Annotated in this window: 114 protein-coding genes and 1 riboswitch (2 of these 115 cut by a window edge); of the genes, 59 read left to right on the top strand and 55 right to left on the bottom strand. The window is 68.4% G+C overall.

Annotated features, from left to right (window positions below):
• The 5 genes in view from AC07OX_RS02130 to AC07OX_RS02110 are tightly spaced (at most 38 nt apart) and all read right to left on the bottom strand, a layout consistent with a single transcriptional unit that may run on beyond the window.
• On the bottom strand, positions 1–722 hold the start of the coding sequence (locus AC07OX_RS02130; RefSeq protein WP_495259714.1) for a TonB-dependent siderophore receptor. Its footprint begins 1,420 nt before the window's first position; 722 of the gene's 2,142 nt are visible here — the first part of the coding sequence; it begins with the start codon at positions 720–722; its stop codon lies beyond the left edge, outside the window.
• Entirely contained in the window at positions 719–1,675 is a 957-nt protein-coding gene (gene thiE / locus AC07OX_RS02125; RefSeq protein WP_495259712.1) for a thiamine phosphate synthase, read from the bottom strand. The genes AC07OX_RS02130 and thiE overlap by 4 nt, the downstream gene beginning before the upstream one ends.
• A complete protein-coding gene (locus tag AC07OX_RS02120; protein ID WP_307693511.1) occupies positions 1,672–2,481 on the bottom strand; it encodes a thiazole synthase in 810 nt (269 codons plus the stop codon). The genes thiE and AC07OX_RS02120 overlap by 4 nt, the downstream gene beginning before the upstream one ends.
• Positions 2,482–2,519: 38 nt before the next feature.
• Entirely contained in the window at positions 2,520–2,717 is a 198-nt protein-coding gene (gene thiS, locus AC07OX_RS02115) for a sulfur carrier protein ThiS (protein WP_495259711.1), read from the bottom strand.
• A gap of 8 nt (positions 2,718–2,725) precedes the next feature.
• Positions 2,726–3,832: an FAD-dependent oxidoreductase gene (locus AC07OX_RS02110; RefSeq protein ID WP_495259710.1), complete on the bottom strand. Its 1,107-nt coding sequence runs from the start codon at positions 3,830–3,832 to the stop codon at positions 2,726–2,728.
• A 35-nt stretch (positions 3,833–3,867) separates the two neighbouring features.
• Between AC07OX_RS02110 and thiD the strand changes: the two genes are divergently transcribed.
• On the top strand, positions 3,868–4,716 hold the full coding sequence (gene thiD, locus AC07OX_RS02105; RefSeq protein WP_495259709.1) for a bifunctional hydroxymethylpyrimidine kinase/phosphomethylpyrimidine kinase: 849 nt from the start codon (positions 3,868–3,870) through the stop codon (positions 4,714–4,716).
• Here thiD and AC07OX_RS02100 read toward each other — a convergent pair.
• Entirely contained in the window at positions 4,661–6,001 is a 1,341-nt protein-coding gene (locus AC07OX_RS02100; RefSeq protein WP_495259708.1) for a purine-cytosine permease family protein, read from the bottom strand. The genes thiD and AC07OX_RS02100 overlap by 56 nt on opposite strands.
• Positions 6,002–6,077: 76 nt before the next feature.
• Positions 6,078–6,182, bottom strand: a riboswitch (TPP riboswitch).
• Between the two features lie 110 nt (positions 6,183–6,292).
• Entirely contained in the window at positions 6,293–6,748 is a 456-nt protein-coding gene (locus AC07OX_RS02095; RefSeq protein ID WP_062472473.1) for a MarR family winged helix-turn-helix transcriptional regulator, read from the bottom strand.
• Between the two features lie 136 nt (positions 6,749–6,884).
• Between AC07OX_RS02095 and AC07OX_RS02090 the strand changes: the two genes are divergently transcribed.
• Together AC07OX_RS02090 and AC07OX_RS02085 are read left to right on the top strand one after the other, a co-directional pair.
• Positions 6,885–7,661, top strand: coding sequence for an enoyl-CoA hydratase (locus AC07OX_RS02090; protein ID WP_495259707.1), 777 nt, complete (start codon positions 6,885–6,887; stop codon positions 7,659–7,661).
• Positions 7,662–8,631: 970 nt separating this feature from the next.
• Positions 8,632–9,669, top strand: a complete 1,038-nt coding sequence (locus AC07OX_RS02085; protein ID WP_495260399.1) for an adenylate/guanylate cyclase domain-containing protein — start codon at positions 8,632–8,634, stop codon at positions 9,667–9,669.
• Here AC07OX_RS02085 and AC07OX_RS02080 read toward each other — a convergent pair.
• From AC07OX_RS02080 to AC07OX_RS02070, 3 genes are read right to left on the bottom strand one after another with little or no spacing between them, the layout of a single operon-like run.
• Complete coding sequence (locus AC07OX_RS02080; RefSeq protein ID WP_495259706.1) at positions 9,643–10,626, bottom strand: PDR/VanB family oxidoreductase; 984 nt, start codon at positions 10,624–10,626, stop codon at positions 9,643–9,645. The genes AC07OX_RS02085 and AC07OX_RS02080 overlap by 27 nt on opposite strands.
• A complete protein-coding gene (locus tag AC07OX_RS02075) occupies positions 10,623–11,849 on the bottom strand; it encodes a Rieske 2Fe-2S domain-containing protein (protein ID WP_495259705.1) in 1,227 nt (408 codons plus the stop codon). Before AC07OX_RS02075 ends, AC07OX_RS02080 begins: the two co-directional genes overlap by 4 nt.
• On the bottom strand, positions 11,846–12,868 hold the full coding sequence (locus tag AC07OX_RS02070; protein WP_495259704.1) for a Bug family tripartite tricarboxylate transporter substrate binding protein: 1,023 nt from the start codon (positions 12,866–12,868) through the stop codon (positions 11,846–11,848). The genes AC07OX_RS02075 and AC07OX_RS02070 overlap by 4 nt, the downstream gene beginning before the upstream one ends.
• A gap of 84 nt (positions 12,869–12,952) precedes the next feature.
• Between AC07OX_RS02070 and AC07OX_RS02065 the strand changes: the two genes are divergently transcribed.
• Entirely contained in the window at positions 12,953–13,870 is a 918-nt protein-coding gene (locus AC07OX_RS02065; RefSeq protein WP_495259703.1) for a LysR family transcriptional regulator, read from the top strand.
• Here the strand turns inward: AC07OX_RS02065 and AC07OX_RS02060 are convergent.
• Positions 13,854–14,594, bottom strand: coding sequence for a TetR/AcrR family transcriptional regulator (locus tag AC07OX_RS02060; RefSeq protein WP_492683927.1), 741 nt, complete (start codon positions 14,592–14,594; stop codon positions 13,854–13,856). The two genes, AC07OX_RS02065 and AC07OX_RS02060, sit on opposite strands and share 17 nt — an antisense overlap.
• A gap of 115 nt (positions 14,595–14,709) precedes the next feature.
• Here AC07OX_RS02060 and AC07OX_RS02055 point away from each other — a divergent pair, with 115 nt between their 5' ends.
• Positions 14,710–16,011 carry an aspartate aminotransferase family protein gene (locus tag AC07OX_RS02055; protein ID WP_495259702.1) on the top strand — a complete coding sequence of 434 codons (1,302 nt, stop codon included), beginning with the start codon at positions 14,710–14,712 and terminating at the stop codon, positions 16,009–16,011.
• On the opposite strand, the gene AC07OX_RS02050 is transcribed toward AC07OX_RS02055, so the two are convergent.
• From AC07OX_RS02050 to AC07OX_RS02010, 9 genes are all read right to left on the bottom strand, one after another.
• The gene (locus AC07OX_RS02050; RefSeq protein WP_495259701.1) at positions 15,998–17,074 is read right to left on the bottom strand and encodes an NAD(P)/FAD-dependent oxidoreductase; all 1,077 of its coding nucleotides are present in this window, start codon (positions 17,072–17,074) and stop codon (positions 15,998–16,000) included. The two genes, AC07OX_RS02055 and AC07OX_RS02050, sit on opposite strands and share 14 nt — an antisense overlap.
• Positions 17,032–17,361, bottom strand: coding sequence for a ferredoxin FdxA (gene fdxA, locus AC07OX_RS02045; protein WP_062472491.1), 330 nt, complete (start codon positions 17,359–17,361; stop codon positions 17,032–17,034). Before fdxA ends, AC07OX_RS02050 begins: the two co-directional genes overlap by 43 nt.
• Before the next feature lie 43 nt (positions 17,362–17,404).
• Positions 17,405–18,742, bottom strand: a complete 1,338-nt coding sequence (locus tag AC07OX_RS02040; protein ID WP_495259700.1) for a sulfate adenylyltransferase subunit 1 — start codon at positions 18,740–18,742, stop codon at positions 17,405–17,407.
• Positions 18,742–19,695, bottom strand: coding sequence for a sulfate adenylyltransferase subunit CysD (gene cysD / locus AC07OX_RS02035; protein WP_307588654.1), 954 nt, complete (start codon positions 19,693–19,695; stop codon positions 18,742–18,744). Before cysD ends, AC07OX_RS02040 begins: the two co-directional genes overlap by 1 nt.
• A gap of 32 nt (positions 19,696–19,727) precedes the next feature.
• Entirely contained in the window at positions 19,728–20,360 is a 633-nt protein-coding gene (locus AC07OX_RS02030) for a phosphoadenosine phosphosulfate reductase domain-containing protein (protein WP_095745492.1), read from the bottom strand.
• Between the two features lie 17 nt (positions 20,361–20,377).
• Positions 20,378–20,773, bottom strand: coding sequence for a DUF934 domain-containing protein (locus tag AC07OX_RS02025; RefSeq protein ID WP_062472499.1), 396 nt, complete (start codon positions 20,771–20,773; stop codon positions 20,378–20,380).
• Positions 20,770–22,548, bottom strand: coding sequence for a nitrite/sulfite reductase (locus AC07OX_RS02020; protein ID WP_307692958.1), 1,779 nt, complete (start codon positions 22,546–22,548; stop codon positions 20,770–20,772). Before AC07OX_RS02020 ends, AC07OX_RS02025 begins: the two co-directional genes overlap by 4 nt.
• Positions 22,549–22,789: 241 nt before the next feature.
• The gene (locus tag AC07OX_RS02015; RefSeq protein ID WP_139705889.1) at positions 22,790–23,110 is read right to left on the bottom strand and encodes a hypothetical protein; all 321 of its coding nucleotides are present in this window, start codon (positions 23,108–23,110) and stop codon (positions 22,790–22,792) included.
• Positions 23,111–23,217: 107 nt separating this feature from the next.
• Positions 23,218–23,910: a response regulator transcription factor gene (locus AC07OX_RS02010; RefSeq protein ID WP_062472505.1), complete on the bottom strand. Its 693-nt coding sequence runs from the start codon at positions 23,908–23,910 to the stop codon at positions 23,218–23,220.
• 98 nt (positions 23,911–24,008) lie between these two features.
• On the opposite strand from AC07OX_RS02010, the gene AC07OX_RS02005 reads away from it, so the two are divergent.
• On the top strand, positions 24,009–26,030 hold the full coding sequence (locus AC07OX_RS02005) for a sensor histidine kinase (RefSeq protein ID WP_495259699.1): 2,022 nt from the start codon (positions 24,009–24,011) through the stop codon (positions 26,028–26,030).
• 15 nt (positions 26,031–26,045) lie between these two features.
• Here the strand turns inward: AC07OX_RS02005 and AC07OX_RS02000 are convergent, their stop codons facing one another.
• The 8 genes from AC07OX_RS02000 to AC07OX_RS01965 all read right to left on the bottom strand — a co-directional run bounded on the left by AC07OX_RS02000 (position 26,046) and on the right by AC07OX_RS01965 (position 35,355).
• Positions 26,046–26,864, bottom strand: coding sequence for a M55 family metallopeptidase (locus tag AC07OX_RS02000; RefSeq protein WP_495259698.1), 819 nt, complete (start codon positions 26,862–26,864; stop codon positions 26,046–26,048).
• Positions 26,865–26,875: 11 nt separating this feature from the next.
• Complete coding sequence (locus AC07OX_RS01995; RefSeq protein WP_495259697.1) at positions 26,876–27,937, bottom strand: DmpA family aminopeptidase; 1,062 nt, start codon at positions 27,935–27,937, stop codon at positions 26,876–26,878.
• Between the two features lie 25 nt (positions 27,938–27,962).
• Positions 27,963–28,889 carry a glutathione ABC transporter permease GsiD gene (gene gsiD, locus AC07OX_RS01990; RefSeq protein WP_070060869.1) on the bottom strand — a complete coding sequence of 309 codons (927 nt, stop codon included), beginning with the start codon at positions 28,887–28,889 and terminating at the stop codon, positions 27,963–27,965.
• 10 nt (positions 28,890–28,899) lie between these two features.
• A complete protein-coding gene (gsiC, locus tag AC07OX_RS01985; RefSeq protein ID WP_095950158.1) occupies positions 28,900–29,820 on the bottom strand; it encodes a glutathione ABC transporter permease GsiC in 921 nt (306 codons plus the stop codon).
• 81 nt (positions 29,821–29,901) lie between these two features.
• Positions 29,902–31,455, bottom strand: coding sequence for a glutathione ABC transporter substrate-binding protein GsiB (gene gsiB, locus AC07OX_RS01980; protein ID WP_062472518.1), 1,554 nt, complete (start codon positions 31,453–31,455; stop codon positions 29,902–29,904).
• Between the two features lie 65 nt (positions 31,456–31,520).
• The gene (locus AC07OX_RS01975) at positions 31,521–33,398 is read right to left on the bottom strand and encodes a dipeptide ABC transporter ATP-binding protein (protein ID WP_159276736.1); all 1,878 of its coding nucleotides are present in this window, start codon (positions 33,396–33,398) and stop codon (positions 31,521–31,523) included.
• A 29-nt stretch (positions 33,399–33,427) separates the two neighbouring features.
• Positions 33,428–34,387, bottom strand: coding sequence for an isoaspartyl peptidase/L-asparaginase family protein (locus AC07OX_RS01970; RefSeq protein ID WP_495259696.1), 960 nt, complete (start codon positions 34,385–34,387; stop codon positions 33,428–33,430).
• On the bottom strand, positions 34,384–35,355 hold the full coding sequence (locus AC07OX_RS01965) for a MurR/RpiR family transcriptional regulator (RefSeq protein ID WP_062472523.1): 972 nt from the start codon (positions 35,353–35,355) through the stop codon (positions 34,384–34,386). Before AC07OX_RS01965 ends, AC07OX_RS01970 begins: the two co-directional genes overlap by 4 nt.
• Before the next feature lie 276 nt (positions 35,356–35,631).
• On the opposite strand from AC07OX_RS01965, the gene AC07OX_RS01960 reads away from it, so the two are divergent.
• The 3 genes from AC07OX_RS01960 (at position 35,632) to AC07OX_RS01950 (ending at position 37,579) form a co-directional block, all read left to right on the top strand.
• Positions 35,632–35,937: a hypothetical protein gene (locus AC07OX_RS01960; RefSeq protein ID WP_495259695.1), complete on the top strand. Its 306-nt coding sequence runs from the start codon at positions 35,632–35,634 to the stop codon at positions 35,935–35,937.
• An 89-nt stretch (positions 35,938–36,026) separates the two neighbouring features.
• The gene (locus AC07OX_RS01955) at positions 36,027–36,569 is read left to right on the top strand and encodes a demethoxyubiquinone hydroxylase family protein (protein ID WP_062472527.1); all 543 of its coding nucleotides are present in this window, start codon (positions 36,027–36,029) and stop codon (positions 36,567–36,569) included.
• A 137-nt stretch (positions 36,570–36,706) separates the two neighbouring features.
• Positions 36,707–37,579 (top strand): alpha/beta hydrolase, encoded by an 873-nt coding sequence (locus AC07OX_RS01950; RefSeq protein ID WP_082818027.1) that lies wholly within the window; start codon positions 36,707–36,709, stop codon positions 37,577–37,579.
• 41 nt (positions 37,580–37,620) lie between these two features.
• On the opposite strand, the gene AC07OX_RS01945 is transcribed toward AC07OX_RS01950, so the two are convergent.
• Positions 37,621–37,824, bottom strand: coding sequence for a heavy-metal-associated domain-containing protein (locus AC07OX_RS01945; protein ID WP_495259694.1), 204 nt, complete (start codon positions 37,822–37,824; stop codon positions 37,621–37,623).
• 171 nt (positions 37,825–37,995) lie between these two features.
• Here AC07OX_RS01945 and AC07OX_RS01940 point away from each other — a divergent pair, with 171 nt between their 5' ends.
• Entirely contained in the window at positions 37,996–38,442 is a 447-nt protein-coding gene (locus AC07OX_RS01940; RefSeq protein WP_139705911.1) for a MerR family DNA-binding protein, read from the top strand.
• 9 nt (positions 38,443–38,451) lie between these two features.
• On the opposite strand, the gene AC07OX_RS01935 is transcribed toward AC07OX_RS01940, so the two are convergent.
• From AC07OX_RS01935 to AC07OX_RS01925, 3 genes are all read right to left on the bottom strand, one after another.
• On the bottom strand, positions 38,452–38,898 hold the full coding sequence (locus tag AC07OX_RS01935) for an SRPBCC family protein (RefSeq protein WP_307588679.1): 447 nt from the start codon (positions 38,896–38,898) through the stop codon (positions 38,452–38,454).
• 115 nt (positions 38,899–39,013) lie between these two features.
• A complete protein-coding gene (locus tag AC07OX_RS01930; RefSeq protein ID WP_495259693.1) occupies positions 39,014–39,895 on the bottom strand; it encodes an alpha/beta hydrolase in 882 nt (293 codons plus the stop codon).
• A 48-nt stretch (positions 39,896–39,943) separates the two neighbouring features.
• On the bottom strand, positions 39,944–40,417 hold the full coding sequence (locus AC07OX_RS01925) for a GNAT family N-acetyltransferase (protein WP_062472540.1): 474 nt from the start codon (positions 40,415–40,417) through the stop codon (positions 39,944–39,946).
• 122 nt (positions 40,418–40,539) lie between these two features.
• On the opposite strand from AC07OX_RS01925, the gene AC07OX_RS01920 reads away from it, so the two are divergent.
• A complete protein-coding gene (locus AC07OX_RS01920) occupies positions 40,540–41,568 on the top strand; it encodes an aldo/keto reductase (protein ID WP_070060858.1) in 1,029 nt (342 codons plus the stop codon).
• A gap of 6 nt (positions 41,569–41,574) precedes the next feature.
• On the opposite strand, the gene AC07OX_RS01915 is transcribed toward AC07OX_RS01920, so the two are convergent.
• Complete coding sequence (locus tag AC07OX_RS01915) at positions 41,575–42,468, bottom strand: LysR substrate-binding domain-containing protein (protein ID WP_062472543.1); 894 nt, start codon at positions 42,466–42,468, stop codon at positions 41,575–41,577.
• A gap of 77 nt (positions 42,469–42,545) precedes the next feature.
• Here AC07OX_RS01915 and AC07OX_RS01910 point away from each other — a divergent pair, with 77 nt between their 5' ends.
• Positions 42,546–43,718, top strand: coding sequence for an NAD(P)/FAD-dependent oxidoreductase (locus AC07OX_RS01910; RefSeq protein WP_495259692.1), 1,173 nt, complete (start codon positions 42,546–42,548; stop codon positions 43,716–43,718).
• Here the strand turns inward: AC07OX_RS01910 and AC07OX_RS01905 are convergent.
• Together AC07OX_RS01905 and AC07OX_RS01900 are read right to left on the bottom strand one after the other, a co-directional pair.
• Positions 43,715–44,809 carry an oxidoreductase gene (locus tag AC07OX_RS01905; RefSeq protein ID WP_495259691.1) on the bottom strand — a complete coding sequence of 365 codons (1,095 nt, stop codon included), beginning with the start codon at positions 44,807–44,809 and terminating at the stop codon, positions 43,715–43,717. The two genes, AC07OX_RS01910 and AC07OX_RS01905, sit on opposite strands and share 4 nt — an antisense overlap.
• Entirely contained in the window at positions 44,806–45,210 is a 405-nt protein-coding gene (locus AC07OX_RS01900; protein ID WP_354342123.1) for a RidA family protein, read from the bottom strand. The genes AC07OX_RS01905 and AC07OX_RS01900 overlap by 4 nt, the downstream gene beginning before the upstream one ends.
• Before the next feature lie 139 nt (positions 45,211–45,349).
• Here AC07OX_RS01900 and AC07OX_RS01895 point away from each other — a divergent pair, with 139 nt between their 5' ends.
• The 3 genes from AC07OX_RS01895 to AC07OX_RS01885 are packed head-to-tail and all read left to right on the top strand — an operon-like array spanning position 45,350 to position 48,326.
• Positions 45,350–46,252, top strand: coding sequence for a LysR substrate-binding domain-containing protein (locus tag AC07OX_RS01895; protein WP_495259690.1), 903 nt, complete (start codon positions 45,350–45,352; stop codon positions 46,250–46,252).
• 8 nt (positions 46,253–46,260) lie between these two features.
• Positions 46,261–47,556, top strand: coding sequence for an acetyl-CoA hydrolase/transferase family protein (locus AC07OX_RS01890; protein ID WP_495259689.1), 1,296 nt, complete (start codon positions 46,261–46,263; stop codon positions 47,554–47,556).
• Complete coding sequence (locus AC07OX_RS01885; RefSeq protein ID WP_390343672.1) at positions 47,553–48,326, top strand: tetratricopeptide repeat protein; 774 nt, start codon at positions 47,553–47,555, stop codon at positions 48,324–48,326. Before AC07OX_RS01890 ends, AC07OX_RS01885 begins: the two co-directional genes overlap by 4 nt.
• Here AC07OX_RS01885 and msrA read toward each other — a convergent pair.
• From msrA to AC07OX_RS01865, 4 genes are all read right to left on the bottom strand, one after another.
• Positions 48,323–49,027, bottom strand: a complete 705-nt coding sequence (gene msrA, locus AC07OX_RS01880; RefSeq protein ID WP_495259688.1) for a peptide-methionine (S)-S-oxide reductase MsrA — start codon at positions 49,025–49,027, stop codon at positions 48,323–48,325. The genes AC07OX_RS01885 and msrA overlap by 4 nt on opposite strands.
• Positions 49,028–49,116: 89 nt before the next feature.
• Positions 49,117–49,368: a pentapeptide MXKDX repeat protein gene (locus AC07OX_RS01875; RefSeq protein ID WP_095745469.1), complete on the bottom strand. Its 252-nt coding sequence runs from the start codon at positions 49,366–49,368 to the stop codon at positions 49,117–49,119.
• A gap of 108 nt (positions 49,369–49,476) precedes the next feature.
• Entirely contained in the window at positions 49,477–50,271 is a 795-nt protein-coding gene (locus AC07OX_RS01870; protein ID WP_495259687.1) for a molybdopterin-dependent oxidoreductase, read from the bottom strand.
• On the bottom strand, positions 50,268–50,891 hold the full coding sequence (locus tag AC07OX_RS01865) for a cytochrome b/b6 domain-containing protein (RefSeq protein ID WP_495259686.1): 624 nt from the start codon (positions 50,889–50,891) through the stop codon (positions 50,268–50,270). The genes AC07OX_RS01870 and AC07OX_RS01865 overlap by 4 nt, the downstream gene beginning before the upstream one ends.
• A 97-nt stretch (positions 50,892–50,988) precedes the next feature.
• Here AC07OX_RS01865 and AC07OX_RS01860 point away from each other — a divergent pair, with 97 nt between their 5' ends.
• The 4 genes from AC07OX_RS01860 (at position 50,989) to AC07OX_RS01845 (ending at position 55,585) form a co-directional block, all read left to right on the top strand.
• Positions 50,989–51,720: a response regulator transcription factor gene (locus AC07OX_RS01860; RefSeq protein WP_495259685.1), complete on the top strand. Its 732-nt coding sequence runs from the start codon at positions 50,989–50,991 to the stop codon at positions 51,718–51,720.
• A complete protein-coding gene (locus AC07OX_RS01855; protein ID WP_495260398.1) occupies positions 51,720–53,195 on the top strand; it encodes a sensor histidine kinase in 1,476 nt (491 codons plus the stop codon). The genes AC07OX_RS01860 and AC07OX_RS01855 overlap by 1 nt, the downstream gene beginning before the upstream one ends.
• A 92-nt stretch (positions 53,196–53,287) precedes the next feature.
• Positions 53,288–54,211: a crotonase/enoyl-CoA hydratase family protein gene (locus AC07OX_RS01850; RefSeq protein WP_495259684.1), complete on the top strand. Its 924-nt coding sequence runs from the start codon at positions 53,288–53,290 to the stop codon at positions 54,209–54,211.
• Positions 54,212–54,367: 156 nt separating this feature from the next.
• On the top strand, positions 54,368–55,585 hold the full coding sequence (locus tag AC07OX_RS01845; RefSeq protein WP_495259683.1) for a glycerophosphodiester phosphodiesterase: 1,218 nt from the start codon (positions 54,368–54,370) through the stop codon (positions 55,583–55,585).
• A gap of 29 nt (positions 55,586–55,614) precedes the next feature.
• Here the strand turns inward: AC07OX_RS01845 and AC07OX_RS01840 are convergent, their stop codons facing one another.
• From AC07OX_RS01840 to AC07OX_RS01830, 3 genes are all read right to left on the bottom strand, one after another.
• Positions 55,615–56,526: a transglutaminase family protein gene (locus AC07OX_RS01840; protein WP_223301327.1), complete on the bottom strand. Its 912-nt coding sequence runs from the start codon at positions 56,524–56,526 to the stop codon at positions 55,615–55,617.
• Between the two features lie 61 nt (positions 56,527–56,587).
• Entirely contained in the window at positions 56,588–58,399 is a 1,812-nt protein-coding gene (gene mnmC1, locus AC07OX_RS01835; RefSeq protein ID WP_495259682.1) for an FAD-dependent 5-carboxymethylaminomethyl-2-thiouridine(34) oxidoreductase MnmC1, read from the bottom strand.
• Positions 58,400–58,406: 7 nt separating this feature from the next.
• Positions 58,407–58,682 (bottom strand): oxidative damage protection protein, encoded by a 276-nt coding sequence (locus AC07OX_RS01830; RefSeq protein WP_013541095.1) that lies wholly within the window; start codon positions 58,680–58,682, stop codon positions 58,407–58,409.
• Between the two features lie 138 nt (positions 58,683–58,820).
• On the opposite strand from AC07OX_RS01830, the gene AC07OX_RS01825 reads away from it, so the two are divergent.
• The 16 genes from AC07OX_RS01825 (at position 58,821) to AC07OX_RS01750 (ending at position 74,031) form a co-directional block, all read left to right on the top strand.
• A complete protein-coding gene (locus AC07OX_RS01825; protein WP_095948675.1) occupies positions 58,821–59,870 on the top strand; it encodes a sulfate ABC transporter substrate-binding protein in 1,050 nt (349 codons plus the stop codon).
• 99 nt (positions 59,871–59,969) lie between these two features.
• The gene (gene ssuE, locus AC07OX_RS01820) at positions 59,970–60,554 is read left to right on the top strand and encodes an NADPH-dependent FMN reductase (RefSeq protein WP_070060842.1); all 585 of its coding nucleotides are present in this window, start codon (positions 59,970–59,972) and stop codon (positions 60,552–60,554) included.
• Between the two features lie 122 nt (positions 60,555–60,676).
• Positions 60,677–61,714: a sulfonate ABC transporter substrate-binding protein gene (locus AC07OX_RS01815; RefSeq protein ID WP_159271669.1), complete on the top strand. Its 1,038-nt coding sequence runs from the start codon at positions 60,677–60,679 to the stop codon at positions 61,712–61,714.
• A 23-nt stretch (positions 61,715–61,737) separates the two neighbouring features.
• Complete coding sequence (locus AC07OX_RS01810) at positions 61,738–62,697, top strand: sulfonate ABC transporter substrate-binding protein (RefSeq protein WP_447744482.1); 960 nt, start codon at positions 61,738–61,740, stop codon at positions 62,695–62,697.
• Positions 62,698–62,849: 152 nt separating this feature from the next.
• Positions 62,850–64,022: an FMNH2-dependent alkanesulfonate monooxygenase gene (gene ssuD / locus AC07OX_RS01805; RefSeq protein ID WP_307635717.1), complete on the top strand. Its 1,173-nt coding sequence runs from the start codon at positions 62,850–62,852 to the stop codon at positions 64,020–64,022.
• Positions 64,023–64,030: 8 nt separating this feature from the next.
• On the top strand, positions 64,031–64,891 hold the full coding sequence (gene ssuC / locus AC07OX_RS01800; RefSeq protein ID WP_495259681.1) for an aliphatic sulfonate ABC transporter permease SsuC: 861 nt from the start codon (positions 64,031–64,033) through the stop codon (positions 64,889–64,891).
• A gap of 11 nt (positions 64,892–64,902) precedes the next feature.
• Positions 64,903–65,862: an aliphatic sulfonate ABC transporter substrate-binding protein gene (locus AC07OX_RS01795; protein ID WP_495259680.1), complete on the top strand. Its 960-nt coding sequence runs from the start codon at positions 64,903–64,905 to the stop codon at positions 65,860–65,862.
• A gap of 4 nt (positions 65,863–65,866) precedes the next feature.
• The gene (locus tag AC07OX_RS01790; protein WP_095745458.1) at positions 65,867–66,697 is read left to right on the top strand and encodes an ATP-binding cassette domain-containing protein; all 831 of its coding nucleotides are present in this window, start codon (positions 65,867–65,869) and stop codon (positions 66,695–66,697) included.
• 36 nt (positions 66,698–66,733) lie between these two features.
• Positions 66,734–68,023, top strand: a complete 1,290-nt coding sequence (locus AC07OX_RS01785) for an O-acetylhomoserine aminocarboxypropyltransferase/cysteine synthase family protein (protein ID WP_062470023.1) — start codon at positions 66,734–66,736, stop codon at positions 68,021–68,023.
• A gap of 16 nt (positions 68,024–68,039) precedes the next feature.
• Complete coding sequence (locus AC07OX_RS01780; protein WP_159271674.1) at positions 68,040–68,636, top strand: malonic semialdehyde reductase; 597 nt, start codon at positions 68,040–68,042, stop codon at positions 68,634–68,636.
• A 52-nt stretch (positions 68,637–68,688) separates the two neighbouring features.
• A complete protein-coding gene (locus tag AC07OX_RS01775) occupies positions 68,689–68,904 on the top strand; it encodes a TOBE domain-containing protein (RefSeq protein ID WP_007829250.1) in 216 nt (71 codons plus the stop codon).
• A 461-nt stretch (positions 68,905–69,365) separates the two neighbouring features.
• Positions 69,366–69,848: a rhodanese-like domain-containing protein gene (locus AC07OX_RS01770; protein WP_495262574.1), complete on the top strand. Its 483-nt coding sequence runs from the start codon at positions 69,366–69,368 to the stop codon at positions 69,846–69,848.
• Positions 69,849–69,885: 37 nt separating this feature from the next.
• Positions 69,886–70,806 carry a serine O-acetyltransferase EpsC gene (gene epsC / locus AC07OX_RS01765; protein ID WP_062470029.1) on the top strand — a complete coding sequence of 307 codons (921 nt, stop codon included), beginning with the start codon at positions 69,886–69,888 and terminating at the stop codon, positions 70,804–70,806.
• Entirely contained in the window at positions 70,803–71,072 is a 270-nt protein-coding gene (locus AC07OX_RS01760) for a helix-turn-helix domain-containing protein (RefSeq protein ID WP_062470032.1), read from the top strand. Before epsC ends, AC07OX_RS01760 begins: the two co-directional genes overlap by 4 nt.
• Positions 71,073–71,136: 64 nt before the next feature.
• Positions 71,137–72,069, top strand: coding sequence for a family 2A encapsulin nanocompartment shell protein (locus AC07OX_RS01755; protein WP_042579703.1), 933 nt, complete (start codon positions 71,137–71,139; stop codon positions 72,067–72,069).
• A 66-nt stretch (positions 72,070–72,135) separates the two neighbouring features.
• Positions 72,136–74,031 carry a family 2A encapsulin nanocompartment cargo protein cysteine desulfurase gene (locus AC07OX_RS01750; protein WP_495262577.1) on the top strand — a complete coding sequence of 632 codons (1,896 nt, stop codon included), beginning with the start codon at positions 72,136–72,138 and terminating at the stop codon, positions 74,029–74,031.
• Positions 74,032–74,037: 6 nt separating this feature from the next.
• Here the strand turns inward: AC07OX_RS01750 and AC07OX_RS01745 are convergent, their stop codons facing one another.
• Positions 74,038–75,006 (bottom strand): alpha/beta hydrolase family protein, encoded by a 969-nt coding sequence (locus tag AC07OX_RS01745; protein ID WP_495262573.1) that lies wholly within the window; start codon positions 75,004–75,006, stop codon positions 74,038–74,040.
• Positions 75,007–75,138: 132 nt separating this feature from the next.
• Between AC07OX_RS01745 and AC07OX_RS01740 the strand changes: the two genes are divergently transcribed.
• Positions 75,139–76,500, top strand: coding sequence for an NAD(P)/FAD-dependent oxidoreductase (locus AC07OX_RS01740; protein WP_495262572.1), 1,362 nt, complete (start codon positions 75,139–75,141; stop codon positions 76,498–76,500).
• Between the two features lie 2 nt (positions 76,501–76,502).
• On the opposite strand, the gene yjjJ is transcribed toward AC07OX_RS01740, so the two are convergent.
• From yjjJ to AC07OX_RS01715, 5 genes are all read right to left on the bottom strand, one after another.
• Positions 76,503–77,831, bottom strand: coding sequence for a type II toxin-antitoxin system HipA family toxin YjjJ (yjjJ, locus tag AC07OX_RS01735; protein WP_495262571.1), 1,329 nt, complete (start codon positions 77,829–77,831; stop codon positions 76,503–76,505).
• An 83-nt stretch (positions 77,832–77,914) separates the two neighbouring features.
• A complete protein-coding gene (locus AC07OX_RS01730; protein WP_495262570.1) occupies positions 77,915–78,592 on the bottom strand; it encodes an aspartate/glutamate racemase family protein in 678 nt (225 codons plus the stop codon).
• Between the two features lie 14 nt (positions 78,593–78,606).
• Positions 78,607–79,539, bottom strand: coding sequence for a 2-dehydropantoate 2-reductase (panE, locus tag AC07OX_RS01725; RefSeq protein WP_495262569.1), 933 nt, complete (start codon positions 79,537–79,539; stop codon positions 78,607–78,609).
• 65 nt (positions 79,540–79,604) lie between these two features.
• Positions 79,605–80,831, bottom strand: a complete 1,227-nt coding sequence (gene solA, locus AC07OX_RS01720; RefSeq protein WP_495262568.1) for an N-methyl-L-tryptophan oxidase — start codon at positions 80,829–80,831, stop codon at positions 79,605–79,607.
• A 19-nt stretch (positions 80,832–80,850) separates the two neighbouring features.
• Positions 80,851–81,834 (bottom strand): aliphatic sulfonate ABC transporter substrate-binding protein, encoded by a 984-nt coding sequence (locus AC07OX_RS01715; RefSeq protein ID WP_139704223.1) that lies wholly within the window; start codon positions 81,832–81,834, stop codon positions 80,851–80,853.
• Positions 81,835–82,060: 226 nt separating this feature from the next.
• On the opposite strand from AC07OX_RS01715, the gene AC07OX_RS01710 reads away from it, so the two are divergent.
• Genes AC07OX_RS01710 through AC07OX_RS01695 form a run of 4 tightly spaced genes read left to right on the top strand, consistent with a single transcriptional unit; the run spans position 82,061 to position 84,989 of the window.
• Complete coding sequence (locus AC07OX_RS01710; protein ID WP_062470056.1) at positions 82,061–82,903, top strand: transporter substrate-binding domain-containing protein; 843 nt, start codon at positions 82,061–82,063, stop codon at positions 82,901–82,903.
• A gap of 31 nt (positions 82,904–82,934) precedes the next feature.
• Positions 82,935–83,651, top strand: coding sequence for an amino acid ABC transporter permease (locus tag AC07OX_RS01705; protein ID WP_495262567.1), 717 nt, complete (start codon positions 82,935–82,937; stop codon positions 83,649–83,651).
• A complete protein-coding gene (locus AC07OX_RS01700) occupies positions 83,648–84,382 on the top strand; it encodes an amino acid ABC transporter permease (RefSeq protein ID WP_492683893.1) in 735 nt (244 codons plus the stop codon). Before AC07OX_RS01705 ends, AC07OX_RS01700 begins: the two co-directional genes overlap by 4 nt.
• A 49-nt stretch (positions 84,383–84,431) precedes the next feature.
• A complete protein-coding gene (locus tag AC07OX_RS01695; RefSeq protein ID WP_062470062.1) occupies positions 84,432–84,989 on the top strand; it encodes an NADPH-dependent FMN reductase in 558 nt (185 codons plus the stop codon).
• Positions 84,990–85,056: 67 nt separating this feature from the next.
• Here AC07OX_RS01695 and AC07OX_RS01690 read toward each other — a convergent pair whose 3' ends face one another.
• Positions 85,057–85,704, bottom strand: a complete 648-nt coding sequence (locus AC07OX_RS01690; protein WP_492676917.1) for an FMN-dependent NADH-azoreductase — start codon at positions 85,702–85,704, stop codon at positions 85,057–85,059.
• Positions 85,705–85,839: 135 nt separating this feature from the next.
• On the opposite strand from AC07OX_RS01690, the gene AC07OX_RS01685 reads away from it, so the two are divergent.
• From AC07OX_RS01685 to AC07OX_RS01635, 11 genes are all read left to right on the top strand, one after another.
• Positions 85,840–86,754 carry a LysR family transcriptional regulator gene (locus tag AC07OX_RS01685; RefSeq protein WP_369646915.1) on the top strand — a complete coding sequence of 305 codons (915 nt, stop codon included), beginning with the start codon at positions 85,840–85,842 and terminating at the stop codon, positions 86,752–86,754.
• A 148-nt stretch (positions 86,755–86,902) separates the two neighbouring features.
• A complete protein-coding gene (locus AC07OX_RS01680; RefSeq protein ID WP_495262566.1) occupies positions 86,903–87,544 on the top strand; it encodes a peroxiredoxin in 642 nt (213 codons plus the stop codon).
• Positions 87,545–87,566: 22 nt separating this feature from the next.
• Positions 87,567–88,142 (top strand): RBBP9/YdeN family alpha/beta hydrolase, encoded by a 576-nt coding sequence (locus tag AC07OX_RS01675; protein WP_307590554.1) that lies wholly within the window; start codon positions 87,567–87,569, stop codon positions 88,140–88,142.
• Complete coding sequence (locus AC07OX_RS01670; RefSeq protein ID WP_495262565.1) at positions 88,139–89,155, top strand: sulfate ABC transporter substrate-binding protein; 1,017 nt, start codon at positions 88,139–88,141, stop codon at positions 89,153–89,155. Before AC07OX_RS01675 ends, AC07OX_RS01670 begins: the two co-directional genes overlap by 4 nt.
• Positions 89,156–90,043 (top strand): sulfate ABC transporter permease subunit CysT, encoded by an 888-nt coding sequence (cysT, locus tag AC07OX_RS01665; protein ID WP_495262564.1) that lies wholly within the window; start codon positions 89,156–89,158, stop codon positions 90,041–90,043.
• 1 nt (position 90,044) lies between these two features.
• Positions 90,045–90,947, top strand: a complete 903-nt coding sequence (gene cysW, locus AC07OX_RS01660; protein ID WP_062470078.1) for a sulfate ABC transporter permease subunit CysW — start codon at positions 90,045–90,047, stop codon at positions 90,945–90,947.
• Positions 90,948–90,967: 20 nt separating this feature from the next.
• Positions 90,968–92,065: a sulfate/molybdate ABC transporter ATP-binding protein gene (locus AC07OX_RS01655; RefSeq protein ID WP_062470081.1), complete on the top strand. Its 1,098-nt coding sequence runs from the start codon at positions 90,968–90,970 to the stop codon at positions 92,063–92,065.
• Positions 92,062–92,565: a disulfide bond formation protein B gene (locus AC07OX_RS01650; protein WP_062470083.1), complete on the top strand. Its 504-nt coding sequence runs from the start codon at positions 92,062–92,064 to the stop codon at positions 92,563–92,565. Before AC07OX_RS01655 ends, AC07OX_RS01650 begins: the two co-directional genes overlap by 4 nt.
• Positions 92,566–92,765: 200 nt before the next feature.
• Positions 92,766–93,926, top strand: a complete 1,161-nt coding sequence (gene macA / locus AC07OX_RS01645; RefSeq protein WP_495262563.1) for a macrolide transporter subunit MacA — start codon at positions 92,766–92,768, stop codon at positions 93,924–93,926.
• Positions 93,923–95,905, top strand: coding sequence for a macrolide ABC transporter ATP-binding protein/permease MacB (gene macB, locus AC07OX_RS01640; protein ID WP_495262562.1), 1,983 nt, complete (start codon positions 93,923–93,925; stop codon positions 95,903–95,905). The genes macA and macB overlap by 4 nt, the downstream gene beginning before the upstream one ends.
• Positions 95,898–97,286 (top strand): efflux transporter outer membrane subunit, encoded by a 1,389-nt coding sequence (locus AC07OX_RS01635; RefSeq protein WP_495262561.1) that lies wholly within the window; start codon positions 95,898–95,900, stop codon positions 97,284–97,286. The genes macB and AC07OX_RS01635 overlap by 8 nt, the downstream gene beginning before the upstream one ends.
• A 235-nt stretch (positions 97,287–97,521) precedes the next feature.
• Here AC07OX_RS01635 and AC07OX_RS01630 read toward each other — a convergent pair whose 3' ends face one another.
• From AC07OX_RS01630 to AC07OX_RS01615, 4 genes are read right to left on the bottom strand one after another with little or no spacing between them, the layout of a single operon-like run.
• On the bottom strand, positions 97,522–98,301 hold the full coding sequence (locus AC07OX_RS01630; protein ID WP_495262560.1) for a glycosyltransferase family 2 protein: 780 nt from the start codon (positions 98,299–98,301) through the stop codon (positions 97,522–97,524).
• The gene (locus AC07OX_RS01625; protein ID WP_095948657.1) at positions 98,265–99,062 is read right to left on the bottom strand and encodes a lysophospholipid acyltransferase family protein; all 798 of its coding nucleotides are present in this window, start codon (positions 99,060–99,062) and stop codon (positions 98,265–98,267) included. The genes AC07OX_RS01630 and AC07OX_RS01625 overlap by 37 nt, the downstream gene beginning before the upstream one ends.
• Positions 99,063–99,098: 36 nt before the next feature.
• Positions 99,099–100,139, bottom strand: a complete 1,041-nt coding sequence (locus tag AC07OX_RS01620; RefSeq protein ID WP_495262559.1) for a chorismate transformation FkbO/Hyg5 family protein — start codon at positions 100,137–100,139, stop codon at positions 99,099–99,101.
• Positions 100,140–100,141: 2 nt separating this feature from the next.
• Positions 100,142–100,933 (bottom strand): class I SAM-dependent methyltransferase, encoded by a 792-nt coding sequence (locus AC07OX_RS01615; RefSeq protein ID WP_062470103.1) that lies wholly within the window; start codon positions 100,931–100,933, stop codon positions 100,142–100,144.
• A 118-nt stretch (positions 100,934–101,051) separates the two neighbouring features.
• On the opposite strand from AC07OX_RS01615, the gene AC07OX_RS01610 reads away from it, so the two are divergent.
• From AC07OX_RS01610 to rng, 8 genes are read left to right on the top strand one after another with little or no spacing between them, the layout of a single operon-like run.
• Positions 101,052–101,777, top strand: a complete 726-nt coding sequence (locus AC07OX_RS01610; protein ID WP_056580425.1) for a YebC/PmpR family DNA-binding transcriptional regulator — start codon at positions 101,052–101,054, stop codon at positions 101,775–101,777.
• 43 nt (positions 101,778–101,820) lie between these two features.
• Positions 101,821–103,119: a phosphoribosylamine--glycine ligase gene (purD, locus tag AC07OX_RS01605; protein ID WP_062470106.1), complete on the top strand. Its 1,299-nt coding sequence runs from the start codon at positions 101,821–101,823 to the stop codon at positions 103,117–103,119.
• Positions 103,119–104,039 (top strand): oxygen-dependent coproporphyrinogen oxidase, encoded by a 921-nt coding sequence (gene hemF, locus AC07OX_RS01600; RefSeq protein WP_495262558.1) that lies wholly within the window; start codon positions 103,119–103,121, stop codon positions 104,037–104,039. The genes purD and hemF overlap by 1 nt, the downstream gene beginning before the upstream one ends.
• Positions 104,036–104,668 carry a nicotinate (nicotinamide) nucleotide adenylyltransferase gene (gene nadD / locus AC07OX_RS01595; protein ID WP_095948654.1) on the top strand — a complete coding sequence of 211 codons (633 nt, stop codon included), beginning with the start codon at positions 104,036–104,038 and terminating at the stop codon, positions 104,666–104,668. Before hemF ends, nadD begins: the two co-directional genes overlap by 4 nt.
• Positions 104,668–105,363: a ribosome silencing factor gene (rsfS, locus tag AC07OX_RS01590; protein WP_062470113.1), complete on the top strand. Its 696-nt coding sequence runs from the start codon at positions 104,668–104,670 to the stop codon at positions 105,361–105,363. Before nadD ends, rsfS begins: the two co-directional genes overlap by 1 nt.
• On the top strand, positions 105,360–105,827 hold the full coding sequence (rlmH, locus tag AC07OX_RS01585; protein WP_070060813.1) for a 23S rRNA (pseudouridine(1915)-N(3))-methyltransferase RlmH: 468 nt from the start codon (positions 105,360–105,362) through the stop codon (positions 105,825–105,827). The genes rsfS and rlmH overlap by 4 nt, the downstream gene beginning before the upstream one ends.
• Positions 105,828–105,867: 40 nt before the next feature.
• Positions 105,868–106,470, top strand: a complete 603-nt coding sequence (locus AC07OX_RS01580) for a Maf family protein (RefSeq protein WP_495262557.1) — start codon at positions 105,868–105,870, stop codon at positions 106,468–106,470.
• Positions 106,471–106,477: 7 nt separating this feature from the next.
• Positions 106,478–108,004 (top strand): ribonuclease G, encoded by a 1,527-nt coding sequence (gene rng / locus AC07OX_RS01575; RefSeq protein WP_056580445.1) that lies wholly within the window; start codon positions 106,478–106,480, stop codon positions 108,002–108,004.
• Between the two features lie 33 nt (positions 108,005–108,037).
• On the opposite strand, the gene AC07OX_RS01570 is transcribed toward rng, so the two are convergent.
• On the bottom strand, positions 108,038–109,369 hold the full coding sequence (locus AC07OX_RS01570; RefSeq protein WP_159271696.1) for an MFS transporter: 1,332 nt from the start codon (positions 109,367–109,369) through the stop codon (positions 108,038–108,040).
• A gap of 121 nt (positions 109,370–109,490) precedes the next feature.
• Positions 109,491–109,571 carry the final stretch of a 3,5-dioxohexanoate:acetyl-CoA acetone transferase gene (gene kce / locus AC07OX_RS01565; RefSeq protein ID WP_495262556.1) on the bottom strand. The gene runs 852 nt beyond the window's last position, so the window shows 81 of its 933 coding nt (coding positions 853–933); its start codon lies beyond the right edge, outside the window; it ends in the stop codon at positions 109,491–109,493.

The raw sequence follows: 109,571 nt of genomic DNA, 5'->3' as shown, positions 1-109,571 counted from the left end.
TCGAGCACCGAGTCGCGCGTGATGCGCCAGTCGGCCGCGAGCGAGAACAGGTTGCGGTTGCCGTCGAGGTTGTGGGTCAGCGGCTTGAGCTTTTCGCCGGCCACGTTGAGCCGGTAGCCGAACTGACGGTTCTCGCCGAAGCGCCCGCCCAAGTCGAGCGCGCTCAGCACGCTGCCGCGGCTGGTGGTTTCGAGGCGGATGGTGCGCAGATCCTGCTCGGTCGGGCGCTTGACCACGTAGTTGACGAGCCCGCCCGGCGCGCTGGTGCCGGCCTGGATGCCGCTGGTGCCGCGCAGGATCTCGATGCGCTCCTTGTTGTCCAGCGGGATCGCCGTCTCGGCGCTGATCGGCAGGCCTTCGCGCCGGTAGTTGAAGCGGTTGTCGAGCACGAAGCCGCGCACCGTGAGGTAGTCCCAGTAGCCGGCGGAGTTGTAGGCGTCGGTGACCGAGGCGTCGAACTGCGTCAGGTCGGCGAGGCGGCGTGCGCCGCTGCTGCGCAGTTGCTGGCTGTCGATCACGGTGGCCGACAGCGGCAGCTCGCGCAGCGGCACATCGCCGAAGCCGCTGATGTCGGCCTGCGGCGCGGCGGCGCCGTCGTTCACGGTGACTTCGGGCAGTGCTTGCGATGTCGATTGCGCATGCGCGCCGCAGGCACCGAAAGTGAGAAGGGCTGCGGCAAGCGCGCGCGAAAGCGGGGAGTGCGAGAAAAGTCGAGCGTTCATTCTGTGCGTTCAGGGGAACCGGGGGCGGCGTGCATCGCCGTCATCCATTGCGCGGCCGTGGCCTCGGGATCGTCGGCGGCCACCAGCGCGCGCACCACGGCGACCGAGCCGACGCCGGTGGCGAGCACCTCGGGCAGCCGCACGGCATCGACGCCGCCGATGCCCACCTGCGGGTAGCCGCGCAGCAGGCGCGCGTAAGCCGCGAGCCGCGCCACGCCCTGCGGCGCGGTCGCCATCTTCTTGAGCGTGGTCGGGTAGATGGCGCCCATCGCGATGTAGCTCGGGCTCACCGCATCGGCGCGCACCATCTCGGCGTAGCCATGGGTGCTCACGCCGAGCCGCAGGCCGGAAGCGCGCAGTTGTTGAAGCTCATCGGGCGACAGCGCGTCGAGGTCTTCCTGCCCGAGGTGGATGCCGTAGGCGCCCGCCGCGATGGCGACCTGCCAGTGGTCGTTGATGAACAGCAGCGCACCGGTGCCGCGCACCGCGTCGACGGCGGCCTGCACTTCGCGCGCGACGGCCTCGGCGTCGTCCGACTTGAAGCGCAGCTGCACCGTCGGCACGCCGGCGCGCGCCATGCGGCCGACCCATGCCGCATCGGGCAGCACGGCGTAAAGGCCGAGCCGTTCGGGGCAGGGCGGAAAGGCGTCGGCGCGCGCGGTGGGCGGAAACGGGCCCATGCCGAAATCGACCGGCGCATCGGGCCATGCCGATGCGTCGAACTGGCTGAGCCGTTCGGTCTGCGCACGCCACGCATGGGCGAGGCATTCGGCGTCGATCTCGATGAAGCCGAGCGCGGTGCAGGCCTGCTTCGCGCCGCGGTAGATGGCGTCGTCGGAGGTAAAGCGCGGCGCGCTCACTGACGTGGCCGTGGCGGCGCCGAAGCGCAAGCCGTGGACCGCAACGATGGCTTGTGCCACGGCGCGGGCGTTGGAGGTGTCGATGGCGTTCATGGTGCGTGGTGCCAGAAGGGGGTGCCGAGCACGGGCGTGCTGGGCTGCGCGGCGTCCTGCGCGGCCATCGCGCCGGCGCGGTAGGCGGCGCGGCCGGCCTGCACCGCATCGGCGAACGCGCCGGCCATGGCGACCGGCTCCTGTGCGAGCGCGACGGCGGTGTTGAGCAGCACGCCGTCGTAGCCCCACTCCATCACCTGGCACGCATGCGAGGGCAGGCCGAGGCCCGCGTCGACCAGCATCGGCACCTGCAACCGCTCGCGCAGCAGGCGCAGCGCATACGGGTTGACCGGCCCGCGTCCGGTGCCGATGGGCGCGGCCCACGGCATCACGGCCTGGCAGCCGACATCGACGAGGCGCTGGCACAGCACCAGGTCTTCGGTGCAGTACGGCAGCACATGGAAGCCGTCGCGGATCAGCTGCGACGCCGCATCGACGAGGTTCAGCGTGTCCGGCTGCAGCGTGTAGTCGTCGCCGATGAGCTCGAGCTTGATCCACGGCGTGTCGAACAGCTCGCGCGCCATCTGCGCGGTGGCGATCACTTCCTGCACGCTGTGGCAGCCGGCGGTGTTGGGCAGCACCGGCACGGCCAGCTTGCGCAGCAGCTCCCAGAAGCCGTTGCCGAGGTCGCTGTTGCCGGAGCCCTGGCTGGCGGTCTGGCGGCGCAGCGAGGCGGTCAGCATCGCGGGTTGGGCGCGCTGCACAGCGGCTTCGAGCACGTCGGGCGACGGGTAGCGCGCGGTGCCCAGCAGCAGGCGGCTGTGGAAGGTCTGGCCGTAGAGGACCAGGGGATCGGGGTTGGTCATGGTTGTTGTCTCCATCGTCTTGTCTCTGGTGCGTTCGTTCAGCCGCCGGTCACCGGGCGGATCACCTCGACGCGGTCGTCTGCATGCAGCGGGTGCGTGGCATAGGCCGAGCGCGGCACGAACTCGCGGTTCACCGCCACCGCGAAAGGCGGCACGGCCTGCAGCACGGCCAGCGCGTCGGCGAGCAGCGCGTCCTCGGGCAGCGTGCAGGGCTTGTCGTTGATCAGGATGTTCATCGTTGTTGTCATGCGTCGGGCACGTCCATGCCGAAGCCGCGCGCGAGCGTGGCGCGGCCGTGCGCCAGCAGTTCCATCGCCGCGTCGAGCAGCGCGGGCGCGATCATGAAGCCGTGGCGGTACAGGCCGTTGATCTGCAGCACGCGCGGCTGCGGCTGGCGAATGGCGGGAAGGTTGTCGGGCAGCGTGGGCCGGCATTGCGTCGCGATCTCGACGATGCGCGCTTCGGCAAAACCGCTGTGCACCGCATAGGCCGCGCTCAGCAGCTCGAGCGTGGAGCGCACGCTGGCGGGCGACAGGTCGTCCGACTCGATCTCGGTCGCGCCGATCACGAACAGGTGGTCCGGCTTGGGCGCGATGTACAGCGGATAGCGTGGGTGCACGAGGCGCGTGGGCCGCTGCAGCGTGACCTCGGGCGCATGCACGCGGATCACCTCGCCGCGCACACCGCGCAGCGCGTTCCATTGCGGCTTGGCGCCCAGGCCGCGGCAGTCGATCACCCAGTCGGGCTGGCCCGCCGTGCCGGGCGAAAAGTCGGAGGGCGCACGCGGCGACTGCCAGTGCAGCGTCACGCGCGCATCGGCTTCGAGCGTGGCGCGCAGCGACGCCAGCAGCGCACGGTTGTCGAGCTGGCCTTCGCCCGGCAGGTACAGGCCGCGGGCGAAGCGCGTGCCCAGCGAGGGCTCCAGCGCGGCGATGGCGGCGGGGGTGTCGAGCGCCTGCATCGGCGCCAGCTCGGGCACCTGCGCGCCGGTGCGCGCCAGTACGCCCGCGAGCCGCGTGGCCTCGGCGGCGTCCTGCCGGTGCCACAGCACCAGCGTGCCTTCGCGCTGGAAGAACACGGGCTGCGCCAGCGGCGCCAGCAGCTCGGGCCAACGCGACAGCGCGTGCTGGCCCATGCGCACGACCGACACCGGCGCGACGGCCGATTCGGCCAGCGGCGCGAGCATGGCCGCAGCCACGCGCGCGGCCGCGCCTTCGGCCTCGGGGCTGCCGGCTTCGTACAGGTCGATGCGACAGCCGGCGCGTGCCAGCTCGACCGCGAGCAGCCGGCCCATCAGGCCCGCGCCGAGGATCGCCGCCGAGCCGAAAGGCAGGGGATGCGGTGCGCTCATGCGGCGCCTCCGTCGGCTCGCCGATAATTTTCGACATGACCCAAGCACCCACCCAGCGCTACGCACGCGTGCTCTCCATCGCCGGCTCGGACAGCGGCGGCGGCGCCGGCATCCAGGCCGACCTCAAGACCTTCGCGGCCCTCGGCTGCTACGGCATGACGGCCATCACCGCGCTCACCGCGCAGAACACGGTGGGCGTCTCGGGCATCCACGGCGTGCCGCCCGACTTCCTGAAGGCGCAGATCCAGGCCGTGGTGGAAGACATCGGCGTCGACGCCGTCAAGCTCGGCATGCTGCACGCGCCCGAGGTGGTCGAGGTCGTGGCCTGGGCCATCGACCGCTACCAGCTGAAGAACGTGGTGCTCGACCCCGTGATGATCGCCACCAGCGGCGACCGCCTGATCGCGGCCGAGACCGTGCAGGTGCTGGTGCGCGAGCTGTTCCCGCGCGCCGTGGTGGTCACGCCCAACCTCGACGAAGCCGCCTTGCTGGTCGGCCACGCCATCGGCGGCATCGACGCGCTCGACGGTGCGGCCGACGAACTGCTCGCGCTCGGCGCGAAGGCCGTGCTGCTCAAGGGCGGCCACCTGCCGGGTGACGAGGTGGTCGATGTGCTGCTGGAGCGCGGCGGCGCGCGCAAGCGGCTCGCGTCGCAACGCATCGCCAGCCGCAACCTGCACGGCACCGGCTGCACGCTCTCGTCGGCCATCGCCGCGCACCTGGCATTGGGTTTGGCGCTGCCCGAGGCGGTCGAGCGCGCACGCGCGTACATCCTCGGCGCGATGAGCGCCGGTGCGAATGTGCAGGTCGGTGCGGGCCACGGTCCGCTCAACCACGGCTTTGCGCCAGTGCCGACCCACCGCTTGCCGCTGTCGGCCGGCTGAGCCAGGCCAGCACAAAAGTCGCCGCCAGCGTCGGCAGCGCCGAGCCGAACTGCGGCGCCCACTTGGCGAGCGCGTGGTAGGCCGCGATGCCCGCGAGCCAGATCAGCGCCGCGCTCCAGTCGATGGTGCGCGTGCTGTTCGCCGACACGGCACTTCCGCTGCCCAGCCGTCCCAGGATCACGCCGTACAGTGGCACGAACACCGAGCTCAGCAGCAGCAGGAAGGGTTCGAGCGTGTGCATCGGCAGCACCAGCGCCAGCCCGATGCACAGCACCGCCAGCAGCAGGCCCCAGCGCTTCACGCTCCAGCGCGGCAGCAGGCTGTGCGTGGACACCGAGCCCGAGTACACGTCGCCATAGGCGTTGTCGAGCTCGTCGATGAGGATCAGCCCCAGCGCCACCAGCCCGCCCTGCGCCAGCAGCAGCGCCATGACCAGGCTGGTGCCCGGCTCCGCCACGCTCACCACCATCACGCCCAGCGCATAGCACCAGATGTTGGCGAGCGCGTAGCCGATCCAGGTGCCGCTGAACGCGCTGCCCAGGCCGCCTGCCGCGCTGCGCTTGCCGTGGCGCGCGTAGTCGGCCACCAGCGGCAGCCACGACACCGGCATCGCGATCACGAGGTCGAGCGCGCTGAACATGCCCATGCTGCCGTTGCCCGGCCGTGCCCAGAAGGCGTCCAGGCCCTTGGCGTGCAACTGCGTCGCGAACTGCCAGCTGAGCCACAGCAGCGACAGCACCACCAGCGGCAGGCCGAAGCGGCTCACGAAGCGGCGCACCAGCTTCACCATCGAGCCGGCCAGCAGCGCCAGCAGCACCGCGCCCCACAGCAGCGTGGTCAGCACGCCGCCCCAGGCCGTGCCCAGCGCGGCGCCGAAGGCCTGCTGCCCGATGGCCTGCGTGCCCTCGCGCATGATCACGAGTTCGAAGGTGGTCCAGCCCACCAGCTGCACGATGTTGAGCAGCACCGGCAGCCGCGCGAAGGCGCTGCCGTAGGTGGCGTGCATCAGGCCGGCGCTGGCCAGCCCGGTTTCGCAGCCCAGCCGCGCCGTCCAGGCCAGCAGCCCGGCGCCGAGCAGCGAGCCCAGCACGATCGCCAGCGCCGCGTCGCGCGTGCCCACGGCCGGCACCAGGTAGGCGCCGATCTGCATCACCAGCAGCCCGACGCCGAGGCTGAACCACAGCGAGGCGTGGTCGTGCCAGCCGAAGACGCGCCGGGCGGCGGGCAGGGGCGTGAGCGCTTCGTTGCCGGACGAAGCGGAACTGTCGTTGTCGTTGTGTGCCATCCGTTTGCTCCAGTGCAAAAGGTTTGGCAGGTGGGCGAGGCTCCAGTGGCGTGGCCGTCGCGCGAGACAACGCGACAGGCCACCGGACCAGCTTCCCTGCGCGAGGATTACCTCAGTCAGGTTCAAAGGGACTTTCTCAGCCACACCGGTCGAAACCGGCGCAGCACCCCTAGCGAAATGTCATTTTAGGCGCGTGTGTCGCAGACGCACCGAAAAGTTCCTGCGCACGGAAGAATCCGGCCACAGCGGGCCTTGCACCCGCCGCACCGATGGCGTGCCGGGGCCGAGGGCCTATTCCTCGTGCTTTCCCGCGCCCTCGGCGGAAAAATTCTCGACCACCGATTCGAGCCACCGGCCGACGATTGCCATCTCTTCGTCGCTGAAACCCTGGGTCAGCCGTGCGTTCAACGCGCCGAGCCCGGCCTTTGCACGCTGTCCGGCAAGCCGTCCTTCCTCGGTCTGGTACAGGCGGAATGCGCGCCCGTCGTTCGGGTCTTGCGCGCGGGTCAGGTAGCCGGCTTTTTCGAGCCGGGCGGCAAGGCCGGACATGGCCGGTGCACCGATGTTCAGTGCCTGCGCGACTTCTCCCGTCAGGGCGCCATCGTTGGTCGACAGGAAAAACATCGTGCCGGCCTGGGCTGCCGACAGCGCGGGCAGGGCGTCGCCGCGGGTTTCTTTCCAGCGCTGCACCGCCCGCTGGGCGACGTTCAGAAGAAACACCAGCCTGTATTTTTTTTGAGCTTTCATCGGATTCCTGTGGCCTGGGCGAAGGCGCTGCAGGTTACATCTTATCCGTATTTATTTCGCACGCGAAGCATATACTTCGCATGCGAAGTAAATGCCATCCCTCTCGCACGGTGCGAGAGGGCAACCAGGAGAACCTATGACCGAATACGTGACCGTCGAATCCACCCAGGGTGTCCTGACCCTCACGCTGGCCAGGCCGGAGAAGATGAACGCACTGACCAATGCGATGTATGGCCGCCTGGCCGATGCCATCGCGGGCGCCGAGAGCGACCCGTCCGTCCGGGCCATCGTGATGCGAGGCGAAGGTGGCATGTTCACCTCGGGCAACGACCTGGGCGAATTTGCTGCCGTGGCTGCCGGGAAGGCCGGCAACGAAAAGCGCCATGTCGCCCGCTTCCTGCGTGCGTTGGCGAGTTCAACGCGCCCGGTGATTGCGGCGGTCAACGGACGCGCAGTCGGCGTGGGGACCACCTTGCTGTTGCACTGCGACTTCGTCGTGCTGGCTGAGGATGCGCTGCTGTCCACGCCGTTCGTCAACCTGGCGCTGGTTCCCGAAGCGGCGTCGAGCCTGCTGCTGCCGGCCCGCATCGGCCACGTTCGTGCCTACGAGATGTTTGCGCTGGGCCTGCCGGTGTCCGCTGCGCAGGCCTTGGCCTGGGGCATCGCGAACCGGGTCGTGCCTGTGTCGGACCTGCACGGCGAGGCGCAGAAGGTTGCCGAGCTGCTCGCCAGCCGTGCCGCGGGCTCGTTGAAGCTGACGAAGGGCCTGATGAAGCAGGGCGCGGCCGTTGCAGCCCAGATGGACCTCGAAGGCGCGCAGTTCGTGGAGCGCCTCCAGAGTCCCGAAGCGCGCGAAGCCTTCACGGCGTTCGCTGAGAAGCGGGCCCCTGACTTCTCGAAAACTGCGGCGTAGCGTCAAGCGGGCTGCGGCCCGGGTGAGAATCGCCGCCACGAGGGCGCCTTCGAATGCCCTGGAGCGCTCCCCGCACATGACAGAAGACCGCAAGCACCTGGAACCGCCGGCATCGCCGCCCGCACCCAACGCGCGCCTGCGGCGCTTTCGCGTCGACGTCGGCACGATCATTTGCGCGGTCGCACTGCTGCAGTCGCTGCTGCTCGTGGCCTTCGGCTACTGGGGGGCGGAGAAGCTGGTGTCGAAGGTGGGCGAGTCGGCGCACAAGGTCAACCACGACCGGGTCGAGGACAACATCCTCGCCTTCCTGGCCAAGACCGAGGGCCTGGTGCGCGCCATCGCCCACACGCCCGACCTGCACCCGGCGGGCCACGACGGCGAGCAGACCGCCGAGCTGCTCTGGGCCGCGCTGGAACAGACACCCGAAATCGACAGCATCGGCGTGGGCAGCGACGACGGCCATTTCTTGATGGCCATGCGCCACCCCGCGCCGGTGGTGCGGCAGGTGCTGCGCGAGAAAGACTTCACCACCGAGACCTGGGAGTACAAGTCGCCGCCCGACAGCGACGGCGACGAAGACCCGCGGCGGCGCTATGAAACGACGCGCATCGAGGCCTTTCGCAGCGAGGACGACCCGGTGCACCAGGACTGGTTCACGCAGGCCGAGAAGGCGCAGCGCGCCGTGTGGACCGCGCCCTTCGTGCTGCCCTCGATGAAGGAGCTCGGCGTGAGCCACGCGCGGCCGAGCCGACGGCAGGACGAGGAGGGCGTCACGCAGACGTTCGTGGCGGTCGCCAGCGTGTCGCTGGGGCATCTCTCCAACCTCGTGCGCCTGTTCGGTGGCACGGGCCACGGCCACAGCGCGCTGTTGAGTGCCGACCACCACGTGATCGCGCGCAGCGACCACCCGCATTCCGTGCGCGTGCTCGAAGACCCGGACGAGGGCGTGCTCGGTGCGCTGCACACCCACATGCTGGCCAACGGCAGCCGCGGCTGGACCGAGGACATGGCCTTTGCCCTCGTGCACGAGGGCATCCACTACCAGGTGCAGACCTCGCGCATTCCGGCCACCGACTGGCATCTGGTCAGCTGGGAGCCCGAAGAGGCGCTGCTGGGTGCGCTGCATCGCAACGTGCTGTGGTCGCTGCTGCTGGTGTTGGCGTTCCTGGCGATCGCGCTCTTCATTTCGCTGCGCCTGTCGAAGCTGGTGACCGCGCCCATCGAAAGTCTCTCGCGCACGGCGCGGCGCATCGGGCGGCTGGAGCTCGACGACCTGCCGCGCGAGTCGAGCCGCGTGCTCGAGATCCAGCACCTGAACCAGGCACTGGACGAATCCGCGCGCAGCCTGCAGGCCTTTCGCAAGTTCGTGCCGGTGGACGTGATCCGCCAGCTCATCGCCGAAGGGCATGCCCTCGAACCCAACGGGTCGCCGCGTCGCATCACCGCGATGTTCACCGACGTGGAAGGGTTCACGGCCATCGCGGAATCGATGCCGGCCGACGTGCTGATGCGGCAGCTGACCGACTACTTCAACCTCGCCACCCGCGTGTTCGCGCGCCACGGTGGCGTGATCGACAAGTTCATGGGCGACGGCATCATGGTGCTGTGGGGCGCGCCCACCGACCTGCCCGACGCGGAGTACCGCGCTTGCGCGGCCTCGCTCGAACTGCACGCCGAGATGACCGAACTCAACCGCCGCTGGCAGGCCGAGGGCCTGCAGCCCTTACGCACGCGCATCGGCATGCACACCGGCGTCGTGATCGCCGGGGTGCTCGGCTCGAGCGACCGGCTGTCGTACACGGCGCTGGGCGACGTGATCAACGCGGCCAGCCGCATCGAGGGCACCAACAAGCAGTTGGGCACGCGCACGCTGATGTCCGAGGCGACCTTCGAAGGGCTCGGAGGGCGCCTGGCCACGCGGCGCATCGAGGAGGAGATCGAACTGCGCGGGCGGCAGACGCGGATGGTGCTCTACGAGCTGCTAGAGGTCGAGCACCAGCCTCGGTGAGCGGGCCCGCGAGCAGCAAGGCAGGAAGCAGTCGTTGGCCGCCTGCTCGGCGGGTGTCAGGTAGAGGTCGTGGTGAGCGACCTCGCCCGCGAGCACACGCGTGAGGCAGGTGCCGCAGACGCCCTGCGCGCACGAGACCGGAATCTCGATGCCCTCGGCGGCGAGCGCGTCCAGCACGGTCATCGTCGCGGGGATATGGACGACGCGGCGCGAGCGGTGCAATTCGACCTCGAAGCTGCCTTGTCCATCGGCCCGCGGTGCGGCGGCCGAGAACGACTCGAAGTGCACCTGCGCGTCCGTCCAATGCAGGGCGCGTGCGGTCGTGCGCACGGCCTCGAGGAAGCCCGAGGGGCCGCAGACATAGACGTGTCGGCCCGGCGCCGGACGGCCGAGGGTCGCCGCGAGGTCGATGTGCTGCGCGGGCTGGCCGTCGTCGTGGTGAAAGAACACCTTGTCTGTGAACGTGCTGTCTTCGAGCCGCCGCCGGTAGGGCGCGCGCGCCGCCGAGCGGCTGCAGCAGTGCAGCGCGAAGTCGGCCCCCAGCGCGGCCAGCCGCTGCGCCATCGACAGCAGCGGCGTCACGCCGATGCCGCCGGCCAGCAGCAGGCTGTGCGTTGCGCTTTCGTCGAGCGCAAAGAGGTTGCGTGGCGGGCCGATCTGCAACACCGAGCCTTCATGGATGGCGTCGTGCATCGCCCGCGAGCCGCCGCGCGAGGCGGCGTCGCGCAGCACGCCGATCTCGTAGTGCCCCTCGCCGTCAGGGGCCGATGCGTTGCACAGCGAATACTGGCGCACGAGCCCGCCGGGCAGTGCGACGTCGATGTGCGCGCCCGGCGTGAACGCCGGCAAGCGCTCGCCGTCGACGGGTACCAGCCTGAAGCCGGCGACGCCTTCGGCCTCGACCGTCTTGCGCGCCACCCGCACCGCGATACCTGCGCCGCTCGACACGCCATTCATTCCTTGGGCACGAGGAAGTTGCCGGCCTCGAACTGCACGGGCGGCGCCGCGGGGTCGAAGCTCACGCCGGCCGGGTCGCGGCCTTCGCGCAGCGCGTCGAGCTGGTGTTGCAGCAGCCGGCGCAGCATCACGATGCCGCGGTCGGACGAGGCCAGGTGCTCTTCCGAATGCGCCGTGATGGCGCCCTGGCTCACCTGCGCCTCGTAGTCGCCGGGGAAGGCGCGGTGCTCGGCCTCGCTCAGCTCCTCCCACAGCTTGCCGTTCAGGCGCGAGCGCACGCGGGCGAGATCGCCCGGGGTTTTCACGCGGCCCACGGTGTAGATGCGAAAACTGTGGTCGTCGATCGGCAGCACCCAGCCGATCGACTCGACGCGCCCGTAGGCCGCCACGCGCGGGTTGGGCACCACGCGCAGCGTCGGCAGCACGGGGCCGGCCACGCGGCGGAAGGTGCTGCCGTCTTCGAGCGTGCGGATCGAGGTGATCGTCACGCCGGTCTCGGTGCTCTCGAAGCTCACGTCGGGCATCTGACCCATGAGCGCCACGAACTGCGTGCCGCTGAAGCTGCCGTGCAGCACGGGCACGTGAAACGGGTCGGCCACGTTTTCGTAGTGCTGCAGCCAGTTGCAGGGAATGACCTGCGGCCCGCCGCCGCCGATGCTGTTGCCGTCGGCTTCCAGGGTCTCGCCGTCGTCCATGGTTTCGAGGCAGTCGTAGCGTGGCAGCACGGGCTTCTTCTCGGCCGGGCCGAGGTAGGCCCAGACCAGGCCGTACTGCTCCTGCACCGGGTACCAGGGCTGGCGCACGCGGCCGCGGCTGCGCGCACCGCCATCGGGTTCGCAGGGCTGGTCGACGCAGTGGCCCTGCACGTCGAACATCCAGCCGTGGTAGCAGCAGCGGATGCCTTCTTCTTCCACGCGCCCGTAGTAGAGCGACGCTCCGCGGTGCGCGCAGCGCCAGTGCACGAGGCCCGCGCGGCCTTTCTTGTCGCGGAACAGGATGAGGTCTTCGCCCAGCACGCGCACCTGGCGCGGCGTGTCGGTGGCGTCGGCGGCCAGGCCGATGGGGTGCCAGTAGCGGCGCAGCAGCTCGCCCATGGGCGTGCCGGCGCCGACCTCGGTCAGCTCGGGCTTGTGGCTCGGCGACTTGCGGCCGTAGGCGGTGCCGGTGTCGAAGGCGATGGGTTGCCACTCGGACGTGGCGGAGGGCGGGACAACGGCGCTCATTCGGGGGTGACTCCTGCGGCCTTGATCAGGTCCGCCACGCGGGGAAAGTCGGCCTTGTAGCCGGCACGGAATTCGGCGGGCGTGCTGCCCAGCGGCTCGAAGCCGTAGCCGGCCAGCCGCTCCTGGATGTCGGGCAGCTTCGTGATCTCGCGCAGCGCGAGCGACCATTCGTCGAGCACGGGCTGCGGCGTGCGCGCGGGCGCATACACGCCGATCCAGCTGTCGAGGTCGAAGCCTGCAAAGCCCTGTTCGGTGAAGGTCGGCACGTTGGGCATCGAGCGCACGCGCTGGCGGCCGGTGATGCCCAGCACCTTGATGCGCCCGGCTTGTGCGAGGCCGCGTGCGGTCGCGGGGTTGGCCCAAGCCACGCCCAGTGCCTCGCCGAACATGTCGTTGTGCGCGGCGGCTTCGGCCTTGTAAGGCACATGCACCAGGTCGATGCCGTTCTGGCGTGCCAGCAGTTCGCCGAACAGGTGCGCGTTGGAGCCGTTGCCCCAGGTGCCGTACGAAACGCCGGGGTGCGCCTTGGCGTAGGCCACGAACTCGCGCACGGTGGAGAAGGGCGCCGAGGCGCGGGCGACCAGCATCGGGCCGCCTGTGGCCAGCTGCGACAGCGGCTCGAAGTCTTTCACCGGGTCGTAGGGCAGCTTGGGCTGCAGCACCACGTTGTTGATGTGCGTGAGCGGCAGCGTGAGCAGCACGGTGTAGCCGTCGGGCGCGGCCTTGGCGACGGCGTCGGCCGCGATGGTGCCGCTGGCGCCGGGACGGGCCTCGACGATCACCGGCTGGTTCCAGCGCGCCTTGAGCTTCTCGGCATAGACGCGGGCGATGGCGTCCATCGGTCCGCCGGGCGAGCCGAAGGGCACGATGCGCACCACGCGGCTCGGAAAGGGCGCGGGCTGTGCGAAGGCGGGGCCGGCGGCGAGGGCCGCGATGCCGGCACCGAGCACACCGAGTGCATGCCGACGCGCAGTGCACGTCTTTTCTGCCTCGGGCGGCGAGGGTCTGAACCGATTCATCGTGTCTCCAGTCGTGTTGTACTTGTGCGCTGGACGATACGGACAGCCTGCCCCGCGGGCAATTCGAAGCTTTGAATATGAGATATGGCCCAACGTGATATCCGCAGCCTCGACTTCGGCATGCTGCGGACCTTCGATGCCCTGATGCGCGAGCGCAGCGTGTCGCGCGCGGCGACCCGGCTCTTCCTGAGCCAGCCGGCGGTGAGCGCTTCGCTCAATCGGCTGCGCGACACCTTCGGCGATCCGCTGTTCACGCGCACGGCCCACGGCGTGGAGCCCACCGCGCGCGCCCATGCGCTGGCCGGCCAGGTCGAGCGCGTGCTGGCTGACCTGTCGGCGATGCTGGAGCCCGGCGAGGGTTTCGAGCCGGCGGTGTCGCAGCGCATCTTCCGCATCTCGGGCAGCGACTACGCCAGCCACCTGCTGCTCCCAACGCTCGCCAACGAACTCGTGGCCTGCGGCTCGCGCATCCGCCTGCACTGGGAGACCAGCTCTTTCCTCACGCTCACCGAGCGCCTGCGCAAGGGCGACTTCGACGTGGCCGTGCTGCCGCGCCTGCAGCCGCCGAGCGATTGCGAATCGGCGCTGCTGTACGAAGACCGCTACGTGGTCGCGGTACGGCGCGGCCATCCGACGCTGGGCGAGTCGGCCACGCTCGATGCCTTCTGCGAAGCGCCGCACGTGTTCCTGGGCTACGGCAGCTCGGCGCTGGACGACCTCATCGACCAGGTGCTGGCGCGGCAAGGGCGCACGCGCAGCATGCGCGTGGCGATGACCAGCTTCGGCCAGATCGTCGACCTGCTGGCGCAGACCGACCATGTGGCCGTGCTGCCGCTGCGCGTGGCCGAGCGCTTTCGCGATCGCCTCGCGGTGCACCCGCTGCCCTTCGAGCTGCCGGGCTACCGCTCGGTCGTCTGCTGGAACCGCCGCTCGAATTCGGATGCGGGCGTGCTGTGGCTGAAAGACGCGCTGCTGCGCATCGCGCTCACTGCGCCGGCTTGAGCCTGCGCGCGAACGCTTCCAACCCGTCGATCGTGATCTGGATGTGCCGCTCGAAACTGCTGTCGAGCGGCACGGTGGTGCCGTTGTCCCAGCGCAGGATGAAGGCCTGATTCGCCAGCTGCGGCAGGTGGCGCGTGAGCACGGGATGGTCGAGCGGGCGGATCGTGTGGACGCGCTCGCGCAGCTCTTCGGCCCAGGCCTGCGTGTTGTCGGCAGGCAGGGGCGAGAACTCCATCGTCAGGAAGCCCAGCATCGCGGCGATCACGCAGTTGTAGGCCTCGCGCAGCGGCTCGCCGTCGAAGCCGGCCTCGGTCAGCGCCGCCAACACGCCTTCGACCAGTTCGGTCGGCAGGCTGCCGTTGGACACCAGCTGCGCCCCGAGCAGTTGCGCCACGTTCGGGTGCTGCCGCACCGCCGCGCGGCAGCGGTGGAACAGTTCGGCGATCCAGTCCTGCCAGGCGAGCGTGCCCTTGGGCGGCGTGACCTGGGCCATGACCGTGGCGGCGACTTCGGCGAGCAGGGCCTCGCGCGTGCTGACATGCCAGTGCACGGTGGCCGGGTACACGCCGAGCTGCGCCGCGATCTCGCGCATGCTGAAGGCGCCGAGGCCGAAGGCGTCGATGTGCGCCAGCGCGGCTTCGGCGATGCGCTGCTTCGACAGCGCCGCACCGCCGGCAGGGCGGCCGGCCGTCCGGGGGCGAGGCTCGGGGGCTTTTTTCTTCATGGATGCGGCCATTGTGCAGCGGGTGAATTGATTGTATAAATATTATTAATTGAGCATTGATCAATTAAACGGGCCGGGCGCTCCCGGCACGTTCCACTCCCAAAGGATGTCAACCATGACGACCGCCATCGACCAGGCCCTGGCCCAGGCCCATCAACGCTTCACCGACGGCAACCCCGAAAGCCTGCGCCGTTTCGAGGCGCAGACGCGCTACATGCCCGGTGCCAACAGCCGCTCGGTGCTGTTCTATGCGCCGTTCCCGCTCACCATCGCCAAGGGCGAAGGCGCAACGCTCTGGGATGCGGACGGCCATCGCTACACCGACTTCATCGCCGAGTACACGGCCGGCGTCTACGGCCACTCGGCGCCCGAGATCCGCGAGGCGGTCATCGAGGCGATGCAGGGCGGCATCAACCTCACGGGGCACAACCTGCTCGAAGGCCGGCTCGCGCAGACGATCTGCGAGCGTTTTCCGCAGGTCGAGCAGCTGCGCTTCACCAACTCGGGCACCGAGGCGAACCTGATGGCGCTCACGGCCGCGCTGCGCTTCACGGGGCGGCGCAAGATCGTCGTGTTCTCGGGCGGCTACCACGGCGGCGTGCTCGGCTTCGGCGACCAGCCGTCGCCGACGACCGTGCCCTTCGACTTCCTCGTGCTGCCCTACAACGACGCGGACACGGCGCGCGCGCAGATCGACGCGCACGGCGCGGACATCGCCGCCATCCTGGTCGAGCCGATGCAGGGCGCGAGCGGCTGCATTCCGGGCGGGTGCGAGTTCCTGCAGGCACTGCGCGACGGGGCCACGCGGGTCGGGGCGTTGTTGATCTTCGACGAGGTGATGACGTCGCGGCTGGGGCCGCACGGGCTGGCGAACGGGCTGGGCATTCGATCCGACCTGACAACGCTGGGCAAGTACATCGGTGGCGGCATGTCTTTCGGCGCCTTCGGCGGGCGCTCTGACGTGATGGCGCAGTTCGACCCACGCACCGGGGCGCTCGCGCACTCAGGCACCTTCAACAACAACGTGATGACGATGGCGGCCGGCTACGCGGGCCTCACGCAGCTATTCACGCCGGAAGCGGCGGGCGCATTGGCCGAGCGCGGCGAGGCGATGCGGTCACGGCTCAACGCGCTGTGCGAACGCGAAGGCGTCGCGATGCAGTTCACCGGCGTGGGCTCGCTCATGAATGCGCATTTCCTGCGGGGCGAGGTGCGGCGCGTGGCCGACCTGGCGGCGGTGGATGGGCGCTTGCGGCAGCTGCTGTTCTTCCACCTGCTGAGTGAGGGGATCTACACCTCGCCGCGCGGATTCGTCGTGCTCTCGCTGCCGTTGTCGGCGCAGGATATCGACCGCTACGTCGCCGCCGTGGGCAGCTTCATCGAGGCCTGCCGGCCGCTGCTGCTCAGCGCGGGGTAGTGCCCGCCACGCCCAGCAGCTCGTGCAGGCGCGTGCTGGTGGTCGTGTACTGCAGCGGGATCGCCTTGCCGGGGAACACCCGCGCGGCAGCGCCCCAGGCCGCCAGCGTGGCCTCGTGGAAGCCGCAGACGATGAGCTTCTTCTTGCCCGGGTAGGTGTTGATGTCGCCCACCGCGAACACGCCGGGCTCGCGAGTTTCGTACTTCTCGGTGTCGACCGGCACCTGCTTGCGTTCCAGCTCGAGGCCCCAGTCGGCGATGGGGCCCAGGCGCGGCGAAATGCCCAGGCAGGCGACCAGCGCGTCCAGCGGCAGGTCGACCGTGGTGGCGTCGGGCGTGGTGATCTGCAGCTGCCGGCCATCGAAGGCGCTCGGCTGACCGACCCGGAAGGCCAGCTTGCCGTCGGCCACGAGGGCGCGCATGGCGGCCACGTTCGCTTCGTCGGCCTGGAAGCCGTCGCGGCGGTGGATCAGCGTCACCTGCCTGGCCAAGGCCGTGAGGGCGATGGCCGTTTCGAGGGCGATGTCGTCGCCTCCGTTGACCACGACCGTCTGGCCAGCGAAGCGGCCGAGCGAATCGGGGTGATAGAACAGCGTCGAGCCTTCGAACTGCCCGATGCCGTCGACGGCGATGCGCTTGGGCACGAAGGCGCCGACGCCGGCCGCGATGAACACGGTCTTCGCGAGGAAGGCGGTGCCGGCCGAGGTGGTCAGCAGCAGGCGGTCGTCGACCTGGCGGGCCAGGGTAGAAACCTGCTCGCCGAAGTGGAATTGAGGCTTGAACGGCGCCACCTGCTGCAACAGCGACTGCGCCAGATCGCGCCCGCTGGTGACCGGGGTGCCGGGAATGTCGTAGATCGGCTTGTGGCCGTACAGCGCCACGCACTGGCCGCCCGCAGCGGGCAGCGCATCGACGATGTGGCAGGAAATCTCGAGCAGGCCCAGCTGGAAGGCCTGGAACAGGCCGACCGGACCGGCGCCGATGATCAGCGCGTCGGTCTCGATCGGTGCGGGCGCCTGGCTCAGCGCACCAGCTCCGAGATCTTGCCCGTCTTGTCCTTCCACTCCTCGGCTTCGGGCAGGGCGGGCTTGCGCTTGGTGATGCTCTTCCAGCCGTCGGCCAGGGCCAACTCAGCGTTCAGCTTGATGAAGGCGATCTGGTCGGCCGGCAGGTCTTCCTCGGCGTAGATCGCATTGACCGGGCATTCGGGGATGCAGACGGCGCAGTCGATGCATTCATCCGGGTCGATCACCAGCATGTTGGGACCTTCGCGGAAACAGTCGACGGGGCAAACGTCCACGCAGTCGGTGTATTTGCAACGGATGCAGGCTTCGGAGACGACGTGGGTCATTTGTCTTTTAGCGTCAGGAGAAGGGGCTGGAAAACCCTAGATTTTAGGCCTTTGCGGCGGGCGTCTGCACGAGCACGGCGGCGGAGGTGCGATGAGAGGCCGTATCGACCAGCACCAGCGACCCCAGCGCACGCGATTGGGCGAAGGGCAGCACGGCCAGCGGCTGCTGCAGCGCGAGCACCACGTCGCCGATGGAATTGGCTTCCAGCTGGGTCGCCGGCTCGGATTCGAGGGTGGTGATGTTCACGCGATCGACGATGCGCGCCACCTTGGCCTTGACCCAACGGTGGCCCTGCAGCGCCCAGTACACGCGGCCCGCAACCAGCGGCTCGTCATCGAGCCAGGCCACGGTGGCGGTGATCTCGCGCACGGGCTCGAAGGCCTCGGGTGCCAGCAGCCAGTCGCCGCGCGACACGTCGAGTTCGCGGTCGAGCACGATGCCGGCGCTGTGGCCCGCATGCACGGTCTTCGGCTGGCGCGTGTGGCTCAGCACCTGCGCCACGGTGGCGGTCTGGTTGCTGGGCAGCACCGTGACGCGCTGGCCGGGTTCCACATGGCCCGAGGCGACGCGGCCCCAGAACACGCGGCGGCCCTGCGAGGTGTCGGCCGAGGCCGAGAACTTCTCGACCCACTGCACCGGGAAGGCGAAGGGCACGGCTTCGTCCTGCGCGGTCACGGGCAGGTCTTCGAGCAGCTCGAGCAGGCTCGGGCCTTCGTAGCCGACCCAGTCGGCATGGCGCGTGGCCACGTTCCAGCCCTTGAGGGCCGAGATCGGCACGATGGCCGCGACCTTCACGCCGGCCGCTTCGGCAAAGGCGTTCAGCGCGGTCGAGATGCGCTCGAAGGCGAGGGCGGCGTCGTCGATGGCGTCGAGCTTGTTGACCGCGAACACGATCGACTGCACGCGCAGCAGGTGGGCCAGCAGCGTGTGGCGGCGCGTCTGCGGCAGCAGCTCGCGCTTGACCACGGTGCCGTCTTCGACCTCGGCGGCCCAGGCCAGCTTGGTGGCATCGACCAGCACCACGGCCGCGTCGGCGGCCGAGACGGCCGTGACCATGTTGCGCGTGTACTGCTCGTGGCCCGGCGCGTCGCCGATGATGAACTTGCGCTTGGCGGTCGAGAAGTAGCGGTACGCCACGTCGATCGTGATGCCTTGCTCGCGCTCGGCCGAGAGGCCGTCGGTCAGCAGGGCCAGGTCGGTCTCGCCGCCGCGCTGCACGCCGGCCAGCTGGTCCTGCAGCACGGTCTTGCTGTCGACCAGCAGGCGACCGATGAGCGTGCTCTTGCCGTCATCGACCGAGCCGCAGGTGATGAAGCGCAGGGCGGTGCCGGTGTCGCCGTGGACGTCGGACGTGGCGGGGGTTGCAATCGTTGCGCTCATCAGAAGTAACCGTCTTTCTTGCGTTTTTCCATCGAAGCTTCGGACGTCATGTCGTCCATGCGCGTGGCGCCGCGCTCGCTGACGTCGACCGACAGCGTCTCCAGCACCACGTCGCCCGCGCCTGCGGCCAGGCTTTCGACCGGGCAGGTGGTCGTGATGTCGCCCACGGTGCGAAAGCGCACGTCGCGCACCTGCACGGTCTCGCCGTCGCGCGGCGGCGTGAGTTCGGTCACGGGCACCAGCAGGCCGCGGCGCTCGACCACTTCGCGCTTGTGCGTGTAGTAGATCGACGGCAGGCCGACGTTCTCGCGCTCGATGTATTGCCACACGTCGAGCTCGGTCCAGTTGGAGATCGGGAACACGCGGAAGTGTTCGCCCGGGGCCAGGCGCGTGTTGAACAGCGTCCACAGTTCGGGGCGTTGGTCCTTGGGCTGCCACTGGCCGAAGCTGTCGCGGTGCGAAAAGATGCGCTCCTTGGCGCGGGCCTTTTCCTCGTCGCGGCGGGCGCCGCCGATCAGCGCGTCGAAGCGGAATTCTTCGATCGCTTCGAGCAGCGTCACGGACTGGTGCGCGTTGCGCGATTCACCCGGATGGGCCAGGCGCACGGTGCCGCGCTTCATCGAGTCTTCGACGCTGCGCACGATGAGTTCGGCGCCCAGTTCCTGTGCACGCTGGTCGCGGTAGGCCGTCACTTCGGGGAAGTTGTGGCCGGTGTCGATCATCAGCAGCGGGTAGGGAATGCGGCCGACGCCGAAGGCTTTTTCAGCGCACTTGAGCAGCACCAGCGAGTCCTTGCCGCCCGAGAACAGCAGGGTGGGGCGCTCGAAGGCGGCAGCCACTTCGCGCAGGATGAAAATGGTTTCTTCTTCCAGCGCGTCGAGGTGCGTGTTGGACAGGTTCGCGGGTGAATGCATGGGCGGCTGCAGCAGGTCGGCTTCGGTACGGGCGTTCATCGGGATGGGTCCTGGAGGCGGAGAGCGATCGTTCAGTGCGACAGGTGCAAGCCGCATTCGCGGTTGTCCTCGCCCTTGGTCGGGTCCACGTAGTCGAAGTTGTTGGGCAGGCCGTTGGCTTCGCAGTATTCGTAAAGCTCTTTGGACGACCAGTGCAGCAGCGGCGCGACCTTGATCAGGCCGTCCGGGTTCACGCTGACCGGGTCCATCTGCGCGCGCACGGCCGTGTCGGTGGCCCGCAGCGCGGTGAACCAGACCTTGGGCGCGGTCTCGCGCAGGGCGCGGGCAAAGGGCTCCAGCTTCACTTCTTCAGTGAAGGCGGCGTGGCGCGGATCGTCCAGCGCCGGCGTGGCACCTTCGACCGCTTCGCGGTGCGCGCGCGAGCGGCGCGGCAGGTAGATGTGCAGGTCCAGGCCCAGGAGCTTCGTCACCTCGTCGGCAAAACGGTAGGTGGCCTCGGTGTTGTAGCCGTTGTCCATCCAGACCACCGGCACGTCCCGCTTGGCGCGCGTGACCATGTGCAGGATCACGGCCTCGAAGGGGCGGAAGTTGGTGGTGATGATCGCGGGCTGACCCAGGCCGACGGCCCAGTCCACCAGGCCCTCGGCGTTGCGGCCGAGTTCGGTGTTGATGCGTGCGAAGTCGATGTCGGTGGCGATGCTCATGGGGCTCTCTTGTCTGCTCAGGCGCCGGCCACGAAGTGCGGCGCGGTCTTCACTGCGTCGCCCTGGTAGAACGTGGCGAAGCGGTCGAACTGGCGCTGTGCGTCGGAGGCGTCCACGCCTTCCTTGAGCACGGCGCTGGAGAAACCGGTGCGTTCCATCTGCACCAGCTGGTCGATCAGCACGTCGCCCGTGGCGCGGATGTCGCCCGTGAAGCCGAGGCGGCGGCGCAGCAGGAAGGCCTGGCTGTAGGCGCGGCCGTCGGTGAACTTCGGAAAGTTCAGGTCGATGCGTTCGATGTCGGCCAGGCACACCTCGATGGCGAGCGGGTCGGCGTCGTTGGCCAGTTGCAGGACCTTCGGGTCGCCGTCGTCGATGTGTTCTTCGGCCGAAAGGATGTTCAGGGTCTTTTTCATGCTGCTTCCTCCACCTTGAATCGCGCACCGTTGGCCGCGGCCTTGAACGGGTCGTGGCCCACGCGGCGCAGGGTGTCGATGAAGGTCTCGCCGTTGGCGCGGGTGTCGCGGTACGTGGTGAGCACGGCCTCGATCACGCCCGGCACTTCGGCCGCCGAGAACGAGGGGCCGACCACCTTGCCGGCTTGCGGCGCGCCGCTGAGCGCGGAGCCGTCGGAGCCGCCGAGGGTGACCTGGTACCACTCCTTGCCGTCCTTGTCGACGCCCAGGATGCCGATGTGGCCGCTGTGGTGGTGGCCGCACGAGTTGATGCAGCCGCTGATGTGCAGGTCGATCTCGCCCAGGTCGTCGAGCTCGTCGAGGTCCTGGTAGCGCTCGGTGATGGCTTCGGCGATGGGAATGGAGCGGGCGTTGGCCAGCGCGCAGAAGTCGCCGCCGGGGCAGGCGATCATGTCGGTCAGCAGTTGCACGTTGGCGCTGGCGAAGCCGGCGGCGCGGGCGGCGAGCCACAGCGCGTGCAGGTCTTCGGCGTGCACCCAGGGCAGCACCACGTTCTGGTCGTGCGTCACGCGGGCTTCACCGGCCGAGAAGCGGTCGGCCAGCTCGGCGATGGTGTCGAGCTGGTCGCCCGAGGCGTCGCCGGGCGCCTGCTTCAGGCGCTTGAACGACAGCGTGACGGCGCGCAGCGCGGGGTTCTTGTGGGCGTCGACGTTGCGGGCCAGCCAGCGCGCGAACATGACGTCGTCGGCGGCGTGGGCGCGCAGTTCGGCATCGGTCTTCTCGGCGCTTTGCAGCACGCGGGTGGCCAGCGTCGGCGGCACGAAGGAGGCGGCCACGCGGTCGTACTCTTCCTGCGTGATGGTGTGCGGTGCGCCGTCGTGCTCGAGGATCTGCTTGTACTCGGCCTCGACGTCGTCGATGTAGCGCTGGCCCTCGGCCTTCACCAGGATCTTGATGCGCGCCTTGTAGATGTTGTCGCGGCGGCCATAGCGGTTGTAGACCCGGATCACCGCTTCGAGGTAATTCATGATCTGCTGCCAGGGCAGGAACTCGCGCAGCACGGTGCCGATGATGGGGGTGCGGCCCATGCCGCCGCCCACCTGCACGCGGAAACCGATGTCGCCCGCTTCGTTCTTCACCACGTGCAGGCCCACGTCGTGCCAGCCGGTGGCGGCGCGGTCTTCGGTGGCGCCGGTGATGGCGATCTTGAACTTGCGCGGCAGGAAGGCGAACTCGGGGTGCAGCGTGCTCCACTGGCGCATGATTTCCGCGAACGGACGCGGGTCGGCGATCTCGTCGACGGCAATGCCGGCGCGCTCGTCGCTCGTGATGTTGCGGATGCAGTTGCCGCTGGTCTGGATGCCGTGCATGTCGACCGAAGCCAGCAGGTCCATCACGTCGGCCGACTTGGCCAGCGGAATCCAGTTGTACTGGACGTTCTGGCGCGTCGTGAAGTGGGCGTAGTGGGTGGGCAGCTTGTGGCTGCCGAGCAGGCCCTGGGTCTCGATGGCCTTGCGGTAGACCTCGGCTTCGGGCTCGTCGTATTCGCGGGCGATGCGGGCCAGCACGCGCAGCTGCTTGCTCGACAGCTCGCCATACGGCACGGCCACGCGCAGCATCGGCGCGTAGCGCTGCACGTACCAGCCGTTTTGCAGGCGCAGGGGGCGGAACTCGTCCTCGTGCAGGCGGCCCTTTTGCCAGCGTTCGAGCTGGTCTCGGAACTGGGCAGCGCGTTGGTGAACGAACTGGCGGTCGAATTCTGTGTATTGGTACATCGTGCGTGTGTGTCTTGAAGTGCGGTGCGTCCAGCGCCCCAGCAAGAAGTCCCGGATTCTGAAAGCCCGCCTTATGGAAACAAACTATTTTTTGGTTCGCGTCTTATGCGGATAAGCTTATTCACCAGCATCCATGCGGGTTGCGAGGCGGTTGGTTGCTTATTCCGGATAAGGCGCGACGGCCGGCGCGGGGTCGCCGGACGCTGGATTCTAGGAACCCGGGGGCACCCGCGCAGGGCGCCTACCGCAGCTTGAAGTCGAAGCCGAGGGTCTGCGGCGAGCTCAGCAGCTGCCGGGCGGCCTTGTCGGCCTGGTGCTGCGCATTGAGCCATTCCCGGGCCAGCCGGGCTTCGGTCCGGTTCAGGTGCTCGATGCCGTGGTGGCGCTCCTTCGACCAGGCCTGGAAGCACTTCACCACCCGCAGCGGATCGCCGATCTGCTCCTCGATCCGCAGCCGATAGATGTCCGCGGCCACCATGACGTCCTTCAAGGTGAAGTTCTGGCCTTTGACGTGGACCACGTAGGGGACCACATAAGAAGTTGTCCTGGCTAGATCGCTCATGCCTTCATCCGTGCCTCAAGTCGCTGCCTGTGCCGCAGATTAGCGGCGGGTATCGAAATGAAACTGAGCGTTTCTGAGCGCCGCAGCGGCGCCCGGACAGCGCCGGGCTAGCGCCGGATGAGCGTCTTGGCGTGGAAGCGGTAGCCGGCGTTGCGCGCCGTGTTGATCGGCAGCACCAGCCCCGTGGCCTCGCTGACCTTGCGCCGCAGGCGGCGGATCTGGGTGTCGAGGCGGCGCTGGTCGTAGCTCAGGTAGTGCTCGCCCAGGGCCTGCACGATCTGCTGGCGGCTGGCGATCTCGCCGGCGCTGCGCATCAGCTCGTGCAGCACCGTGAGGTCCTGTTCCGACAGCGCAATGGGCGCGAAGCCCGGCGGCGACAGCCGGCGCGGGCCCAGTTCCAGCACCCAGGCGTCGGCCGGCAGCGCGGCGGGCGAATCGCCCAGGCGCCGCGACAGTGCCGCCAGCGTGGCGGCCAGTTCATCGAGGTCGGTGGTCTTGGACAGGTAGTAGTCGGCGCCGATGTCCAGCCCCGTCACGCGGTCGCGGGCGCCGCCGCGCGCCGTCAGCACGACGATGCCCAGGCGCTCGCCGCGTTCGCGCAACTCGCGGATCAGCGACAGGCCGTCGCCGTCGGGCAGGCCGAGGTCGACCAGCGCGATGCCGTGGCGGGCCGGGTCGTAGGTGCGGTGGAAGCCTTCGAGCGACGCCTCGGCATCGACCCGGTAGCCGCTGCCGGTCAGGAACTCGCTCAACTCTTCGCGCAGCACGGCTTCATCTTCCAGCAGGATCACATCACGCATGGGAACAGGGTACGGGCTGGTGACCGAGGGAATCTGAGCGTTTCTAAGCGGGGCGAAGGGCGCGCAGATTCTAGGTGCGGCCTCGATAATCCGCGCCCATGAAACGCCTTGCTCGGTGCCTGTGGCGGTGCGGTTGTCTTGCCGTGCTGGGCCTTCTCTTTTCCACCGCGGCCGCCGCCGGCGTGCTGCGGCTGAATCCGTTGGCGAGCGTCGACAGCCACGGCCAGCTGTCGATGCTGCGCGACCCCGAAGGCCGCCTCAGCGCAGACGAAGCCGCCGCCGCCCCGGGCTGGAAGGCCTTGCCCGGCGCCGTGAACGCGGGCTTCACGCGCGACGCCGTGTGGATCAGGCTCGAGGTGCAGCGCCCGGTCGACGCGCCGCAGCAGCGCTGGCTGGCGCAGTTCAGGAACGCACTGCTCGACGACGTGCGGCTGTATCGCCGGGACGACACCGGCCGCTGGCAGCTGGCCGTGCAGTCCGGCGAAGACATCGGCCGCGAGCACTGGCCGGTGGACGCGCGCAACGTGCAATTGCCGCTCACGCTGGAAGGCACCGAACCCACGCCGCTGCTGCTGCGCCTGCAGTCGCGCAATGCCATGTCGACCACCATCGGCTTTGCCGCACCCGAGGTCTACGCGGGCACCGCGCGGCGCGAGTACCTCTTCTACGGCCTGGGCTTCGGATTCGGCCTGATGCTGCTCGCCTTTCACACGCTGTTCTGGCAGATGACGCGCGAGCGGCTGAGCGCGTGGTACCTGGTCTACGTGGCGAACGCGCTGCTGGTCGAGTTCCTGACGGCCGGGCTGCCGCAGCAGCTGCTGGCCATGCCCGCGCGGCTGTCCGACCTGCTGCTGAGCCTGTCGATCTGCGCCGGCGTGGCTATCGGCATCCGCTTCGCCGGCATGCAGCTGGGCACCGACGTGCAGTGGCCGCGCTTCACCCGCGTGGCGGTGCGCGTGGTGGGCCTCGTGAGTGCCATCGCGGTGGCGCTGGTGCTGGCCGGCGCCAACGGCCTGGCCATGCAGGCGGTGCAGGGGACGGCGATGCTGTGCATCGTCTACCTGATCGGCGCCGCGCTGTGGCTGCTGCCGCGCGACCAGGGCCAGGCGCGGGCTTTTCTCGTCATCTTCGGCATCTACTACGTGGGCGTGATGGTGAGCTTCCTGCGCAACCAGGGCTGGCTGCCGGCCGGCGCCTGGACCGACAACGCGACCGCCGTGGGCACGCTGCTGCACCTGCTGCTCATGAGCATGCGGCTGAACCGCCGCTACGACCAGCTGCGCCGCGAAAAGGAAGCCGCGCAGGCGCGCCTGGTGCACGTGGTCGGCCGCCAGAACGACCGGCTGGAAGACGAGGTGCGCAAGCGCACGGCCGACCTGCGTGGCGAGATCGAGCAGCGCCAGCGCCTCGAGGTCGACCTGCGCGCCGCGCTGGAGACCGAGCGCCGCGCCAAGCAGTCGCAGGTGGACTTCGTCGCGATGGTGTCGCACGAGTTCCGCACGCCGCTGGCGATCATCCACACCACCGCGCAGCAGATCGCGAAGAACCTCGACGCAGCGCGCGAGAAGACGCTGGCACGCTGCCTGAACCTGCGCGCCGCCGCGCAGCGCATGACCGCGCTGGTCGACGAGTACTTGACCTCCGATCGCATGGAAGCCGGCCAGACGCCGTTCCAACCGCGCCCTTGCGAGCGCGATGAACTGCTGGAACTGTTCGAGGACCTGGTGGCGGACTGGCCCGACGGCCGCGTTGTGTGGCACGACGGGCAGTTGCCGCCGCAGCTGGTGTGCGACCCGGGGTTGCTGCGCGTGGCGTTGCGCAACCTGCTGGCCAACGCCGATCGCCACACGCTGGCGGGCCGGGCCATCGTGCTCGATGTGGTGCCGGCGGAAGCGGGCGGCCTGGACATCCGCGTGAGCAACCCCGGCGACGCGATTCCGCACGACGAGGTGCCGCGGCTGTTCGAGAAGTACTTTCGTGGCCGGCAGGCGGCGCGCTCACCGGGCGCTGGCCTCGGTCTGTACCTGGTGCACCAGATCGCCGAGCTGCATAGGGGCCAGGCCCGGCTCGACAGCGCCGGGCAGGACGGTCACGTGCGCTTCAGCCTCGCACTGCCTTGAGAAGAGACCGCAGCTTCAGCGCAGCATCGACGACATCGCCGAACAACAGTTCAGCATGCGCACCGCCGACTCCACTGTTTCAGCGGTGAAGCGCAGCGTGACGCCATCGACGCGCTCGAAGCTCGGCCACTGGCAGAACAGGTCGGCCATCATCGGCGACTGGGTGCGCAGCGTGACCACCTGCGGCCCCTGGAAGACCAGCGGGCGTGCATGGGCGCGCGCGGCCAGCCCTTCGATCACGCCGGCGCGGATCGCCTGGCGCGACTGCTCCGGCGACAGCGACACGCCGCTGTTGAAGCCGGTCGCCTTCTTGGTCTGCACGAAGCTGGCATGCGGGAAGAATGCCCGGTTCTCGGAGATGAACACGTCGTCGCCGCTGGCCATCACCACGGGCACGCCGTATTCGCCGGCCAGCGCGCCGTAGATTCCGGCTTCGCCGAGTTCCTGGTCGCCCAGCCGGATGCCCGCGAAGGCAAAGCCGTTGATCGTGTGCGCGAGGATGCCGCGGCCCTGTGCGCGCGAGTGGTAGCCCACCATGCACAGCGCGTCCACGCCTTCTTCCACGCCGGCCACCATGCTCAGGTAGCGCGGCTTGCCCTGCACCACGCGGGCGCGTGCGTCGAGCACGTCGGGCGGCATGTTGCGAAAGCCGCCGTGCGAGTCGTTCACCAGCACCTCGGTGGCACCGGCGTCGAAGGCGCCGGCAATCGCGGCATTGGCCTCCTGCGCCATCAGCACGCGGGCGCGTTCGTACTCGGGGTTGCCCTGGCGCGCCTGCTCGTGGTGGTAGACGCCAGCCACGCCTTCGATGTCGGTGGAGATCAGGACTTTCATGGACGTGTGTTTCAGGCGAGAGGTGAAAGGGAAGACGCCGGCAGCAGTTCGCCGAGCGCGGCGCGGTGGTTGCCGTCGCGGCCCGTGACCGGCGTGGCGCGCCACAGCGCATGAAGTATGGCCTGCTCGGTGCTGTCGGCCGCGGCCTGGAACAGCCCGTCGAGCCGCGTGTCGTGCAGCATCGCCACGGCCGGCATGGGGCGGTCGGCGCGGTCGGGGATCGTGTAGGCCGTCGAGAAGGCCAGCACCAGGTCGCCGCTGCCGTGGCCATAGACCGAGCCGGTGCGGGCCAGTCCCGCGCCCGCGCGCAGTGCCAGGCGGCGCAGCTGGCGCGCATCGAGCGGCGCATCGGTGGCAACGACGATGATGATCGAGCCCTTCTCGGGCTCCGCCGCTTCCTTCGATGCCTGCAATGCCGCGAGCCGTTCGCCCACCGCGTGCCCAGCCAGCACCAGCTGCGGCTGGCGCCCGTAGTTCGCGAGCACCAGCGTGCCCACCGTGTGGGTCGTGCCGTCGGCCATCGCCACGCGGCGCGACGCGCTGCCGATGCCGCCCTTGAGCTGGAAGCTCGACATGCCGCGTCCGGCGCCGACCGAGCCCTGTTCGAAATCGACCCCGGCGGCGTCGAGCGCCTGCAGGTAGTCGGCCTCGGTCACGGCCAGCCGCTGGATGTCGTTGAGAAAACCGTCGTTGCACTCGAAGACCAGCGGGTTCACCGTGGGCAGCGCGCGGCCGGTCTCGGGGTTGGCCGCCGCGCAGTGGCGGATCTGCGCCGTCGCCACGGTGCCGACCGAGAAGGTGTTGGTCAGCGCGATCGGCGTTTCCAGCACGCCGAGCTCGGTCAGCTGCACCAGCCCCACGCTCTTGCCGAAGCCATTGAGCACCACGGCCGCGGCCGGCACCTTGTCGCGGAACGGGTCGCCCGCATGCGGGCGGATCACGGTCACGCCGGTCTGCACCGGGCCGTCGGCCAGCGTGCGGTGGCCGACCGTGACGCCCGCGACGTCAGTGATGGCGTCGCGCGTGCCCGCAGGCAGGGTGCCGATGAAGGGCAGGGAGGTCGTCGAGGCCATGAAGAGAGAGAAAAGAAGAACGGGCTTACTGGCGGTCGATCTTCGGATCGAGCGCGTCGCGCAGCGCATCGCCCAGCAGGTTGAAGGCCAGCACGGTGAAGAAGATGGCCAGGCTGGGGAACAGCGCCACGTGCGGCGAGGTCACCATGTCGGCGCGGGCTTCGTTGAGCATCGCGCCCCACTCGGGCGTCGGCGGCTGCGCGCCCATGCCCAGGAACGAGAGGCTGGCCGCCGTGATGATCGAGGTGCCCACGCGCATCGAGAAGTACACGACGATCGACGAGATCGTGCCCGGCAGGATGTGCCGCACGATGATGGTCCAGTCGGACGCGCCGATGCTGCGCTCGGCCTCGATGTAGGTCTGCTGCTTGAGCACCAGCGTGTTGCCGCGCACCAGGCGCGCAAAGGCCGGCACGCTGAACACCGACACCGCCACCACCACGTTGGTCATGCTGCTGCCCAGGATGGCCACCACGCCCAGCGCCAGCAGAATGCCGGGGAAGGCGAAGAGCACGTCCGAGATGCGCATCACGATGCGGTCCCACCAGCCTTCGTAGTAGCCGGCCAGCAGGCCGAAGGCCGTGCCGATGATGCCGCCCACCAGCACCGACAGGAAGCCGGCCGCCAGCGAGATGCGCGTGCCCGCCAGGATGCGGCTGAAGATGTCGCGGCCCAGCGGATCGACGCCGAACCAGTGCGTGGCCGAAGGCCCGCTGTTCAGCATGTCGTAGTCGAAGAAGTTCTCGGGATCGAAGGGCACGATCCACGGTGCGAACACCGCGATCACCACCAGCAGCAGCACGAAGATGGCCGCCACGATGCCCACGGGCTGTTTCTTGAAGCGGCGCCAGCATTCGCCCCAGGGCGTGCGGACCTTGCCAGCGGTCAGCGCAACGGCAACGGGGGACAGTGGAACGATGGATTCGGCAGACACGCCGGTAGCTTGCGTCATGGCTGCGTGCTCACTTGTAGCGGATGGTCGGGTTGATGTAGCCGTACAGCACATCGACCACGAGGTTGATCAGGATGAATTCGAGCGAGAACAGCAGCACCAGCGTCTGGATCACGGGGTAGTCGCGCATCTGCACGGCATCGACCAGCAGGCGGCCCAGGCCGGGCCAGTTGAACACCGCCTCCACAAGAATGGAGCCGCCCAGCAGGAAGCCGAACTGCAGGCCCATCATCGTGACCACCGGGATCAGCGCGTTGCGCAGCGTGTGCTTGAACACCACGCTGGTTTCGTGCACGCCCTTGGCGCGCGCGGTGCGCACGAAGTCTTCCTGGATCACTTCGACGAAGGAAGCGCGCGTGAAGCGCGCCATCACGGCCGCGACGGCCGCGCCCAGCGTGATCGAGGGCAGGATGTAGTGCTGCCAGGTCGCGGCGCCCACCGTGGGCAGCCAGCCCAGCTGCACCGAGAAGATCTGCATCAGCAGCATGCCCAATGCAAATGCGGGGAATGAGATGCCCGACACCGCCAGCGTCATGCCGATGCGGTCGGGCCATTTGTTGCGGTACACCGCCGACACGATGCCGATCCCCATGCCGAAGATCACCGCCCACACCATGCTGGTGATGGTCAGCATCACCGTCGGGAAAAAGCGCTCGGCAATCTCCGTCGACACCGGCCGCCGCGTGCGGATCGAGGTGCCGAAGTCGCCTTGCACCATGTGGGTGAAGAAGCTCACGAACTGCTGGGGCAGCGGCTTGTCCAGCCCGAGCTCCGAGCGCACCATGGCCACGGTCTGCTCGTCGGCATCCTGGCCGGCGGCAAGGCGCGCCGGGTCGCCGGGGAGCATGTGGACGAACAGGAACACCAGCACTGCCACGATGAGCAGCGTGGGGATCAGGCCCAACAGTCGTTTGAGGAAGTAGTTCAGCATGGGATACGGTTGTCGCGAGCGGGCGATGGCGCGGTGCCACCGCCCGCCGGACAGTCAGTCAGGAAAACGAAGGAGGCGCGATCAGTTCGACACGGACATCGCGTCGATGTTGATGTTCGCATCGGGCATCACGAACACACCCGACAGGCGCTTGGCGTGCGCCGACAGGTTCTGCTCGGTGACCAGCGGCACGCGCGGCAGGTCCTTGCGGATCTCTTCCTGTGCGGTCTTGTACAGCGCGGCCTTTTCCTTGTCGTCCACCGTCACGAGCGCCTTGGCGATCGCGGCGTCGACCACGTCGCTCTTGTAGAACGACATGTTGTTGAGCTTGGGCGCCCACGACTCGGAAGCGAACAGCGGGCGCAGGCCCCAGTCGGCTTCACCGGTCGACGACGACCAGCCCGTGTAGTACATGCGGACCTTGGCCGTCTTCGGATCGGGCCAGGCATCGACCTGCTCGGTGCGCTGACCCACTTCGAGCGCCTGCACCTGCAGCTTGATGCCCACCTGTGCGAGCTGCTGCTGCACGAACTGGATCGTCTTCTGGCTGGTCGTGTTGTTGTAGGCGCTCCACAGCACCGACTCGAAGCCGTTGGGGTAGCCGGCCTCGGCCAGCAGGGCCTTGGCCTTCTTCACGTCGTAGGGAATGGGCGCCATCTTCTCGGCGAACTTCACGCCCTGGGGCATCACGCCCTGCGCGGGGAAAGCGTAGCCGCCGAAGGCGACCTTCGACAGCGCTTCCTTGTTGATGGCGTAGCCGATGGCTTCGCGCACCTTCGGGTTGTCATACGGCTTCTGCAGCATGTTGAAGGCCAGGAAGCGCGTGATGATCGAGGGCGATGCCACCACTTCGAGCTTGTCGCTCTTCTTCAGCAGCTCGGCCTGCTCGTAGGGAATGGGGAAGGCAAAGTCGGCTTCGCCAGTCTGCAGCATTGCGGCGCGCGTGTTGTTCTCGAGCACCGGCTTCCATTGCAGGTTGTCGACCTTCGGGAAGCCCTTCTTCCAGTAGCCGTCGAACTTCTTGGCCTTCACGGCGTCGGTCTGCTTCCACTCGACGAACTCGAAGGGGCCGGTACCCACGGGGTGGAAGGCGATGTCCTTGTTGCCCCACTTCTTCAGCGCGGTGGGCGAGATCATGGCGGCCGAGGCGTGGGCCAGCGAGTTGATGAAGGGGCCGAAGGGCTCCTTCAGCGTGATGCGCACGGTGGTCGGGTTCACGGCCTCGACCTTGCCCACGCGGTTGAACTGGTTGTAGCGCAGCAGCTTGTTGTCCTGGTTCAGCACGCGGTCGAGCGTGACCTTCACGGCTTCGGCGTTGAAGTCGGTGCCGTCGTGGAACTTGACGCCGCTGCGCAGCTTGATGGTGTAGACCAGGCCGTCCTTGGACACGTCGTAGCTCTCGGCGAGCACGTTCTGCACCTTCAGGTCCTTGTCGAACTGGAACAGGCCTTCATAGAAGGTCTTGGTCACGGCCGTGGTGATGGTCGTGTTGGTGTTGTACGGGTCCAGCGTTTCCGGCTGGTAGCCGATGGCCAGCACCACGTCTTTGGCAGCCAGTGCCGAGCCCGAGGCGGCGAGCGCGGCCAGGCCCAGCAGTGCGGATGCCCAGCGCAGGGAGGAAGAAGATTGCTTCATGGAAGAACTCCAGTCGGTTCGTGGAAAAAATGCAGGGGGCCTGCGGGTGAAAAAACGGTTCGGAATCAGAAGGCGCCGCCAATGGCGTGCCGTGCCACGAAGTGGCCGGGCGCAACCTGCACCAGCGGCGGCACGTCGGGCTCGTCGCCCACGGCGCGGATCGGGCTGGGAATCTCGCCTTCGAGCAGTGCGCGCGGCTTGTGGCGGCGCGACGGGTCGGCCACCGGCACGGCGGCCATCAGCTTGCGCGTGTAGGGGTGCTGCGGCGCTTCGAACACGGCGCGACGCGGTCCGATCTCGACGATCTGGCCCAGGTACATCACGGCCACGCGGTGGCTGATGCGCTCGACCACGGCCATGTCGTGCGAGATGAACAGGAACGCCACGCCCAGCTCGCGCTGCAGGTCGAGCATGAGGTTGACGATCTGCGCCTGGATGGACACGTCGAGTGCCGACACCGATTCGTCGGCCACCACCACCTTCGGGTTCAGCGCGAGCGCACGCGCGATCGCGATGCGCTGGCGCTGGCCGCCCGAGAACTCGTGCGGATAGCGCTGCGCCACCTCGGGCGGCAGGCCGACCTTCTGCAGCAGCCAGTCGACGCGCTGTTGCGCCTCGGCGCCCTTGGCGATGCCGTGGATGAGCAGCGGCTCCATGATCGAGAAGCCCACCGTCACGCGCGGATCGAGCGAGGCGAAGGGGTCCTGGAAGATGAACTGGATGTTGCGGCGAAGCGCCTGCAGCTCGCGCGTGGGCAGCTCGCGGATGTTCTTGCCGCCGAACTCGATCGCGCCGCTCTGGCTCTCGACCAGGCGCAGCAGCGAGCGGCCCGTGGTCGACTTGCCGCAGCCTGATTCGCCGACCAGCGCCAGCGTTTCGCCGGGGTAGAGGTCGAAGCTGATCTTTTCCACCGCATGCACGCGGCGCTTCACGCGGCCGAAGATGCCGCTGCGCACGTCGAAGCGCGTCACGAGGTCGCGCACGCGCAGGATCGGGCCGGCGTCTTCGCGCACGGTGGTCTGCGGCGTGGTGTCGGTGCAGGGCACGGTCTCGGTGCTGTCTTCGGTGCGCAGCAGTTCGAACTTGGCCGGCAGGTCGGTGCCCTGCATCGCGCCGAGCTTGGGCACGGCCGACAGCAGCGCCCGGGTGTAGGGGTGCTGCGGCGAGGCGAACACGGTGTCGGAGCTGCCGGCTTCCACCTTGTCGCCGCGGTACATCACGAGCACGCGGTCGGCAATTTCGGCCACCACGCCCATGTCGTGCGTGATGAAGAGCACGCCCATGCGCATCTCTTTCTGCAGCTCGCGGATGAGCTGAAGAATCTGCGCCTGGATCGTCACGTCGAGTGCAGTGGTGGGCTCGTCGGCAATCAGCAGCTGCGGCTTGCACGACAGCGCCATCGCGATCATCACGCGCTGGCGCATGCCGCCCGAGAGCTGGTGCGGAAAGCGGTCGAGCACGTTGCGCGCTTCGGGGATGCGCACGAGTTCGAGCATGCGCAGCGCCTCGGCGCGCGCCGCCGCATTGCTCTTGCCCTGGTGGATGCGGATGGCCTCGGCGATCTGGTCGCCGGCGGTGAACACCGGGTTCAGCGAGGTCATCGGCTCCTGGAAGATCATCGCGATGTCGGCGCCGCGGATGCCGCGCATCGTGCTGTCGCGCGCCTGCGCCAGGTCGAGCACTTCGCCGTTGCGGCGCCGGAAGGCCATGCTGCCGCCGAGGATGCGGCCACCGCCGTGCTCCACCAGCCGCATCAGCGCGAGCGAGGTGACCGACTTGCCCGACCCCGATTCACCCACCACCGCGAGCGTTTCGCCGTGGTCGACGTGGAAGGACAGCTTCTTGACGGCGTCGACCGTGCGCTCGGAGGTCGAGAAGCGCACGGTGAGGTCGTCGACGGCGAGGACGCGGCCGTCGGGCAGGTTCAGGGCAGGGGAGGACATGGCGGATGCGAGGAAAAAAGGAGCGGGCGTCAGGCGAAGATGGCGGTGACCGGGGCTTCATCGCCGCGCGCGTGGCCGCGGTACATGCCTTCGGTGTTGAAGGCCAGGCTCAGGTTGCCGTGGCGGTCGACGGCGATCAGGCCGCCGGTGCCGCCGATGGTGGGCAGCGACTCGTGCACCACGGCATGCGTGGCCGCTTCGAGCGTGGCGCCGCCGTAGGCCATGCGCGCGCAGATGTCGTAGGCGGCCGCGACGCGGATGAACATTTCGCCGCTGCCGGTGCACGAGATGGCGGCCGTGCGGTCGTCGGCGTAGGTGCCGGAGCCGATGAGCGGCGTATCGCCGACGCGGCCCACGCGCTTGTTGGTCATGCCGCCGGTCGAGGTGGCGGCGGCCAGGTGGCCGTGGATGTCGAGCGCCACGGCGCCGACGGTGCCGAACTTCTTGTCTTCGTCCAGCGGCGGCTTGGTCATGGCGGCGCCTTCGTGGTCGGTGACCACGCGGCCCGTGTCGCGCACGCGGTACAGCTGCTGGCGGCGCGCGTCGGTCGAGAAGAAGAAGGGCTCGACCATCTCCAGGCCGCGGTCGCGCGCGAAGGCCTCGGCGCCCGCGCCGGCCAGCAGCACGTGGGCGCCGTCCTCGAGCACGGCGCGCGCGGCGCGCACCGGGCGGCGCACATGGCTCACGCCGGCGATGGCGCCGGCCGCGAGCGTGGCGCCGTCCATCACGGCGGCGTCGAGTTCGTGCGTTTCTTCGTGCGTGAACACCGCGCCGTAGCCGGCGTTGAAGAGCGGGCAGTCTTCGAGCATCTCGACCGCCAGGCAGGTGGCGTCGAGCGCGGGCATGCCTTTGAGCAGCGCGGCCTGCGCGGCGCGCACGATGGCCTGCAACGCGTCGTGGTAGGCCTGCGCCTGCTCGGGGTTGGTCGTCGAGGCGCTGATGGTGCCGGCGCCGCCGTGGATGGCGATGACGGGCGTGACGTTCTTCATCGGGAAGCTTTCTTCTTTTTCTTGCCGGCGTCGGAAGCGACGGCGGCGGGGAGGGAGGGCATGGAGACTTCGCCGCGCGCATGGCCCTGGCCCAGCCCGCCGTGCAGCCACGGGCGCACCGCCTGCAGGATGCGGCCGGCCGACTGCGCCGCGCCGGGCGCGCGCAGGGCGACGGCGCTGGTCAGTGCCTCGATCAGCGCGAGCACGCTGGTCTCGCAGTTGGGGCGGTAGCTGGTTTCGGTCTGGCCGTACAGCACCACGTCGGCCAGCGGCGCGATGGGCGAGCTGGGGCGGTCGGTCAGCGCGAGCACCGCGCAGCCCTGGCCGCGCGCGATCTGCGCCAGCGCCACCGTGTCGGTGAGGTAGCGCGGAAAGGTCAGGCCGATGAACAGGTCCTGCGGCCCCGCATGCATCAGCGTGCGCGCCGAATGCGTCACGCCGCTCACGCTGGAGAGCATGCGCACGTCGCTGCAGGAACCGTCGAGCCCGTGCTGCAGCAGCCCCGCGAGCCAGGCGCTGGCGCCGAAGCCGCCGATGTAGATCGAGCGGGCCTTCAGGATGCGCTGCACCGCGGCCTCGCAGGCGGCGTAGTCCAGCGACTGGCGCGTGGCTTCGATGTTGCGGCGGCTCTCGTCGAGCGCCGTGGCGAACACCTCGGCCACCGTGGTCGGGTGTTCCAGGTTGCCGCGCAGCCGCTCGACCGGCGCCACCAGCGGCTCGAAGCCGCGCACGAGCTCGGCGCGAAAGGCGGCGTAGCCGTCGAAGTCCAGCGCGCGCGCAAAGCGGTTGGCCGTGGCCACCGACACGCCGGCCGCGGCGGCGAGCTCGTCGATGGGCAGCGTCGCGACCTGCAGCGGATGCCCGAGCACGAAGTCGGCCACCTGCCGGTGCGAACGCGTCAGCCGCGGCAGCGCCTGCGCAATGCGCTGGGCCACGGTGGTGCCTGGGGTGTCGACGTTGGTGCTCATGGGGCGGGCGATGCACCGGGAAGGGTGCGAGTGATGTAAATCGGTTTACAAATATATGTCAGTTATGAAAATTTTCTGTCATTTCCGAGCGTGAATGCAAATACTGGGCCAGAAGAGAGGGTGTTTTGAGGGTTTACCCCGAGTCGAATCGGTCGGGGTCGGGTGGGCGCAGGTTCGGCGTTTCCCCAGGCGATACACTCCCGGCCGCACGTCAAAAAAAGGCGTGCACGGGATTGGCGTCCCGAATCACCTCTGCGTTTTCAACGGAGGCCATTCATGGCTGGTTCTGCCTGCTCACTCACGCCATCTCCCGCATCCCCTGACTTCGGCGTTGCCGAAGCTTTCGCTCTTCAGGCGTGCGACGACACCGACAGCCTGCGCGAAGTGCTCTGCGCCTACGCGTGTCTCGAAAAACTCATCGTGCCGCTTGAAGTGAGCGACACGGAGCAGCTCAACCCGACTCGCAGTGAACTCAGCGCGTTGCTGCGCCTGGTCAATGACGAGTTGAGCCGCCGCATCGAGGCCGTCGACAAGACGGTTCATGCGATGCGTGGCGCGTTGACTGTCGCTGCTGCGTACTAACGGACAGTTGAATGTCCTTCGTCACGGGGCGTCCCAAAGAGCGCGCTCGCGCTGTTCGTCAAAATGCGGACAGAAAAGGGAGCCATGCAATGAAGACAGAGGAAGCGAGTGACCAAGGTTCTGCGCTGGGCGGGCGAATCCTGAAGGTCGACCACGCCGGAGAGCAGGGGGCGGTGAACATCTACAGGGCGCAAATCTTCATGGCGCGATGGACCGCGCCTTCGCTGGTGCCTGAACTGCGGGAGTTCAAGTCCCACGAAGAAGGGCACCGGGCGTTGTTCGCGGCCGAACTGAAGCGCCGGGGCGTTCGTCGCTGCCGCAGCTACTGGTTGTGCGGCATGGGTGGCTGGGTGCTCGGCCTGATCACCGGGTTGCTCGGTCGTCATGCGATTTCGGCCACCACCGTCGCTGTCGAGCGCGTAGTGCTTGGGCATCTGAAGGCCCAGTTGCGCGAACTCGCGGGGAAGGACGAGGCGGCCGTGCGCACCATCTCGCAGATCGTGGAAGAAGAACAGCTGCACCACGACCAGTCCGCATCGCACGTGCAGGCCAATCACCTCTGGACGCGGGTCCTGAGTCCCGTGGTCGCGCTGTCGACCGAGTCCGTCATCTGGCTCGGGATGCGCCTCTGAGTTTTTTAATTTGTCGGCCACGTAGACAAAGGAATTAATCGCCGAGGCTGAACGCGCATCACGGCGTTGACGCCCTCGTGCCCAACCCCGAGTATCCCGAGCGGTGCGATTGGCACCGGGGAACGAGGAACCAAACAATGAGACAGGAATGGCTTCGCCGCGCGTGCGCGGTGATGGGCGGCTTTGTGCTGGTTGCGGCCCTGTCCGCCTGCGGCGGCGGTGGGGGCGGAGGAGGTGGCGGGGGCGGTGTGCCGCTGATCCTGCCGCCGACGGGCACGGCGCCGGTGCAGCCGGCGCCTTCGGCCAATGGCCGGGTGGTGTCGGACACCGTGACGTCGAGCGTCAATGGCGTGCGCTACCCGATCGAGGTGTTCATTCCGGCCGCCTACGACAGCAGCAGCGATGCCGTGCCGATCATCTACGCCTTCGACGGCGACGCGACCAACGGCCTACCCGACACGCGCTTCACGAACCTCAAGAACGTGCTGCTCAAGCGCGGCACCAAGGCCATCCTCGTGGGCATCGGCTACACCGCGCGCCGGCAGGAGGACTACAACTTTCCGGGCGCCAACGCGTACCACACCTTCCTCACGAAGGACCTGGTGCCGTTCATCGAATCGAAGTACCGCGCGGACCCGAAAAAACGCATGCTCACGGGCCTGTCGACCAGCGGCAACCTCGCGGCCACGGCGCTGTTCCTGGAGGCGCCCGACAACCTCGTGTTCTCGTACTTCATTTCCATCGAGGCGGCCTTCTGGCAGCAGGAGGCTGAGAACAACGCGCTCGAAAAGAAGATGTTCGACGCGCTCGCGGGCCGGCCGCTGCCTGTCACGCTGATCTTGGCGCACTGCGCCAGCGGTTGCAACGAAGTGCCGGTGAAGGCGATGTACAAGCGGATGTCCGAGCGGGGCTACGTGGGGCTGCAGCTCATCGACACGGAGTTCAATTCCACGCACGTGGGCACGGACGTGCTCGCGTTCGACGACGCGATCGTGCGGATCTTCAAGTAAGGCTTTGCGGCGAACCGGGCAACCCGGTTCGCGCCACATGCTCAGTTGGCGGAAGGACTCGGCGGGTAGCCGGCTTCCGTCAACACCGCCACCAGCGAGGGGCGGTCTTCGGTGGTGTCGATGCGCACCGTTCTTTGCTTCACATCCACTTCGAGCCTGGCCTGCGGGTCCAGGTCCTTGACGGCCCGGGTGATGCGGCCGGCGCAACTGCCGCAGGTCATCGACTGGATTTCAAACGCTTGCATGGGGTGAGTCCTTTCAAAAGAGTGGCTCGCAGTGTCAAGCTTGGCATCGTGTGAAGGTCAAGCGCGTCGAGCACCTGACCCCTGGCGTGCCAAGGTCATGCGCCGTTTGCGTTTGACTCTCTCATGGTGTGAAGGTTGAGACTTCGCGCTTTTGGCTCGAAGGAGAACCCCATGGAACATCCCACGGCGCCGGCTGCTGCGGCGCGCTTGTCTCTAGCCGATGTCGTTGCGCGCTCCGGTGCGTCTGCGCGGCTGCTGAGCGATTGCGAATCGCTCGGGCTGCTCGACGACACGGCGCACGCCGGCCGCTACGACGAGCGCGCCGTGTCGACGCTGCGCTTCGTGCGGCGCGCACACACGCTGGGTTTCGACACGCAGGAAGTCGTCGAGCTGCACGCCCTGTGGCAGGACGGACGCCGCGCAAGCTTCGACGTGAAGCGTGTCGCACTCGAACGCGCCGACGACCTGGCCCAGCGCATCGAAGAGCTCGCGCACATGAAGCGCCTGCTGGAGCGCCTGGCCCACTGCTGCGAAGGTGACGAGCGTCCGGAGTGCCCCATCCTCGATGAACTGGCGGGGCTCAAGGGCTTCGCCGGCTGCGAAGCACGGCGTGCCTGAAGCCGATCCTCAACCCGGAATGTTCGGCTCGACCAGTTGCGCCAGCGCGACCAGCGACTCCTGCCAGCCCAGGTAGCACATCTCGACGGGAATCACGTCGGGAATGCCTTCCTGCACGACGGACATGTCCGTGCCGCACGAGACCGCGGTCAGGACCACCGTGGTCTTCATCGTGCCCGGCAGGTGGGGATCGTCGAAGCTCGCGTCGTAGGCAATGCGCTGGCCGGGCACGAGTTCCAGGTACTTGCCGCCGAACGAATGGCCGTGGCCGGTGCCGAAGTTGGTGAAGGACATGCGCCACGCGCCGCCCACCACTGGCTCCATGGTGTGGACCTTGCCGGTGAAGCCGAAGGGCGGCAGCCAGCGCTCGAAGGCGCCGGGCTCCACGAAGGCACGGTAGAGCTTGTCGGGGGTGGTGCGCAGCACGCGGTGCAGGCGAACGGTGTTGGTGGCCATGGTTGCTTTCTCCTGATGAAGTACAGAGGACGACCCTCTGTGATGACGTCGGATGAGCCCGCTGCGATTCGACAGGTGCAGGATCAGGAAAAACCCTGAGCCCGCACGCTGCGCCTCAATCGATGAACCGCGCGACGATGTCCTGGAACGACGGCAAGTCCATCTGCGTGTGGCCGCCTTCGTAGCCCTTCAAGCTCAGCTGCAGACCTTTGTAGTTGCGCGCGGCGATCTGGTCGCGCAGCGCGGTGATCTCCGGGCCGCCGACGTTGCTGATGGCATAGCCCAGCAGCAGGGTCACGGGAATGTCGCGGGTGCTGCTGTTGGCGTACATCTGGCTTTCGAGCGGATCGAGCTGGCCGCGCGCGCCGGCGGCGGGCGGATCGGACGCGAAGAAATGCTGGAAGGTGAACGTGCCCGCCGCGCCTTCGGTGAAGAAGGCGATGACCGTGAAGACGCCGCCGTTCGACAGGCCCGAGAGCATGCGCCTGGCCGGGTTGGCCCGGTAGTTCGATTCGACATGCGGCACCAGCTGGCCGGTGAGGAAGTTGTGGTACGCCTTGGCGCCCGGCATCAGGTAGTCGGTGTTGCGACGCGAGGTGCCGCCGATGCCGACCACGATGGCTTTCTTGCCGGCCTTCTCGAGGATGTCGGTGAAGTTCTGGAAGCGCGTCACGCTCTGGTTGTAGACCGCGTCGCCGTCGGTGATGTAGACCGTGGGGTAGCTCGCCGTGGCGCCGTCGTAGCCGGCCGGCAGGTAGACCTGGATCGGGTAGGTCGCGTCCGTGGCGGTCGACTTCATCGAGCTGCTGACCACCCGCCCGCGCCCGGTGTCCGCGGGCGGTGGCGTCGGCGTGCCTCCGACCGGTGGCAGCGGCAGCATCGCCGCACCGCCTCCGCCGCCTCCACCACCCCCTCCGCCGCCGCAACCTGACAACCCCAGCAGCAGGGCGCAGCCTGCTGTGAACATGAGCCGGCGAAGAATCCCTCTTGTCTGCATGTGGTGTCCTTATTGGTGAGAACCGTGGTGGCGGAAGCCGGGGCGATCTTAGGGGCGATGGGGTGCGGTTGTCTCGACCGTCTTCTGCATGAACACACTCAACGGATCGTCCGGGTAGTCGCCGAAGCGCTCGCGCCGCGCATACCCCGCGCGCGCATAGAACGCGAGCGCCTCGGGCTGGCTCACGCCCGTCTCCAGCCGGAACATCGCGCATCCGCGCGCCGCCGCTTCGGCTTCGAGAAAGCCCAGCACCTTCGCCGCGACGCCTTGCCCGCGGTTCTGCGGGCGCACGTACATGCGCTTGAGTTCGCCGTAGCCGGGGTTCATGACGACGGCGCCGCAGCCGATGGCCGTGCCGGCCGCGTCGCGCGCGACGGCGAACAGCACATGCGCAGCCGACAGCGCGGCGATGTCGATGCCGTAGTGGCTCTCGGGCGGGTACAGCGGCTTCTGGTACGCGTCGAGGTCGTCGATGAGCTGGATGACGTCGGGCTGGTTCGGGTTTTCGATCGAGATCTGCATCGTTCGATCGTACCGAGCCGAAGCGCTGCAAAGCCCGACGCGCGACGGGGTTCTCCACGGCGGCCAACAATGGCCGCGTCATTCATCTTGTTCGTCAGTTCGTTGATTGAAGGAGTAGAACTTTGGAATACCGTCATCTGGGCAAATCAGGCCTCAAGGTCCCCGTGTTGAGCTTCGGCACCGGCACCTTCGGCGGCAAGGGCGAGTTTTTCAGCGCGTGGGGCAGCACCGACGTGGCCGAGGCGCGCACGCTGATCGACATCTGCATGGACGCTGGCGTGAACATGTTCGACAGCGCCGACATCTACTCGGGCGGCGCCGCCGAATCGGTGCTGGGCGAGGCGATCAAGGGCCGGCCGCGCGACCGGCTGCTGATCTCGACCAAGGCCACCTTCCGCAGCGGCGAGGGCCCGAACGACGTGGGCTCGTCGCGTCACCACCTCGTGCAGGCGGTCGATGCGTCGCTGAAACGGCTGGGCACCGACTACATCGACCTGTTCCAGCTGCACGGCTTCGACGCCAGCACGCCGGTCGAAGAAACCCTGTCCACGCTCGACGACCTCGTGCGCGCGGGCAAGCTGCGCTATGTGGGCGCGTCGAACTTCTCGGGCTGGCACCTGATGAAGTCTTTGGCGGTGTCGGAGCAGCGCGGCTATGCGCGCTACGTGGCGCACCAAGCCTACTACTCGCTGGTCGGGCGCGAGTACGAGTGGGAGCTGATGCCGCTGGCGCAAGACCAGGGCGTGGGCGCGGTGGTCTGGAGCCCGCTGGGCTGGGGCCGGCTCACGGGCAAGATCCGCCGCGGCCAGCCGTTGCCGGCCAACAGCCGCCTGCACGTGACGGCCGACATGGGCCCGCCGGTGCCCGACGAGCTGCTGTATCGCGTGGTCGAGGCACTCGAAAAAGTTGGCGCCGAGGTCGGCAAGACGGTGCCGCAGGTTGCCCTCAACTGGCTGCTGCAACGCCCGACGGTGTCCAGCGTGGTGGTCGGCGCGCGCGACGAGGCGCAGCTGCGCCAGAACCTCGGCGCGGTGGGCTGGAACCTCACGCCGGCGCAGGTGGCCGAGCTCGACGCGGCCAGCGCGACCACGCGCACCTACCCGTACTGGCACCAGCAGGGCTTCAAGGAGCGCAACCCGAACCCCGTCTGACCGGGTTCAGTCGGGTGTCAGCCCCAGCACCCACTGCTTGAACTGCTCCAGCGCCCCGGAGGCCGGCCGGCCTTCGGGGTACGCGAAGTAGTAGCCCTGGTGCACGTCCAGGTGCCGGTCCACCGGGATCACGAGTTCGCCGGTGCGCAGTTCCTGCTCGACCAGGATGCGCGGCGCCAGCCCCACGCCCATGCCCGCCGCCGCGGCGGCCACCACCATGGTGAACAGCTCGTAGCGCGGCCCGCGCGAGGCATGCACCGTGTATTCCCATTCCTGCTGCGCGTACCAGTCGCGCCAGGCATGGGCGCGCGTGCTCAGGTGCACGTGGCGGCAGCGCTCGAAGCCGGCTTCGTCCCACCGGGCGTGCGCGTCACGGAACGCGGGGCTGCAGATGGGCACCATCTCGCCTTCGGAAAAGATCAGCCCGCCGCGCGTGTTCGGCCAGAACTGGTCGCCGAAGTAGATCGCCGCGTCGTAGGCGTTTTCCTGGAACGAGAAGGGCTGCGAGCGCGCCGACAGGTTCACCGTGATGTTCGGGTGCAGCCGGCTGAAGTCGGGCAGCCGCGGGATGAGCCATTGCGTGGCGAAGGTCGGCACCACGGCCAGCTCGAGCACGAAGCCCATCTCGTGGCCGGCGCTGATCTCCAGCGTGTCGCGGCGGATCTGGTCGAGGTGGCGGCGGATGCGCGCGGCGTACTCGCGGCCCACGTCGGTGAGCGTCAGCCGCTTGCGCACGCGCGAGAACAGCGGCACGCCCAGGCGCTGCTCCAGCATCGCCACCTGGCGCCCGACGGCGCTTTGCGTGAGCGCCAGCTCGGTCGCCGCGCGGGTGAAGCTCCCCAGGCGCGCCGAGGCCTCGAAGGCCTGCAGCGCGCCGAGGTTGGGAATGTCTTTTCTCATCGCGCTATTCTGGCGGGAGCGTGCGCGGCCCGGGCAACGAACCGGGCCCGCACATCGAAGACACGGAAAGGCATTACATGCGGCGTGTGGCGATCATCGGCGGCGGGGCCATCGGCTCGGCCATCGCGTACTTCCTGGGCGCCGACCCGACGGGCGAGGCCTTCGACATCACGGTGGTGGAGCGCGACTTCTCGTACCGGCAGGCCTCGTCGGCGCTGTCGGCCAGCTCGATCCGGCAGCAGTTTTCCACCGCCATCAACATCGAGATGTCGCTCTACGGCATCGAGTTTTTCCGCACGCTGGGCAAGACCCTGCGCGTGGGCGACGACGCGCCGGACATCGGACTGACGGAACCCGGCTACCTGTACCTGGCCTCGCCGGCAGGCGTCGACGTGCTGCGCGAGAACCACGCGACGCAGAAGGCGCATGCGGTGGACGTGGCGCTGTTGACGCCCGAGGAATTGAAGGCGCGCTTCCCGTGGCTCTCGACCGAGGGCATCGCGCTCGCATCGCTCGGCCTCTCGGGCGAGGGCTGGTACGACGGCTACAGCCTGCTGCAGGCCTTTCGCAAGAAGGCGGTGTCGCAAGGCGTGCGCTATGTGCAGGCGCAGGCGACGGGCTTGCGGCGCGAGGGCCGCCGCGTCACCGGCGTGCAGATCGACGGCGGCGACACGCTGCAGGCGGACATCGTCGTCAACGCGGCGGGTGCGTGGGCGGCGCCGGTCGCGCAGTGGGCCGGCATCGCGCTGCCGGTGCACGGGCGACGCCGCAGCGTGTTCAGCTTTTCATGCCCGAGCACCTTGCCGGGTTGCCCGCTGGTCATCGACACCTCGGGCATCTGGCTGCGCCCCGAAGGCCGCCAGTTCATCTGCGGCTTTGCGCCGCCCGAAGACCGGGACCCCGACGACGCGCCGCTCGAAGTCGACCACGAGGCCTTCGAGAACTTCATCTGGCCGGCGCTGGCCGAACGCATCCCGGCCTTCGAGGCCGTCCGCATGACGGGCGCCTGGGCCGGCTACTACGAGATGAACGTGTTCGACCACAACGCAATCCTCGGCCTGCACCCGGACTGCGACAACCTGTACTTCGCGAACGGCTTCTCGGGCCACGGGCTGCAGCAATGCCCGGCGGCGGGGCGCGGCATCGCGGAGCTGATCCGCTTCGGCGGCTACCGCAGCCTCGACCTGTCGCCGCTGTCGTTCGCGCGCATCCTGGAGAACCGGCCGCTGCGTGAGAAAAACATCATCTAGCTGTGCTGCTCCGCCGGCTTGATGTCCCCGACGGGCGACAGCAATGCCGGGTCGAAGGCGGCGAGCGCGCGGCCTTCCTTCAACCGTTTCGGCCAGTCGGGGTTCGACAGCGCGCCGCGTCCCAGCGCCACGAAGTCGGCACCATCTGCGAGCGCTGCCTCGGCGCGCCCCGGATCGTGCAGGCTGCCGTTGGCGACGATCGCAAGGCCGGGCGCGTGGCGGCGCGCGAGCTGCAGCAGGCTCGGCCCCGCATCGCCGAAGGCCGGTCGCCAGGCTTCGAACTCGGTGACGTGCAGGTAGTCGATGCCGCTGTGCGCCAAAGCCCCGAACACCGTCGCCGCGCCGGCCTCGGCTTCCGGCCACTTGTGGCCGAAGTCGTTGACCTTGCCTTGTGAGATGCGCACGCCGACCGGCGCCGAGGCGCCCAGCATCTGCCGCACGGCACGCACCACCTCGGCCGTCAGCTGCACGCGCTGCGCGAGGGCGCCGCCCCAGCGGTCGGTGCGCGTGTTGGTGTGGCCGGTCAGGAACTGGTCGAGCAGGTAGCCGTTCGCGCCGTGGATCTCCACGCCGTCGAAGCCCGCCACTTCCATCGCCAGCAGCGCGGCCCGGGCGAAGCCGCGAATCGCTTCGGCGATGTCGGCATCGGTCATCGCGCGGGGTTCCGGGTATTCGCCTTCGCCGCGGTAGGCCGTCATCTGCGTGCCCAGCGGGCGAACGGCCGACGGCCCCGCCGTGTGGGCGCGAAAGCGGTTGAACTGCGACAGCGCGCCCGCATGCATGAGCTGCGCGATGGCGCGCCCGCCCGCGCCCTGGATCGCCTTCACCACCGGGCGCCACGCGCGGGCCTGTTCGCCATCGATCAAGCCGGGCTGGCGGGCATAGCCTTGCGCGTACGCCGTGTCGGTGTAGATGCCTTCGGTGATGACGAGCCCGAAACCGCCCCGCGCAAATCGCTCGTAGTAGCGGGCCATGGTGCCGTTGGCGTGGCCCTCGGGCGAGGCGCTGACGCGCGTCATCGGCGCCACGGCGAGCCGGTTGGGCAGCCGCAGGCCGTGCAGCGTCGCCGGCGCGAGCAGCGGCGTGCTCATCGGGCGTCTCCGGGCGCGACGGCGATGGCCTCGATCTCGATCATCGCGTCGGGCGAGTACAGGCCCGAGACCTCCACGATGGTGTCGGCCGGGTAGGGCGCCGAGAACCATTGGCGGCGCAACTCGACGATCTTCGGAAAGTGGCTCATCGAGGTCAGGAAGATCGTCACCTTGACCACGTTGCCCAGGGTTGTGCCTGCGGCCCGCAGCACGCGGTCGAGGTTCTTGAAGGCCTGCTCGGCCTGGCGGTCGAAGTCGCCCTTGCCGACGATCTCGCCGTCGTCGCCGATCGCGGCCTGGCCGGACACGAAGACCAGGTTGCCGAGCTGGATGGCCTGCGACAGCAGGAAGGGCGCGTAGGGGTCGGGTTGCGTGTGGATTTGCTTGGGTTGGAGTTGCATGACAGGTGCCTTCTATGGTGAATTTCAGATCAGCCGTGGAAGTGGTTTCTTCCCGCGACCCCTGAAATTTAGGGATGAAGAGGGCGCCCGACAAAGGCTGATTTTTCAGCCAATGGATGAGTTGAGCTAATCTGTCTGCATGCGAAGACTTCCTCCCCTGGGCGCATTGCGCGTGTTCGAGGCCGCGGCCCGCCGGCTGAGCTTCAAGGCGGCCGCCGACGAACTGCACGTCACGCCCACCGCCGTCAGCCACCAGATCAAGCAGCTCGAGGAAACGCTCGAGGTGCGGCTGTTCGAACGCGGCACGCGGCAGGTGCACCTGACGGCTGCCGGGCACCAGCTGTTTCCCGCGCTGCGCGACGGCTTCGACAGCTTCGAGCGCGCCGTCGACGGCGTGCGCCGCCTGAAGGGCACGCGCATTGCCACGCTGTCGTCCACGGTCGGGTTCATGGCCCGCCGGCTGGCGCCGCGCGCGGGCACCTTCCGCGACCTGCACCCCGAATGGACGCTGCGGCTGGACGCCACCAACCAGGTCGTCGACCTCGACACCGAGGCCGACGCGGCGATCCGCTACGGCAACGGCCGCTACGCCGACCTGGTCGTCGAGCCGCTGTTCCAGGACCACTACGCGCCGGTCTGCAGCCCCGCGCTGGCGGTCGCAGCGCGGCAGGACCTGAAGGCCGTCTCGCTGATCCATTTCGAATGGGGCCGCGCGGGGCGCGACGAAACGCTGGCGCCCGTGTGGCGCACCTGGCTCGCGCGCGCGGGCCGCACCGACGTCGATGCGCAGGCCGGCCTGTCGTTCACCGAAGAGATCCACGCGGTGCAGGCCACGGTCGCGGGGCAGGGCGTCGGCCTGCTGAGCCTGGCGCTCGTGGCCGACGAGCTGGCGTCGGGCCTGCTGGTGCAGCCCTTCGAACTGTCGGTGGAAAGCTACCGCTACGACCTGGTCTACAGCCCGCGCGCCGCCACCCGGCCCGCGACGGCGGTGTTGCGCGACTGGGTGCACCGCGAGTTCGGCGCTGGCGAAAAGAAGGCATAGTGGCAGGCATGACTGCCCAGACCCTGTACGCGCAAAAGCGCGTTTCCGCCGCCGATGCCGTGCGCCAGGTGCGCAACGGCGACATGATCATCGTGCCCACGGGCGTCGGCGAGCCGCCCTCGCTGCTCACGGCGCTGTCCGAGCAGCGCCGCGACTTCCGCGACGTGAAGGTGGCGCAGATCCTGGCGATGCGCAAGTACGCCTACATCGACCCCGAGACGGTCGAGCACGTGCGCCACGTCGCGCTGTTCTTCGGCGGTGCCACGCGCGCGGGCGGGCAGGCAGGCTGGATCGACTTCATTCCCAACTACTTCTCCGAGATCCCGGCGCAGATCGAGCGCGGGCAGATCGCGGCCGATGTGGTGTTCAGCATGGCCTCGCCGATGGACGCGCACGGCTACTTCGCGCTGAGCCTGGGCCCCGACTACACGATGGCCGCCGTGGCGAAGGCCCGCGCGGTCGTGCTCGAGGTGAACCCCAACGTGCCCCACGCGCACGGCAACTGCCACGTGCATGTCTCGCAGGTGGCGGCGCTGGTGGAAAGCAGCGAGCCCGTGATGGAAGTCGGCCTGCCCAAGATCGGCCCCGTGCAGGAAGCCATCGGCAAGCACGTGGCCGACCTGATCGACGACGGCGCCACCTTGCAGATCGGCTACGGCGGCATTCCCGACGCGGTGGTGATGCAGCTCACGGGCAAGCGCGACCTGGGCATCCACACCGAGATGATCGGCGACGGCATCCTCACGCTGGTGGAAAGCGGCGCGGTCACCAACCGCCGCAAGAACTACCTGCCGGGCAAGTCGGTCGCGACCTTCGCGCTGGGATCGAACAAGCTGTACCGCTTCATGGACCGCAACCCGGGGCTGGAGATGCACCCGGTGAACTTCACCAACGACCCGGCGCTGGCGGGGCTGAACGACAACCTCATCGCCATCAACGCCACCATGCAGATCGACCTGCTGGGCCAGTGCGGCTCCGAGAGCCTGGGCCACGCGCCGTACTCGGGCACGGGCGGGCAGTCGGACTTCGTGCGCGCGGCCAACCGCTCGCGCGGCGGAAAGGCCTTCATCGTGCTGCCTTCGACGGCCAAGGACGACACCATCTCGCGCATCGTGCCCTCGCTGTCGCCCGGCACGCACGTGAGCACGAGCAAGAACGACATCAACTACGTCGTCACCGAACATGGCGTGGCGCAGCTGCGCGGCAAGTCGGCAAAGCAACGGGCGCAGGAGCTGATCGCCATTGCGCACCCGAACTTCCGGGCGGAGCTGACGGAGCAGGCGAAGCAAGCCAGGCTGCTGTGAAACGCTGGTGCGTCATCGGGACGCTGGCGCTGGTACAGGCCCTGGCTGGCTGCGCCAGCTCGGGAAGCCAGGTCGACTCGGGGTTGTGGCATCACAACGCCGGGTTGTCGAATCAGGCCATTCCGCGCCTCCTCTCCGGCGTGCCGGCCCTGGAGCGCAGCAACCCCGCGGACCCGCGCTTGCCCACGGCGTACGTTGCACTGGGCGACCTAGCGTCGGCGGATCGCAGCTTCGACGCAGCCGACGGCTTCTACAAGAAGGCGCTGCAGGCCGCACGCACCTACCACCCCGCCAATGCCACGCTGAATCGCAACGCGCGTGTGCATGGCGGCAACTTCCTGCGGGCGCAGGGGCGCAACGCCGAGGCCATCCCTCTGCTGACGGAAGCGGTCGCCATCTCTGAAGGCGATGCCTCCATGCCGCGTATCCTGTACGCCATCGATCTCGACAACCTCAGCGTGGCCTACGGTTCCTTGCCGGACGATGCACAGGCTCAGCAACTGAGCCAGCGTGCGCTCGATGTGCTGGACGGCATCGAGCAGACCCACGCCGTCAAGGCCGCGCGTGGCGTCGTGCTCTACAACGCGGCCTACCGGCTGGCGGAGAAGGGCCAGGACGCGCAGGCGGAAACCTACTACCGCCAGTCGCTGGCGGCCGTGTCGGCCTACGGCGAGAAGTGGCGGGCACGTGTCGTCCGGGACGCCTATGCCAAACTGCTCAGGAAGATGGGCCGTGAGGCGGAGGCCACAGCGCTGGACGCGAAGCCCTAGCTGACCTTGGCCGCCCGCACCAGCGACGGCGTGGCCTTGTAGCTCTCGGGGAACAGCTTCTTCAGGTCGTCGATCTTCGGCAGGTCGTTGATCGCGATGTAGGGCTGGTTCGGGTGCAGCGTGAGGTAGTCCTGGTGGTAGTCCTCCGCCGCATAGAAGGGCTTGGACACCTCGACGGTGGTCGCCAGCGGCTTGTTGCCGAAGGTCTTGGCCTGGTTCAGCTGGGCGATGTAGGCGTTGGCGATGCGGGCCTGTTCGGCGTTTTCGGCGAACACGGTGGAGCGGTACTGCGGGCCGGTGTCGGGGCCCTGGCGGTTGAGTTGGGTGGGGTCGTGCGCCACCGAGAAGTAGATCTGCAGCAGCTTGCCGTAGCTGACCTTGCGTGGGTCGTAGCTGATGCGCACGGCTTCGGCATGGCCGGTGCGGCCGGAGCCGACCTCGTTGTAGCGCGCGGTGCGGGCCTCGCCGCCCGCGTAGCCAGAGAGCGCATTGCTCACGCCTTCGACGCGCTGGAACACGCCCTGCACGCCCCAGAAGCAGCCGCCTGCGAACACGGCGGTGGCGGTGGTGGCGCCTGCGGGTGCGGTGAGGTCGACCGTGGGCGCGGGCACGCGGCGCGCGGTCTCGGCAAAGGACGGGGCTGCGTGCCAGGCGAAGGCGGCAACAGCGAGCGCGCCGGCGGCGATGGCGAAGGATTTCATGGCGGTCTTTCGTGGGGAGCGCAGATGAGAGAACAGTGATCCCGATCCCGCCGGCCGTCAATGGCGGCGGGGCCGGGGAAAAAGGCGGCTTACTTCTTCATCTCGTCCTTGCCCATCGCGTCCTTTTTCATTTCGTCCTTGGCCATGGCATCTTTCTTCATGCCATCTTTGGCCATGCCGTCCTTCTTCATGGCGTCCTTGCCCATGGCGTCTTTCTTCATCCCGTCCTTGGCCATGCTGTCCTTCTTCATGCCATCTTTGGCCATGTCGTCCGCGGCCAAGGCCGAGGCGCCGGCGAAGGCCATGCAGGTGGCGAGGAGGGTGGCGGTGAGCTTGTTCATGTCGGTCTTCCTGAGTTGAGGTTGGGTCTTGTTGTCGAGATCGGCCTGGTTCCGTGTCGGAATTCGGCCTCGCGCTTTCTTCGGCAGTCGAGCGGCTGTGGCAGCCCCTCAGCTCCCTCCGAACCAGTTGTAGCCCTGGTCTTCCCAGTAGCCACCGGGATAGGTGTTGGTCACGTACATCGCCTGGATGTGCTTGGGGTTCTTGTAGCCAAGCTTGGTCGGCATGCGCAGCTTCATCGGGAAGCCGTACTTCGGCGGCAGCGGCTGGCCGTCGTAGCTCAGCGTCAGCAGCGTCTGCGGGTGCAGCGCGGTCGGCATGTCGATGCTGGTGTGGTAGTCGTCCGCGCACTGGAAGCCGACGTACTTCGCGCTCAGGTCCGCGCCGACGTGGCGCAGGAAATCGGCGAAGCGCACGCCGCCCCATTTGCCGATGGCGCTCCAGCCTTCCACGCAGATGTGGCGCGTGATCTGGTCCTGCTGCGGCAGGGCGCGCAGCTCGGCGAGCATCCAGCGGCGCTTGTCGGCGACCATGCCGCTCACTTCGAGGCGGTAGGTGGCTTCGTCGACCTCGCGGACCTCGTCCTCGCCGTAGTAGGCGTTGAACGGAAAGGGGCGCGTGATCTCGGCTTCGGTGTAGGTCGGCGCCAGCCGCGTCGGGCTGAAGAGCCAGCCCTGCACCTCGTCGTTGAAGCGCGAGACCTTCGAGAGCGCCGCTTCCACGTGGCTGTCGTCGCTGATGCTGCAGCCGGTGAGCATCGACAGGCCGCCCAGCGTCAGCGAACGGCGCAGGAACAGGCGGCGCGAGGGGGCGTCGAGCCGGCGCTCGATGAGGGCGCGGGCTTCGCGCACCACGGCGTCGCCGTCGACACCAACCAGGGGAGGGCGTTTGAAAAGGAAGCTCATGGGGTGTGGGGCGCGCGACCGCGCAGCATGGTGAGCAGGGTGCGGGGCACGAGCGCCACCATCACGAGGTGCACGGCAACGAAAGCCACCAGGGCGGCCATCGCCACGAAGTGGACGCGGCGCGCGGCTTCGTAGCCGCCCAGCAGCTCGCGCAGCAGTGGGAACTGCACCGACTTCCACAGCACCAGCCCCGACAGCACGATCGCGACCAGGTCGACGATCACGAACAGGTAGGCGAGCTTTTGCACATGGTTGTAGTGGCGCGGGTCGGCATGCGAGAGCCTGCCGCCGAGCGCGGCCCGCGCATCGCGCCAGAGGCCGGCCGGCGAGAGCGGGAAGAACTTGCGCGCGAAGCGCCCGCTGGCAAGGTTCAGCACCAGGTAGACGAGCCCGTTGAACACCAGCAGCCACATCGCCGCGAAGTGCCACTGCAGCGCGCCGCCGAGCCAGCCGCCCAGCGTGATCGAGGCCGGGAAGCGAAAGTCAAAGAAGGGCGCCGCGTTGTAGATGCGCCAGCCGCTGGTCACCAGCACCAGCACGGCCAGCGCGTTGAGCCAGTGCGTGACGCGCATCCACAGCGGGTGGATCGGTCGGTGGTCGGGGGCGGCGCGTGTCTGCATGGGCCGGATTGTTGGGCGCACCCCCTCGCCGATTCATCACGCAAAGTTCAAAGATTCGTGATAACTCCGGGGGGCGTCTCGCGGGACAATCGCGGCCATGGACACCGCCAAACGCGTGCTGATCGTCGAGGACGACGCCCACATTGCCGAGCTGCTGCGCATGCACCTGCGCGACGAGGGCTACGCGGTCGAGCACGCCGCCGACGGCAACGCCGGCCTGCGCGCGCTGGAGCGCGGCCAGTGGGACGCGCTGGTGCTCGACCTCATGCTGCCCGGCATCGACGGCCTCGAGATCTGCCGCCGCGCACGCGCCATGGCGCGCTACACGCCCATCATCATCGTGAGCGCACGGTCCAGCGAAGTGCACCGCATCCTCGGCCTCGAACTGGGCGCCGACGACTACCTGGCCAAGCCCTTCTCGGTGCTGGAGCTGGTGGCGCGCGTGAAGGCGCTGCTGCGGCGCACCGACGCGCTGGCGCGCAACGCGCGGCTGGAGTCGGGCAGCCTCACGTTGGGCAACCTCGACATCGAGCCGCTGGCGCGCGAGGTGCGCGTCGACGGCAAGCCGATCGAGCTCACGCCGCGCGAGTTCGACCTGCTGTATTTCTTTGCGCGCCATCCCGGCAAGGTGTTCTCGCGGCTCGACCTGCTCAACCAGGTCTGGGGCTACCAGCACGACGGCTACGAGCACACGGTCAACACGCACATCAACCGGCTGCGCACCAAGGTCGAGGCCGACCCGGCCGCGCCGCGGCGCATCCTCACGGTGTGGGGGCGTGGCTACAAGCTCGCCGCAGACGATGCCGCGCCGAAAGGTGACGCGCCATGATGGCGTGGGCTACGTTGTCGCGGCGGCTGTCGATCGCGTTCGCGGTGCTGCTGCTGGCCTGCTGCGGGGCCTCGGCGTGGCTGCAGATGCGCGCCGGGGTGCAGCACGCGCAAGAGGTGACGCAGCGCCTGTCGCTGGGGCTCGCGGCCCACATCGCGCAGAACACCGAACTCATGAAGCCCGGCGGCCTCGACCCGGTGGCGGTGAAAGACCTGTTCGACAAGCTCATGACCGTCAATCCCAGCGTCGAGGTCTACGTGCTGGGGCCCGACGGCCACATCGAGGCCCAGGCCGCGCCGCCCGGGCACCTCAAGCGCGACAAGGTGGCGCTCGGCCCCATCCGCCGGCTGCTGGCCGGCGAGCGCCTGCCCATCGCGGGCGACGATCCGCGCAGCCCCGACGGCGCCAAGGTCTTCAGCGCCGCGCCGCTGCGCATGGGCGGGCGCGACGCCGGCTATGTGTACGTGGTGCTGCAAGGCGAAGACCACGACGCGCTGGCCGCCAACCTCTCGGCCGACACCGTGCTGCGCACCACGCTGTGGTCGATGGCCTTGGTGGCGCTGCTGGGGCTCATCGCCGGACTGGTGGCGTTCCGCCTCATCACCCGGCCGCTGCGCGAGCTGACGGCGGCGGTGCGCCGCTTCGAGGCCGAGGGCATCGCGGCGCTGGAGCGCGAGGCGCCCATGCCCGCGCCGCCGCGCCACGCCGACGACGAGATCGCGCAGCTGCAGCAGGCCTTTGCGCAGATGACGCGCCGCATCGCCGAGCAGTGGCGCGAACTCAGCCTGCAGGACCGCCAGCGCCGCGAACTCTTCGCCAACATCTCGCACGACCTGCGCACGCCGCTCACCTCGCTGCACGGCTACCTCGAGACGCTGCTGCTCAAGGCCGGCACGCTCAGCGAGGAAGAGCGCCGCCGCTACCTGGAGATCGCGCTCGGGCAGAGCCGCAAGGTGGGCCGGCTCGCGCAGGAGGTGTTCGAGCTGGCGCGGCTCGAGTACGGCGTGGTCAAGCCCGAGAAAGAGAACTTCGCGCTCGCCGACCTCGTGCAGGACGTGTTCCAGAAGTTCGAGCTCGCGGCCGAGGCGCGGCGCCAGCAGCTCAAGCCCGACATCGCGCCGAACCTGCCCGTGGTGTCGGCCGACCTCGGCATGATCGAGCGCGTGCTGACCAACCTGCTGGACAACGCCATCCGCCACACGCCGGCCGGCGGCGAGATCGAGGTGCGCCTGCGCCCGTCCGACGCCGGCGTGGCGGTGCAGGTGAGCGACACCGGCCCCGGCATTCCGGGCGAGCTGCAGAAGGGGCTGTTCACGCGGCCGGCCTTTGCCGACGGCGGTGCGCGCGGCGGCGGGCTGGGGCTGATGATCGTGCAGCGCATCCTGCAGCTGCACGGCAGCGACATCCGGCTCGTGCCGCAGCCGGGCAAGGGCGCGGTGTTCCTGTTCCGGCTTGGAGGCGCAACGGGACGTTGAACCGGGTGGTCGACGGGTTTGCCAGCGGGCGGCGGGCGATGCTACAAGCGAAGCGGCATCACCCCCCCAAGAACAGAAGGAGACCACCGACCATGCCCGCTTTCGAGACCGTCCTGATCGACAAGGACCCGCAGCACCCGCGCATCGCGCGCTTGGTGCTCAACCGCCCCGAGAAGCTCAATGCCATCGGCGACAGCACGCCGACCGACATCCGCCGCGCGGTCGAATGGGCCGAGGCCGACGACGAGGTGCATGTGATCGTGGTCGAGGGCGCGGGCCGCGCCTTCTGCGCCGGCTACGACCTGGGCGACTACGCCGAAGGCCACGGCCGCGAAGGCCAGGGCGACCATCCCTGCCGGCAGGAGAAAACGCCGTGGGACCCGATGCTCGACTACGCCGCCATGAAGCGCAACACCGAGGACTTCATGTCGCTGTGGCGCTGCCGCAAGCCGACCATCGCCAAGGTGCACGGCTACGCGGTGGCGGGCGGCAGCGACATCGCGCTGTGCTGCGACCTGCTCACCATGGCCGACGACGCGCGCATCGGCTACATGCCTACGCGCGTGTGGGGCTGCCCGACCACCGCGATGTGGACCTACCGCCTCGGCGCATTGCGCGCCAAGCAGCTCATGTTCACCGGCGACACCATCACTGGCACGCAGGCGGCCGACTGGGGCCTGGCCAACTTCGCGGTGCCCGCGGCGCAGCTCGACGAGGCCACGCTGGCGCTCGCGCAGCGCATCGCGGGCGTGCCCAGTTCGCACCTCATGATGCACAAGATGGTCGTCAACCAGGTCTGGCACTCGATGGGGCTGGAGCAGACCCAGATGTTCGCCACCGTGTTCGACGGCATCACGCGCCACAACCCTGAGGGCATATGGTTCCGCCGCCAGGCCGAGGCCGAAGGCTTCAAGAGCGCGGTGCAGTGGCGCGACAGCGGCCGGCCGATTCCTGAAGGCGACGAGGCGAGGGCGCGCATCGCCGAGCTCGAAGCGAAGCTGGCTGCGCGCGGTTGAGCGTGCGCTCGTGTGACGTCGCGTGACAGCGTGTCTGCCCGCATGTCACGCGACAGACATATCTCCCCTTGATGATCCGCCGCGCCTGCCGCCCGTCACGTTGACGGCGGAAAGATGGCGCATCCATTTCGATGGATACAAAAGGGGAGGATTTCAATGCAGTTGTTCAATTTCTCGCGCACGGCCCTCGCGGCCTGTGCCTGCGCATTCATGGCCGCCTGCGGTGGCGGCAACGGCGGTGGTGGCGTGCCGATGTGGCCCATTGCGCCGGTCTCGCCCCCGGCGCCAGCACCTGCGCCCGCCCCGGCGCCAGCACCGGCCGAAGCCGCCCCCGTGCTCGTCATCGGCCACCGCGGCGCGCCCGCGCTGCGGCCCGAGCACACGCTGGCCTCGTACCAACAGGCCATCGACGATGGTGCCGATTTCATCGAGCCCGACCTCGTGCCCACCAAGGACGGCGAGCTGGTCGCGCGCCACGAGAACGCCATCGCCATCGTCGATGCCGCAGGCAAGGTGCTCGAAGCCACGACGAACGTGGCCGAAGTGCCCAAGTTCGCCGACCGCAAGGCCACCAAGGTCATCGACGGCCGATCGATCACCGGCTGGTTCACCGAAGACTTCACGCTGGCCGAGCTCAAGGAGCTGAAGGCGCGCGAACGCATTCCGGCGCTGCGTCCGGCGAACGTGTCGTTCAACGACCAGTTCCAGGTGCCCACGCTCGACGAAGTGATCCAGCTCGCCAAGGCGCAGTCGGTCATCAAGGGCCGCGTGATCGGCATCTACCCCGAGACCAAGCACCCGACGTACTTCCGCTCGATCGGCCTGCCGCTCGAGAAGAAGCTGCTCGACACGCTGCACAAGCACGACCTCGACAAGGCCGACGCGCCGGTGTTCGTGCAGTCCTTCGAAACCGGCAACCTGAAGGACATCCGCCTGAAGAGCACGGTGAGGATCGTCCAGCTCATCGACGGGCAGGGCGCGCCGTATGACCTCGTGGCGCTGAACGACAAGCGCACCTACGCCGACCTCGTGAAGCCCGAGGGCCTGGCCGAGATCGCGACCTACGCGAACGGCATCGGCCCGGCCAAGGTGCGCGTGATCCCGGTGGTCGACGGCAAGCTCGGCGCGCCCACCACGCTCGTGAAGGACGCGCACGACAAGAAGCTGCTGGTCCACATCTTCACGGTGCGGCCCGAGAACAACTTCCTGCCCGACAGCCTGAAGAAGGCGCCCAAGACCGACCCGATCGTGTACGGCGACACCGCCGGCGAGATCAAGGCGTTCCTGGATGCGGGCATCGACGGTTTCTTTGCCGACAGCGCGGCCACGGCCGTGCCGGCGGTGAAGGCCTACCGCGCGGCGCAGCCGAAGTAAGAAAGTCGAACGGAAAGCGAGCGGGGCGCTCAGCCGCCCTTGCGGCGCTTCACCACCACCGTGGCCTCGAGGCCTTCATAGGCCTCGGCGTCGCCGTACCAGCTCCCCGAGATGGGCGCCGCCAGCGCGGGGTCGCGCGCCACGCCCACGCGGATCAGCTGGCCGCTGCCCATGAGGTTGTTGGTCGGGTCGAAGGCCAGCCAGCCCGCGCCCGGCAGGTAGGCCTGCAGCCACGCGTGCGTGCTGCCGGCGCCGGTGACCGATTCGCCGGGCGCCTGCCCGGTGGCGTCGTTGTCCAGCGACGCGTCGTAGAGGTAGCCCGAGACGAAGCGCGTCGCGATGCCGAGACGGCGCGTGGCTTCCATCATCAGCAGCGCGTAGTCGCGGCAGCTGCCGCTGCCCAGCGCCAGCGTCTCCAGCGGCGTCTGCGTGCCTTCCTCGTCGCGCGCCTTGTATTCGAAGCTCTGGCCGATGTGCGCGTTCATGCGCGTGAGCACGTCGCGCGTGCTGTTGGGCTGGTCGGTGTGCAGGAACTGGTGCGCCCAGCGGATCAGCGTGCCGTTGGCGTCGTCGTTGTGGTGCGGGCGCAGGTAGTGCTCCAGGTCCAGGCGCTCCTGCACCGAATAGGCAAAGGGCAGGAACTCGGCCGACGGATCGAGCGTGAGCAGGTCGCGCTGCGACGGCGGCACGTGCTCGATGGTGAAGGAGCAGACGATGCGCAGCTCGGTCGCCTCGCCCAGCGGTTGCACCAGCGCGACGGAGTTCGAGTACGGGTCTTGAATGAGCCGCGTGAGGGCCTGCGGGCTCACCTGCAGGTCGGTGGCGAGCACCCGCAGGTCGTGGCTGTCGCGTGGACGGAACATCACGCGATGCAAGCCGAAGGTCACCGGCTTGTTGTAGCGGTAGACGGTGGTGTGGGTGATGTCGTACTGGATGGCCATGGCGCGCATTGTGCGGTGCGCGCGTGACGCCGGGGGAGCCGGGAAGCCCGTACGGGCCGATTCAGTCCGATCCGGGCCAGAGCCGCTGCGTGCCCAGCGCCTTGGCGAGCGTCGCGGGCAAGGGCAGCGGTTCGCCATGCCACTGCGCCGCCAGCAGCTCGGCGCACAGCGTGGCAAAACTCAGGCCGCGCGAGCCCAGCGCGGTGCAGGCCCAGAGGCCGTTGTCGGCCCCCGGGGCCAGCGGGCCGACCAGCGGCCGGCGGTCGCCCGAGGCGCAGCGCACGCCGACCCAGGCGTGCACGTCTTCGCGTTCGAAGGCGGGCGCCAGCGCGGCGGCGGCGCCGGGGTGCAGGCGCGCGAGCCGTTCGCGGTTGGCGAGGCGGTCTGCGTCGGTGGGGGCGAGGTCGGTGCTGTCGCGGTCGAAGGTGGCGCCGATCAGCCACAGCGGCTGCGGCGCCTGGCCGTCGGGCACGCCGGCGATCAGGTGGCCGTCGCCGTTGATGGGGGTGACGGGCAGGGCGGCGGGGTCCGCGCGGCCCCAGGTGACTTGGCCGCGCACGGGTTGCAGTGGCAGGTCGGGCGCGAAGCGGTGCGATGCGAAGCCTGCGGCCACGACCACGCGGTCGGCCTCGGTGAGCAGGGCGCCGGTGTCGTCGAGCAGCTGCCAGCCGCCGTCCGTGCGTGCGAGGCGCGCCACGTGGCAGTTGCCGCGGAATGTGACGCCCGGTTGGCCCAGCCACGCGGCGATCAGGCGGTGCGGCCGCACCCAGGCCGCGCGCGCATGCCAGAGCGCCGGCGTGTCGGGCGGCAGGCCGGCTGCTGCGAGCTGGTCGGGCTGTGCGGGCCACGATTCGTTCGGGCCCTGAGCGCTCCAGCCGGGCGGCACGCGCACGTCGCCGTCGGGCCGGCGTTCAAGCGAGCCGTGAGCGCCCCAGTCGCGGTCGGGGTCGAGCCGCTGCGTCAGTTCGCTCCAGGTGGCACGGATGCCAGCGCGTGTGAGCCGCGACAGCAAGGCGTCGTCGGACGACACATGCGGCGCGAGCAACCCGACCGGCAGGCCCGACGCGCCCGAGGCTGGCGCGTCGGCCGCGTCGAGCACCGTGACCCGCCAGCCGCGCCGCGCGAGGCTGGCCGCGACCGCCGCACCCGCGAGCCCGGCGCCGATCACCGCGCAATGGCCGGGCGCGTCGACACCTTCACGCACTGGCTGGCGACGCCGCACCGTCCAGGCGGGCGCGAACACGCCGCGCAGGTTGCCGGGGCCCGGGTCGAGCTGGAAGCCGTTCTGCGCCAGCGCATGGCGCATCCCGTCGTCGTCGGTGCGGGCCGCGAGGCCGGTGCCCTGGCGGGCGAAGCGCGACACCGCCTTGAGCGTGTCGGGCGAGGCCATCGCCGGGTCGAAACCGTCGAGGAAGAGGCTGTCGGCCTCGAAGCGTTGCGCGCGAAGCATCGGCTGCAGTTCGCCCACGCACAGCGTGAGCAGCACGCGGCCGTCGTCGAAGGCCAGCCGGTGGAAGCCGGGCAGCAGCCCGGTCCATTGGTCGGCCAGCTCCGCAGCGAGCGGTGCCAGCGCCGGGTCGGCCGCAGCCGCGCGCAGCAGATCGCCGACCGGTGCCGGATGGGCGTCGACCACGACGTAATGCAGCAGGCGCGGCCGGTGCGGGTCGGCGCGCCAGGCCTGCCAGGTTGTCAGGAAATGAAGGCCCGGCCCGAAGCCGGTTTCGAGAATCCGCCATTGCGGGCGCCCGGACCAGGCGGCGGGCAGGCCGCGGCCGTCCAAAAACACACGGCGCGAAAGCGCCGGTGTGTCGTTGTCGAGGGGGGAGGTGTCGTCGCCGGAGCGCGCGCCGAGCGGGGTGCCGTCGGCGGCCACGCCGGACTCAGGCCGCAGGAGGGGGAACGTAGCCTTGCGCCACGTCGGCGCCTTCGCCGAAGAAGTGCTTTTCCATCTGGCGGGCCAGGTACTGGCGGGCGCGCAGGTCGGCCAGGTTCAGCCGGTTTTCATTGACCAGCATGGTCTGCTGCTTGAGCCAGGCGGCCCAGGCTTCCTTGCTGACGTTTTCCCACAGGCGCTTGCCCAGGTCGCCGGGGTACGGCGGAAAGTCGAGTCCTTCGGCCTCTTTGCCGAGCTTGATGCACTGAACCATGCGTGCCATTTGATTGCCTCTTGTGGGGGAAAGCGGTTGCTTAGTTGATTTGGCTATTAAGAACTGAAAACTTGGTCGTTCCAGTTCCTATATGTCGTATTCAGAATACGTGGCTTCATTGATATGCCTTTTTAAGAGCAAGACACCATGAGCCTTCGCCGCGACTTTATCAAGCTTTCCCTGGGTGCCGGCGTGGCCGGTGCCTTGGCCCTGTCGGCATTGCCGTCGTTTTCGCAGGGTGCGGCGGGTGCCAAGGGCCCCGTGACGCTGCTGAACGTGTCGTACGACCCGACCCGCGAGCTGTACGTGGACTACAACCAGGCCTTCGCCAAGTACTGGAAGGCCAAGACCGGCCAGGACGTGAGCGTCAAGCAGTCGCACGGCGGTTCGGGCAAGCAGGCGCGCTCGATCATCGACGGCATCGATTCCGACGTGGCCACGCTGGCGCTGGGCGGCGACATCGACGCGCTGGCCACGCACGGCGGCCTCGTCAAGGCCGACTGGCAAAAGCGCTTGCCGCACAACTCCGCCCCCTACACCTCGACCATCGTGTTCCTGGTGAAGAAGGGCAACCCCAAGGGCCTGAAGGACTGGGACGACCTGGTCAAGCCCGGCGTGCAGGTGATCACCCCCAACCCCAAGACCTCGGGCGGCGCCCGCTGGAACTACCTGGCCGCCTGGGAATTCGCCAAGCGCAAGTACGGCGGTGAAGCGAAGGCCAAGGAATTCGTCGGCAACCTGTACAAGAACGTGCCCGTGCTCGACACCGGCGCGCGCGGCTCGACCATCACCTTCGTGCAGCGCGGCGTGGGCGATGTGCTGCTGGCCTGGGAAAACGAAGCTTTCCTGGCGCTGAAGGAATTCGGCCCCGAGAAGTTCGAGATCGTCGTGCCGTCCATCTCCATCCTGGCCGAGCCCAGCGTGGCGGTGGTCGACAAGGTGGTCGACAAGAAGGGCACGCGCGCCGTGGCCGAGGAGTACCTGAAATACCTGTACTCCGATGAAGGCCAGGACATCGCGGGCCGCAACTTCTACCGCCCGACCTCGGACAAGGCCAAGGCCAAGTACGACAAGCAGTTCCCCAAGCTCACGCTGGTGACCATCGACCAGGCCTTCGGCGGCTGGGCGAAGGCCGACAAGGAGCACTTCGCCGACGGCGGCTCCTTCGACCAGATCTACGCACCCAAGCAGAAGTAAGCGCAGCTCCTCTGGAACCGATCGCTGGTGGCACCCCGTGGGAGGGCGCCGGGGATCGCTTCGCCCTGAATTTCTCCTGAAGCCCAACGAAAGTTTCTCGTGTCCGTTCTCCTGATTGCCGGCAGCCCCTCGGCCCCCTCCCGCTCCACCGCCTTGCTCGACGCGGTGGGCGAGCGGCTGGCCCAACGCCATGCGCGCATCGAGCGGCTCGCGATCCGCGACCTGCCGGCGCAGGCGCTGCTGCTGGCCGAGTGGGCGCACCCGGCCATCGAGCGAGCCATTGCCCAGGTGGCGGCGGCCCGCGTGATCGTGGTGGCCACGCCGGTCTACAAGGCGGCCTACAGCGGCGTGCTGAAGGTCTTTCTCGACCTGCTCTCGCAGAACGCGCTCAAGGGCAAGACGGTGCTGCCGCTGGCCACCGGCGGCAGCCCGCACCACATGCTTGCGCTCGACTACGCACTGCGGCCCGTGCTGCAGTCGCTGTCGGCGCGCCACATCCTGCCGGGCGTCTACGCGAGCGATTCGCAGATCGCGCTGACGCCCGAGAACGCCTACCAGGTGCACCACGACCTGGCGGAGCGACTGAACGAGGCCGTCGAGGTGCTCGCGACCGAAGGCCTGAAGCTGCCGGCCACGCACGGCTTCGAGCCGGTTCCTTTCTCCCGTGTGCGATGTAGCGTTTGACGACCGGGTTCCTCGCTGAACCCGGCCCCGGCCAGACCTCTTTCCGTTCCCCGTTTTTCGAAGCCGCCTGTGTGCGGCCGGGGGATCGCTTTGCCTCACGTTTTTGCACCAAGGAATTTCGCATGAACCCCGTCGCTCCCGAAGACTCCGTGTTCGAAGTCGCGCCGCGCTCCTTCTGGCAGGCGCTGCGCGACCTGGCCATCAGCGCCATCGTCGTCACCGCCATCGCGCTCATCGTGAGTTTCATCTCCGCCGCCTCGGCGCATGCCCAGACGCAGACGAAGGCCAGGGGCGAGCTGCGCATCGGCTACCAGAAGTCGGCCAGCCTCTTCGTGCTGCAGAAGGCGCAGGGCACGCTCGAGAAGAAGCTCTCGCCGCTGGGCTTCGGCGTGAAGTGGGTCGAGTTTCCGGCCGGCCCGCAGCTGCTCGAAGGGCTGAACGTCGGCGCGGTCGACGTGGGCTATGTCGGCGAGGCGCCGCCCATCTTCGCGCAGGCCGCGGGGGCGAAGTTCGTCTACTTCGGCTACGACCCGGCCGCACCGCGCGCCGAAGCCATCCTGGTCACCAAGGATTCGCCCATCCGCTCCGTGGCCGATCTCAAGGGCAAGAAGGTCGCGCTCAACAAGGGCAGCAACGTGCACTACCTGCTCGTGAAGCAGCTCGAGAAGAACGGCCTGAAGCTGTCCGACATCCAGCCCGTGTACCTCGCACCCGCCGACGGCCGCGCCGCGTTCGAGAGCAAGAACGTCGACGCCTGGGTGATCTGGGACCCGTTCCAGGCCGCCGCCGAGAAAGCCACCGGCGCCCGCGTGCTGGCCGATGGCGCGCCGGACGTGGTCAACAACTACCAGTACTACCTGGGCGAGCGCGGCTTCGTGAAGAAGCACCCGCAGGTGATCGACGCGCTGTTCGCCGATTCGGTGGAGCAGGGCATCTGGCTCAAGAAGAACCTGCGCCAGGCCGCCGAGCTGATCGCGCCGCTGCAGGGCCTGCCCGTGGACGTGGTCGAGCTGGCGCTGCGCCGCTACGAGTTCAACGTGAAGCCGATCACCGCCGCCGTCGCGGCCGACCAGCAGCAAATCGCCGACACCTTCTTCGCGCTGAAGCTCATTCCCAAGCCCATCAAGGTCAGCGACGCGGTCGTCACGGCCCAGCCCTGAACAGTTTCGAAGGACCCCATTCCATGACCCGCATTGCCATTCCCCGACGCCGCCTGCTGCAGGGCGCAGCCGCCGCCCTCGCGCTGCCGTCGTCGTTCGCCGCCCTGGCGCAGGCCCCCGCGCGCCAGTTGCGCATCGGCCATCAGAAGGGCTACCTGAGCGTGCTCAAGGCCCGCGGCACGCTCGAGAAGCGGCTCGCACCGCTGGGCGCCACCGTGAAGTGGACCGAGTTCACGGCCGGCCCGGTGCAGCTCGAGGCGCTGAACGTCGGCTCGATCGACTTCGGCGACGTGGGCGAAGCGCCGCCCATCTTCGCGCAGGCCGCTGGCGCGCCGCTGGCCTACGTGGGCGCCACGGTGCCGCGCCCGAAGACCGAGGCGGTGCTGGTGCCCAAGGGCTCGGCCATCCAGACCGTGGCCGACCTCAAGGGCAAGAAGATCGCGCTCAACAAGGGCTCGAACGTCCACTACTTCATCGTCAAGCTGTTCGAGAAGCACGGCCTGGCGTACAGCGACCTGAACCTGGTCTACCTGCCGCCGGCCGATGCGCGCGCCGCCTTCGAAAAAGGCTCGGTCGACGCCTGGGTGATCTGGGACCCGTTCCTGGCCGCCGCGCAGCAGTCGCTCGACGCGCGCATCCTGGCCGACGCCGTGGGCGTGGTCGGCAACCGCGCCTACTACTTCTCGTCGCTCGACTACGTGGCGAAGAACGCCGACGTGTTGGCCATTGCGATCGAAGAGGTCAACAAGATCGACCAGTGGGGCGCCGCCCACCGCAACGAACTGGCGACCGAGTTGTCTGCGATCTGGGGCCTGCCCAAGGCGGTGGCCGACCTGTCGCAAGGTCGCACCGCCTACGGCACCGGCCCGATCACCAAGGCCATCCTGGCCGAGCAGCAGCAGATCGCCGACACCTTCTTCGCGCTCAAGCTGATCCCCAAAAAGATCAACGTGCTCGAAGCCGCCGGCGCGGGGATCGCGTGATGACCACCGTGTTGTCGACTGCGCTGCACGAACGCGCCGGCCACGTGCTGGCCATCACGGCGCGTGCGTGGGGCGTCGTGTCCGCGGCGCGCCGCCTTCCTTTCCTGCTTGCCGTCTGAACGGGCAAGCCAACGAACGATCGAGAGTTTCCGATGCAGATCTTCTGGTTCCTCCCCACGCACGGCGACAGCCGTTACCTCGGCACGAGCGAAGGCGCGCGCGCCGTCGACCTGCCGTACCTGCAGCAGATCGCCGGTGCGGCCGACCACCTCGGCTACGAAGGCGTGCTGATTCCCACCGGCCGCTCCTGCGAAGACCCGTGGGTGATCGCGTCCAGCCTCATCGGCGCGACGAAGAAGCTCAAGTTTCTGGTGGCGGTGCGCCCGGGCCTGCACCAGCCCAGCCTGGCCGCGCGCATGGCCGCGACCTTCGACCGGCTCTCGGGCGGGCGCCTGCTCGTGAACCTCGTCACCGGCGGCGACCAGGCCGAGCTGGAAGGCGACGGCGTGTACCTCGACCATGCGGCGCGCTACGAGCAATCGGCCGAGTTCATCCGCATCTGGCGCGAGATCATCGCGCGCAGCCACGAGACGACCGGCACCTACGACTACGAAGGCAAGCACCTGAGCGTGAAGGGGGCGCGGCTGCTGTTCCCTCCGGTACAGAAGCCGTACCCGCCCGTGTGGTTCGGCGGCTCTTCTGCGGCGGCGCATGACCTCGCGGCCGAGCAGGTCGATGCCTACCTGACCTGGGGCGAGCCGCCCGCGGAGGTGTCGAAAAAGATCGCCGACGTGCGCGCCCGCGCCGAACGCCAGGGCCGCAGCGTGCAGTTCGGCATCCGCCTGCATGTGATCGTGCGCGAGACCGAAGACGCGGCCTGGAAAGCCGCCGAAGAACTCATCAGCCGTGTCGACGACGAGACCGTCGCACGCGCCCAGGCCGCCTTTGCGCGCATGGACTCCGAAGGCCAGCGCCGCATGGCCGCGTTGCACGCCGGCGGCGCCAAGCGCGGGCGCGCCGACCTGGAGATCGCGCCCAACCTCTGGGCCGGCGTGGGCCTGGTGCGCGGTGGCGCGGGCACGGCGCTGGTCGGCGACGCCAAGACCGTGGCGGCGCGCATCGAGGAGTACGCGGCGCTGGGCATCGACAAGTTCATCTTCTCGGGCTACCCGCACCTCGAAGAGGCCTACCGCTTCGCCGAGCTGGTGTTCCCGCTGCTCTCGCGCAAGGCGAAGACGCAACTCGCGGGCGGCTCGCTGAGCGGCCCCTTCGGCGAGGTCGTCGCCAACCTCGACGCGCCCTCGCGCCTCGTCTCCCAAAGCTGAGGACACGCATGACCGAACAAGTACAGGAATTGCCGGCGGTGGCGCCGGCATCGAACGCCGCAGGGGACGCAAGCAGCGCGCTGCGAGGCTTCGCCCTCAACGTGGCGAAGCGGCTCATTCCGTGGCTGGTGCCGGTGGGGCTGATCATCGTCTGGCAGATCGCCTCGTCGCTGGGCTGGCTTTCGACGCGCGTGCTGCCGGCGCCGCTCGATGTGGTCAAGGCCGCATGGACGCTCACCGTGTCCGGTGAGCTCTGGACGCACGTGAAGGTCAGCGCGGGCCGCGCGCTCGCGGGGCTGGCCATCGGCGGCGGCGCGGGGCTGGCGCTGGGCCTGCTCACGGGCTCGGTGAAGTTCTTCGAGACGCTGCTCGACTCCACCATCCAGATGGTGCGCAACATCCCGGCGCTGGCGCTCATTCCGCTGGTGATCCTGTGGTTCGGCATCGACGAATCGGCCAAGCTGTTTTTGATCTCGGTGTCGGTGTTCTTCCCGATCTACCTGAACACCTTCCACGGCATCCGCAACGTCGATCCGCAGCTCATCGAGATGGGCCGCACCTACGGCCTGTCGCGCTGGCAGCTGTACCGCGAGGTGATCCTGCCGGGCGCGCTGTCGTCGATCCTCGTGGGCCTGCGTTTCTCGCTGGGCCTGATGTGGGTGATCCTCATCGTGGCCGAGACCATCTCGGCGCAGGCCGGCATCGGCTACCTCACGATGAACGCCCGCGAGTTCCTGCAGACCGACATCGTGCTCGTGGGCATCCTGCTGTACGCGCTGCTCGGCAAGCTGGCCGACCTGTTTGCGCGCGGCCTGGAGCAATGGTGGCTGCGCTGGCACCCCGGCTACCAGAAGAAGCCGGCGAAGTGAGGGCAGGGCATATGAACCACCTCATCAATCGCCGTACCGCCATTGCGACGCTGGGTGCGCTCAGCGCAGGTGCCGTGCTGGCACAGCAACAACGGCCCGCCACGGTGCGCTTCGGCTACCAGAAGTCGTCCACGCTGATCGCGCTCTTGAAGGTGCAGGGCACGCTCGAGAAGCAGCTCGCGCCGCTCAACGTTTCGCTGAGCTGGCACGAGTTCACCAGCGGCCTGCCGCTGCTCGAGGCGCTGAACCTCGACAACCTGGACATCAGCGCCGACGTGGCCGACACCGTGCCTGTGTTCGCACAAGCGGCCGGCGCCGACCTGACCTTTCTGGCGCAGGAAGCACCATCGCCAGCCGCGCAGGCCATCGTCGTGCGCGACGAGTCGCCGCTCAAGACCGTGGCCGATCTCAAGGGAAAGAAGGTCGGTTTCGCGAAAGCGGCCGGCGCGCATTACCTGCTGATCGCCGCGCTCGAGAAGGCCGGCCTGTCGTTCAAGGACATCGAGCCCGCCTACCTCACGCCGGCCGACGGCCGCGCCGCCTTCGAGAAGGGCGCCATCGACGCCTGGGTGGTGTGGGACCCGTTCCTGGCCGCTGCCCAGCGCCAGTCGAAGGTGCGCATCCTGGCCGATGGCGCGGGCATCGCGTCGTACCAGCGCTATTACCTGGCGAGCACCAAGTTCGCGAAGGCGCGCCCCGACGTGCTGCGCGTGGTCTACGCCGAGCTGGAGAAGACCGGCAAGTGGGTCAAGCAGCACCCGAAGGAGGCCGCGGCCCTGCTCGCACCCGTGTGGGGGCTCGACGCCCCGACCATCGAGCAGGCCAACAGCCGCCGCAGCTACGCGGTGCGGCCGGTGGTGGCCGGCGGGCTGGCCGAACAGCAGCGCATCGCCGATGCCTTCTTCGCCGAGAAGCTGCTGCCCAGAAAAATCGATGCGCTGAAGGTGGCGCTGTTCAACCCCGGGGCCTGAACTCATGAGTGCCGTTCTCAAAGACATCCAACCCCAAGCCATTGCCGGCGGCGTGCGCCTCGAAGCGCGCGGCCTGCACAAGCGCTATGGCGCGCGCGAGGTGCTGCGCAACACGCAACTGACCATCGAGCCGGGCCAGTTCATCGCCATCGTGGGGCGCAGCGGCTGCGGCAAGAGCACGCTGCTGCGGCTCATCGCGGGCCTCGAAGAAGCCACGTCCGGTGGCCTCTACACCGACGGCAAGGCCGTGAGCGGCCTGCACGACGACACGCGCATCATGTTCCAGGAGGCGCGCCTGTTGCCCTGGCGCCGCGTGCTCGACAACGTGACGCTGGGCCTGCCCAACGATGCTAAGGCGCGCGGCAAGGAAGTGCTGGCGCAGGTCGGCCTGGCCGACCGCGAGAACGAATGGCCGGCGCGCCTGTCGGGTGGTCAGCGCCAGCGCGTGGCCCTGGCGCGCGCGCTGGTGCACCACCCGCGCCTGCTGCTGCTCGACGAGCCGCTGGGCGCGCTCGACGCGCTCACGCGCATCGAGATGCACCGCCTCATCGAGAACCTGTGGCAGCGCCACCGCTTCACCGCGCTGCTGGTGACGCACGACGTGCAGGAAGCCGTGGCGCTGGCCGACCGCGTGATCCTCATCGAGGACGGCCGCATCGCGCTCGACGAGAACATCGCGCTGGCGCGTCCGCGCTCGCAGGGCGACCCGGCCTTTGCCGCGATCGAAAAACGAATCCTCGACCGGGTGCTGCAGAAGTCCGAAGAGACCGATGTGGAAAGCACCGATGCCAGCTGGCTCACGCCTCAAGCTCATGCCTTGCGCTGGGCGATCTGAGTCGTTTCATCCATTCCCCCTTTGAAAGGCAGTCGCATGTCGCAGAACTGGAAATTCGAAACCCTGTCGGTCCACGCCGGCTACTCGCCCGAACCGACCACCCGCGCGGTCGCGCCGCCGATCTACCAGACCGTGGCCTACGCCTTCGACAGCGCGCAGCACGGCGCGGACCTGTTCGACCTGAAGGTGCCGGGCAACATCTACACGCGCATCAACAACCCGACGCAGGACGTACTGGAGCAGCGCGTGGCAGCGCTCGAAGGCGGCATCGCGGCGCTGGCGCTGGCCTCGGGCCAGGCGGCCGTGACCTACGCGATCCAGACCATCGCCGAAGCCGGTGACAACATCATCAGCAGCACGGCGCTGTACGGTGGCACCTACAACCTGTTCGCCCACACGCTGCCGCAGTTCGGCATCACAACGCGCTTCGCGGACCACCGCGACCCGAGCAGCTTCGAGAAGCTGTTCGACGAGCGCACCAAGGCGGTGTTCGTCGAATCGCTGGGCAATCCGGCGGGCAACGTGACCGACATCGCGGCCATCGCCGAAATCGCGCACCGCCACGGCGTGCCGCTCATCGTCGACAACACCGTGCCCTCGCCGTACCTGAGCCGGCCCATCGAGCACGGCGCCGACATCGTGGTGCACTCGCTCACCAAGTACCTGGGCGGCCACGGCACCAGCATCGGTGGCGCCATCGTCGACTCGGGCAAGTTCCCGTGGGCCGAGCACAAGGAGCGCTTCAAGCGCCTGAACGAACCCGACGTGAGCTACCACGGCGTGGTCTACACCGAGGCGCTGGGCCCGGCCGCCTACATCGGCCGTGCGCGCGTGGTGCCGCTGCGCAACACGGGTGCGGCCATCTCGCCGTTCAACGCCTTCCTGATCCTGCAGGGCATCGAGACGCTGGCGTTGCGCATGGACCGCATCAGCAGCAATGCGCTGGCGGTGGCGCAGCACCTGAAGCAGAGCAAGGCCGTCAACTGGGTGAACTACGCGGCGCTCGAAGACCATGCCGACTACCCGTTGGCGAAGAAGTACTTCGGCGGCAAGTCCAGCGGCGTGCTGACCTTCGGCATCGGCGCCGGCCGCGAGGGCGGGGCGAAGTTCCTCGATGCGCTGAAGCTCTTCACGCGCCTGGTGAACATCGGCGACGTGCGCTCGCTGGCCACGCACCCCGCGTCGACCACGCACCGCCAGCTGTCGCCCGAAGAACTGGCCCGCGCTGGTGTCACGGAAGACACCGTGCGCCTGTCGGTGGGCATCGAGCACATCGACGACCTGATCGCCGACCTCGACCAGGCGCTGGCCGCCGCATCGAACTGAGACACCGTTCCAAGCCATGACCACACTGCAAGCCATTCCCGACGCCGCGCTGGACCAGCTGTTCCGCAAGGCGCGCACCGTGCACGCCTTCAAGCCGGTGCCCGTGACCGACGCGCTGATCCACCAGCTCTACGACCTCGTGAAGTGGGGCCCGACCGCCTACAACGCCCAGCCTGCGCGCTACGTGTTCGTGCGCAGCGAAGAGGCCAAGGCCAAACTGAAGCCGGCCGTGTCGTCGGGCAACACCGCGCAGACGCTGCAGGCTGGCGTGACGGTGATCGTGGCGCACGACACGCGCTTCTACGAGCACCTGCCCACGCAGTTCCCGGCCTACGACGCCAAGCCCTTCTTCGAGAAGAGCGCCGACGCCGCGCAGGCCACGGCCTTTCGCAACAGCAGCCTGCAGGGCGCCTACCTGATCCTGGCGGCGCGCGCGCTCGGGCTCGACGCGGGGCCGCAGTCGGGCTTCAACGCCGACCTGGTCGACAAGGCCTTCTTCCCCGACGGCCGCTATCGCGCGAACTTCCTCGTCAACCTCGGCGTGGCCGACCACGCCGGCACTTTCGAACGCGGGCCCCGGCTGGCGTTCGACGACGTGGCCGAGATCGTCTGACCGCCGGCCGTTTTCACTCACAACCCCTGTCAACCCTGAAAGAGAAATCACCATGTCCATCCAAGCCATCAACGTCCGCAACCAGTTCAAAGGCAAGGTCCGCGAAATCATCCGCGGCGACGTCGTCTCCGAAGTCGATGTCGAAACCGCCTGGGGCATCGTCACCTCCGTCATCACCACGCGCTCGGTCGACGAGCTGCAGCTGAAGGTGGGTTCCGACGTGGTCGCACTCGTGAAGTCGACCGAAGTTTCGATCGCCAAGCTCTGACGGACCCTCGGGCTTTGCGATTCCCCGGTGCTGTCTTTGGTGCCGGGGTTTTTCGTTTGAGGTCGCTGGTTCGGGGCGTGTGCCCAGGCCACCGGGTACTTCCCTCCGCGAATGTCCCCCGGGCTTCGCCCTCCTCCTTGATTTCGCTGCGGGAAGCACCCAGTGCCCTGAGCACGAGGGCACGCTCTGCGTTTGCAGCCGATCAACGACTGCTGTGAACCCGCTCACGTCGCTGGGGTGCCTTGCGCAGCGAAATCAAGGAGGAGCCCGAAGGGCGGGGGACATTCGCGGAGCAAGGTACCCCGTCGGCGGGAGCGCGCCCTGAAGCAGCACCCCATAGATCACAAGGTTGTTAAGAATCGACTTTTGAGTCGTTTGACCTTGGCCTTCGCACTCCTACAGTGGTGGTTATCGCCATCAAGGAAGATGGAATGACCAACGTACAACAGGAGCCGAACCGCATGTCCGTGGAAGTTGAAGATGTCATCGCCTTGCCGCCCGCCCTCGAACAGGCGCGCGCGCAAGCCATCGAAAAGAACTGGCCCTACGCCGGCGGCGTGACGCCCCCGGTGGCCTGGCAGCTGGTGCAGGGCGGCCAGGCCCTGCTCGTGGACGTGCGCTCCGGCGAAGAACGCAAGTTCGTCGGCCACGTGCCCGACAGCCTGCACGTGGCCTGGGCCACGGGCACCGCGCTCACCCGCAACCCGCGCTTCGTGCGCGAGCTCGAAGCCAAGGTGGCGAAGGACGGCGGCAAGGAGGCCGTGGTGCTGCTGCTGTGCCGCAGCGGCAAGCGCTCCGCACTGGCGGCCGAGGCTGCTGCCAAGGCCGGCTTCACGCAGGTGTTCAACGTGCTCGAAGGCTTCGAGGGAGAGATCGATGCGCGGCAGCACCGGGGCGGGTCCGACGGCTGGCGCTTCCATGGCCTGCCTTGGGTGCAGGACTGAACCCACACCGATAGAAACACACGGGAGGAAAACACACATGGCTCAATTCGAAGTGAGTGACATCGTGCGCGCGCTGCACGAGGTGCGCGACGAGTGGCGCGATTCGCAGCGCCGTTCGCGCGAGCCCGGTGCGCGCGAGTTTCCGTCGCGCGATGCGCTGGCGCAGATCGTCGAATCGCTCAAGGGCGCGCTCTTTCCGATGCGGCTGGGCCCGCCGGACCTGCGCCACGAGAGCGAGGATTTCTACGTGGGCCACACGCTCGACGCCGCCTTGCAGGCGCTGCTGGTGCAGGCGCGGCTCGAACTGAACTTCAACGCACGGCTGGCGCCGCGCCCCGCAAGCGAGATCGACGCTGCAGCCACCGAAGCGGTGCGCCAGTTCGCGAACGCGCTGCCGGGCCTGCGCCGGCTGCTCGACAGCGACGTGCTCGCGGCCTACCAGGGCGACCCCGCGGCGCGCAGCGTCGACGAGGTGCTGCTGTGCTATCCGGGCGTGCTCGCGATGATCCATCACCGCCTCGCGCACCGGCTCTACGAGCTCGGCCTGCCGCTGCTCGCGCGCATCGTCGCCGAGCTGGCGCATGCGCAGACCGGCATCGACATCCACCCGGGCGCGACGATCGATGCGGGCTTCTTCATGGACCACGGCACCGGCGTCGTGATCGGCGAGACGGCCGTCATCGGCAAGCGTGTGCGGCTGTACCAGGCCGTCACGCTCGGCGCCAAGCGCTTCCCCACCGACGCTGAAGGCAACCTGCAGAAGGGCCTGCCGCGCCACCCGGTGGTGGAGGACGACGTGGTCATCTATGCCGGCGCCACCATCCTGGGCCGCGTGACGCTCGGCAAGGGCGCGGTCATCGGCGGCAACGTGTGGATCACCGACGACGTGAAGCCCGGTGCCAGCGTCACGCAGGCCAGCCTGCAGAACAACAGCGCACCGAAGGCGGGCAGCGTATGAAGGCCTTTGTCGAAGACTTCGGCGTCACCGTGCGCCAGCTGCGCGAAGGGCAGGGCTGGTCGCAGGAAGAGCTGGCCGAGCGTTCCGATCTGAACCGCTCGTACGTGGGCGAGATCGAGCGCGGGCGCGTGATCCCGTCGATCGTCACGGCGCAGAAGCTGGCCACCGCGCTGGGCATCAACATCGTCAACCTGCTCGCGCGTTGCGAGCAACTGGAGCAGTCGCGCCTTGCACGGCGGATCAACTTGGCGGCTATAGCCTGTTGAGGGGAAACCCGTGGTCGCCAGACACTGGCGATCACTTTTTCCTCAACCCACGGAGCCTTGATCCATGAGTGCAACAGTCGGTGGTACCACCGCCCTTGGCGACAACGCCGCCCGCCAGCTAGCCAACGCCACCAAGACCGTTCCCCAACTCGAGACCATCAGCCCGCGCTGGCTGACGCACCTGCTGCAGTGGGTGCCGGTGGAAGCGGGCATCTACCGCGTCAACAAGGTCAAGAACCCCGAGTCGATCAAGGTCACCTGCACCTCGCGCGAAGAAGAGAACCAGCTGCCGCGCACCTTCGTCGACTACGAAGAGAACCCGCGCGAGCACTACCTGAATGCCGTGAGCACCGTGCTCGACGTGCACACCCGCATCTCCGACCTGTACAGCAGCCCGCACGACCAGATCAAGGAGCAGCTGCGCCTGACGATCGAGACGATTAAGGAGAACCAGGAGAGCGAGCTCATCAACAACCCCGACTACGGCCTGCTGGCGCAGGTGAGCGAAGAGCAGCGCATCTTCCCGCTGACCGGCGCGCCCACGCCCGACGACCTGGACGAGCTGCTGACCAAGGTGTGGAAGGAGCCCGCGTTCTTCCTCACGCACCCGCTGGCCATTGCCGCGTTCGGGCGTGAAGCCACGCGCCGCGGCACGCCGCCGCCCACGGTGAGCCTGTTCGGTTCGCAGTTCATCACCTGGCGCGGCATTCCGCTGATTCCGTCGAACAAGGTGCCGGTGGCCGACGGAAAGAGCAAGATCCTGCTGCTGCGCGTGGGGGACAAGCGCCAGGGCGTGGTGGGGCTGTTCCAGCCGGGCCTGTCGGGCGAGCAGAGCCCGGGCCTGTCGGTGCGCTTCATGGGCATCAACAACCACGCGATCGCGTCGTACCTGATCTCGCTGTACTGCTCGCTCGCGGTGCTGACCACCGACGCGCTGGCCGTGCTCGACGACGTCGAGATCGGCAAGTACCACGACTATCCCGACACCTACAAGTAAGCCGCGGTGAGCAGCACACCCACGTTCCCGGGCGAGGCGCCGTTCGATCCGGCCGTTCTCGCGCGCATGGCCAGCGCCATGTTCTCCGCGCCGCCGGGCGCGCAGTTTCCTGCCAACATCGCGCCGCCGGGCTCGCCGCTGGTGAGCCCCGCCGGCTTCGGGCCGAGCGTGCCGGGCACGCCGATCCCGCAGGGGCAGATTCCGGGCGCCAATGTGCTGCCCGCATCGCCCACGCAGCTGCCGTCGCTCGCGAACCGCGCGCCGGCGCTGCTGCCGCATGCGGTGGCGGGCAACGGCGTGCCGGACAACGTGCTGTCGGTGGCGCCGGCTTTCGAGCCGCGTTCGGGCGGTGTGGTGCAGGGCGTGCCGCAGCAAGTCGGAGCCCCCGTGGCGCCGCAGGCCGCGGCCTCGCCGTTCTACTTCCTGAGCGAGAGCCATGGCCATCCGTTGGCCGGAGCGGCCTCCGCCATTTCACCCCCCGGGCAGGTCTTGCCCCCTCTCCCGCGTGCGGGAGAGGGCTGGGGTGAGGGCAGGGGCGTTCAATCATTTGCTGGCGTTCCATCGCCGCAGCCCCTCTCCCCAGAGGGGCGAGGGGGCCAATCCCCGGTGCAGGGGAGTGAGAAGCCGCAGTTCTACTTCGTCGATGCCGTGCGCCTGCCCAGTGGCTTCGTCACGCCAGCCAAGCCCGATCCGCGCGGCCCCGATGCAGTGCCGCTGGCCGGCAGCGGCCAGCATCCGCCATTCGACGTGCATGCCGTGCGCCGCGACTTCCCGATCCTGCAGGAGCGCGTGAACGGCAAGCAGCTCGTGTGGTTCGACAACGCGGCGACCACGCACAAGCCGCAGTCGGTCATCGACCGCATCGCGTACTTCTACGAACACGAGAACTCGAACATCCATCGTGCGGCGCATGAACTCGCCGCGCGTGCCACCGATGCCTACGAAGGCGCGCGGGAGCGTGTTCGCAAGTTCATCAACGCACCCGAAGTCGACGAAGTGATCTTCGTGCGCGGCACCACCGAGGCCATCAACCTCGTGGCCAAGAGTTGGGGCGGCCAGCACGTGGGTGAGGGCGACGAGATCATTGTGTCGAACCTGGAGCACCACGCCAACATCGTGCCGTGGCAGCAGCTCGCCGCCGCCAAGGGCGCGAAGCTGCGTGTGATTCCGGTGGACGACTCGGGCCAGGTGCTGCTCGACGAATACCGCAAGCTGCTCAACGACCGCACGAAGATCGTCGCCGTCACGCAGGTCTCGAACGCACTGGGCACCGTGGTGCCGGTGAAGGAGATCGTCGAGCTGGCGCACCGCGCGGGCGCCAAGGCGCTGGTCGATGGCGCTCAGTCGGTCTCGCACATGCGCGTGGACGTGCAGGGCCTCGGTGCCGACTTCTTCGTGTTCTCCGGCCACAAGGTGTTCGGCCCGACCGGCATCGGCGTGGTGTGGGGCAAGCGCGAGGTGCTCGAAGACATGCCCCCGTGGCAGGGCGGCGGCAACATGATTGCCGACGTGACCTTCGAGAAGACCGTGTTCCAGCCGATCCCGAACAAGTTCGAGGCCGGCACCGGCAACATCGCCGATGCCGTGGGCCTGGGCGCGGCCATCGACTACGTGAACAAGGTCGGCATCGAGAACATCGCGCGTTACGAGCACGACCTGCTGGTGTACGGCATGGCGCAACTGAGCGCGATTCCCGGCGTGCGGCTGATCGGCACGGCGGCCGACAAGGCGAGCGTGATGTCCTTCGTGCTCGACGGCTACACCACCGAGGAGGTGGGCCACGCGCTCAACGATGAAGGCATCGCGGTGCGCACGGGGCACCACTGCGCGCAGCCGATCCTGCGGCGCTTCGGCGTCGAGACCACGGTGCGGCCGTCGCTGGCGTTCTACAACACCTTCGACGAGGTCGACCGGCTGGTGACGGTGGTGCGGCGGCTCGCCGGCCAGCGGCGCACGCGCTGAGCCGGCTCAGGGCTTCGATGCCAGGTGCTGCCTGAAGAAGGCGAGCACCTTGGCATTGAAGTCGGCGTGGAAGGCGACGCGGTCGAAGCCGCCCGCATCGCTGCAGATCTCCGGCAAGGCCTTGGCCATGGCCGGCGCGCAGGGCGCCAGGAAGGCGAAGTGCGCGGTGTTCGCGGGCACGTACCAGTCCGGCGCGGAAGGCAGGTTGCGGCGAATCGCTTCGACGTCATCCAGCGCCACCCCGTCGCCGCCACGCGCGGAGGCCCAGAGCTGGACGGGCACCGTGACCTGCTTCAGCCCCTCGGCATCGAAGAAACTCAACGGGTCGACGATCACCGCCGCCTTGATGCGCGCATCGCGCACCGGCGGCGCGGGCAGTTCCTGGCGCTGGATCTGGCCGCAGAACGGAATCTTCGACGCCGGCGTGCAAAAGCGCAGGCCCAGCTTGAAGTCGGGCACCGCGCCCGTTGCCACGAGGCCGGTGTAGCCGCCGCGGGAGAAACCGAAGAAGCCGACCTGATCGGCGGCGAGCTTCGTGTGGCCGGGCCACGTCTTGAGCATGTGATCCGCCAGCCGCCGCATGTCGACGGGCCGCGCGGTAAATGTCGAGAGATGGCCCCGGCGTTCCATGTCCTGGAAGTTGTCGTTCGGATGGTTGATGGCGGCGACCACGAAACCCGCGTCGGCCAGCGCCGCCGCCGTGTCGTGGTGCCCGAGGAACGAGCCGCCCGAGCCGTGCGACATCAGCACCAGCGGCAGGCCCGTGCCGGCGACGGGGCAGTCCTTGGCGGCCGAAATGGCGATCAGGCCGAACGCGATCTCGCCGGGCGCGGCCTCGCAAGGCGTCCACACCGCGCCGCGCAAGGCCGGCCCGTCCTTGTCGGCCGGCACCTCGATGAAGCTGAATCCCGCGGCATGGCTCCATGCGGCAGACACACAGAGGGCGGCGAGCAGGGCAAGGCGATGCAGAGTCATGGCGCGCAAGGGGTAGGGGGCTGAACGGGCCGCCAGTGTGCCGCCTCCGGCCCCGCGCCGCCAGCCCGTTTTGCGTCGTGCGATGCGGGCGCGCTATGCTCTGTCGCTGTCCATCACGCTGCTTGTCTTCGCATGTCCCAGCCTCAGGTTTCTTCTTCCGGTGCCCCTTCTTCTGTCAGCGATTCCTGCGATGTGTTCGTGATCGGCGGCGGCCCCGCGGGTTCGACCGTCGCGGCGCTGCTGGCGCAGCAGGGCCGCAAGGTGGTGCTGGTCGAGAAAGAGCACCACCCGCGTTTTCACATCGGCGAATCGCTGCTGCCCGCGAACGTCGAGCTGTTCGACAAGCTCGGCGTGCGCGACCAAGTCGAGAAGATCGGCATGCCGAAGTTCGGCATCGAGTTCGTCTCGCCCGAGCATGAACACCGCAGCTACGTGGAGTTCGCCGAAGGCTGGGACAAGTCGCTCGACTCCGCCTGGCAGGTGCGCCGCTCCGAGCTCGACGAGCTCTTGTTCCGCAACGCCGCCACGCGCGGTGCCCAGACCTTCGAAGGCTGCAAGGTGCGCGACGTGGCCTTCGACGCCGACGGCGCCACCGTGCAGGCCGTGATGGACGATGGCGCCAAGCGCAGCTGGCGCGCGCGCTTCGTGATCGACGCCACGGGCCGCGACACGCTGCTGGCCAACAAATTCCGCTGCAAGCAGAAGAACCCCGACCACAACAGCACCGCGCTGTTCGGCCACTTCACGAACGCCGAGCGGCTCGAAGGCAAGAAGGAAGGCAACATCAGCATCTGCTGGTTTCCGCACGGCTGGTTCTGGTTCATTCCGCTGGCCGACGGTACGACCAGCGTGGGCGCGGTGTGCTGGCCCTACTACCTGAAGACGCGCGAAAAATCGCTGAAGGAATTCTTCTACGACACCATCGCGCTGTGCCCCGTGCTGGCCGACCGCTTGAAGAACGCCACCCTGGTCGACGACGCCGTGCACGCCACGGGCAACTTCTCGTACTCGAGCACGCACGCCACCGGCGACAACTACCTGCTGCTGGGCGACGCCTTCACCTTCATCGACCCGATGTTCTCCTCGGGCGTGTACCTGGCGATGCACAGCGCCTTCGACGGCGCCGAGCTGGTGGCCACCGCGCTCGACCAGCCCGCCGAACTGGCCCGCGCCCGCGAAGGCTTCGAGGCCATGATGCGCAAGGGCCCGCGCGAGTACTCGTGGTTCATCTACCGCGTGACCAACCCGACCATCCGCGACATGTTCATGTACCCCGGCAATCCGTTCCGGGTGAAGGAGGCGCTGATGTCGCTGCTGGCCGGCGACATCTACAAGGGCACGCCGATGTGGGGCGCGCTGCGCATGTTCAAGGTGCTGTACTACGGCATCTCCCTGGCCAACTTCCGACGCACCATGGCGGGGTGGAAGCAGCACCGCTTCAACATCCGCGACATGGGGGCGTTGAAGGGGGAGACGATCCAGAAGGCGGATTGAGGCTAGGCGCCCGGCAGGTCGGCGATGAGCCGCCGGTTCTGCCGCGCGAGCGTGCGGAAGGCCGCCGAGAGGCGGTCGTCGGCGGCCACGGTGTCCCAGTACACACCGGCCAGTTGCCGGGCGTGCGGCCATTCCTGCAGGGTGTCCACGGTCGGCGCCAGTCCGGTGGCCGCCAGGTCGCGCGCTGGCAGTTCGCCGTTGGTCGGCGCATACAGCGTGGGCAGCACGTCGTAGGCGGGCGCCAGACGCCACGCGTTCCCTTCGATGAGCAGCGAGATGTTGCCGTAGTGTCGGTCGGTGTTACCGATGAGGCGGCCGAAGGCTTCGAGAAAGCGCAGGCGCTGCGCATCGTCGGCACGCAGCAGGCCGCGCGAGGCCATCCGGTTGGCCGTGGCGGCCCAGTTGTCGATCTTGCCGATGTGCTGCGCGTCATACGCCATCAGCGACACCATGCCGATGCGGCCCTGGGCCGAGCGGTCGAAGCGTTCGACCTCCAGGAACACGCGCCCGCCTTCGATGAAGATGCGCGTGGTGGCCGCCGCGACGCCCGCTTGCGCCAGGGTGCTCAGCGCCAGGTGCTCGCTGGCGAGGAGGTCGCGCGAGCGCCGGTCCAGGGCCGACGTGCCTGCGAGCGAGAACTTGACGATGACCTGCCGGCCATCGCGCACCGTGCAGAACTTCGGCTGTTCGCCGCCGGCCGAAGAGCCGGGCAGGGTGCCCTGCATCGCGCGCTCCGCCATGGCGGGGTAGTCGCTCACGGAGACTGAGCGAGCGGCGCGCGCGCCCAACGCATGAAAGCGCTGGAAGGATTCGGCGCCCACCACGAGGTTGCCGGGCAGGTCTTCGCCGCACAGCGCGAGCGCCAGCAGCACGTCGTCGTCGTTCCAGTGCTCGGGGTTGGGCGGTAGCCCGAGTTCGGGATGCCCCTGCGCGAAGGCGCGGCCGATGAAGCCCTGGGGGCGCATGTCGGCCAGGAACCATGGCAGGCCGTCATGCAGCGCGCTGCGGCCTTGCTGCTCGTCCATCCAGCAACGCCCGCCCTGCAGCGGCACGATGCGTCCGAACGGCGAGGCCTGGCCGGCGGCATCGATCTCGACGACCGGCACCTCGCTGCCCACACGCTCGACGTGCCGGGGTGCCACGTACATCTGCGAGCGCGCAGCGCCCACCTTCAGGATCTGCGCGCTGCGAACGAGCGGTGCCAGCGTGCGCGAGGCGGTCGCCTGGCTGATGCCCAGCCGCGCCTGCAGCTCGGCGCTCGTGGCGGCGCCTTGCGAACGGATGAAGGCGAGGGCCGCGGCGCTCAGGGACGGCGGAGTGGACGGTGGCATTGCATATCTATGTGAATAGATAAATTATCCCACTCGCCATTGAGGAATCAAGGAGAAATGAATTCCTATTTGAATAGATACTTTCAGGAGTTCAATGCCGCATGCCGGGCCCGCAGCGTGGCCACCGCATGCGTCACCCCCAACTGCGGGCTGCTGAGCACATCGACTTCAAGGTCCGCCAGCAACCCCGTCACCGGCGCCATCGATGCCTGCGCCAGCACGATCACGTCGGTGCCGTCGGCCGCGGCGCGGATCGATTCGGCCAGCGTGGCCACGTAGCGCGCGATATCGCCGGACTGGAAATGCACCCAGGCATCCTCGACCAGCAGCGTGCTGGCGCGGATGCCGACGCCGGCTTGCCGCGCGGCTGAAAGCACGAGCGACAGGGTCGGGTCGATGGTGCTCTCGACGGCGCCGACGATCAGCACGCGCGGGCCGTTGCGCACGGCGCGGTCGGCCATGGCGCGGTCGATGCGCAGGGCGGCGAAGGCGCCGCCGGTGGCGGTTTTCTCGGCGATGCCGCCGATGGTCGAGCAGGTGCACACGACCACCGAGGCGCCGTCCGAGGCGGCGTCGCGCATGGCTTCGTGGACGCGCGCCACCAGGCCGGCGTGGTCGACGCCCAGGGTGCGCGCATCGGCGAGCAGCTCTTCCATCACCAGGTGCTGCACGCGCAGCTCGGGCGCGATCTCGCGGGCCAGGCTGCCGAAGGTCTGCACATGCACCTGCGCGGTATGGAGGAAGGCGAGCGTGTCGGCCATGGTGTTGCCGCCGTTCAATCGGCCTCGTGGGCGCGCCGGAACTCGTAGGCCTTCAGGTGCACGTAGGCCGTGCGCAGCACCGAAGGCGTGGCCGATGCGGCGCGTGGCGCGCGGGCCAGCAGGTCGCCCAGGATGTGGTCGGCCTCGACGCGCGCGCCGCGGGCCATGTCCTTGTACATGGAGGCGGTCATGGGCGAGCCGGCGGTCGTGACCACCGCGCGGCCGCGCGTGATGGCGCCGGGCCGCGGGGCAAAGCCGTTGTGGGCGGCGATGGCGCAGCACTCGTCGAAGATCGCAAGGGCCACGTCCTCACCGCCGGCCGCCACGATGTCGCCGATGGAGGCGTGCATGAGGCTCGTGAGGCCCGCGGCCGAGGCGATGAAGACCCACTTCTCCCACATGTCCTGCGCGATGGTCTCGCTCGCGGTGGCGGTGAAGTTCGCGCCGGCGAACTGGGCCGCGATGGCGTCGATGCGCGGCGAGCGGCCACCGGCCCGTTCGCCGTAGCTCAGGCTGTGCATGTCGTTCAGGTGCTGCACGCGGCCCTCGTCGTCGAGCGTGGCGGAGATCATGCACAGGCCGCCGAGCACGCGCGCCTCGCCGAAGCGCGCGACCAGCCGGTCGATGTGGCCCAGGCCGTTGAGCAGCGGGAGGATGACGGTGTCGGGCCCGACGGCGGGCGCGAACGAGTCCATGGTGGCGTCGAGGTCGTAGGCCTTGCAGCCGACCACGACCACGTCGTACGGGCCGCCGATCTGCTCGGCCAGCACATGCTTCGGCGTGGGCAGGTCGAGGTCGCCGAAGGGGCTGCGCACCACGAGCCCGGTCGTGGCCAGCTGGGCTGCGCGGCCGGGACGCAGTAGAAAGGTCACATCGCGGCCTGCCGCGAGCAGGCGTGCGCCGAAGTAACCACCGAGTGCTCCCGCACCCACCATCAGGAATCGCATCGCGCGCTGCCTCCGAAGAAACTGAAGATCGGAAGCGATGATGCCCCGGATCGCGCGCGGGCGCCTCAGGGGTGTTGCGAGGTCGCCAGCCGCTCGCGGCCAAAGGGCCGCAGGTCAAGGTTGTGCGCGCTCTCGCGGCCGAGCACGCGGTCGGCGATGGCGTCGCCCAGCCCGGCCGAGTGCTTGAAGCCGTGGCCCGAGCAGGCCGAGACGATCAGCACATTCGGCAGGCCGTCGAGCGCGTCGATCACGAAGCGGCGGTCGGGCGTGACGGTGTACATGCAGGCGCGGGCCTTGAGTGCGTGCCCCGCGATCTGCGGAAAGCGCCCGGCGACGCGGTCGCGGTACATGGCGGCGCTTTCTTCGGCGCTCACCTCGCGGTCGAGCGCGTCGGGCGTGGTGGCGTCGACGTACTGCTCGGTGGCGACCTTCAGCGCGGGTTGCGACGCGTCGGAGGCCGGAAAGCCGTACATGTAGTCTTCCTGCGCGTCGCCGAACATCCAGATGAAGATCGGGAAGCGCCCGGGTGCGAAGTCGGCTGCGGCGGCGGGGCCGGTGTCGAACCAGTGCATCACCTGGCGGTGCACCGAGAAGTGGGCCTGCCAGTCGGTGCGCGCCTGCCGGCCGAGGAATTCGGGCAGCCAGGCGCCGGCCGCGACCACCACCTGGTCGGCGGTGAAGCTCGCGGTTTCGGTGCGCACGCGCACGGTGTCGCCGTTGCCCACGGGCTCGACGCCCAGCACGCGCTCGCCGGTGCGGGTCTGTGCGCCGTCGGCGCGGGCCACGGCGAGCTGGGCGGCGATGGCGTCTTCGGGGCGCACGAAGCCGGCGTCGCGTTCGAGGTACCCGATCTCGTCGCCCTGCAGGTGGAACTGTGGGTAGCGCGCGCGGATGCCGGCCGCGTCGAGCACCTCGTGCGCGATGTCGAAGCGCTCGGCGCAGGCGATGGTGCGGCGCACGAAGTCGGACTTGCCGTGGTGCGCGGCCACGCGGTCGCGCGGCGCGAGGATGAGGCCGCCGGTGGTGGTCATCAGCGGGCGGCCGGTGCGCGCCTCGAGCGCGCGCCAGATGGCGTGCGAGCGGTGCACCAGCGGCACGTACTCGTCGCCTTCGCCGACGGCCAGCCGCGTGATGCGCGAATCGCCGTGCGAGGAGCCGCGGTCGTGCGGCGGCGCGAACTGGTCGATGCCGAGCACGCGCGCGCCGCGTTGCGAGAGCTGGTAGAGGGTGGCCGCGCCGAGGGCGCCCAGGCCGATGACGATCGCGTCGTAATGAGTAGGAGAACGGGTCACGGGGCGAGAGGTTTCGTCGTCACACAAGGTTCAGGTCGAGAAACGCATCCTTCACCGCGATGGGCTGGGGAATGAGCTTCAGCTGCGCGAACACGTCGGCCAGGCCCTGCTGTTCGCGGGCGATGGCGGGCGTGAGCGCCACCACGCCATAGTGCCGCCGTTCGGTCGCCAGCGCCAGCACCTTGGGCTCGACCTTCAGCTGCGGCGCGAGCGTGGCCACCACGTCGCCGGGGTGAGCCTGGGCCCAGTCGTTGGCCTTGCGCAGTTCGGCGAACACGGTGCGCAGCGTGTCGGCGTTGGCGCGCGCGAAGGCGGGTTGCGCGAAGTGGTAGGTGCGGTTGCCGCTCAGGCCGGTGCCGTCGAACAGCAGGCGCGACTCGGTCGCCACCTGCGCGCCGGCCAGGAACGGGTCCCACAGGCCGATGGCCGCGACGCTGCCCGACTGGTAGGCCGCCACGGTGTCGGAGGCCGTGACGATGTAGACCGGCTCGATGTCTTCGTAGCGCAGGCCGGCCGCTTCGAGTGCGCGGATCAGCACGTACTGCGTGTTGTAGCCGCGGCCGGTGACGACCTTCTTGCCCTTGAGGTCGCGCACGCTGCGGATCGGCGAGTCGCGCGGCACCAGGAAGCCGACGCCGCCGGGGTAGGGGCTTTCGGCCGCGAGGTAGGCCAGGCCCTTGCCGCTGGCCTGCTGGAACACGCCGATGCCGTCGGAGGCATGGCCGAAGTCGATGGCGCCGGCCGCCAGCGCTTCCGACAGCTGGCTGCCGCCGAGGAACTCGCGCCACTCGACGCTCACGCCGGCCGGTGCGAGCGCCTTCTCGAGCTGGCCCGTGCCCTTGAGGATGTTGAGCGTGTTGAACTTCTGGTAGCCGATGCGCAGCGTGCGTGCGCGCGTCTGGGCAAACAGCGGGGCCGAGGCGGCCACGGCGGCGGCGCCGACACCGGCGCGAAGCAGAAGGCGCCGGGAGACGGCGGGCGAGGAAGAGCGTGGGAAGTGCATGGGAAGAGCGGGGCCGCGTCGCGCGGCCGAAGAAGAAAAAAGCAGTCAGTCGAAAGGCAGAGGCTGGCCACTCTAGGGACCGACGCTGTCTCGCGCCACGAAGCTTTTGTCATTTGTTCATGCGCAACTCATCGCTGCATATGCAAGCGGAAATTGCTTCGTTGGCGCCGCACGCGGCGCTGCCTAGAGTCGCGCTCTCTTTTTCCACTTCCAGCGAAGCGCAGGCATGACCCGCAACACCCACTCTTTCACCGTTTCCAGCCTGGCCCTGGCAATCGGCGCTCTCACCACCCTGGGCAACATCGCCTGGGCCGACAAGCTCGACGACATCCGCAAGGCCGGCGTGCTGCGCGTGGCCGCGTTCGACGGCAACCCGCCCTTCGGCTACATCGACCCGGCCAGCAAGAAGCAGGTGGGCCACGACATCGACCTGGCCACCGAGTTCGCAAAGAGCCTGGGCGTGAAGATCGAGCTGGTGCCGACCAACCCGGCCAACCGCATCCCGCTGCTCACCTCGGGCAAGGCCGACGTGGTGTTCGCCAGCTTCACCATCACCGACGAGCGCGCCAAGGCGGTGGACTTCACCACGCCGTACTTCCTGGTCGGCCAGCAGTTCCTCGCGAAGAAGGGCGTGCTGAAGGAGGCCGCGCAGATCAAGGACATCCGCATCGGCACCGAGAAGGGCACGACGATGGAGTCGAACCTGCGCAAGAACTACCCCGACGCCAAGGTCGTGCTCTACGACGATTCGCCCTTTGCGCTGGCCGCGCTGCGCAACGGCAACGTGCAGGCCATCACCAACGACGGCGTGAAGCTCACGGCGCAGTGGAACGCGATTCCCGACAAGGAGAAGTACGAGATCCCGGCGATCACGGTGTCGAAGGAGTACCTCGGCGCGGCCGTGGCCAAGGGCGAGACGCGCCTGCTCGAGACGCTCAACGCCTGGCTGGTCGACAGCGAGAAGAACGGCCGCGCCGTGGCGATCTACGACACCTGGTTCGGCCCGAACAGCAAGGCGCCGCTGCCGCGCCTGCTGAAGATCGGCGACCAGCGCGTGGCCGCCAACTGATGGGGCACGCAACGACCGGATCGATGCGGCCTTGAGCGATTTCCTGCGCGAGCACCTGCTCGCGCCCCATTACCTGGGCTGGCTGCTCGACGGCTGGCTCGTGACCGTGGGCGCCTCGCTGCTGGTGGCGGCGGGCGCCACGCTGCTGGGCGTCGTCGTGGCGGCGGGGCGCTCGTCGAGCCGGCCCGCGTGGCTGCGCGCGAGCGGCGCGTACGTCTCGCTGTTTCGCAACACGCCGCTGCTGGTGCAGCTCTTCTTCTGGTACTTCGGCGCGCCCAGCCTGCTGCCCGAGGCGCTGCGCGAAGGGCTGCTGGCGGGGCGTTTCGTTTCCTTCGAACTTCTGTCGGCGCTGCTCGGGCTCACGCTGTATGCGGCCGCCTACGTGGGCGAGGACATCCGCTCGGGCATTCGCGGCGTGCCCGTGGGGCAGACGCTGGCGGCGCAGGCGCTGGGCTTCACGCGCGCGCAGGTGCTGGCACAGGTGGTGCTGCCGCAGGCGCTGCGCATCGCGTTGCCGCCGCTGCTGGGGCAGTACATGAACATCGTCAAGAACACCTCGCTCGCGATGGCCGTGGGGCTGGTCGAGCTGTCGTACGCCTCGCGCCAGGTCGAGGCCGAGACCTTCAAGACCTTCCAGGCCTTCGCCGTGGCGACGCTGCTCTACGTCGTGACCATCGGCGCGATCGAGCTGCTGGCGGCGTGGGCTGCGCGTCGGCAATCGGCGGTGCCGGGGAGGGCCGCTGCATGAGCGATGCATTGCACATGCTGTGGGACAGCCTGCCGTACTTGCTGTGGGGCGCCTTTCCGCAGGGCGAGCTGGGTGGCGCGGCGCTCACGGTGCTGCTCAGTGCCGGCTCGGGCATCGCGTCGGCGCTGCTGGGGCTGGCGTGGGGCATCGGGCTGGCCATGGCTCGGGGCCCGCTCAAGCGCGTGCTGACGCTGGGCTTGGCGTTCCTGCGCGCGATCCCGGTGCTGATGCTGATCTTCTGGACCTACTTCCTGCTGCCGTTCGCGCTGGGCGTGAGCGTGCCGGGCGTGCTGTCGGTGATGTGCGCGCTGTCGCTGGTGGGCGGCGCCTACCTGGCGCACGCGGTGCATGCGGGCATCCGCGGCATCGGGGCGGGGCAGTGGGCGGCGGGGCTGTCGCTCGGGCTCACGCGCTGGGGCACGCTGCGCCACGTCGTGCTGCCGCAGGCGCTGCGGATGATGCTGCCGTCGTTCGTCAACCAGTGGGTCACGCTGGTGAAGGACAGCTCGCTGGCCTACGTGGTGGGTGTGGGCGAGCTGTCGTTCGTGGCCTCGCAGGTGAATGCGCGCACCATGGTCTATCCGGCGGAGATCTTCGTGCTGGTGGGCGCGATCTACTGGCTGCTGTGCACCGGGCTGGACCGGCTGGCCCACGGCGTCGTGCGCCGCGCGCAGGCGGGTGCGCCGGTGGTCATGAACTTTTCTGGAAAAGGTCTTGAGCGCTTCGCATAATCGTCCCGGTCATTCCGACAGCCTTTTCCACTTCAAGGAGTTCCACCTCATGGCACAGACCCGGATCGCCGTCATCGTCGGCAGCCTGCGCAAGGATTCGTTCAACCACAAGCTGGCGCTGGCGCTGGCGCACCTCGCGCCGTCGGACTTCACGTTCGAGACCCTGCGCATTGACGACCTGCCGCTGTACAACCAGGACGACGACGGCAACCAGGCCGCGCAGGTGAAGCGCCTCAAGAGCGAAGTGGCCGCCGCGCAGGGCGTGCTGTTCGTCACGCCCGAATACAACCGCTCGATCCCCGGCGTGCTGAAGAACGCCATCGACCACGCCTCGCGCCCCTACGGCCAGAGCGTGTGGGCCGGCAAGCCGACCGGCGTGCTCGGCATCTCGGTGGGCGCCATCGGCACCGCGCTGGCGCAGCAGCACCTGCGCAACATCCTGGCGTATCTCGACGCGCCCACGATGGGCGGCCCCGAGGTGTTCCTGCAGGCCAAGGAAGGCCTGTTCGACGACAAGGGCCACATCGGCAACGAAGGCACGCAGAAATTCCTGCAGGGCTGGATGGACAAGTACGTGGCGTGGGTCAAGGCGCACTCGGCAGCCTGAAGGCAAGGCCATTGCCCATGAAAAAACCGCCCCTTGGGGCGGTTTTTTCGTTCCGGCGGCGAAAGACTCAGGCGGCTTGCGCGACGGTCTTCTGGTTCGCCGCTTCGGTCGTGGTCACGAGGATGTCGGCGCGGGCGGCGGCCAGCGCGGCGGCCTTGGGCGCGTCACCCATCGCGATGCCTTCGGCGCGCACGAAACGCACGTCGGTGATGCCGAAGAAGCCGAAGATCACCTTCAGGTAGCTCTCCTGGTGCTCGGCCGCCTGGCCGCCTTCGGAGGTCGAGTAGATGCCGCCGCGGCTCGACGCCACGATGATGGTCTTGCCGCCGGCCAAGCCGACGGGGCCCTTCTCGGTGTACTTGAAGGTGCGGCCGGCTTGCGCGAGGCGGTCGATCCAGGCCTTGAGCTGGGTCGGGATGGTGAAGTTGTACAGCGGGGCGCCGAGCACGACGACGTCGGCGGCCAGGAACTGGCTCACCAGCTTTTCCGACAGGGCGTTCTCGCGCAGTTGCGCTTCGGTCGGCTGGGCCTGCACGCCGGTCTTGATGCCCAGGGCGTCGGCGCTGAAGTGCGAGGGCGCGTCCACGGCGAGGTCGAGGTATTCGACCTGGGTGTCGGGGTGGGCGGCGCGCCAGGCGGCGACGGTTTCGGCGGTCAGCTGGCGCGAGGTGGAGCCGGCGGCCAGGATGCTGGAGTCGATGTGGAGCAGCTTCATGTCAGTCAATCACTTTCTGTGCAAGGTGTCGGCGCTGAGAAGTGGCCGGCGTTGGGAGAATTCTATTTTTGATGTGAGTGACTGACAAGTAGCCAAAATTTGATCAGATCGTTCTGTTTGCAGGACAATGAAGCCATGCAAGACCTCAACGACATGGTGTTCTTCGCCGAGGTGGCCGAACGGGGCGGCTTTGCCGCCGCCAGCCGGGCGCTGGGCATTCCCAAATCGCGCCTGTCGCGCCGCGTGGCCGAGCTCGAGGAGCGCCTGGGCGTGCAGCTGATGCAGCGCAGCACGCGGCGCCTGTCGCTCACGCCGGCCGGCGAGATCTACCTGCGGCACGCCTCGGCCATGCGCGACGCGGCCCAGGCGGCGGCCGAGGCGGTGGCGCAGGTGCAGACCGAGCCGAGCGGGCTGGTGCGGCTGACCTGCCCGGTCACCATCGCGCACAGCGGACTGGCGCAACTGATCCCGCTGTTCATGGAACGCTACCCCGCGGTGCGCGTCGACATCCGCGTCATCAACCGGCCGGTGGACCTGATCGAGGAGGGCATCGACATCGCGCTGCGCGTGCGCCCCACCATCGAGGACAGCACGGTGCTCGTGGCCAAGACCTTCGGCCACAGCCGAGGCGTGCTGGTCGCCAGCCCGGCGTTGATGGCGCAACACGGGCCGATCGACACGCCCGCCGACCTCGCGAAGCTGCCGACGGCGGCCATGTCGGTCAACGGGGAAGGGCGCGCCGAATGGCGGCTCGAAGGCCCGGAAGGCCGCAGCCACCTGCACGTGCACACGCCGCGCTACGTGGCCGACGACCTCGCCACGCTGCAATTCGGCGCGCTGGGCGGGGTCGGCGCGACGATGCTGCCCGACTACATGTGCAGCGCCGACGTCGAGACGGGCCGGCTGGCGCGGGTGCTGCCGGGCTGGGGGCCGTCGCCGGTGGTGGCGCACATGGTGTTTCCGGCGCGGCGGGCGCTGGTGCCGGCGGTGCGGCGGCTGATCGACTTCCTGTCGGAACACCTGCAAAGCGAGCAGATGCGGATGTTTTGAGGCAGATTGCTATCTAAAAGATAGCGTCATAGTGGGCCTTTGCAGGTTCTATATGCGAAAAACGTCATATCCAAACAAACAGATATTCGTTTGCCATTGAAGCAGCGGTTCGCACAATCCAGGGCTTCACCCCCTCCTTGGAGCGACCATGGCAACCCTGCGACTCGGCGACACCGCCCCCAATTTCACCCAGGACTCCAGCGAAGGCCCGATCGACTTCTATCAGTGGGCCGGCGATTCGTGGATCGTGTTCTTCTCGCACCCGGCCGATTTCACGCCCGTGTGCACCACCGAACTCGGCAAGACGGCGGCGCTGTCGGGCGAGTTCGCCAAGCGCGGCGTGAAGCCCATCGCGCTGAGCGTCGACCCGGCCACCAAGCACAAGGAGTGGATCGGCGACATCAACGAGACGCAGAACACCAACGTCAACTTCCCGATCATTGCGGACGCCGACCGCAAGGTGGCTGACCTGTACGACCTGATCCACCCGAACGCCTCGACCACGGCCACGGTGCGCAGCGTCTACATCATCGACCCCAAGAAGGTCATCCGCACCACCATCACCTACCCGGCGTCGACCGGCCGCAACTTCGACGAGATCATTCGCGTGATCGACTCGCTGCAGCTCACCGACAGCCACAAGGTCGCCACGCCCGTGAACTGGAAGGACGGCGATGACGTCGTCATCGTGCCGAGCATCCAGGACCCGGCCGAGCTGGCCGAGCGCTTCCCCAAGGGCTTCAAGGCCGTCAAGCCTTACCTGCGGATCACGCCGCAGCCCAACAAGTAAGAAGCCGCAGGACCGCGCCGTCATGCAGACTCGTGTCGTCATCGTGCCCGGTTGGCGCGACTCCGGGCCCGGCCATTGGCAGAGCCTGTGGGAAGAACGCATTCCGGGCGCGGCGCGGGTGGCGCAGGACGACTGGGCCTCGCCCAAGCGCGACGCCTGGGTGCCCGCACTGGCCAAGCTGGTGCTCGAAAGCGAAGGCCCCGTGGTCATCGCGGCGCACAGCCTGGGCTGCATCGCCACGGCGCACCTGCCACCCGAGGCCGCCGCCCGCATCCAGGGCGCGTTGCTGGTGGCACCGGCCGACCCCGAGCGCCGCGCGGTGCTGTCCGACTTCGCACCCGTGCCCTACGCGGCGCTGCCGTACCGCAGCATCGTGGTGGCGAGCAGCAACGATCCTTATTGCCCCATCCGCCTGGCCGGCGCCTACTCGCGCGCCTGGGGCAGCGAGTTCGTGCGCATGCAGAATGCGGGGCACATCAACATCGATTCGGGGCACGGAGACTGGCCGCTCGGCCTGGCCCTGCTGCAATCGTTGACCGACGAACCCGCCGCCTGGTCGGCCGGTCGTGAATTTTCAGACAACCTGGCAACCACATGACTTCCAGAATCAAGACCTTCGTCGCCGTGCTCGCGCTGGCGTCCTCCGCACTCGCCGGGAACACGGCCTTTGCCCAAGGCACGGGCCTGCTGAACGCGTCGTACGACGTGGCGCGCGAGTTCTACAAGGACTACAACGCGGCCTTCGTGGCGAACTACAAGAAGACCACGGGCAAGGACGTCAAGATCGACCAGTCGCACGGCGGCTCCAGCGCCCAGGCGCGCGCCGTGGCCGACGGCCTCGACGCCGATGTGGTCACCATGAACACCTCCACCGACATCGACTTCCTGGCCAACGCTGGCGTGGTCGCCAAGGACTGGAACAAGAAGTTCCCCGAGAACGCATCGCCCACCACCTCGACCATGCTGCTGCTGGTGCGCAACGGTAACCCCAAGGGCATCAAGGACTGGGACGACCTGGTCAAGCCCGGCGTGCAGGTCGTGATCGTCAACCCCAAGACCGGCGGCAACGGCCGCTACGCCTACCTGGCCGCCTGGGGCTACATCAAGAAGAAGGGCGGCACCGACGCCCAGGCTGCCGAGTTCGTCGGCAAGCTGTTCAAGAACGTGCCGGTGCTGGCGCGCGGCGGCCGCGACGCGACCACCGCCTTCCTGCAACGCAACATCGGCGATGCGCTGATCACCTTCGAATCGGAAGTGGTCTCGATCGACCGTGAATTCGGCACCGGCAAGGTCGACTCGGTCTACCCGTCGATCTCCATCGTGGCCGAGAACCCGGTCGCCATCGTCGAGCGCACCGTCAAGAAGAAGGGCACGGGCGAGCTGGCCAAGGCCTACCTCGACTGGCTGTACTCCGAAGAAGCGCAGGAAATCGCCGCCAAGCATGCGCTGCGCCCGCGTTCGCAGGCCGTGCTCAAGAAGTACGCCTCGACCTTCAAGCCGCTGCAGCTGTTCACGGTGCAGGAACTGTTCGGCAGCCTGAGCGAAGCGCAGAAGGTGCACTTCAATGACGGCGGCCAGTTCGACAAGCTGTACACGCCCGGCGCGAAGTAAATGAGCGGCGCTGCTTCTTCGGCGCTCCCGGCAGCGGGAGCGCCTTTTTCACGTGCCAACCGCGCAGGGGGCGCCAAGCGCGTGCTGCCCGGTTTCCACATCACGCTCGGCTTCACGGTCTTCTACCTGTGCCTGATCGTGCTGATCCCGCTGTCGGCGCTGGTCTTCAAGACCTTCACGATGACCTGGGAGCACTTCTGGGTGTCGGTGACCGCGCCGCGCGTGATGGCCTCCTACCGCCTGACCTTCGGCGCTTCGCTGATCGCCGCGATGGTGAATGCGGTGTTCGGCCTGCTCGTGGCCTGGGTGCTGGTGCGCTACAAGTTCCCGGGCAAGCGCATCGTCGATGCGCTGGTCGACCTGCCGTTCGCGCTGCCCACGGCCGTGGCCGGCATCTCGCTGACGGCGCTGCTCGCGGGCAACGGCTGGATCGGGCAACTGCTGGAGTCGCACGGCATCAAGCTGGCGTTCACGCCGGCGGGCATCGTGATCGCGCTGATCTTCATCGGACTGCCCTTCGTGGTGCGCACGGTGCAGCCGGTGCTTGAAGACGCCGAGAAGGAACTCGAAGAAGCCGCCACCTCGCTGGGCGCCACGCGCCTGCAGACCTTCACCAAGGTGATCTTTCCGTCGATCGCGCCCGCGTTGCTGACGGGCTTTGCGATGGCCTTCGCACGCGCCATCGGCGAGTACGGCTCCGTGATCTTCATCGCCGGCAACATGCCGATGATTTCCGAGATCACGCCGCTCATCATCATCGGCAAGCTGGAGCAGTACGACTACACGGGCGCCACCGCGGTCGCGCTGGTGATGCTCGTACTGTCGTTCATCCTGCTGCTGGTCATCAACGGCCTGCAAGCCTGGCAGCGCAAGCGCGCGGGGGCATGACATGAGCGCACCTTCGAAAATCATCCGCCGCGCGCAGGCCGGCACCACCGAGTCGGCCTGGGTCCGCTGGACGCTGATCGGCATCGCCCTGGCGTTCATGTTCCTGTTCCTCGTGCTGCCGCTGGCGGCCGTGGCGGTCGAGGCGCTGCGCAAGGGCCTCAATGCCTACCTCGAGGCGCTGAAGGAACCCGATGCGTGGAGCGCCATCCGCCTCACGCTGATCACCGCCGCCATCGCGGTGCCGATGAACCTCGTGTTCGGCGTGGCCGCGGCCTGGGCCATCGCCAAGTTCGAGTTCCGCGGCAAGGCCTTTCTCACCACGCTGATCGACCTGCCGTTCGCGGTGTCGCCGGTGGTGGCGGGCCTGATCTACGTGCTGGTGTTCGGCGCGCAGGGCTGGTTCGGTCCGTGGCTGGCAGAGCACGACATCAAGATCATCTTCGCCGTGCCCGGCATCGTGCTGGCCACCGTGTTCGTGACCTTTCCCTTCATTGCGCGCGAACTCATTCCGCTGATGCAGGCGCAGGGCACCGACGAGGAACAGGCCGCCATCGTGCTCGGCGCGACCGGCTGGCAGACCTTCCGGCGCGTGACCTTGCCCAACATCAAGTGGGGCCTGCTGTACGGCGTGATCCTGTGCAATGCGCGCGCCATGGGCGAGTTCGGCGCGGTGTCGGTGGTGTCGGGCCACATCCGGGGCCAGACCAACACGATGCCGCTGCACGTCGAGGTGCTCTACAACGAATACCAGTCGGTGGCCGCCTTCGCGGTGGCCTCGCTGCTGGCGATCCTGGCGCTGGTCACCCTGGTGATCAAGTCGGTCATCGAGTGGCGCCATGAGCGCGAAATGAAAGCCATCGCCGAGCTGCCGCCCGAGCGTCCCCCCGAGCCTTCGGCGGCCTGAGAAGACGAGAGAACAAGACCATGAGCATCGAAATCCGCAACATCAGCAAGCAGTTCGGCGACTTCCGCGCGCTGAACAACGTGAACCTCGACGTCGAGTCGGGCGAACTGGTCGCGCTGCTCGGCCCTTCGGGCTGCGGCAAGACCACGCTGCTGCGCATCATCGCGGGCCTGGAAACGGCCGACACCGGCAGCATCCATTTCTCGGGCGAAGACACGACCGACGTGCACGTGCGCGAGCGCCAGGTCGGCTTCGTGTTCCAGCACTACGCGCTGTTCCGCCACATGACCGTGTTCGAGAACGTGGCCTTCGGCCTGCGCGTGAAGCCGCGCAAGGAGCGCCCGAGCGACGCGCAGATCAAGGCCAAGGTGACCGACCTGCTCAAGCTGGTGCAGCTCGACTGGCTGGCCGACCGCTACCCGTCGCAGCTGTCCGGCGGCCAGCGCCAGCGCATCGCGCTGGCCCGCGCGCTGGCGGTGGAGCCCAAGGTGCTGCTGCTCGACGAACCCTTCGGCGCGCTCGACGCCAAGGTGCGCAAGGAACTGCGCCGCTGGTTGCGCCGGCTGCACGACGAGCTGCACGTCACCTCGATCTTCGTCACGCACGACCAGGAAGAAGCACTCGAGGTGGCCGACCGCGTGGTGGTCATCAACAAGGGCCGCATCGAGCAGGTCGGTTCGCCGCAAGATGTGTGGGACAAGCCCGCGAGCCCCTTCGTGTACGGCTTCCTGGGCGATGTGAACCTGTTCCACGGCCGGGCCGACAACGGCGCCGTGCAGCTGGACGGCATGCGCATCGACTCGCCCGAGCACAGCAGCGCGCGCGACGCCAAGGCGCTGGCCTATGTGCGTCCGCATGACCTGGATGTGACACGCTACGTGTCGGGTGCCACGGGCATCGTCGCCACGCTGTCGCGTGCGATCGTGGTCGGACCGATCGCGCGGCTGGAACTTGAGCCCACTGAAACGAATCCAGATAATCCGGGCTCCGGAACCATCATCGAAGCGCAACTCCCTGCGCAACAGTTCCGCGACCTGGGCTTGAAGGAAGGCGACACCGTCGTCGCCAACCCCCGCAAGGCCAGGGTGTTCGTAGAAGAAGATTGGGTATCTCCTTGATCCATTGGTACTTCGGCGCGCCGCGCCGCGCGCTCGGGCTGATCTGCCTGGCCTGTGTCCTCATGCTGGCCTTCGGGCTGTATCTGCAGCACGTGGTCGGGCTCGAACCCTGCCCGATGTGCATCGTGCAGCGCTATGCGCTGATGCTGGTGGCGCTGTTCACCGGCCTGGCGGCGCTGTTCAACAGCCGCGGCCTGCAGGTGACGGGCGGGGTGCTGGCGCTGGCGGCGGCGGTGGGCGGTGCCTACACGGCGGCGCAGCAGAGCTGGCTGCAGTGGTATCCGCCCGAAGTCGTCTCGTGCGGGCGCGACCTGTACGGGATGATCGAGACCTTCCCGCTCAAGCGTGCGCTGCCGATGATCTTCCGCGGCGGCGGCGACTGCTCCAAGATCGACTGGTCGCTGTTCGGCCTGACGCTGGCGAACTGGTCGTTCATCGCGTTCACGGTGCTGGCGCTGTTGCTTCTCACCTTGCTCTTGCGCCGGCGCACCGCGCGCTGAGTTCTTTTCAGTAGTGATTGCGGCGTGGCCCGCTGTCCTTCGAGGGCAGCGGGCCACGCCGTTTTCATGGGTCGCTGCGCAGGCCCGTGCAAAAAGCCCACCAAAACGCATGCTTTAGCAGGCCTTCAGCAACCGGGGCTAGGATGAACCGCATCCTTTCCCGGGCCTCGCCGCCCGTTCCATCCCCACTTCTTCACTGCATGCCCACCACTCCTTCGCGACGATCGCGCAAGCTCCTTGTCGGCCTGGCCTTGCTCGTCGTGCTGGCCATCGCGGCCTTCTTCTGGCTGAGCCCGCCGAAGAAAAGCGACTACCTCACCGCCACCGTGCAGCGCAGCGACCTGGAGAACGCGGTGCTCGCCACCGGCGTGCTGCAGGCCCTCAAGCAGGTCGAGGTGGGCGCGCAGGTGTCGGGCCAGCTCAAGTCGCTGAAGGTGGTGCTCGGCCAGACGGTGAAGAAGGGCGACTGGCTGGCCGAGATCGATCCCGTCATCTCGCAGAACACCTTCGCGCAGGAACAGGCCAAGCTCGAGAACCTGCAGGCCCAGAAGCTCGCCAAGGAAGTGCGCGTGAAGCAGGCCGAACTCACCTGGGCGCGCCAGCGCGAGATGCTGGCGCAGGACGCCGCCGCGCGCCAGGACCTGGAAAGCGCCGACACCGAGCTGCGCGCATTGCGCGCCGACGCCGTCTCGCTCGACGCGCAGATCCGCCAGCAGAAGCTGGCCCTGGCCTCGGCGCAGACCAACCTGTCGTACACCCGCATCATGGCGCCCATCGACGGCGACGTGGTGTCGATCAGCACGCTGGAAGGCCAGACCGTGGTGGCCTCGTTCCAGGTGCCCACGCTGATGAAGCTGGCCGACCTGTCGACCATGACCGTGAAGGCCCAGGTGTCCGAGGCCGACGTGGTGCGCGTGAAGGCCGGCCAGCCCGTGTACTTCACCATCCTGGGCGACCCCGACACGCGCTACCACGGCACGCTGCGCGCGGTGCAGCCTTCGCCCGAGAAGATCAACAACGCCGTGTTCTTCAACGCGCTGTTCGACGTGCCCAACCCCGACCGCACCCTGCGCGTCGACATGACGGCGCAGGTCGCCATCCTGCTGGGCGAGGCCAAGCAGGCGCTGACCGTGCCGCTCACCGCGCTCGGCACGCGCGACAAGGACGGCCGCCACGAAGTGCGCATGCTCCTGCCCGACCAGCGTGTGGAAAAGCGGCAGGTGCGCGTGGGCATCAGCAACAACTTCCAGGCGCAGGTGCTCGAAGGCCTGAAGGAGGGCGACAACGTCATCACCGGCGACGCCTCGGCGCTGGAGAAGACCGACGGCAATGACAGCGGCAACCGGAGGCCGCGCCAGTGACGCAGCCGCTGCTGACCCTGCGCGGCATCGGCCGCAGTTTTCCCTCGGGCGAGCAGGAGGTCCAGGTGCTGAAAGATGTCAACCTGGACATCGGCCACGGCGAAATGCTGGCCATCGTCGGCGCCTCGGGCTCGGGCAAGTCGACGCTGATGAACATCCTCGGCTGCCTCGACCGGCCGACCACCGGCACCTACACCGTGTCGGGCCAGGACGTCGGCACGCTCGACAGCGACGCGCTCGCCGCGCTGCGGCGCGAGCACTTCGGCTTCATCTTCCAGCGCTACCACCTCATGCAGCACCTGACGGCCACCGGCAACGTCGAGGTGCCCGCCGTGTATGCCGGCACCGAGGGCGCGGCGCGCGACGCGCGGGCGCGGCAGCTGCTCGCGCGCCTGGGCCTCGAAGACCGCACCGAGCACCGGCCGAGCCAGCTCTCGGGCGGCCAGCAGCAGCGCGTGAGCATCGCGCGCGCGCTCATGAACGGCGGGCAGGTCATCCTGGCCGACGAGCCCACCGGCGCGCTCGACAGCAAGAGCGGCCAGGAGGTCATGGGCATCTTGCGCGAGCTGCATGCGCAGGGGCACACGATCATCATCGTGACGCACGACATGCAGGTGGCACGCTGCACCGAGCGCATCATCGAGATTGCCGATGGCGTGATCGTCGGCGACCGGCCGAACGTGCCGACGGTGGCCGCGCCCGCGCAGACGGTGGGCGATGACACCCCGGCGCCGCCCGCCATGACCCGCCCGACGCTCGGCATCGCGCGCTTCAGCACCGGCTGGGCGCGTTTTTCCGAAGCCTTCCGCATGGCCTGGCGCTCGATGATGGCGCACCGCATGCGCACGGCACTGACCATGCTGGGCATCATCATCGGCATCACCTCGGTGGTGTCGATCGTGGCGATCGGGGAGGGCGCCAAGCGCTTCGTGCTGGCCGACATCAAGGCCATCGGCACCAACACGCTCGACATCTACCCGGGCCACGACTTCGGCGACGACAAGGCCGCGAGCATCCGCACGCTGCTGCCGGCCGACCTGCAGGCCATCGCCGCGCAGCCCTACGTGCACAGCGTCACGCCGACCACCATGCGCAGCCTGCGCCTGCGCTACCGCAGCGCCGACGTGAACGGCAACGTGAACGGCGTCAGCGACAACTTCTTCAGCGTGCGCGACATCCAGATGGCCAGCGGCACGGACTTCGACGCCAACGACGTGCGGCACCAGTCGCAGGTGGTGGTGATCGACCAGAACACGCGGCGCAAGCTCTTTCCCGACGGCACCGACCCCGTCGGCAAGATCATCCTGGTGGGCAGCCTGCCGTGCACCGTGATCGGCGTGGCGCAGGAAAAGAAGAGCATGTTTGGCGAGAACAAGTCGCTCAACATCTGGCTGCCCTACAGCACCGGCGCGAGCCGCCTCTTCGGCCAGCAGCACTTTGACAGCATCACCGTGCGCATCCGCGACGACCAGCCGACCAAGGCGGCCGAAGAGAGCATCGTGCGGCTGCTCACGCTGCGCCACGGCGGCAAGGACTTCTTCACCTTCAACATGGACAGCATCGTGAAGACGGCCGAGCGCACGAGCCAGTCGCTCACGCTGCTGCTGTCGCTGATCGCGGTGATCTCGCTCGTGGTGGGCGGCATCGGCGTGATGAACATCATGCTGGTGTCGGTGACGGAGCGCACCCGCGAGATCGGCATACGCATGGCCGTGGGCGCACGCCAGAGCGACGTGCTGCAGCAGTTCCTGACCGAGGCCGTTCTGGTGTGCCTGGTCGGCGGTTTCATCGGCGTGCTGCTGTCGTATGGCATCAGCTTTGTGTTCTCGCTGTTCGTGAAGCAATGGCAAATGATCTTTTCGCTCGGGGCCGTGGTGTCGGCCTTCTTGTGCGCGTCGCTCATCGGCGTGCTGTTCGGGTACCTGCCGGCGCGCAACGCCGCGCGGCTCGACCCCATCGAGGCACTGGCGCGTGAGTAGCGCGCGACCGACCCTGGCGGGCCTCGCCATCGCGCTGGCGCTCGGCGGCTGTACGCTGTTTGCGCCGGAGCGGCGCGAACAGCGGCCGCTCGGCGTGCCGCAAGCGTGGCAGCAGCAACAGCCCCTGCCGCCAAACGCAGCGGCCGTGCCGCAGGCCCGCTGGTGGACCGCCTTCCACGACGCGCGGCTCGACACCCTGATCGACAGCGCCCTGCGCACCAACAACAACCTGGCCGCCGCCGGCATCCGCGTGCAGCGGGCGCAGCTGCAGGCCGGCCTGGCGAACACCAACCTCACGCCGGGCGTGACGGGGCAACTGGGCACCCAACGCAGCTTCGACCTGAAGCGCGGCGGCGTGGCCGCATCGAGCGCGAACTCTTCACTGAGCCTGAGCTACGAAGTCGACCTGTGGGGCCGCCTGTCGGCGCAGCGCAGCGTCGCCGACTGGGAGCTGCAGGCCACCCAGTCCGACCGCGAAGCCACGGCGCTGGCGCTGGTGGGCACCACGGCCGGGCTGTATTGGCAGACCGGCTACCTGAACCACCGCATCGCGCTGAGCGAAGCCGGCATGGCCGATGCACGGCGCATCCAGGCGCTGGTGCGCGCCAAATATGCGGCAGGCGCCGTGTCGGGGCTCGACGTCGCGCAGGCCGGCCAGAACCTCGCGAGCCAGGAGGCGGCGCACACGCAGCTGCTGCAACAGCGCGTCGAAGCGCGCAACGCACTGGCGATCCTGTTCGACATGCCGCCCGACGCCCCGAGAGACGAGCCCTCGCAGCTGCCAGACACCGCCTTGCCCGTGATCGATGCCGGACTGCCCGCCAGCCTGCTGGCCCGCCGGCCCGACCTGCGCGCCGCGGAGCAGCGCCTGCGGTCCTCGCTGGCGAACGTCGATGCCACGCGCACCAGCTTCTATCCGGTGCTGAGCCTCACGGGTTCGCTGGGCGCGGGGAGCAATGCACTGGGCGAGGTGCTGAAGAACCCGGTCGCCACGCTGGGCGCTGGTCTGGTGTTGCCGTTCCTGCAATGGAACACCGCGCGGCTGACCGTCGCCGTGTCGCAGACGCAGTACGAAGAAGCGGTCGTCGGGTTCCGCCAGTCGCTGTACACCGCGCTGTCCGAGGTGGAAAACACGCTGTCGTCGCGAACCCAGCTGCAGGACGAAAGCGTGAAGCTGGCCCTGGCGCTGCAACAGGCGCAACGCGCGGAAGCCCTGTCGGAAGTGCGTTACCGCGCCGGCGCCACCGCGTTGCAGCCGGTGCTCGACGCCAAGGACAAGCGGCGCGCCGCGGAAGTGTCGCTGGCGCAGAACCGTCTGAACCAACTCAACGCGACGATGACGCTCTACAAGGCATTGGGCGGCGCGGCCATCGTCGAGTAGGAAGGGAGGAAGAGCTCTCACACCACAGCAGGTGCCCGGCAGGCGGTGCGGTGTGGGCGGCCCCTCTGTGCCGCCGAGGAGCGCAGCGTTTCGCGGATCAGGGCTCGCAGCTGTTTGAGCGAAGCGAGTTCTGCGAGACCCCGCGAAACGCGAGCACCGCAGGGGAGCCGCGAAGCGGCCGGCACAGTGGGGCCGACCGCGCCGTACCGCCTGCCGGGCACCCCTCAAAAAGAGGCTAGGCCTGAAACGGCGGCGCCCCCCGCAATTTGCGAACGAGCAACCCAGGCAACCGCAAAACAAACTCCACCATCAACCGCGTGTGCATCCAGGTCAGCAGCACGTTGTCCCGCCCATAGCGAAAGTGCGACACCCCACCTTCCTCCGCCGTCAGGTACTTCACAGGCGCATCGATGTTCACCGGCTTGACCCCGCGCCAGGCCAGCCGCACGACCGCCTCGGTATCGAAGTCGAAGCGCCGCATCCATGGTTGTCGCGCCATCACTGCGATCAGGTCAACCACCGGGTACACGCGAAAGCCGTAGAGCGAATCGCCCACGCCCGCGAACAGCGTCTCGAGCTGCGTCCAGCCATTGGACACCCGCCGCCCGCGCACCCGCAGCAGCGGCGCGCTGGCGTCGAACACGGGTCGACCCAGCACCATCGTCTCGGGCCGTGCCAGCGAGGCGTTCATGAAAGAGGGGATCAGGTCCGCCGGATGCTGCCCGTCGGAATCCATCGTGAGCGCATGCGTGAAGCCGGCGTCCTTCGCGGCCCGCAAGCCGTGCAGCACCGCCGAGCCCTTGCCCTGGTTCTGCGGCAGCACCCACACGCGCAGCCCCGGATCGCCCGCTGCCATCTGCTGCAGCCGCTCGCCCGTGCCGTCGTCGCTGCCATCGATCACCACCCACACCGGGTTCCATTGGGCCCGCGCGGCGGCGACCGTCGAGAACAGGCGCTCGCCCGTGTTGTAGCTGGGGATCAGGACAAGGTGGGTGCGCGAGGCGTCTGCTGGCATTCGGGGGACGCGTCGGTGGCGCGCTGCTCCATGTGTTGACGGAAATAGTGTTCCAGCTCGACCTGCAATGCATCGCTGTCCTGCGTCGGCGCAAAGCGCTTGCCCAGCCGCAGCGTGAAGACGATGGGCAGCGGCGGCACGCGCCACAGCGGCCAGCCCTTGCCGAGGTAGGGCGAGTCGGTATCGATGAACACGGTCTGGATCGGCGCCTGCGCCAGCTTGGCGATCAGCGTGGTGCCGGGGCGGAAAGGGTTCAGCGGCGGCGTCACCGTGCGCGTGCCTTCGGGAAAGATCACGAGCTGGCCGCCCTGGCGCAGGTCGTTGACCGCCAGGCGCACCATCGTGCGGGCCGACTTGTTGCTGATGTAGCGCGCCAGCCGGGCCCCGGCACCGAGGAAGATGTTGCCCATCAGCTCGGCCTTCATGATGCAGGCGCTGCGCGGCAGCCGCGCCACCAGCAGCAGCGCATCGAGCATGGTCGGGTGGTTGGCCACGAAGATCACGCCGGGTTCGTTGCGCATCGGGTCCAGGCACGAGGCGTCGATGCGCATCATGCCGGTGACCGAGGCGAGCCACCAGAACATCCGGTAGGCAAAGGCGATGGTCATGCGGCCCAGCGCGCGCGCGGGTACGGCCGGCATCACCGGGTACAGCAGCATGGCGACGAAGTTCCAGACCAGCGAAATCAGGCCGAGGAACAGCAGCAGCGCATAGAGCATCAGCGCGAGCGGGATCGACGTGAGAAAACGCAGCACGTTCATGGGTGGTGTCGGTCGAGCAGGCGAACGGCGGGCCGCTCAGGCGGCCTGCAGCCGGCCGGCGGCGACCGTGTGGGCCTCGATCTCGACCAGCAGATCGCTGCGGCAGATGTCGGCTTCCAGGTACACCGCATGGCGGGCCATCGGCGACTGGGCGCCGAGCGCGGCTTCGATCTCTTCGCGCACGGCGTCGGTGTCCGACGGATGCCGAACGTACACCACGCAGTCGAGCGCATCGAGCGAGAAGCGCGCCGTGGTCTGCGCATGGGCGGAGGCGATCACGGCCTCAAGATTGCGCAGCGTTTCGCGGGCCTGCTCACGCACGTCGCCGTGGTGCACCGTTTCGTGGCCGACGATGCTCGCCGTGCCCGAGATGAAGAGTGCGACCTGGCCATCGCCGATGTCCGCCAGCGCGGCGCGCGAGAAGGTCGGCGAGCGCGGGCCGTAGGTTTCGGGATAGCGATAGGCCGACACCTGTCGCGGGTTCTCGACCGGCAGCGGCGCGGCGCGTCCCGCGAGAAAACGGATCGACAGTGCGCCCTGGCGAATGCCCAGCGCGCAGGCGGCGGGCGCGCCCTCGAATGCGGCGCGGCCGGCTTCGAAGAAGGCCTCTTGGCGGCCGAGGTTGAACTGACGATACCGCTCGAGACCGCCGCCGTCGGCGTTGATGCGCGGCAGGTAGTTCCAGATGCGCTGCAGGTGCGGCGTGCCGGCCTGCTCGAGCGTACGGAACAGGTCGCGGTAGGCGCGCTGCGCGAGCTCGGTCAGTCCCTGGCCTTCGACGGCTTCATCGAGGTCGATGGCGCCGAGCAGCCAGTGCCCGTCGGTGCGCCAGCGCGCGATGCCGGTGGTGCCCGACCGGACCTGGGTGCCGTCACCTGCGTGCCACACATCGGCCATCGCGCCTTGCGGCGACAGCACGCGCGCGTTGACCGTGGGCATCCAGGCGACACCGTGCGGCGTGCCGTAACCGAGCGCGGCGAAGGGCGCATGGCTGTGCGTGGCCAGCGCAAGGCTGTCCGGCAGCGAGAGGCGCTCCACGCGCAGGGGGGAATGAAGGCGGTCGTCCTGGGGGCGCACGTTCAGCGAACCTCGTCGGCGGTGGATTCGGGTTTGCGGCCGGTGTAGGCCGAGAAGACCCCGAGGCTCGCATGCCGGCGCACGTCGCTGAAGCCGGCGGCGCCCAGGGCCTGCATGACGCGCTCGGGCGGGATGCAGGCCTCGATCGTGTCCCAGTAATAGCGCCACAGCTCCGAGGTGTCGCTGCGGCGGCCGACCACGCGGGCGATCAGCGGCACCACGGCGCGCATGTAGCCCTTGAGCAGCGCGGTGGCGATGCGGCCTTCGGGCTTGGTGATCTCGAGCACCACCACGCGCCCGCCCGGGCGCAACACGCGATGGAATTCGGAAAAGGCGGCGGCCACGTCGCTGATGTGGCGCATGGCGTAGCCCATGCTCACGAAATCGCAGCTGGCGTCGGGGCGGGGCAGGGCCTCGGCGACGCCTTGAATGAGTTCGACGCCGGGCAGCCGGACCTGGCCCATCATGCCCACGCTGGGGTCGACGCCGGTGAGCTTGCCGGTGGAGCCGATGAGCTTCAGGGCTTCGCGGGCGACGAGCCCGGTGCCGATGCCCACGTCGAGCACCTGGGCGCCCGCCGTGAGGCCGGCCTGCTTCAGTGCGTCACGGCGGTACGAGGGACCGGTGCCGAAGGCCAGCACGGCTTCGATGCGGTCGTAGTCCGCGGCCGTGCTGTCGAAGATGCGCCGCAGGAACGCCTGGTGCTCCGCTTCGGTGTTGTAGTACAGCGGCAGCGGGGCGTGCGGCGGCAGGGCGTCGGGATTTCCCGTACCGGCAATGGGCGATGGCGTCATCGAACAATTATCACCAAAAGGTCCGGGCCGAAATCCCGGGCGCCGGGGGAGCGTTGTGTGCGCCGGACAGTAAACTCCACACTTGCTTTGAAAACACACGACAGCGAGAGAGAAAGCCATGGCCGGACATAGCAAGTGGGCAAATATTCAGCACCGCAAGGGCCGCCAGGACGAGAAACGGGGCAAGCTCTGGACCCGCGCCATCCGTGAAATCACGGTGGCGGCACGCGCCGGCGGCGCAGACCTCAGCGCCAACCCCCGGCTGCGGCTGGCGGTCGAAAAGGCCAAGGCGGTCAACCTGCCCATCGACACCGTCAAGCGCAACATCGACAAGGCCACGGGCAACCTCGAAGGCGTCAATTACGAAGAAATTCGTTACGAAGGGTACGGCATCGGCGGCGCGGCGATCATCGTCGACACCATGACCGACAACCGCGTGCGCACCGTGGCCGAAGTGCGCCACGCCTTCTCCAAGCACGGCGGCAACATGGGCACCGAAGGCTCGGTGGCCTTCCAATTCAAGCACTGCGGCCAGATCATCTTTGCGCCCGGCACCAGCGAGGACAAGGTCATGGAAGTGGCCCTCGAAGCCGGCGCCGAGGACGTGATCACCGACGACGACGGCGCCATCGAGGTGCTCACCGCCATCGGCGACTTCGAGGCCGTGAAAAACGCGCTCGAAGCCGCGGGCCTGAAGCCCGACGCCGCCGAAATCACGATGCGCGCCGAGAACACCGTGGACGTGACCGGCGAAGACGCCGCCAGGATGCAGAAGCTCCTCGACGTGCTCGAGGACCTGGACGATGTGCAGGACGTGTATCACAACGCCGCACTGTCCGACTGAGCGAATGAATGATGGATCCACAGCGACAAACGAAAGCCCGCGAATGAAGGTACTGGTGATTGGAGGAGGGGGCCGCGAGCACGCACTGGCGTGGCGGCTGGCGCAGGGCAACCGGGTCAGCCGCGTCTACGTGGCGCCCGGCAACGGCGGCACCGTGAGCGACGAACGCTACGACTGCATCGACATCACCGAGCCCGCCGCGCTGCGCGAGTGGGCGATGGCCGAGAAAATCGCGCTGACCGTGGTCGGCCCCGAGGGGCCGCTGGCGGCCGGCGTGGTGGACGAGTTCCGCGCGCACGGCCTGCGCATCTTCGGCCCGACGCAGGCGGCTGCGCAGCTCGAAAGCTCCAAGGCCTTCTCGAAGGCCTTCATGAAGCGCCACAAGATCCCGACGGCCGAATACGAGGCCTTCACCGACGCCGCCGCGGCCCATGCGTACATCGACGCCAAGGGCGCACCGATCGTCGTCAAGGCCGACGGCCTGGCCGCCGGCAAGGGCGTGGTGGTTGCCATGACGGCGCAGGAAGCCCACGAAGCCGTCGACTTCATGCTGGTCGACAACAAGTTCGGCGTGTCGCACAACGAAGGCGGCGCACGCGTCGTCATCGAAGAATTTTTGCAAGGCGAAGAAGCCAGCTTCATCGTGATGTGCGACGGCAAGAACGTTGCCGCGCTCGCCACCAGCCAGGACCACAAGCGCCTGCTCGATGGCGACGAAGGCCCGAACACCGGCGGCATGGGCGCGTACTCGCCCGCGCCCGTGGTCACGGCCGAGGTGCATGCGCGCGCCATGCGCGAGATCATCCTGCCGACCATCCGCGGCATGGAAAAGGACGGCATTCCGTTCACCGGCTTCCTCTATGCCGGCCTGATGATCGACGCGGCCGGCCAGCCCAAGACGCTCGAATTCAACTGCCGCATGGGCGACCCCGAGACGCAGCCGATCATGATGCGCCTCAAGTCCGACCTGTTCGAGGTGTTCTGGCACGCCACCGACGGCACGCTCGACCAGGTCGAGCTGCAATGGGACCGCCGCGTGGCACTGGGCGTGGTGATGGCCGCGCACGGCTACCCGCTGTCGCCGCGCAAGGGCGACCGCATCAGCGGCATCCCAGCCGAGGCACCCGATGCCGTGGTGTTCCACGCGGGCACCACGCTGGAGAACGGTGAGCTCAAGACCAGCGGCGGCCGCGTGCTCTGCGTGACCGTGCTGGCCGACAGCGTCAAGCAGGCGCAGCAGCGCGCCTACGAGGTCGCGGCGCGCGTGCAGTTCGACGGCGCGCAGTACCGCAAGGACATCGGCTACCGCGCCGTCAACGCGCGCAACACGCCCCACGCCTGATGCCAGCCACCCAGCCGAAGGCGGTCGGCGACTACCTGCGCGGACTGCAGCAATCGATCATCTCCGCGGTCGAGGCGGCGGACGGCGGCAGCGCGGTGCGCGACGCCTGGCAGAAAGAGCCCGGCGAGCCGCTGCAGGGCAGCGGCCTGACCTGCATCCTCGAAGGCGGTGCGCTGTTCGAACGCGCTGGCGTCGGCTTCTCGCAGGTGCGCGGCGCCAAGCTGCCGCCCTCGGCCACGCAGAACCGCCCCGAGCTCTCGGGCGCACCGTTCGAGGCCATGGGCGTGTCGCTGGTGTTCCACCCGCGCAACCCCTACGTGCCGATCGTGCACATGAACGTGCGCATGCTGGCCGCGCAGCCCGCGGGCGGCGGCGAGCCCGTGTGCTGGTTCGGCGGCGGCATGGACCTCACGCCGTGCTACGGCTTCGAAGAAGATGCGGTGCACTTCCACACTGTGTGCCGCGACGCGCTCGCACCCTTCGGCGCCGACAAGTACCCGCGCTTCAAGACCTGGTGCGACGAGTATTTCTTTTTGAAGCACCGCAACGAGCAGCGCGGCATCGGCGGCATCTTCTTCGACGACTTCGCCGAGGGCGGCATCGAGAACGGCTTTGCGCTGATCCGCTCGGTCGGCGATGCCTTCCTGCAGGCCTACCTGCCGATCGTCGAGCGCCGCCGCAGCATGCCGTACGGCGAGCGCGAACGCGAGTTCCAGCTGTACCGGCGCGGGCGCTATGTCGAGTTCAACCTCGTGTGGGACCGCGGCACGCACTTCGGCCTGCAGTCGGGCGGACGCACCGAATCGATCCTGCTGTCGATGCCGCCGCTCGCGAGCTGGGCCTACCGGCAACAGCCCGAAGCGGGCAGCCCCGAAGCCGCGCTGTACAGCGACTTCATCGTGCGCCGGGACTGGGTGTGAGCCCCACCGGTTCCGCTTTGCGCATCGGCGTCTTCGGCGGGGCCTTCGACCCGCCGCACAACGCGCACGTCGCCCTGGCTGAAGCTGCATTGGCACAACTCGATCTGACGGAGTTGCACGTCATTCCCACGGGGCAGGCCTGGCACAAGAGCCGCACGCTCACGCCGAAGGAAGATCGCCTGGCGATGGCGCGGCTGGCCTTCGGCAACCTGCAAGGCAAGGTCGTCATCGACAGCCGCGAGGTGTTGCGCGACGGCCCGACCTACACGCTCGACACGCTGCATGAATTGCAGAAAGAGCAGCCCGGCGCACAGCTCGTGCTGGTGATGGGCGCGGACCAGGCGGCGGCCTTGCCGACCTGGCACGGCTGGCAGGATATACTCGGCATTGCTATCGTTTCTGTAGCGTATCGCGCACTATCGACGGGTGACGTCACTCGTTTTGATCCGAAACAGCTGCCCGGCCTCCCGGCTGGCGCGCGTTTCGAGGCGCTTGAACTGCCTGCCGCCATGGACACCAGCGCCACCGATATCCGGCGGCGTGTGGCGTCGGGTGTGGACATTTCCTCGCTGGTTCCGCCCACGGTTGCACGCTATATTGACCAACACCACCTCTACCGCTCTGCCTGATGACCACTGAAGCCGCCGCCAAAAAAGACATCCAAAAACTCCAGCGAGCCATCATCGATGGTCTCGAAGACGTCAAGGCGCAGGACATCCAGGTATTCGACACGGAGCACCTCTCGCCGCTGTTCGAGCGCGTGATCGTGGCGTCGGGCACCTCCAACCGCCAGACCAAGGCGCTCGCGTCGAGCGTGCGCGACGCCGTGCGTGAAGCCGGCTTTGCCAAGCCGCGCACCGAGGGCGAGGAAAACGGCGAGTGGATCATCGTGGACTGCGGCGCGGCCGTGGCGCACATCATGCAACCCGCCATCCGCCAGTACTACCACCTCGAAGAGATCTGGGGCGACAAGCCGGTGCGCGCCAAGCTCGGTGCCACCAAGCCCGCGCTGGCCACCGCCTCGTCCGTCGTCAAGGGCGCCGAAGAGAAGAAGACGGCCGCCGCCAAGACGCCGAGCCTGCGCCGTTCGAGCGCCGCCAAGACCGCGATCCGCGCGGCCGAGCAGGAAGCCAAGGCCGCCAAGGCCCCGGCGAAGAAGGCCGCATCGAAGACCGCAGGCAAGACCGCCGCCAAGAAGGCCCCCGCGAAGAAGTCCGCCACGGGCACCGCGCGCGTGCCGGTGAAGGTGGTCGGCAAGCCGGCCGCCAAGAAGACCGCTGCGAAGAAGGCGCCGGCCAAGAAGGCGCCAGCCCGCCGCGCATGAAGCTGCTGGTGGTCGCCGTCGGGCAGCGCATGCCCGACTGGGCGCAGACTGCCTGGGACGACTACGCCAAGCGCTTCCCGCCCGAGCTCAAGCTCGAGCTGCGCGCTGTCAAGACCGAGCCGCGAGGTTCCAAGACACTCGAGACGCTGTATGCCGCCGAGCGCGAGCGCATCGAGGGCGCCATCGCCCGCGGCATGCGCATCGTCGTGCTCGACGAGCGCGGCACTGCGCTCACCACCAAGGCGCTGGCTGCACGGCTGCAGACCTGGCAGGGCGAGGGCGACGACGTGGCGCTGGTCATCGGCGGCCCCGACGGGCTCGACCCGGCCTTCAAGGCCGCGGCGCACGAACGCATCCGCCTGTCCGACCTGACCCTGCCGCATGCCATGGCGCGCGTGCTGCTGGTCGAACAGCTCTACCGGGCGTGGTCGGTCAACGCGGGCCATCCGTACCACCGGGAATGACCACAGGGCCGGCGGTGGGGCCCACCTCGGAGACCTGAACTTGCCTGACTTCATCTACCTCGCGTCGCAAAGCCCGCGCCGCGCCCAATTGCTCGGCCAGCTCGGCGTGCGCCACGAACTGCTGCTGGCCGGTGCCGACGAAGACGCCGAGGCGCTCGAGGCCTTGCTGCCGAACGAGTCGCCCACCGCGTACGTGCAGCGCGTGACTGCCCTCAAGCTCGATGCCGCCGTCGCGCGCCGCAAGCGCCTTGGCCTGGCCGACGCGCCCGTGCTGTGCGCCGACACCACCGTCGCGCTCGGCCGCAGCATCCTCGGCAAGCCCGAGGACGCGCGCGATGCCGAGCGCATGCTCGCGCACCTGTCCGGCGCCACGCACCGCGTGCTCACGGCGGTCGCGTTGCAGAACGGCCGTCGACGCCATGCGGCGCTCAGCGTGTCGCGCGTGCGCTTCGCCGCGCTCACGAAGAAGCAGGTTGCGGCCTACGCCGCCAGCGGCGAGCCGCTCGGCAAGGCCGGCGCCTATGCCATTCAAGGCGCGGCGGCTGCGTTCGTCGAGCACATCAGCGGCTCCTATTCGGGCATCATGGGACTCCCCATGTTCGAGACCGCGCAGCTGCTTCGAAGCGTCGGTTTCAATACTTAAGACATCCATGCAAGACATCCTGATCAACTGGTCTCCGCAGGAGACCCGTGTGGCGCTGGTCGAGCACGGCGCGGTGCAAGAGCTGCACGTCGAGCGCACGCTCGAGCGCGGGCTGGTCGGCAACATCTACCTGGGCAAGGTTTCGCGCGTGCTGCCGGGCATGCAGTCGGCCTTCATCGACATCGGCCTGGAACGCACCGCCTTCCTGCACGTGGCCGACATCGTCTCGCCGTTCACGCCGGGCTCGCGCCCGAGCGCCACGCCGCCCGAACGCGACCACCGCAACGGCGGACCGATGGTGCCCATCGAGAAGCAGGTGTTCGAGGGCCAGTCGCTGCTGGTGCAGGTCATCAAGGACCCGATCGGCACCAAGGGCGCGCGGCTGTCCACGCAGATCAGCATCGCGGGCCGGCTGCTGGTGTTCCTGCCGCAGGACAACCACATCGGCGTGTCGCAGAAGATCCCGCCCGACCAGCGCGAGTCGCTGCGCAACCGCATGCTGGCGCTCATCGAGGCGGCCGCGGCCGCTGAGAGCGGCGGCGTGGTGCCGGTGAACACGGGCGGCTTCATCCTGCGCACCAACGGTGAAGACGCCGCTGACGCCGAACTGGCCGAAGACATCGCCTACCTGCGCAAGACCTGGACCCGCATCCGCGAGGCCTCGAGCCGGATGCCGGCCATGTCGCTGCTGCACCAGGACCTGAGCCTGCTGCAGCGCGTGCTGCGCGACATGACGAGCGAAGACACGCAGACCATCCGCATCGACTCGCGCGAGCAGTTCGAGGTGCTGCTGAAGTTCGGCCTTGAATTCATGCCGCAGGCGGCCGGCAAGCTGCAGCACTACAAGGGCGAGCGGCCGATCTTCGACCTGTACTCGGTGGACGAGGAAATCGCGAAGGCACTGGGCCGGCGCGTCGACCTGAAGTCGGGCGGTTACCTCGTGGTCGACCAGACCGAAGCGCTGACCACCGTCGACGTGAACACCGGCGGCTTTGTCGGTGCGCGCAATTTCGACGACACCATCTTCAAGACCAACCTCGAGGCCGCGCAGGCCATTGCGCGGCAGCTGCGCCTGCGCAACCTGGGCGGAATCATCATCGTCGACTTCATCGACATGGCGCGCGACGACCATCGCGAGCAGGTGCTGGCCGAGTTCCGCAAGCAGCTCGCACGCGACCGCGTGAAGACCACGGCCGGCGGTTTCTCGCAGCTCGGCCTGGTCGAGATGACGCGCAAGCGCACGCGCGAATCGCTGGCCCACATGCTGTGCGAGCCCTGCGTGGCCTGCGGCGGGCAGGGCATCGTGAAGACCGCGCGCAGCGTGGCCTACGACGTGATGCGCGAGATCCTGCGCGAGGCGCGGCAGTTCACGCCGCGCGAGTTCCGCATCGTCTCGTCACCGCAGGTCATCGAGCTGTTCCTCGACGAAGAGAGCCAGCACCTCGCCGGGTTGAGCGACTTCATCGGCAAGCCGATCTCGCTGCAGTCGGAGCCGGCGATCGGGCAGGGACAGTACGACATCGTGCTGCTCTGACGACAGGAGCGCGCGGCCCGTTGCAACGACGGGTCAGCGCTTCGATTCCTGGCCTTGCCGCATCCAGATGCTGGCCAGTGCAGCGGCCACCAGCATGCCGGCGATCAGCAGCAGCCCGTTCTTCGTGCTGCCCGTGCTCTGCTCGATCCAGCCCATCACCGACGGGCCGATGAAGCCGCCCACGAGGCCGCAGGTGTTCACGAGCGCCAGCCCGCCTGCCAGTGCCACGCCGGCCAGCCGTGACGACGCGAACAGGAAGATCACGGACTGCACCACGAAGAACATCGAGCCCGTGAGGCAGAAGCCGGCCAGCGCAATGGCCGGGCTTGCGAAGGCTGCGATCAGCAGGCCCACCGCCATCGAGACCAACCCGACCAGCAGCAGTAGCCGGCCGCGCTGCGGCGTGACCGCGAGCCGCGGCAGCGCGATGGCGCCGACGGCGGCGGCCACCCAGGGCAGCGAGTTGAGCGCGCCGATTTCCAGCGGCGAGAGTTTGCCGTAGGTGCCGATGATGCTCGGCAGGAAGAAGATCACCGTGTAGATGCTGATCTGGTGGCAGAAGTAGACAAAGATCGCTAGCCAGATCTGCCGGTCGACCAGGCAGGCGCGGAACGACTCACCGACCTGGCCGTTGGCCACGTCTTCGGCGCGTTCGGCGGCGAGCTGGCGTTCGATGGCCTGCGCCTGCGGGCGCGTGAGCCAGCTGGCGCTGGAGGGGCCGTCAGGCAGCTTGCGCCAGACCACGAAGGCCAGCGCCACGGCGGGCAGGCCTTCGAGCACGAACATCCATTGCCAGCCGTGCCAGCCCCACAGGCCGTCCATCTGCAGCAGCGCGCCGCCGACCGGGCCGCTGAGGATGTTCGCGATGCACACGCCGAGCAGGAAGTAGCCCGTGGCGCGTGCGCGGTCCTTGCGGCCGAACCAGTAGTTCAGGTACAGCATCACACCCGGAAACAGGCCGGCTTCCGCCGCGCCGAGCAGGATGCGCATCACGTAGAACGAGGTCTCGCCCGTGACGAAGGCCATGCCGGCCGACAGCAGGCCCCAGGTGATCATGATGCGGGCGATCCACCAGCGCGCGCCCACGCGGTGCATCACGAGGTTGCTGGGCACTTCGAGCAGCGCGTAGCTCAGGAAGAACAGCCCGGCGCCCAGCCCGTAGGCGGCCGCCGAGATGCCGATGTCCACGGCCATGTGGCTCTTGGCCAGTGCGATGTTGGTGCGGTCGATGAAGCTGATCACATAGGCCAGCACCAGCAGCGGCATGAGCTTGCGGAAGATCAGCGCATTGAGCGAGGCCTGTTCGTCGACGGCCTGGCGGGCGCGCAGGCCCGGCGGCGTGGCGGGGATGGATGGGTGTTGCATGGGATGTCTCTCTCCTGTCCTGTCGTGTTCTGGCGGAAGGTCGTCGGCAGGCGCCGGCGGGCGTGCAGATGCGGCCCGGTCATGGGCCGGGCCGAGTCGGGTCAGTGGTTCTGGCGCGGGGCTAGAAGTCGACGTGTGCCGCGCCCTTGAGCCCGAGGATCTCGCGGGCTTCGGCGGGTGTTGCGATGTCGATGTTCAGGGC

This window comes from Variovorax sp. GW821-FHT09D07, from assembly GCF_059416345.1.
The sequence above is the reverse complement of the archived record's forward strand: the minus strand, read 5'-3'. Positions and strand labels throughout refer to the sequence as shown.

Coding starts and splice junctions, on each gene's coding strand:
- AC07OX_RS01855 (WP_495260398.1), top strand. CDS start 51,720: ATGGCGTGGGCTACGTTGTCGCGGCGGCTGTCGATCGCGTTCGCGGTG.
- AC07OX_RS01840 (WP_223301327.1), bottom strand. CDS start 56,526: ATGGCCATCCAGTACGACATCACCCACACCACCGTCTACCGCTACAAC.
- AC07OX_RS01750 (WP_495262577.1), top strand. CDS start 72,136: ATGGCCAGCGCCATGTTCTCCGCGCCGCCGGGCGCGCAGTTTCCTGCC.
- AC07OX_RS01680 (WP_495262566.1), top strand. CDS start 86,903: ATGGCAACCCTGCGACTCGGCGACACCGCCCCCAATTTCACCCAGGAC.
- ssuC (WP_495259681.1), top strand. CDS start 64,031: ATGACCGAACAAGTACAGGAATTGCCGGCGGTGGCGCCGGCATCGAAC.
- AC07OX_RS02005 (WP_495259699.1), top strand. CDS start 24,009: ATGAAACGCCTTGCTCGGTGCCTGTGGCGGTGCGGTTGTCTTGCCGTG.
- gsiC (WP_095950158.1), bottom strand. CDS start 29,820: ATGCTGAACTACTTCCTCAAACGACTGTTGGGCCTGATCCCCACGCTG.
- AC07OX_RS02020 (WP_307692958.1), bottom strand. CDS start 22,548: ATGTACCAATACACAGAATTCGACCGCCAGTTCGTTCACCAACGCGCT.
- AC07OX_RS01610 (WP_056580425.1), top strand. CDS start 101,052: ATGGCCGGACATAGCAAGTGGGCAAATATTCAGCACCGCAAGGGCCGC.
- AC07OX_RS01775 (WP_007829250.1), top strand. CDS start 68,689: ATGTCCATCCAAGCCATCAACGTCCGCAACCAGTTCAAAGGCAAGGTC.
- AC07OX_RS01945 (WP_495259694.1), bottom strand. CDS start 37,824: ATGCAAGCGTTTGAAATCCAGTCGATGACCTGCGGCAGTTGCGCCGGC.
- AC07OX_RS01915 (WP_062472543.1), bottom strand. CDS start 42,468: ATGAGAAAAGACATTCCCAACCTCGGCGCGCTGCAGGCCTTCGAGGCC.
- panE (WP_495262569.1), bottom strand. CDS start 79,539: ATGCGATTCCTGATGGTGGGTGCGGGAGCACTCGGTGGTTACTTCGGC.
- thiE (WP_495259712.1), bottom strand. CDS start 1,675: ATGAACGCCATCGACACCTCCAACGCCCGCGCCGTGGCACAAGCCATC.
- AC07OX_RS01755 (WP_042579703.1), top strand. CDS start 71,137: ATGAGTGCAACAGTCGGTGGTACCACCGCCCTTGGCGACAACGCCGCC.
- AC07OX_RS01950 (WP_082818027.1), top strand. CDS start 36,707: ATGAGACAGGAATGGCTTCGCCGCGCGTGCGCGGTGATGGGCGGCTTT.
- AC07OX_RS01785 (WP_062470023.1), top strand. CDS start 66,734: ATGTCGCAGAACTGGAAATTCGAAACCCTGTCGGTCCACGCCGGCTAC.
- AC07OX_RS01865 (WP_495259686.1), bottom strand. CDS start 50,891: ATGCAGACACGCGCCGCCCCCGACCACCGACCGATCCACCCGCTGTGG.
- AC07OX_RS01670 (WP_495262565.1), top strand. CDS start 88,139: ATGACTTCCAGAATCAAGACCTTCGTCGCCGTGCTCGCGCTGGCGTCC.
- AC07OX_RS01730 (WP_495262570.1), bottom strand. CDS start 78,592: ATGGCCGACACGCTCGCCTTCCTCCATACCGCGCAGGTGCATGTGCAG.
- AC07OX_RS01870 (WP_495259687.1), bottom strand. CDS start 50,271: ATGAGCTTCCTTTTCAAACGCCCTCCCCTGGTTGGTGTCGACGGCGAC.
- AC07OX_RS01695 (WP_062470062.1), top strand. CDS start 84,432: ATGGCACAGACCCGGATCGCCGTCATCGTCGGCAGCCTGCGCAAGGAT.
- purD (WP_062470106.1), top strand. CDS start 101,821: ATGAAGGTACTGGTGATTGGAGGAGGGGGCCGCGAGCACGCACTGGCG.
- cysW (WP_062470078.1), top strand. CDS start 90,045: ATGAGCGCACCTTCGAAAATCATCCGCCGCGCGCAGGCCGGCACCACC.
- epsC (WP_062470029.1), top strand. CDS start 69,886: ATGGCTCAATTCGAAGTGAGTGACATCGTGCGCGCGCTGCACGAGGTG.
- AC07OX_RS01875 (WP_095745469.1), bottom strand. CDS start 49,368: ATGAACAAGCTCACCGCCACCCTCCTCGCCACCTGCATGGCCTTCGCC.
- AC07OX_RS02010 (WP_062472505.1), bottom strand. CDS start 23,910: ATGCGTGATGTGATCCTGCTGGAAGATGAAGCCGTGCTGCGCGAAGAG.
- AC07OX_RS01930 (WP_495259693.1), bottom strand. CDS start 39,895: ATGCAGACAAGAGGGATTCTTCGCCGGCTCATGTTCACAGCAGGCTGC.
- AC07OX_RS02025 (WP_062472499.1), bottom strand. CDS start 20,773: ATGAAAAAGACCCTGAACATCCTTTCGGCCGAAGAACACATCGACGAC.
- AC07OX_RS01795 (WP_495259680.1), top strand. CDS start 64,903: ATGAACCACCTCATCAATCGCCGTACCGCCATTGCGACGCTGGGTGCG.
- hemF (WP_495262558.1), top strand. CDS start 103,119: ATGCCAGCCACCCAGCCGAAGGCGGTCGGCGACTACCTGCGCGGACTG.
- AC07OX_RS01790 (WP_095745458.1), top strand. CDS start 65,867: ATGAGTGCCGTTCTCAAAGACATCCAACCCCAAGCCATTGCCGGCGGC.
- AC07OX_RS01630 (WP_495262560.1), bottom strand. CDS start 98,301: ATGCCAGCAGACGCCTCGCGCACCCACCTTGTCCTGATCCCCAGCTAC.
- AC07OX_RS01940 (WP_139705911.1), top strand. CDS start 37,996: ATGGAACATCCCACGGCGCCGGCTGCTGCGGCGCGCTTGTCTCTAGCC.
- AC07OX_RS01770 (WP_495262574.1), top strand. CDS start 69,366: ATGTCCGTGGAAGTTGAAGATGTCATCGCCTTGCCGCCCGCCCTCGAA.
- fdxA (WP_062472491.1), bottom strand. CDS start 17,361: ATGACCCACGTCGTCTCCGAAGCCTGCATCCGTTGCAAATACACCGAC.
- AC07OX_RS01700 (WP_492683893.1), top strand. CDS start 83,648: ATGAGCGATGCATTGCACATGCTGTGGGACAGCCTGCCGTACTTGCTG.
- AC07OX_RS02065 (WP_495259703.1), top strand. CDS start 12,953: ATGGCCCAACGTGATATCCGCAGCCTCGACTTCGGCATGCTGCGGACC.
- AC07OX_RS01745 (WP_495262573.1), bottom strand. CDS start 75,006: ATGACTCTGCATCGCCTTGCCCTGCTCGCCGCCCTCTGTGTGTCTGCC.
- AC07OX_RS01830 (WP_013541095.1), bottom strand. CDS start 58,682: ATGGCACGCATGGTTCAGTGCATCAAGCTCGGCAAAGAGGCCGAAGGA.
- AC07OX_RS02040 (WP_495259700.1), bottom strand. CDS start 18,742: ATGAGCGCAACGATTGCAACCCCCGCCACGTCCGACGTCCACGGCGAC.
- AC07OX_RS02090 (WP_495259707.1), top strand. CDS start 6,885: ATGACCGAATACGTGACCGTCGAATCCACCCAGGGTGTCCTGACCCTC.
- gsiB (WP_062472518.1), bottom strand. CDS start 31,455: ATGAAGCAATCTTCTTCCTCCCTGCGCTGGGCATCCGCACTGCTGGGC.
- AC07OX_RS02000 (WP_495259698.1), bottom strand. CDS start 26,864: ATGAAAGTCCTGATCTCCACCGACATCGAAGGCGTGGCTGGCGTCTAC.
- AC07OX_RS02030 (WP_095745492.1), bottom strand. CDS start 20,360: ATGAGCATCGCCACCGACATCGACTTCGCACGCATCAACACCGAACTC.
- AC07OX_RS02055 (WP_495259702.1), top strand. CDS start 14,710: ATGACGACCGCCATCGACCAGGCCCTGGCCCAGGCCCATCAACGCTTC.
- macA (WP_495262563.1), top strand. CDS start 92,766: ATGCCCACCACTCCTTCGCGACGATCGCGCAAGCTCCTTGTCGGCCTG.
- AC07OX_RS01905 (WP_495259691.1), bottom strand. CDS start 44,809: ATGAGCACGCCGCTGCTCGCGCCGGCGACGCTGCACGGCCTGCGGCTG.
- thiD (WP_495259709.1), top strand. CDS start 3,868: ATGACCCAAGCACCCACCCAGCGCTACGCACGCGTGCTCTCCATCGCC.
- AC07OX_RS01850 (WP_495259684.1), top strand. CDS start 53,288: ATGCCCGCTTTCGAGACCGTCCTGATCGACAAGGACCCGCAGCACCCG.
- AC07OX_RS02120 (WP_307693511.1), bottom strand. CDS start 2,481: ATGACCAACCCCGATCCCCTGGTCCTCTACGGCCAGACCTTCCACAGC.
- AC07OX_RS01925 (WP_062472540.1), bottom strand. CDS start 40,417: ATGCAGATCTCGATCGAAAACCCGAACCAGCCCGACGTCATCCAGCTC.
- AC07OX_RS01825 (WP_095948675.1), top strand. CDS start 58,821: ATGAGCCTTCGCCGCGACTTTATCAAGCTTTCCCTGGGTGCCGGCGTG.
- AC07OX_RS01675 (WP_307590554.1), top strand. CDS start 87,567: ATGCAGACTCGTGTCGTCATCGTGCCCGGTTGGCGCGACTCCGGGCCC.
- AC07OX_RS01715 (WP_139704223.1), bottom strand. CDS start 81,834: ATGCACTTCCCACGCTCTTCCTCGCCCGCCGTCTCCCGGCGCCTTCTG.
- yjjJ (WP_495262571.1), bottom strand. CDS start 77,831: ATGCCACCGTCCACTCCGCCGTCCCTGAGCGCCGCGGCCCTCGCCTTC.
- AC07OX_RS01910 (WP_495259692.1), top strand. CDS start 42,546: ATGCGGCGTGTGGCGATCATCGGCGGCGGGGCCATCGGCTCGGCCATC.
- AC07OX_RS01975 (WP_159276736.1), bottom strand. CDS start 33,398: ATGTCCTCCCCTGCCCTGAACCTGCCCGACGGCCGCGTCCTCGCCGTC.
- AC07OX_RS01995 (WP_495259697.1), bottom strand. CDS start 27,937: ATGGCCTCGACGACCTCCCTGCCCTTCATCGGCACCCTGCCTGCGGGC.
- AC07OX_RS01760 (WP_062470032.1), top strand. CDS start 70,803: ATGAAGGCCTTTGTCGAAGACTTCGGCGTCACCGTGCGCCAGCTGCGC.
- AC07OX_RS02080 (WP_495259706.1), bottom strand. CDS start 10,626: ATGAATGGCGTGTCGAGCGGCGCAGGTATCGCGGTGCGGGTGGCGCGC.
- AC07OX_RS01955 (WP_062472527.1), top strand. CDS start 36,027: ATGAAGACAGAGGAAGCGAGTGACCAAGGTTCTGCGCTGGGCGGGCGA.
- AC07OX_RS01780 (WP_159271674.1), top strand. CDS start 68,040: ATGACCACACTGCAAGCCATTCCCGACGCCGCGCTGGACCAGCTGTTC.
- AC07OX_RS01965 (WP_062472523.1), bottom strand. CDS start 35,355: ATGAGCACCAACGTCGACACCCCAGGCACCACCGTGGCCCAGCGCATT.
- rlmH (WP_070060813.1), top strand. CDS start 105,360: ATGAAGCTGCTGGTGGTCGCCGTCGGGCAGCGCATGCCCGACTGGGCG.
- ssuD (WP_307635717.1), top strand. CDS start 62,850: ATGCAGATCTTCTGGTTCCTCCCCACGCACGGCGACAGCCGTTACCTC.
- AC07OX_RS01710 (WP_062470056.1), top strand. CDS start 82,061: ATGACCCGCAACACCCACTCTTTCACCGTTTCCAGCCTGGCCCTGGCA.
- thiS (WP_495259711.1), bottom strand. CDS start 2,717: ATGAACATCCTGATCAACGACAAGCCCTGCACGCTGCCCGAGGACGCG.
- AC07OX_RS02095 (WP_062472473.1), bottom strand. CDS start 6,748: ATGAAAGCTCAAAAAAAATACAGGCTGGTGTTTCTTCTGAACGTCGCC.
- AC07OX_RS01895 (WP_495259690.1), top strand. CDS start 45,350: ATGCGAAGACTTCCTCCCCTGGGCGCATTGCGCGTGTTCGAGGCCGCG.
- msrA (WP_495259688.1), bottom strand. CDS start 49,027: ATGAAATCCTTCGCCATCGCCGCCGGCGCGCTCGCTGTTGCCGCCTTC.
- AC07OX_RS02060 (WP_492683927.1), bottom strand. CDS start 14,594: ATGAAGAAAAAAGCCCCCGAGCCTCGCCCCCGGACGGCCGGCCGCCCT.
- AC07OX_RS01815 (WP_159271669.1), top strand. CDS start 60,677: ATGAACCCCGTCGCTCCCGAAGACTCCGTGTTCGAAGTCGCGCCGCGC.
- AC07OX_RS01625 (WP_095948657.1), bottom strand. CDS start 99,062: ATGAACGTGCTGCGTTTTCTCACGTCGATCCCGCTCGCGCTGATGCTC.
- cysD (WP_307588654.1), bottom strand. CDS start 19,695: ATGAACGCCCGTACCGAAGCCGACCTGCTGCAGCCGCCCATGCATTCA.
- AC07OX_RS02015 (WP_139705889.1), bottom strand. CDS start 23,110: ATGAGCGATCTAGCCAGGACAACTTCTTATGTGGTCCCCTACGTGGTC.
- cysT (WP_495262564.1), top strand. CDS start 89,156: ATGAGCGGCGCTGCTTCTTCGGCGCTCCCGGCAGCGGGAGCGCCTTTT.
- gsiD (WP_070060869.1), bottom strand. CDS start 28,889: ATGACGCAAGCTACCGGCGTGTCTGCCGAATCCATCGTTCCACTGTCC.
- AC07OX_RS01890 (WP_495259689.1), top strand. CDS start 46,261: ATGACTGCCCAGACCCTGTACGCGCAAAAGCGCGTTTCCGCCGCCGAT.
- AC07OX_RS01970 (WP_495259696.1), bottom strand. CDS start 34,387: ATGAAGAACGTCACGCCCGTCATCGCCATCCACGGCGGCGCCGGCACC.
- AC07OX_RS01615 (WP_062470103.1), bottom strand. CDS start 100,933: ATGACGCCATCGCCCATTGCCGGTACGGGAAATCCCGACGCCCTGCCG.
- AC07OX_RS02110 (WP_495259710.1), bottom strand. CDS start 3,832: ATGAGCGCACCGCATCCCCTGCCTTTCGGCTCGGCGGCGATCCTCGGC.
- AC07OX_RS02085 (WP_495260399.1), top strand. CDS start 8,632: ATGCTGGCCAACGGCAGCCGCGGCTGGACCGAGGACATGGCCTTTGCC.
- AC07OX_RS02100 (WP_495259708.1), bottom strand. CDS start 6,001: ATGGCACACAACGACAACGACAGTTCCGCTTCGTCCGGCAACGAAGCG.
- AC07OX_RS01690 (WP_492676917.1), bottom strand. CDS start 85,704: ATGAAGCTGCTCCACATCGACTCCAGCATCCTGGCCGCCGGCTCCACC.
- AC07OX_RS01740 (WP_495262572.1), top strand. CDS start 75,139: ATGTCCCAGCCTCAGGTTTCTTCTTCCGGTGCCCCTTCTTCTGTCAGC.
- AC07OX_RS01655 (WP_062470081.1), top strand. CDS start 90,968: ATGAGCATCGAAATCCGCAACATCAGCAAGCAGTTCGGCGACTTCCGC.
- rsfS (WP_062470113.1), top strand. CDS start 104,668: ATGACCACTGAAGCCGCCGCCAAAAAAGACATCCAAAAACTCCAGCGA.
- AC07OX_RS01935 (WP_307588679.1), bottom strand. CDS start 38,898: ATGGCCACCAACACCGTTCGCCTGCACCGCGTGCTGCGCACCACCCCC.
- AC07OX_RS01960 (WP_495259695.1), top strand. CDS start 35,632: ATGGCTGGTTCTGCCTGCTCACTCACGCCATCTCCCGCATCCCCTGAC.
- AC07OX_RS01685 (WP_369646915.1), top strand. CDS start 85,840: ATGCAAGACCTCAACGACATGGTGTTCTTCGCCGAGGTGGCCGAACGG.
- AC07OX_RS01810 (WP_447744482.1), top strand. CDS start 61,738: ATGACCCGCATTGCCATTCCCCGACGCCGCCTGCTGCAGGGCGCAGCC.
- AC07OX_RS01900 (WP_354342123.1), bottom strand. CDS start 45,210: ATGCAACTCCAACCCAAGCAAATCCACACGCAACCCGACCCCTACGCG.
- AC07OX_RS02075 (WP_495259705.1), bottom strand. CDS start 11,849: ATGAGCGCCGTTGTCCCGCCCTCCGCCACGTCCGAGTGGCAACCCATC.
- AC07OX_RS01860 (WP_495259685.1), top strand. CDS start 50,989: ATGGACACCGCCAAACGCGTGCTGATCGTCGAGGACGACGCCCACATT.
- AC07OX_RS01845 (WP_495259683.1), top strand. CDS start 54,368: ATGCAGTTGTTCAATTTCTCGCGCACGGCCCTCGCGGCCTGTGCCTGC.
- AC07OX_RS02070 (WP_495259704.1), bottom strand. CDS start 12,868: ATGAATCGGTTCAGACCCTCGCCGCCCGAGGCAGAAAAGACGTGCACT.
- rng (WP_056580445.1), top strand. CDS start 106,478: ATGCAAGACATCCTGATCAACTGGTCTCCGCAGGAGACCCGTGTGGCG.
- AC07OX_RS01570 (WP_159271696.1), bottom strand. CDS start 109,369: ATGCAACACCCATCCATCCCCGCCACGCCGCCGGGCCTGCGCGCCCGC.